The sequence below is a fragment of the Streptomyces sp. NBC_01775 genome, from assembly GCF_035917675.1.
Classification (GTDB): Bacteria; Actinomycetota; Actinomycetes; order Streptomycetales; family Streptomycetaceae; genus Streptomyces.
Map to the genome: position 1 here is coordinate 5283094 of NZ_CP109104.1, position 113716 is coordinate 5396809.

At 71.3% G+C, this 113716-nt stretch carries 95 protein-coding genes and 2 pseudogenes (1 of these 97 cut by a window edge); 48 read left to right on the forward strand and 49 right to left on the reverse strand.

Annotation, left to right across the window (positions count from 1 at the left end):
- From OHB04_RS23650 to OHB04_RS23665, 4 genes are all read left to right on the forward strand, one after another.
- Positions 1-1179 carry the 3' portion of an amidohydrolase family protein gene (locus OHB04_RS23650; protein WP_326692866.1) on the forward strand. It extends 12 nt beyond the left edge of the window, so 1179 of the gene's 1191 nt are visible here — the last part of the coding sequence; its start codon lies off the left edge, out of view; its stop codon occupies positions 1177-1179.
- A gap of 76 nt (positions 1180-1255) precedes the next feature.
- Entirely contained in the window at positions 1256-2425 is a 1170-nt protein-coding gene (locus OHB04_RS23655; RefSeq protein ID WP_326808237.1) for an acyl-CoA dehydrogenase family protein, read from the forward strand.
- 8 nt (positions 2426-2433) lie between these two features.
- Positions 2434-3426 carry an acyl-CoA dehydrogenase family protein gene (locus OHB04_RS23660; RefSeq protein WP_326692867.1) on the forward strand — a complete coding sequence of 331 codons (993 nt, stop codon included), beginning with the start codon at positions 2434-2436 and terminating at the stop codon, positions 3424-3426.
- 429 nt (positions 3427-3855) lie between these two features.
- Positions 3856-4410: an ATP-binding protein gene (locus OHB04_RS23665; protein WP_326689657.1), complete on the forward strand. Its 555-nt coding sequence runs from the start codon at positions 3856-3858 to the stop codon at positions 4408-4410.
- Positions 4411-4703: 293 nt separating this feature from the next.
- Here the strand turns inward: OHB04_RS23665 and OHB04_RS23670 are convergent, their stop codons facing one another.
- A complete protein-coding gene (locus tag OHB04_RS23670) occupies positions 4704-5639 on the reverse strand; it encodes a cyclase family protein (protein ID WP_326808238.1) in 936 nt (311 codons plus the stop codon).
- Positions 5640-5750: 111 nt separating this feature from the next.
- Between OHB04_RS23670 and OHB04_RS23675 the strand changes: the two genes are divergently transcribed.
- From OHB04_RS23675 to OHB04_RS23690, 4 genes are read left to right on the forward strand one after another with little or no spacing between them, the layout of a single operon-like run.
- Positions 5751-6662, forward strand: coding sequence for an SDR family oxidoreductase (locus tag OHB04_RS23675; RefSeq protein WP_326808239.1), 912 nt, complete (start codon positions 5751-5753; stop codon positions 6660-6662).
- A 57-nt stretch (positions 6663-6719) separates the two neighbouring features.
- Positions 6720-7934, forward strand: a complete 1215-nt coding sequence (locus tag OHB04_RS23680) for an acyl-CoA dehydrogenase family protein (RefSeq protein WP_326689660.1) — start codon at positions 6720-6722, stop codon at positions 7932-7934.
- The gene (locus OHB04_RS23685; RefSeq protein ID WP_326808240.1) at positions 7931-9409 is read left to right on the forward strand and encodes an aldehyde dehydrogenase family protein; all 1479 of its coding nucleotides are present in this window, start codon (positions 7931-7933) and stop codon (positions 9407-9409) included. The genes OHB04_RS23680 and OHB04_RS23685 overlap by 4 nt, the downstream gene beginning before the upstream one ends.
- Positions 9410-9433: 24 nt before the next feature.
- Positions 9434-10501, forward strand: coding sequence for a Zn-dependent alcohol dehydrogenase (locus tag OHB04_RS23690; protein WP_326808241.1), 1068 nt, complete (start codon positions 9434-9436; stop codon positions 10499-10501).
- A gap of 27 nt (positions 10502-10528) precedes the next feature.
- On the opposite strand, the gene OHB04_RS23695 is transcribed toward OHB04_RS23690, so the two are convergent.
- Together OHB04_RS23695 and OHB04_RS23700 are read right to left on the reverse strand one after the other, a co-directional pair.
- Positions 10529-11611, reverse strand: a complete 1083-nt coding sequence (locus OHB04_RS23695) for a GlxA family transcriptional regulator (protein ID WP_326808242.1) — start codon at positions 11609-11611, stop codon at positions 10529-10531.
- 65 nt (positions 11612-11676) lie between these two features.
- Entirely contained in the window at positions 11677-12765 is a 1089-nt protein-coding gene (locus OHB04_RS23700; protein ID WP_326689664.1) for a GlxA family transcriptional regulator, read from the reverse strand.
- A gap of 71 nt (positions 12766-12836) precedes the next feature.
- Between OHB04_RS23700 and OHB04_RS23705 the strand changes: the two genes are divergently transcribed.
- Positions 12837-14159, forward strand: coding sequence for an MFS transporter (locus tag OHB04_RS23705; RefSeq protein WP_326808243.1), 1323 nt, complete (start codon positions 12837-12839; stop codon positions 14157-14159).
- 168 nt (positions 14160-14327) lie between these two features.
- Positions 14328-15170, forward strand: coding sequence for an NAD(P)H-dependent oxidoreductase (locus OHB04_RS23710; protein ID WP_326689666.1), 843 nt, complete (start codon positions 14328-14330; stop codon positions 15168-15170).
- Positions 15171-15225: 55 nt separating this feature from the next.
- Here OHB04_RS23710 and OHB04_RS23715 read toward each other — a convergent pair whose 3' ends face one another.
- The 4 genes from OHB04_RS23715 to OHB04_RS23730 form a co-directional block, all read right to left on the reverse strand.
- Positions 15226-15888 carry a flavin reductase family protein gene (locus tag OHB04_RS23715; RefSeq protein ID WP_326692868.1) on the reverse strand — a complete coding sequence of 221 codons (663 nt, stop codon included), beginning with the start codon at positions 15886-15888 and terminating at the stop codon, positions 15226-15228.
- A 194-nt stretch (positions 15889-16082) separates the two neighbouring features.
- Positions 16083-16913, reverse strand: a complete 831-nt coding sequence (locus tag OHB04_RS23720; RefSeq protein WP_326808244.1) for an enoyl-CoA hydratase/isomerase family protein — start codon at positions 16911-16913, stop codon at positions 16083-16085.
- 100 nt (positions 16914-17013) lie between these two features.
- Complete coding sequence (locus OHB04_RS23725) at positions 17014-19260, reverse strand: acetate--CoA ligase family protein (RefSeq protein WP_326689668.1); 2247 nt, start codon at positions 19258-19260, stop codon at positions 17014-17016.
- A 300-nt stretch (positions 19261-19560) separates the two neighbouring features.
- Positions 19561-20697: a flavin-containing monooxygenase gene (locus tag OHB04_RS23730; protein WP_326692869.1), complete on the reverse strand. Its 1137-nt coding sequence runs from the start codon at positions 20695-20697 to the stop codon at positions 19561-19563.
- Between the two features lie 274 nt (positions 20698-20971).
- On the opposite strand from OHB04_RS23730, the gene OHB04_RS23735 reads away from it, so the two are divergent.
- The 3 genes from OHB04_RS23735 (at position 20972) to OHB04_RS23745 (ending at position 22588) form a co-directional block, all read left to right on the forward strand.
- Complete coding sequence (locus OHB04_RS23735; RefSeq protein ID WP_326808245.1) at positions 20972-21421, forward strand: DoxX family membrane protein; 450 nt, start codon at positions 20972-20974, stop codon at positions 21419-21421.
- Between the two features lie 49 nt (positions 21422-21470).
- Positions 21471-21980 (forward strand): Zn-ribbon domain-containing OB-fold protein, encoded by a 510-nt coding sequence (locus OHB04_RS23740; protein ID WP_326808246.1) that lies wholly within the window; start codon positions 21471-21473, stop codon positions 21978-21980.
- Between the two features lie 119 nt (positions 21981-22099).
- The gene (locus OHB04_RS23745; RefSeq protein WP_326689671.1) at positions 22100-22588 is read left to right on the forward strand and encodes a GNAT family N-acetyltransferase; all 489 of its coding nucleotides are present in this window, start codon (positions 22100-22102) and stop codon (positions 22586-22588) included.
- 123 nt (positions 22589-22711) lie between these two features.
- Here OHB04_RS23745 and OHB04_RS23750 read toward each other — a convergent pair whose 3' ends face one another.
- Positions 22712-23938: a thiolase C-terminal domain-containing protein gene (locus OHB04_RS23750; RefSeq protein WP_326689672.1), complete on the reverse strand. Its 1227-nt coding sequence runs from the start codon at positions 23936-23938 to the stop codon at positions 22712-22714.
- Positions 23939-24154: 216 nt separating this feature from the next.
- On the opposite strand from OHB04_RS23750, the gene OHB04_RS23755 reads away from it, so the two are divergent.
- Together OHB04_RS23755 and OHB04_RS23760 are read left to right on the forward strand one after the other, a co-directional pair.
- Positions 24155-25543 carry an acyl-CoA dehydrogenase family protein gene (locus OHB04_RS23755; RefSeq protein WP_326808247.1) on the forward strand — a complete coding sequence of 463 codons (1389 nt, stop codon included), beginning with the start codon at positions 24155-24157 and terminating at the stop codon, positions 25541-25543.
- The gene (locus tag OHB04_RS23760; RefSeq protein ID WP_326689674.1) at positions 25543-26022 is read left to right on the forward strand and encodes a nitroreductase/quinone reductase family protein; all 480 of its coding nucleotides are present in this window, start codon (positions 25543-25545) and stop codon (positions 26020-26022) included. Before OHB04_RS23755 ends, OHB04_RS23760 begins: the two co-directional genes overlap by 1 nt.
- 130 nt (positions 26023-26152) lie before the next feature.
- On the opposite strand, the gene OHB04_RS23765 is transcribed toward OHB04_RS23760, so the two are convergent.
- The gene (locus tag OHB04_RS23765) at positions 26153-26800 is read right to left on the reverse strand and encodes a TetR family transcriptional regulator (RefSeq protein ID WP_326689675.1); all 648 of its coding nucleotides are present in this window, start codon (positions 26798-26800) and stop codon (positions 26153-26155) included.
- A 402-nt stretch (positions 26801-27202) separates the two neighbouring features.
- Here OHB04_RS23765 and OHB04_RS23770 point away from each other — a divergent pair, with 402 nt between their 5' ends.
- Complete coding sequence (locus OHB04_RS23770; RefSeq protein ID WP_326808248.1) at positions 27203-30283, forward strand: outer membrane protein assembly factor BamB family protein; 3081 nt, start codon at positions 27203-27205, stop codon at positions 30281-30283.
- Positions 30284-30567: 284 nt separating this feature from the next.
- On the opposite strand, the gene OHB04_RS23775 is transcribed toward OHB04_RS23770, so the two are convergent.
- On the reverse strand, positions 30568-31320 hold the full coding sequence (locus OHB04_RS23775; protein WP_326689677.1) for a hypothetical protein: 753 nt from the start codon (positions 31318-31320) through the stop codon (positions 30568-30570).
- A 192-nt stretch (positions 31321-31512) separates the two neighbouring features.
- Here OHB04_RS23775 and OHB04_RS23780 point away from each other — a divergent pair, with 192 nt between their 5' ends.
- A complete protein-coding gene (locus OHB04_RS23780; protein WP_326808249.1) occupies positions 31513-32127 on the forward strand; it encodes a hypothetical protein in 615 nt (204 codons plus the stop codon).
- A gap of 82 nt (positions 32128-32209) precedes the next feature.
- Here the strand turns inward: OHB04_RS23780 and OHB04_RS23785 are convergent, their stop codons facing one another.
- The 3 genes from OHB04_RS23785 to OHB04_RS23795 are packed head-to-tail and all read right to left on the reverse strand — an operon-like array spanning position 32210 to position 34636.
- Complete coding sequence (locus OHB04_RS23785; RefSeq protein ID WP_326808250.1) at positions 32210-33028, reverse strand: enoyl-CoA hydratase/isomerase family protein; 819 nt, start codon at positions 33026-33028, stop codon at positions 32210-32212.
- Complete coding sequence (locus tag OHB04_RS23790; RefSeq protein WP_326689680.1) at positions 33025-33492, reverse strand: Zn-ribbon domain-containing OB-fold protein; 468 nt, start codon at positions 33490-33492, stop codon at positions 33025-33027. Before OHB04_RS23790 ends, OHB04_RS23785 begins: the two co-directional genes overlap by 4 nt.
- Before the next feature lie 4 nt (positions 33493-33496).
- A complete protein-coding gene (locus tag OHB04_RS23795; RefSeq protein WP_326689681.1) occupies positions 33497-34636 on the reverse strand; it encodes a lipid-transfer protein in 1140 nt (379 codons plus the stop codon).
- A gap of 204 nt (positions 34637-34840) precedes the next feature.
- On the opposite strand from OHB04_RS23795, the gene OHB04_RS23800 reads away from it, so the two are divergent.
- Positions 34841-36580, forward strand: a complete 1740-nt coding sequence (locus OHB04_RS23800) for a FadD3 family acyl-CoA ligase (protein WP_326689682.1) — start codon at positions 34841-34843, stop codon at positions 36578-36580.
- Between the two features lie 59 nt (positions 36581-36639).
- Here OHB04_RS23800 and OHB04_RS23805 read toward each other — a convergent pair whose 3' ends face one another.
- A complete protein-coding gene (locus OHB04_RS23805) occupies positions 36640-38073 on the reverse strand; it encodes a CitMHS family transporter (RefSeq protein ID WP_326808251.1) in 1434 nt (477 codons plus the stop codon).
- Between the two features lie 178 nt (positions 38074-38251).
- Between OHB04_RS23805 and OHB04_RS23810 the strand changes: the two genes are divergently transcribed.
- The 3 genes from OHB04_RS23810 to OHB04_RS23820 all read left to right on the forward strand — a co-directional run bounded on the left by OHB04_RS23810 (position 38252) and on the right by OHB04_RS23820 (position 41527).
- Complete coding sequence (locus OHB04_RS23810; protein WP_326808252.1) at positions 38252-39322, forward strand: LysR family transcriptional regulator; 1071 nt, start codon at positions 38252-38254, stop codon at positions 39320-39322.
- 83 nt (positions 39323-39405) lie between these two features.
- Positions 39406-40623: a CaiB/BaiF CoA transferase family protein gene (locus OHB04_RS23815; RefSeq protein WP_326689685.1), complete on the forward strand. Its 1218-nt coding sequence runs from the start codon at positions 39406-39408 to the stop codon at positions 40621-40623.
- On the forward strand, positions 40613-41527 hold the full coding sequence (locus tag OHB04_RS23820; protein WP_326808253.1) for an HpcH/HpaI aldolase/citrate lyase family protein: 915 nt from the start codon (positions 40613-40615) through the stop codon (positions 41525-41527). Before OHB04_RS23815 ends, OHB04_RS23820 begins: the two co-directional genes overlap by 11 nt.
- 124 nt (positions 41528-41651) lie before the next feature.
- Here OHB04_RS23820 and OHB04_RS23825 read toward each other — a convergent pair whose 3' ends face one another.
- The 3 genes from OHB04_RS23825 to OHB04_RS23835 all read right to left on the reverse strand — a co-directional run bounded on the left by OHB04_RS23825 (position 41652) and on the right by OHB04_RS23835 (position 45616).
- A complete protein-coding gene (locus OHB04_RS23825; protein WP_326808254.1) occupies positions 41652-41915 on the reverse strand; it encodes a hypothetical protein in 264 nt (87 codons plus the stop codon).
- 382 nt (positions 41916-42297) lie between these two features.
- Entirely contained in the window at positions 42298-42447 is a 150-nt protein-coding gene (locus OHB04_RS23830; protein WP_326689688.1) for a hypothetical protein, read from the reverse strand.
- 220 nt (positions 42448-42667) lie between these two features.
- Positions 42668-45616, reverse strand: a complete 2949-nt coding sequence (locus OHB04_RS23835) for an AfsR/SARP family transcriptional regulator (protein WP_326808255.1) — start codon at positions 45614-45616, stop codon at positions 42668-42670.
- A gap of 190 nt (positions 45617-45806) precedes the next feature.
- On the opposite strand from OHB04_RS23835, the gene OHB04_RS23840 reads away from it, so the two are divergent.
- A complete protein-coding gene (locus OHB04_RS23840) occupies positions 45807-47027 on the forward strand; it encodes an amidohydrolase family protein (protein WP_326689690.1) in 1221 nt (406 codons plus the stop codon).
- Positions 47028-47131: 104 nt separating this feature from the next.
- Here OHB04_RS23840 and OHB04_RS23845 read toward each other — a convergent pair whose 3' ends face one another.
- The 6 genes from OHB04_RS23845 to OHB04_RS23870 are packed head-to-tail and all read right to left on the reverse strand — an operon-like array spanning position 47132 to position 52573.
- Complete coding sequence (locus OHB04_RS23845; protein WP_326689691.1) at positions 47132-48358, reverse strand: cytochrome P450 family protein; 1227 nt, start codon at positions 48356-48358, stop codon at positions 47132-47134.
- Positions 48283-49599 (reverse strand): cytochrome P450, encoded by a 1317-nt coding sequence (locus tag OHB04_RS23850; RefSeq protein WP_405807395.1) that lies wholly within the window; start codon positions 49597-49599, stop codon positions 48283-48285. Before OHB04_RS23850 ends, OHB04_RS23845 begins: the two co-directional genes overlap by 76 nt.
- Before the next feature lie 29 nt (positions 49600-49628).
- Entirely contained in the window at positions 49629-50282 is a 654-nt protein-coding gene (locus OHB04_RS23855) for a GTP-binding protein (protein ID WP_326689693.1), read from the reverse strand.
- Complete coding sequence (locus OHB04_RS23860) at positions 50254-50619, reverse strand: DUF742 domain-containing protein (protein WP_326689694.1); 366 nt, start codon at positions 50617-50619, stop codon at positions 50254-50256. Before OHB04_RS23860 ends, OHB04_RS23855 begins: the two co-directional genes overlap by 29 nt.
- A complete protein-coding gene (locus OHB04_RS23865) occupies positions 50616-51041 on the reverse strand; it encodes a roadblock/LC7 domain-containing protein (RefSeq protein WP_326689695.1) in 426 nt (141 codons plus the stop codon). The genes OHB04_RS23860 and OHB04_RS23865 overlap by 4 nt, the downstream gene beginning before the upstream one ends.
- Positions 51038-52573: an ATP-binding protein gene (locus tag OHB04_RS23870; protein ID WP_326689696.1), complete on the reverse strand. Its 1536-nt coding sequence runs from the start codon at positions 52571-52573 to the stop codon at positions 51038-51040. The genes OHB04_RS23865 and OHB04_RS23870 overlap by 4 nt, the downstream gene beginning before the upstream one ends.
- A gap of 264 nt (positions 52574-52837) precedes the next feature.
- Here OHB04_RS23870 and OHB04_RS23875 point away from each other — a divergent pair, with 264 nt between their 5' ends.
- From OHB04_RS23875 to OHB04_RS23890, 4 genes are all read left to right on the forward strand, one after another.
- On the forward strand, positions 52838-53788 hold the full coding sequence (locus tag OHB04_RS23875; protein WP_326808256.1) for a TIGR03619 family F420-dependent LLM class oxidoreductase: 951 nt from the start codon (positions 52838-52840) through the stop codon (positions 53786-53788).
- Positions 53789-53916: 128 nt separating this feature from the next.
- Complete coding sequence (locus OHB04_RS23880; protein ID WP_326689698.1) at positions 53917-54708, forward strand: SDR family NAD(P)-dependent oxidoreductase; 792 nt, start codon at positions 53917-53919, stop codon at positions 54706-54708.
- Positions 54709-55045: 337 nt separating this feature from the next.
- Positions 55046-56173, forward strand: a complete 1128-nt coding sequence (locus tag OHB04_RS23885; RefSeq protein WP_326689699.1) for an LLM class flavin-dependent oxidoreductase — start codon at positions 55046-55048, stop codon at positions 56171-56173.
- Between the two features lie 160 nt (positions 56174-56333).
- Positions 56334-58073, forward strand: a complete 1740-nt coding sequence (locus tag OHB04_RS23890; RefSeq protein WP_326808257.1) for an N-acyl-D-amino-acid deacylase family protein — start codon at positions 56334-56336, stop codon at positions 58071-58073.
- Positions 58074-58222: 149 nt separating this feature from the next.
- Here OHB04_RS23890 and OHB04_RS23895 read toward each other — a convergent pair whose 3' ends face one another.
- Together OHB04_RS23895 and OHB04_RS23900 are read right to left on the reverse strand one after the other, a co-directional pair.
- Positions 58223-58750 (reverse strand): hypothetical protein, encoded by a 528-nt coding sequence (locus tag OHB04_RS23895; RefSeq protein WP_326689701.1) that lies wholly within the window; start codon positions 58748-58750, stop codon positions 58223-58225.
- Between the two features lie 134 nt (positions 58751-58884).
- Positions 58885-59907 (reverse strand): aldo/keto reductase, encoded by a 1023-nt coding sequence (locus OHB04_RS23900; RefSeq protein WP_326808258.1) that lies wholly within the window; start codon positions 59905-59907, stop codon positions 58885-58887.
- Between the two features lie 134 nt (positions 59908-60041).
- Between OHB04_RS23900 and OHB04_RS23905 the strand changes: the two genes are divergently transcribed.
- Positions 60042-60887 (forward strand): helix-turn-helix domain-containing protein, encoded by an 846-nt coding sequence (locus tag OHB04_RS23905; protein WP_326808259.1) that lies wholly within the window; start codon positions 60042-60044, stop codon positions 60885-60887.
- Positions 60888-60916: 29 nt separating this feature from the next.
- Here OHB04_RS23905 and OHB04_RS23910 read toward each other — a convergent pair whose 3' ends face one another.
- Positions 60917-62392: a CehA/McbA family metallohydrolase gene (locus OHB04_RS23910; RefSeq protein WP_326809506.1), complete on the reverse strand. Its 1476-nt coding sequence runs from the start codon at positions 62390-62392 to the stop codon at positions 60917-60919.
- 329 nt (positions 62393-62721) lie between these two features.
- On the opposite strand from OHB04_RS23910, the gene OHB04_RS23915 reads away from it, so the two are divergent.
- Complete coding sequence (locus OHB04_RS23915; RefSeq protein ID WP_326689704.1) at positions 62722-63549, forward strand: TIGR03619 family F420-dependent LLM class oxidoreductase; 828 nt, start codon at positions 62722-62724, stop codon at positions 63547-63549.
- A 137-nt stretch (positions 63550-63686) separates the two neighbouring features.
- On the opposite strand, the gene OHB04_RS23920 is transcribed toward OHB04_RS23915, so the two are convergent.
- Together OHB04_RS23920 and OHB04_RS23925 are read right to left on the reverse strand one after the other, a co-directional pair.
- On the reverse strand, positions 63687-63896 hold the full coding sequence (locus tag OHB04_RS23920; RefSeq protein ID WP_326689705.1) for a ferredoxin: 210 nt from the start codon (positions 63894-63896) through the stop codon (positions 63687-63689).
- A 14-nt stretch (positions 63897-63910) separates the two neighbouring features.
- Entirely contained in the window at positions 63911-65101 is a 1191-nt protein-coding gene (locus OHB04_RS23925) for a cytochrome P450 (protein ID WP_326808260.1), read from the reverse strand.
- A gap of 121 nt (positions 65102-65222) precedes the next feature.
- Here OHB04_RS23925 and OHB04_RS23930 point away from each other — a divergent pair, with 121 nt between their 5' ends.
- The 4 genes from OHB04_RS23930 to OHB04_RS23945 all read left to right on the forward strand — a co-directional run bounded on the left by OHB04_RS23930 (position 65223) and on the right by OHB04_RS23945 (position 73769).
- Positions 65223-65822, forward strand: a complete 600-nt coding sequence (locus tag OHB04_RS23930; RefSeq protein WP_326689707.1) for a TetR/AcrR family transcriptional regulator — start codon at positions 65223-65225, stop codon at positions 65820-65822.
- Positions 65823-65987: 165 nt separating this feature from the next.
- A complete protein-coding gene (locus OHB04_RS23935) occupies positions 65988-68576 on the forward strand; it encodes a bifunctional FO biosynthesis protein CofGH (protein WP_326689708.1) in 2589 nt (862 codons plus the stop codon).
- Positions 68577-68747: 171 nt separating this feature from the next.
- The gene (locus tag OHB04_RS23940) at positions 68748-72548 is read left to right on the forward strand and encodes a tetratricopeptide repeat protein (protein ID WP_326808261.1); all 3801 of its coding nucleotides are present in this window, start codon (positions 68748-68750) and stop codon (positions 72546-72548) included.
- 81 nt (positions 72549-72629) lie between these two features.
- Positions 72630-73769, forward strand: coding sequence for an ADP-ribosylglycohydrolase family protein (locus OHB04_RS23945; RefSeq protein ID WP_326808262.1), 1140 nt, complete (start codon positions 72630-72632; stop codon positions 73767-73769).
- Positions 73770-73904: 135 nt separating this feature from the next.
- On the opposite strand, the gene OHB04_RS23950 is transcribed toward OHB04_RS23945, so the two are convergent.
- Entirely contained in the window at positions 73905-74603 is a 699-nt protein-coding gene (locus OHB04_RS23950; protein WP_326808263.1) for a TetR/AcrR family transcriptional regulator, read from the reverse strand.
- A gap of 222 nt (positions 74604-74825) precedes the next feature.
- Between OHB04_RS23950 and OHB04_RS23955 the strand changes: the two genes are divergently transcribed.
- Complete coding sequence (locus tag OHB04_RS23955; RefSeq protein ID WP_326808264.1) at positions 74826-76688, forward strand: ABC transporter ATP-binding protein; 1863 nt, start codon at positions 74826-74828, stop codon at positions 76686-76688.
- Entirely contained in the window at positions 76685-78400 is a 1716-nt protein-coding gene (locus OHB04_RS23960) for an ABC transporter ATP-binding protein (RefSeq protein WP_326808265.1), read from the forward strand. Before OHB04_RS23955 ends, OHB04_RS23960 begins: the two co-directional genes overlap by 4 nt.
- Positions 78401-78615: 215 nt before the next feature.
- On the opposite strand, the gene OHB04_RS23965 is transcribed toward OHB04_RS23960, so the two are convergent.
- The gene (locus OHB04_RS23965) at positions 78616-79410 is read right to left on the reverse strand and encodes an SDR family oxidoreductase (protein ID WP_326808266.1); all 795 of its coding nucleotides are present in this window, start codon (positions 79408-79410) and stop codon (positions 78616-78618) included.
- Between the two features lie 83 nt (positions 79411-79493).
- On the opposite strand from OHB04_RS23965, the gene OHB04_RS23970 reads away from it, so the two are divergent.
- A complete protein-coding gene (locus tag OHB04_RS23970) occupies positions 79494-80357 on the forward strand; it encodes a hypothetical protein (RefSeq protein ID WP_326808267.1) in 864 nt (287 codons plus the stop codon).
- A 143-nt stretch (positions 80358-80500) separates the two neighbouring features.
- Here OHB04_RS23970 and OHB04_RS23975 read toward each other — a convergent pair whose 3' ends face one another.
- The 3 genes from OHB04_RS23975 to OHB04_RS23985 all read right to left on the reverse strand — a co-directional run bounded on the left by OHB04_RS23975 (position 80501) and on the right by OHB04_RS23985 (position 82859).
- Positions 80501-80695 carry a DUF397 domain-containing protein gene (locus OHB04_RS23975; protein WP_326689716.1) on the reverse strand — a complete coding sequence of 65 codons (195 nt, stop codon included), beginning with the start codon at positions 80693-80695 and terminating at the stop codon, positions 80501-80503.
- Between the two features lie 206 nt (positions 80696-80901).
- Positions 80902-81762: a helix-turn-helix domain-containing protein gene (locus OHB04_RS23980; RefSeq protein ID WP_326689717.1), complete on the reverse strand. Its 861-nt coding sequence runs from the start codon at positions 81760-81762 to the stop codon at positions 80902-80904.
- 323 nt (positions 81763-82085) lie between these two features.
- Positions 82086-82859 carry a GOLPH3/VPS74 family protein gene (locus tag OHB04_RS23985; protein ID WP_326689718.1) on the reverse strand — a complete coding sequence of 258 codons (774 nt, stop codon included), beginning with the start codon at positions 82857-82859 and terminating at the stop codon, positions 82086-82088.
- A gap of 193 nt (positions 82860-83052) precedes the next feature.
- Here OHB04_RS23985 and OHB04_RS23990 point away from each other — a divergent pair, with 193 nt between their 5' ends.
- Complete coding sequence (locus OHB04_RS23990) at positions 83053-85662, forward strand: D-alanyl-D-alanine carboxypeptidase (RefSeq protein ID WP_326808268.1); 2610 nt, start codon at positions 83053-83055, stop codon at positions 85660-85662.
- 224 nt (positions 85663-85886) lie between these two features.
- Positions 85887-87818 (forward strand): MFS transporter, encoded by a 1932-nt coding sequence (locus OHB04_RS23995; RefSeq protein WP_326808269.1) that lies wholly within the window; start codon positions 85887-85889, stop codon positions 87816-87818.
- 104 nt (positions 87819-87922) lie between these two features.
- On the opposite strand, the gene OHB04_RS24000 is transcribed toward OHB04_RS23995, so the two are convergent.
- From OHB04_RS24000 to OHB04_RS24010, 3 genes are all read right to left on the reverse strand, one after another.
- Positions 87923-88330: a VOC family protein gene (locus tag OHB04_RS24000; RefSeq protein WP_326808270.1), complete on the reverse strand. Its 408-nt coding sequence runs from the start codon at positions 88328-88330 to the stop codon at positions 87923-87925.
- 114 nt (positions 88331-88444) lie between these two features.
- Positions 88445-88849, reverse strand: a complete 405-nt coding sequence (locus OHB04_RS24005; protein ID WP_326808271.1) for a VOC family protein — start codon at positions 88847-88849, stop codon at positions 88445-88447.
- A gap of 174 nt (positions 88850-89023) precedes the next feature.
- Positions 89024-89584: a flavoprotein gene (locus OHB04_RS24010; protein WP_326689723.1), complete on the reverse strand. Its 561-nt coding sequence runs from the start codon at positions 89582-89584 to the stop codon at positions 89024-89026.
- A 232-nt stretch (positions 89585-89816) separates the two neighbouring features.
- Here OHB04_RS24010 and OHB04_RS24015 point away from each other — a divergent pair, with 232 nt between their 5' ends.
- Together OHB04_RS24015 and OHB04_RS24020 are read left to right on the forward strand one after the other, a co-directional pair.
- Positions 89817-91004: a helix-turn-helix domain-containing protein gene (locus tag OHB04_RS24015; protein WP_326689724.1), complete on the forward strand. Its 1188-nt coding sequence runs from the start codon at positions 89817-89819 to the stop codon at positions 91002-91004.
- 144 nt (positions 91005-91148) lie between these two features.
- On the forward strand, positions 91149-91517 hold the full coding sequence (locus OHB04_RS24020) for a hypothetical protein (RefSeq protein WP_326808272.1): 369 nt from the start codon (positions 91149-91151) through the stop codon (positions 91515-91517).
- Positions 91518-91568: 51 nt separating this feature from the next.
- Here the strand turns inward: OHB04_RS24020 and idi are convergent, their stop codons facing one another.
- The 5 genes from idi to OHB04_RS24045 all read right to left on the reverse strand — a co-directional run bounded on the left by idi (position 91569) and on the right by OHB04_RS24045 (position 96056).
- On the reverse strand, positions 91569-92177 hold the full coding sequence (idi, locus tag OHB04_RS24025) for an isopentenyl-diphosphate Delta-isomerase (RefSeq protein ID WP_326808273.1): 609 nt from the start codon (positions 92175-92177) through the stop codon (positions 91569-91571).
- Between the two features lie 59 nt (positions 92178-92236).
- Positions 92237-93151 carry an aromatic prenyltransferase gene (locus OHB04_RS24030; protein ID WP_326808274.1) on the reverse strand — a complete coding sequence of 305 codons (915 nt, stop codon included), beginning with the start codon at positions 93149-93151 and terminating at the stop codon, positions 92237-92239.
- Entirely contained in the window at positions 93148-93708 is a 561-nt protein-coding gene (locus OHB04_RS24035; RefSeq protein WP_326808275.1) for a cupin domain-containing protein, read from the reverse strand. Before OHB04_RS24035 ends, OHB04_RS24030 begins: the two co-directional genes overlap by 4 nt.
- Before the next feature lie 48 nt (positions 93709-93756).
- The gene (locus OHB04_RS24040) at positions 93757-94809 is read right to left on the reverse strand and encodes a type III polyketide synthase (protein WP_326689729.1); all 1053 of its coding nucleotides are present in this window, start codon (positions 94807-94809) and stop codon (positions 93757-93759) included.
- Between the two features lie 380 nt (positions 94810-95189).
- Positions 95190-96056 carry a helix-turn-helix transcriptional regulator gene (locus OHB04_RS24045; protein WP_326808276.1) on the reverse strand — a complete coding sequence of 289 codons (867 nt, stop codon included), beginning with the start codon at positions 96054-96056 and terminating at the stop codon, positions 95190-95192.
- A gap of 83 nt (positions 96057-96139) precedes the next feature.
- On the opposite strand from OHB04_RS24045, the gene ilvD reads away from it, so the two are divergent.
- From ilvD to OHB04_RS24065, 4 genes and pseudogenes are all read left to right on the forward strand, one after another.
- The gene (gene ilvD, locus OHB04_RS24050) at positions 96140-97981 is read left to right on the forward strand and encodes a dihydroxy-acid dehydratase (RefSeq protein WP_326808277.1); all 1842 of its coding nucleotides are present in this window, start codon (positions 96140-96142) and stop codon (positions 97979-97981) included.
- 579 nt (positions 97982-98560) lie between these two features.
- Positions 98561-98689 (forward strand): hypothetical protein, encoded by a 129-nt coding sequence (locus OHB04_RS24055; RefSeq protein WP_326808278.1) that lies wholly within the window; start codon positions 98561-98563, stop codon positions 98687-98689.
- A 765-nt stretch (positions 98690-99454) separates the two neighbouring features.
- The gene (locus OHB04_RS24060) at positions 99455-99673 is read left to right on the forward strand and encodes a hypothetical protein (protein ID WP_326808279.1); all 219 of its coding nucleotides are present in this window, start codon (positions 99455-99457) and stop codon (positions 99671-99673) included.
- Positions 99674-100066: 393 nt separating this feature from the next.
- Positions 100067-100165, forward strand: a pseudogene (locus OHB04_RS24065) (LysR family transcriptional regulator); the annotation flags it as partial.
- Between the two features lie 778 nt (positions 100166-100943).
- Here the strand turns inward: OHB04_RS24065 and OHB04_RS24070 are convergent.
- Positions 100944-101576, reverse strand: a complete 633-nt coding sequence (locus OHB04_RS24070; protein ID WP_326689734.1) for a TetR/AcrR family transcriptional regulator — start codon at positions 101574-101576, stop codon at positions 100944-100946.
- A 185-nt stretch (positions 101577-101761) separates the two neighbouring features.
- Between OHB04_RS24070 and OHB04_RS24075 the strand changes: the two genes are divergently transcribed.
- Entirely contained in the window at positions 101762-103183 is a 1422-nt protein-coding gene (locus tag OHB04_RS24075; RefSeq protein ID WP_326692871.1) for an MFS transporter, read from the forward strand.
- Positions 103180-104421 (forward strand): FAD-dependent monooxygenase, encoded by a 1242-nt coding sequence (locus OHB04_RS24080; RefSeq protein ID WP_326689735.1) that lies wholly within the window; start codon positions 103180-103182, stop codon positions 104419-104421. Before OHB04_RS24075 ends, OHB04_RS24080 begins: the two co-directional genes overlap by 4 nt.
- An 85-nt stretch (positions 104422-104506) precedes the next feature.
- Here OHB04_RS24080 and OHB04_RS24085 read toward each other — a convergent pair whose 3' ends face one another.
- Both OHB04_RS24085 and OHB04_RS24090 read right to left on the reverse strand, forming a co-directional pair.
- A complete protein-coding gene (locus OHB04_RS24085; protein WP_326689736.1) occupies positions 104507-104836 on the reverse strand; it encodes a sensor histidine kinase in 330 nt (109 codons plus the stop codon).
- Positions 104833-105801, reverse strand: a complete 969-nt coding sequence (locus OHB04_RS24090) for a sensor histidine kinase (protein ID WP_326808280.1) — start codon at positions 105799-105801, stop codon at positions 104833-104835. Before OHB04_RS24090 ends, OHB04_RS24085 begins: the two co-directional genes overlap by 4 nt.
- 232 nt (positions 105802-106033) lie before the next feature.
- On the opposite strand from OHB04_RS24090, the gene OHB04_RS24095 reads away from it, so the two are divergent.
- On the forward strand, positions 106034-106762 hold the full coding sequence (locus OHB04_RS24095) for an ABC transporter ATP-binding protein (RefSeq protein WP_326808281.1): 729 nt from the start codon (positions 106034-106036) through the stop codon (positions 106760-106762).
- Positions 106759-109176, forward strand: a complete 2418-nt coding sequence (locus tag OHB04_RS24100; RefSeq protein WP_326808282.1) for an ABC transporter permease — start codon at positions 106759-106761, stop codon at positions 109174-109176. Before OHB04_RS24095 ends, OHB04_RS24100 begins: the two co-directional genes overlap by 4 nt.
- A gap of 541 nt (positions 109177-109717) precedes the next feature.
- Here the strand turns inward: OHB04_RS24100 and OHB04_RS24105 are convergent.
- Positions 109718-109915, reverse strand: coding sequence for a hypothetical protein (locus OHB04_RS24105; protein WP_326689740.1), 198 nt, complete (start codon positions 109913-109915; stop codon positions 109718-109720).
- Positions 109916-110153: 238 nt separating this feature from the next.
- Here OHB04_RS24105 and OHB04_RS24110 point away from each other — a divergent pair, with 238 nt between their 5' ends.
- A complete protein-coding gene (locus OHB04_RS24110; protein ID WP_326808283.1) occupies positions 110154-110546 on the forward strand; it encodes a hypothetical protein in 393 nt (130 codons plus the stop codon).
- Between the two features lie 169 nt (positions 110547-110715).
- On the opposite strand, the gene OHB04_RS24115 is transcribed toward OHB04_RS24110, so the two are convergent.
- The 4 genes and pseudogenes from OHB04_RS24115 to OHB04_RS24135 form a co-directional block, all read right to left on the reverse strand.
- Positions 110716-111018, reverse strand: a complete 303-nt coding sequence (locus OHB04_RS24115) for a hypothetical protein (protein ID WP_326689741.1) — start codon at positions 111016-111018, stop codon at positions 110716-110718.
- A 583-nt stretch (positions 111019-111601) separates the two neighbouring features.
- Positions 111602-111799, reverse strand: coding sequence for a hypothetical protein (locus OHB04_RS24125; protein WP_326808284.1), 198 nt, complete (start codon positions 111797-111799; stop codon positions 111602-111604).
- 348 nt (positions 111800-112147) lie between these two features.
- Positions 112148-113023, reverse strand: coding sequence for an SDR family oxidoreductase (locus tag OHB04_RS24130; protein WP_326689743.1), 876 nt, complete (start codon positions 113021-113023; stop codon positions 112148-112150).
- A gap of 355 nt (positions 113024-113378) precedes the next feature.
- Positions 113379-113657, reverse strand: a pseudogene (locus OHB04_RS24135) (hypothetical protein); the annotation flags it as partial.
- Between the last annotated feature and the right edge of the window lie 59 nt (positions 113658-113716).

A 113716-nucleotide genomic window follows, 5' to 3' on the forward strand; every position in this document is an offset into this window, starting at 1 on the left:
CCGCGCATCATCAGCGTCGACGATCATGTGATCGAGCCCGCGCACCTCTTCGAGACCTGGCTGCCGAAGAAATTCCGCGACCGCGGCCCGCAGCCGCTCACGGCCGGCATCGGCGAGCTGAAGTACACCGGCGGCAAGTACCGGATCACCATGGACCCCGACGGTCCGCCGACCGACTGGTGGATCTATGAGGACCTGAAGTTCCCGTACAAGCGCAACATCGCCGCCGTCGGCTTCGACCGCGACGAGATGACCCTGGAGGGCATCACCCGGGCCGAGATGCGCCGCGGCTGCTGGGACCCGGTCGAGCGCCTCAAGGACATGGACGCCAACCACGTCGAGGGCTCGCTGTGCTTCCCCACCTTCCCCCGCTTCTGCGGCCAGACCTTCGCCGAGGCGCACGACAAGGAGGTCGCGCTCGCCTGTGTGCGCGCCTACAACGACTGGATGGTCGAGGAGTGGTGCGGGGACAGCGGCGGGCGGCTCATCCCGCTGTGCCTGATCCCGCTGTGGGACGTGGACCTGGCCGTCGCCGAGATCCACCGCAACGCCGAACGCGGAGTACGCGCGGTGACCTTCAGCGAGATCCCCACCCACCTCGGACTGCCCAGCATCCACTCCGGATACTGGGACCCCTTCTTCGCCGCGTGCGAGGAGACCGGCACCGTCGTCAACATGCACATCGGGTCCTCGTCCCAGATGCCCGCCGCCTCTCCCGACGCCCCGCCCGCCGTACAGGCCACGCTGTCCTTCAACAACGCCATGGCCTCCATGATGGACTTCCTCTTCAGCGGCGTCCTGGTCAAGCACCCCCGCCTCAAACTCGCCTACAGCGAGGGCCAGATGGGCTGGATCCCCTACGCGCTGGAGCGCGCCGACGACGTGTGGGAGGAACACCGCGCCTGGGGCGGCGTCCGCGACCTGATCCCCGAACCGCCCTCCACGTACTACTACCGGCAGATCTTCTGCTGCTTCTTCCGCGACAAGCACGGGGTGACCGCGCTGGATGTGATCGGCCGCGACAACGCCACGTTCGAGACCGACTACCCCCACGTCGACTCGACCTTCCCGCACACGAAAGAGGTCGCCCTTGAGCACATGAAGGGGCTCGACGACGAGACCGTCTACAAGCTGATGCGCGGAAACGCCATCCGGATGCTGGGCCTGGACCTGGTCTGATGAGCTTCGGTCTGAGGGGCCTCGGCCGGAGGGGCGTGGGCGTGAGGGTCCTCGCCGGCCCGCGGGAGGCGGACTGATGGACCTCGCGTACACGCCCGAGGAGGAGGACTTCCGCCAACGGCTGCGCGCGTGGCTCGCGGAGGTCCTCCCCAAGCTGCCGCCCCGCCCCGACCCCCTGGACTGGCCGGCCCGGCGCGCCTACGACATGGGCTGGCAGCGCACGCTGTACGACGCCGGATACGCGGGCCTGCACTGGCCCGCGGAGGCGGGCGGCCGGGGCGCGACCCCCACCCAGCACCTGATCTTCCTGGAGGAGACCGAGGCGGCCGGAGCCCCGTACGTGGGCGCGGGCTTCGTCGGTCTGCTGCACGCCGGGCCGACTGTCGCGGCGGAGGGCACCCCGGATCAGCGCGAGCGCTGGCTGCCGCCCATCCTGCGCGGCGAACAGGTGTGGTGCCAGGGCTTCTCCGAACCGGATGCCGGCTCGGACCTGGCCGCGCTGCGCACCCGCGCCGTGCGCGACGGCGACGACTACGTGGTGACCGGCTCCAAGATCTGGACCTCGCACGCCGAGGTGGCCGACTGGTGCGAACTGCTGGTGCGCACCGACCCCGGAGCGCCCAAGCACCGCGGCATCACCTGGCTGGCCATGCCCATGGACGCGCCCGGCATCACCGTACGGCCGCTGCGCACCCTGGCCGGATCCGCGGAGTTCGCCGAGGTCTTCCTCGACGAGGTGCGCGTCCCGGTGCGCAACAGGGTGGGCGAGGAGAACGACGGCTGGCGCGTCACCATGGTCACGCTCTCCTACGAGCGCGGCACCGCCTTCGTGGGCGAGGTGGTCGCCTGCCGCCGCACGCTGCGGCTGCTCGCGCGGCGCGCACGGGAGAACGGCCGCTGGGACGATCCGGCCGTACGCCGCGAACTGGGGAGGCTCAACGCCCGCTTCACCGCGCTGTGGCGGCTCACCCAGTGGAACGTCAGCGAGGCCGAGCACTCCTTGCGCCAGGGCGGGAAAGGCGTACCCGGGCTGGGCGGCTCGGTCTTCAAGCTGCGGTACTCACACGCGCGCCAGGAGCTGTACGAGGCGGCGGCCCACGTGCTCGGGCCCGAGGCGCTGGACCTGGACGAGGAGTGGGCCCAGGGCCGTCTCTCCTCGCTCTCCTACACGATCGCCGCCGGAACGTCGCAGATCCAGCGGAACATCGTCGCCGAGCGCATCCTCGGCCTGCCGAAGGGGCGGTGAGGGGACAGGTGGACTTCCGGCTGACGGAGGACCAGGAGGCGCTGCGACGCGGCATGCGCGAGCTGCTGGCGGCACGCTTCGACGAGGCGGCGCTCCGCCGCGCGGCGGACGACGGGGCGGGGCTGGACGGGGCGCTGTGGCGGGAGCTGGGTGAGGCGGGGGTTTTCTCGCTCCGGATGGCCGAAGATTTGGGCGGCGTCGGGCTGGGCCTGCCCGAGGCGGTGCTCGTCTTCGAGGAGGCGGGAGCCGCACTGCTGCCGGGGCCGCTGGCCGCGAGCCACCTGGTGGCGGGGCTCGTACCGGGCGCGGCGGACGGGACGGTGATCGTCACCGCCGTGGACCTGGTGGAGCGCGGGATGGTCGAACACCTGGACTCGGCGGACGCCGTGCTGGTGCTCGGCGACACGGTACGGATGCTGGCACCGGGGGCGCTGCCCGCCGAGCCCGTACGCTCGCTCGACCCTCTCTCGCCGCTCCACCGGGTGCCGCCGCTTCATGGGATGCCGCCGCTCGACCGGGTGCCGGAGCCGCCGGGGGCCGGAGGGGAGCCGCCGGGGGCCGTCGGGGAGTTGCTGGAGGCGGACCCGGCGGTGCTGCGTCACCGGGCGGCGCTGCTCACGGCGGCACAGCAACTGGGCAGCGCCGCCCGCACGCTCCGGATGGCGGTCGGATACGCGAGCGGGCGCGAGCAGTTCGGACAGCCGATCGGCGCGTTCCAGGCCGTAAAGCATCTGTGCGCTGAAATGCTGGTCCGTTCGGAAACAGCCAGAAGTGTGGTTTACGCCGCCGCGGTCACAGAAGACCACGGTGAGATCCACGCCGCCAAGCTCCTCGCCGACGAGGCGGCTGTACAGAATGCCCGCGACTGTCTACAGGTCCACGGCGGGATGGGCTTCACATGGGAAGCCGAGGTCCATCTCCACCTGAAGCGGGCGTGGCTGCGCGCCGGGCAGTGGCTAACGGCTGTGACTGCTGAGGAGGAATTGGCATCAGCACTCTAATGCCCCTTCTGTGGAGGATGCCCGAATTTCTCCGAGAATTCGGCATTCCTTGACTACGCTGCGTTGATATCGCGTTGTGTCCGCAGCGTGACCAGTGCAAGCAGTAGATGACGTTCCGCTCCGGTAGGCTCGCTCAGGTGCGAGCGCCGCGTTTTCTCCCCACCGGGCGTGAGGGGTGGCCCGTTGTGAGAGGTGATGACCCCGATGACCAAGGAACAAAGGGTGTCCAGCGGATCGGTGCGGTGTCGTTCGACTTCCCGCGATCGGCGTCGCACAGTATGGGCTCCGTCTACTCCTTTGCGCCGGAATATGCCTGAAGCGCTTGTTGCGATCACTATGAGTCAACCATGCTGTTCCTCGTCGGGGTCACAATCCGTGACTTCGTGGAGACGCGAGGCGATGTGTCCGCCAGTTCGGATGGTGTGAGCGGTGCAGGTGCTTCTGGAGCAGTTGGAGATCGGGCCCGACCCGACGGAGGTGGGCCGCGCCAGGAGGTGGGCCAGGTCCCGGCTCGCGGGTGCCGGAGTGGACGCGGACGAGTCGCTCGCCGAGACGCTGATTCTGCTGATCTCGGAACTCGTCACCAATGCGGTTGTGCACACAGGTTGCCCGGCTGTGCTCTGCATGCTGTTGCCGAGCCAGTGCGCCGGCGCGGACGCGCGCGACGCCGTGGGCTCCGTACGGGTCGAGGTCGCGGACGCCAGCACCCACGCCCCGCAACGCCGTCAGGCGGAGGGCGAGGACACCAACGGCAGGGGTCTGGAGCTGGTTTCGGGGCTCGCGGACCGCTGGGGCTGGGAGCGTGAGCCGGGCGGCAAGCGGGTGTGGTGCGAACTGGACACGGTGCGGCCCGCGCTGGGCGGCGACTTCGCCCGTGGCAGCCGTCGTGGCCGCGTCCCGGAGGGCGGCCGTGGCTCCGGAGCCGACCGCTCGTGCACTGCCGGGGTGCTCTCCTCGCCGCTGTGGCTGGGCGCATTCGGCTGAGCACGCGCCGGGACAATGGGGATGAACTTCCCAAAGTCCAGACCAGGTGTTGACGTGTCGTGTCTGTTTGATCACCCTTGGGTGGAGCGATTCGCTGTGAGGGGACGGCGAGGAACGTGAGGTTCCTCGGCGAGTGCGGGTCGCGGTCCGACGTCAGCCTCTTCGGAGGCAGGGCCTGAACGTCGGAGCCGGGTGGCGGTCCGCTGTGCCGTGCTCGGGGTGCGCATACGCGCACCGCCACCCGTCCAGGGCCTGCCCTGGGAAGCCCCGCGACCCGGATGCCCCTCCAGGACTCACAGCACGGCGACGGGCGCTACCGGGGCGCCCACTCCGCCCGTGAACGGCTCCGGTTGTGCCGTCAGGAGGAAGGTGTGGCGGGCTTCCTCGGCGCAGGCTTCGGAGAGCTCCTCCAGGTTCCAGTTCTGGCCCTGGCGCATGCCCATCTCGACCAGGTGGAGGGCGTGTACCGGCATCCACAGGTCTTCGATCTCGGGTGGGAAGACCTCGAAGGTGAGGGTGTCGTTGGCGACGGCCGCCACGTCGCGGGTGTGGAACCACTCCGGGGTGCGCAGGGAGAGCCCGGGTGAGGGATAGGCGTAGGCGTCCTTGTCGCCTGCGAGGTAGTGCCGTAGCTGACCGGTGCGGATGAGCGCCACATCGCCGCGCCTCACGCGGGTGCCCGCGAACTCCTCGGCCACGTCCAGGTCCTCGGGGGTCACCACGTGCCCGCCCGCCAGGGACTCCTCGCCTCGGGCACGGGCGACGTCGAGGAGGACGCCGCGCGTGACCAGGGGGCGGCCCTTCTCGATGCCGCTGAAGGCGGCACCCGCGTGGGCGGTGACGGTGTCGGCGGGGCGGCCGTTGTAGAGCTTCCCCGAGTGCGAGACATGGGCCAGCCCGTCCCAGTGGGTCCCCGCCTGGAGGCCCATGGTGACGACATCGTCGCTGGTGGCCACCGTGCCCGGTCCGAACATCTCCAGGTTGAGCGCGACCATGGTGCGCAGCGGGTTGACCCGGCCCGGGATCATTCCCGTCTGCACGCCGTCCTGCTGGAGCGGCAGCGCGAGGGCGATGCTGCGGCCGGTGCGCACGGTGGCCACGGCGGCGCGCACCACGCCGTCCGTCACCAGATTGAGGGTGCCGGCCTCGTCATCCGCCCCCCAGCGGCCCCAGTTGTTCACGCGCTTGGCGATCTCGTCGAACTCGGGGCACTCCGCCGGAAGCGTCATCGGTCCTCCCCTGACTGCGTGTCTGACCGTGCGTCGGTACGGGTCTTGTGTTCGTGCGGTGCCTGCTCAAGAATCTAACGGTCCGTCAGAAAACGCGGGAAGGGGCGCGACGTGGGGAACTTCTTGGCCGGCAAGGTGGTCGCCGTGACGGGTGCCGGACGCGGCATCGGCCGCGCGGTGGCGCTGGCCTGCGCTGCTCAGGGAGCGAAGGTCGTCGTCAACGACTACGGCGTGTCCATCGAGGGCGGCACCCCCGAGAGCGAGGTGGCCGGTGCCGTGGTCAAGGAGATCCTCGCGGCGGGCGGCGAGGCGGTGGCCGTCGCCGACGACATCTCGACCATGGACGGCGGACAGCGCGTCGTGGACACCGCGCTGTCCCAGTACGGACGCCTCGACGGCGCCGTCTGCGTCGCCGGAATCCTGCGCGAGCGCATGCTCTTCAACATGAGCGAGGAGGAGTGGGACCCCGTCATCGCCACCCACCTCAAGGGCACCTTCACCCTCTTCCGCGCCGCCGCCGCCGTCATGCGCAAGCAGAAGAGCGGCACCCTCATCGGCTTCACCAGCGGCAACCACCAAGGCTCCGTCTCCCAGGCCAACTACTCGGCGGCCAAGGGCGGCATCATCTCCCTCGTCCGCAGCGCGGCGCTGGGCCTGCACAAGTACGGCGTCACCGCCAACGCCGTCGCCCCCGTCGCGCGCACCCGCATGTCGGCGAACGTCCCCATGGAGCTGAAGGAGATCGGTGAACCGGAGGATGTCGCACCCCTGGTCGTCTACCTCCTGAGCGACCGCGCCAGGGAGCAGGAGATCACCGGCCAGGTCTACACGGTGGCCGGACCCAAGATCGCCGTATGGGCCCAGCCACGCGAGCTGCGCGCTGCCTACGCCGACGGGTCCTGGACGCCCGAGCAGATCGCGGACTTCCTGCCCGGCACCGTCGGCACGGACCCCATGCCCATGTTGGAGCGGCTCAAGGAGATGGCCGAGGCCGCCGCCAGGAAGGACCGCCCCAACGCCTGACCCGCCCCGGGGCCCCGTCGGCCCGGCCTCGCCGGGCCGACGGGGAGAGGAGGACGCGTGGACTTCAGCTTCACCTCAGCGGACGAGGAATTCCGGGCCGAGGCCCGCGACTGGCTGCGTGCCCACCTCGTCGGCGCGTACGCGGCAGCGGCGGGCCGGGGCGGGCCCGGCAGCGAACACGAGGAAGGCCCGGTCCGCCACCGCTGGGAGCGCGAACTCGGCCGCGCCGGCTGGGTCGGCATCGGCTGGGACCGCACCCACGGCTCCTATGGCAACCGCGCCGCCACCCTCACCCAACAGGTCGTGTGGGCCGAGGAGTACGCCCGCGCCGGAGCGCCCGGCCGCGTCGGGCACATCGGCGAGAACCTCCTCGCCCCCACGCTCCTCGCCCACGGCACCGAGGCACAGCGCAAACGCTTCCTGCCTGCCGTCGCCCGCGGCGAGGAACTGTGGTGCCAGGGCTACAGCGAACCCGGTGCCGGATCCGACCTCGCGGGAGTGCGCACCTCGGCCGTCCGCGACGGCGGCGGGTCCTACCGCGTCACGGGGCAGAAGATCTGGACCTCCCTCGCCCACGAGGCCCACTGGTGCTTCGTGCTCGTCCGTACCGGACAGGGCACGAGCGGGCACCGGGGACTCTCCTTTCTGCTGGTGCCGATGGACCAGCCGGGCCGCATCGAGGTCCGGCCGATCCGTCAGATGTCGGGAACGAGCGAGTTCAACGAGGTCTTCTTCGACGGCGCGCTCGCCGAAGAGGACCACCGGGTGGGCGAGGAGGGCGACGGCTGGCGGGTGGCCATGTCCCTCCTCACCCTGGAGCGCGGCGTGTCCACCCTCGTCCAGCAGATCGGCTTCGCCGCCGAACTGGACCAGGTGCTGCGCCTCGCCCTGCGCACGGGAGCCGTCGAGCGCGACCCCGTGCTCCGCGACCGGCTCGTGCGGGCCTGGGCCGAGCTGCGGACCATGCGCTGGAACGCGCTCAGGACGCTGGGCGGTTCCGGGACCGGGGCCGTCCCGGGCGCGCCCAGTGTGGCCAAGCTGCTGTGGGGCGGCTGGCACCAGCGGCTCGGCGAGCTGGCGATGCAGGTGCGCGGGGCCGCGGCTGCCCTGGGGCCGCACGACTGGTCGCCGCACCGGCCCTACGAACTCGACGCCCTGCAACGCCTGTTCCTGTTCACCCGCGCCGACACCGTCTACGGCGGCTCGGACGAAATCCAGCGTGACATCCTCGCCCAGCGGGTGCTGGGCCTGCCGAGAGAGGCACGCACGTGACGACGGAAGCGAAGACCTACGCGCACTGGGTCGACGGTGCCTGGCACCGGCCCCCGGGCGGCCACTACCAGATCACCGACCCCGCCACCGAGGAGCCCGTAGGTCACGCACCCGAGGGTGGCTCCGGGGAGATCGACGCCGCCGTACGCGCGGCGCGCACCGCCCAGGAGGCGTGGGCACGTACCGGACCCCAGGAACGCTCCAGGGTTCTGGAGCGGATCGCGGATGTGCTCACCGAGCGCGGTCCCGAACTGGTGCCCCTGCTCCAGGCCGAGACCGGCGCCACCCTCAAGGTCGCCCGCGGCATGCAGATACCCACCGCCGCCGACCGCTTCCGCCGCTACGCGCGCGGCGCGCTGGAGCCGGACACCGTGCCGCTCGCGCCTCAGCCCGTCAAGGCCACCGCCCTCGCCCCCGGCGGACTGATAGGCGCGGCGGCCGTGCGCCGCCCCGTCGGTGTGGTCGGATGCATCACCTCCTACAACTTCCCTGTCGTGAACCTAGCGGGCAAGGTGGCGCCCGCGCTTGCCATGGGCAACGCTGTCGTGTGCAAGCCCGCACCGCAGGACCCGCTCAGCTGCCTGGAGCTGGGCCCACTTCTCCAGGAAGCCGGGCTGCCGGACGGGCTCTACAACGTCGTCACCGGATCCGGGTCCGCGCCGGGCGAGGCCCTGGTCGCGCACCCGGATGTGGACATGATCAGCTTTACGGGCTCCACCTCCGTGGGAAAGAAGATCGCTGAAGTCGCCGGCCGGACGATGAAACGCACCCTCATGGAACTGGGCGGTAAGGGTGCGGCGTTGGTGCTGGACGATGCGGACGACGGCATCCGCAAAGCAGCTCTGGGCTCGGTCGCCTCGACCTGGACCTTTCACAGTGGCCAGATCTGCACGGCGCCGACGCGCGTGCTCGTACACCGCTCGCACTACGACGAGTTCGTGACTGCCCTTGCACAGTACGCCGCCGCACTGACACTCGGCGATCCCACAAAAGAGCGAACCGTCGTCGGGCCGCTCATCTCCGCCGCCCAGCGCGACCGCGTCGAGGCATACATCGAGGGCGCGCGCGAGCAGGGCGCCAAGATCCTGGCGGGCGGCACGCGCCCCACCGGGCCCGCCACCGGTTTCTACGTCGCTCCCACGCTGATCGGCGACGTCACGCCGGAGATGACCGTCGCCCGCGAGGAGCTGTTCGGCCCCGTCGTGGTCGCCCTCCCGTTCGAGGACGACGAGGAAGCCGTACACCTCGCCAACGGCACCCCTTACGGGCTCTACGACTACGTCTTCAGCGGCGACGCGGGCCGCGCCTGGCGGCTGGCGGAGCGCCTCCGCAGCGGCAACGTCGGTATCAACACGGCGCAGCGGCACCCCGAGACCCCGTTCGGCGGGTTCAAGGAGTCCGGGATCGGCCGCGACGGCGGCTCGTTCGGGCTGCACGCCTACAGCGAGTTCCAGTCCGTCGTCTGGCCGTCGTGACCAAGTGAGGGGGAGGGAAGTGCCATGAGAGGCGTCATCCTGGAAGGCGAGCACGCACAGGTTGTGGACGACCTGGAGGTCCGCGCACCGGGCCCCGGCGAGGTGCTCGTGGGCATACGCGCCGCGGGGCTGTGTCACAGCGACCTGTCGGTGATCGACGGAACGATTCCCTTCCCCCGGCCGGTGGTCCTCGGACACGAGGGGGCCGGGGTCGTCGAGGCTGTCGGCGACGGCGTCGCGCACGTCGGGCCGGGTGATCATGTGGCCCTGTCCACCATCGCCAACTGCGGGGCCTGCGGCGAGTGCGCGCGGGGCCGGCCGACCATGTGCCGCCGGGCGATCGGCCGGCCCGAACAGCCCTTCTCACGCGGCGGCAGCCCCCTCTACAACTTCGCCTCGAACTCCGCCTTCGCCGAGCTCACCCTCGTCAAGGCCGTCCAGGCGACCCGGATTCCCGAGGAAATCCCGCTGACCTCGGCCGCGCTCATCGGCTGCGGTGTGCTCACCGGCGTCGGCGCCGTCCTCAACAGGGCCCAGGTCGGGCAGGGCGAGACCGTCGTGGTGATCGGTGTCGGCGGCATCGGCCTCAACGTGATCCAAGGGGCGCGGATCGCGGGGGCCGCGCGGATCATCGCCGTGGACGCCAACCCCGACAAGGACGCGGTGGCCCGGCAGTTCGGGGCGACGCACTTCATCGACGCGTCGGCGGCCGACGACACCGTGTCCGCCGTCAAGGAGATCCTGCCGACCGGCGCTGATCACGCGTTCGAGTGCGTGGGGAACACCGCGCTCGTGCGGCAGGCCGTCGACCTGCTCGACAGGCACGGGCAGGCGGTGCTGCTCGGGATGCCCGCGCCCGACGCCGAAGCGTCGTTCCTGCCCGCGTCGATGTTCCTGGACAAGTCCATCCTCGGATGCCGCTACGGATCCTCGCGCCCGCCGCGTGACATCGCGCTGTACGCGGACCTGTACCAGCAGGGGCGGTTGCTGCTGGACGAACTCGTCACCGAGGTCTATCCGGTGGAAGATTTCGACAAGGCGGCGGACGACGCACACCACGGGAGGGTGGCGCGCGGGGTCCTCACCTTCTGAGCGTCCCCTCTGCCGACGGGCGGCGCGTCAAGCCGCGGTCTCTCCCGCCGCCGCCGGCTCCGACTCCTCCGTCGGCGCCGCTGTATCCGATGCCGCCGTGTCCGGCTCCGCGCGGAACGTACGGCGGTAGGCGCGCGGGGAGACGCCGAGTGCGGCGTGCAGGTGCTGACGCAGGGAGGCCGCCGTTCCGAACCCGCTGTCCGCCGCGATGCGCTCGACCGGCAGGTCGGTCTCCTCGAGGAGGTACCGGGCCCGCTCGATGCGCTGCTGGGTCAGCCAGCGCAGCGGCGTGACCCCGGCTTCCTCGCGGAAGCGTCGGGTGAAGGTCCGGATGCTCATGGATTCCTGTGCGGCCAGTTCGCGCAGGGTGATGGGTCGTTCGAGCTGTTTCAGTGCCCAGGCGCGGGCTGTGCCGGTGGAGGCGAGTCCGGGTTGGGGGACGGGCCTTCGGATGAACTGTGCCTGTCCGCCGTCCCGGTGGGGCGGTACCACTGTGCGGCGTGCCACCTCGTTGGCGACGGCGGCCCCGTGATCGCCACGGATCATGTGCAGGCACAGGTCGATGCCCGCCGCCTCCCCGGCCGAGGTCAGCACCGAACCGCAGTCCACATAGAGCACATCGGGGTCGAGAGCGACGTTCGGATACAGGGCGCGGAAGTCGTCGGTCGACATCCAGTGCGTCGTCGCGCGCTTGCCGTCCAGGAGACCCGCCGCCGCCAGTACGAAGGCGCCGGTGCAGATGGACGCGATCCGTGTGCCGGGGGTGATACGGGCGAGCGCCACGCGGAGGGGCTCGGGCAGGCGGCCCGCGGTCTCGGTCTTGTCCGGCTCGTGGGTGGCCGGGATGAGGACGGTGTCCGCCTCGGCCAGTGCCTGCGCTCCGTGTGCCACGTGGATGGGAAAGTCGGCGTCCGTGCGGACAGGTCCCGGCTCGACGGCGCAGGTGACCACCTCGTAGAGCGGCTCGCCTCCGGAGGAGGCAGCACGGCCGAACATCTGGTGGATCAGGCCGAGTTCCATGGGCACCACCCCGTGCCTGACCAGCACCGCGACCCGGTGCCGCCCGGGGTGTGTGAAGACGGGTGCGGTCGCGTTCACGGGAGGGTGCACGGCGGTCTCCTCAGCGCTCGGTCTTCCCTGTCGGCCCTCGTCCCTCGTCCCTGGCCCCTCATCCCTCATCCCTCGGCCCCGCCGTTGACACCCGCGCCCGCCCGGATGCCGCTGCCTTCGGCGTCCCTCCGGATGCTGCCGGTTTCTGCGCTCGCCCGGATGCTGCCATTCGCGTCCGCCCGGAACGTGCGCCGGTAGGCGCTCGGCGACACTCCCAGTGCCGTCTGGAAGTGCATCCGGAGGGTGGCAGCGGAGCCGAATCCCGCGCGCTGGGCGATCTGGTCGACCGACAGACCGGTCTCCTCCAGCAGCTGGCGGGCCCGCTCGGTCCGCTGCTGGGTGAGCCACTGCTGCGGGCTGATACCGGCTTCCTCGCGGAAGCGTCGGGTGAAGGTCCGGATGCTCATGGATTCCTGTGCGGCGAGTTCGCGCAGGGTGATGGGTCGTTCGAGCTGTTTCAGTGCCCAGGCGCGGGCTGTGCCGGTGGAGGCGAGTCCGGGTTGGGGGACGGGCCTTCGGATGAACTGTGCCTGTCCGCCGTCCCGGTGGGGCGGTACCACTGTGCGGCGTGCCACCTCGTTGGCGACGGCGGCCCCGTGATCGCAGCGGATCATGTGCAGGCACAGATCGACCCCCGAGGCGATCCCGGCCGAGGTCAGCACCGAGCCCTCGTCGACGTAGAGGACATCCGAGTCGAGCCGGACGTCGGGGAACAGCCGCTGGAAGCGCTTGCTGGAGCGCCAGTGCGTCGTCGCGCGCTTGCCGTCCAGGAGCCCGGCAGAGGCCAGTACAAAGGCGCCTGTGCAGATCGAGGCGATACGGGTGACCGGCCGGATACGCGCGAAGGCGTCGGCCAGCCCGGGGCTCATCGTGCCCCGGACGTACGGCTCGTCCCGTTCGTGCGCGGCGGGCACGATGACCGTGTCCGCCTCGGCCAGTGCCTCGGGGCCGTGGTCCACATTGATGGTGAAGTCCCCATCCGTGCGGATCACGCCGGGGCGGACCGCGCAGGTCACGACCTCGTACAGCGGCTCCTCCGAGGCCGAACCCGCCTTGCCCATCAGGGCGTGCGGGATACCCAGCTCGATCGGCAGCAGTCCGTGGCGCACGAGGACGGCGACCCGGTGGAGACCCGGACGGGTGAAGACGGCCATGGCCCGATCCTCGCACATAGTGGCTCTCGGGCCACTCGTTCCTGTCCTGTCCTGGCTGGAAGCTGGTCCGCGTGACTCAGACTCTCTCCCCGCAGCCGTCCGCCGAGGGCGGTGCCGGCACCCCGTCCCCGGAGAAGCCCTCCGGCAGAGCGCCGAGCAGGATCCACCGCGCCTGGTGGGTCGCGCTCGTCTGCTTCGTCGCGCTCGTCGGCGCAGCCGGTTTCCGGGCCACACCCAGCGTGTTCATCGACCCGCTCAACGAGGAGTTCGGCTGGTCGCACGGCACGATCTCGTTCGCCGTCGGCCTCAACGTCCTGCTGTACGGGCTGACGGCGCCGTTCGCCTCCGCGCTGATGGAGCGGTACGGCATACGCCAGATCGTCAGCGCCGCGCTGCTGCTGATCTCGGCGGGCAGCGGGCTGACCGTCTTCATGCACGCCGAATGGCAGCTCGTGCTGTGCTGGGGCGTGCTGGTCGGCGTCGGCTCGGGCTCCATGGCGCTCGCGTTCGCCGCCACGGTCACCAACCGCTGGTTCGTCGCCCGGCGCGGTCTGGTGAGCGGCATCCTGACCGCGGGAAGCGCCACTGGACAGCTGGTCTTCCTGCCGCTGCTGGCGCTGCTGGTGGAGAACTCCGGATGGCGCACCGCCTCCCTGGTCGTGTGCGGGGCCGCACTGGCGGTCGTGCCGCTGGTGGTGTGGCTTTTGCACGACCATCCGGAGGACGTCGGGCTGCGCCCCTACGGGGCCGGAGCCGACCACGTCCCGCCGGAGTCCGGGACGAGCGGCGCGGCCCTCCGCACCCTGAAAGCCCTGTCCACGGCGGCGCGCACCAAGGTCTTCTGGCTGCTGGCCGGGTCCTTCGCGATCTGTGGTGCCTCCTCCAGCGGCCTGATGGGCACCCACTTCGTGCCGGCGGCGCACGACCACGGGATGGCCGTACCGGTGGCCGCCTCCCTGCTCGCCCTCATCGGGGTGCTCGACCTGGTCGGGACGATCGCCTCCGGATGGCTCACCGACCGCTTCGACGCGCGCAGGCTGCTCGCGGTCTACTACGCGCTGCGCGGGCTCTCGCTGCTCGTGCTGCCGATGCTCTTCGCCCAGAGCGTGCAGCCGCCCATGCTCTTCTTCATCGTCTTCTACGGCCTCGACTGGGTCGCGACGGTGCCGCCCACGATGGCGCTGTGCAGGGAGCACTTCGGGGAGGACGGCGCGATCGTCTTCGGCTGGGTCCTCGCCTCGCACCAGGCGGGTGCTTCGGCGATCGCTTTCGCGGCGGGGCTGGTACGGGACTTCACCGGGACCTACGACCTGGCCTGGACCGGCGCGGGGGTGCTGTGTGCGATGGCCGCGCTGATGGCGCTGCTGGTCGGACGCCGGGTGGCCGCGGCGTAGTCGGGTGCGGCCGGATACCAGGTGCGATCAGGCGCGGCCAGGGAGCGGCCAGGGACAGTCGGATGTGACCAGGGAGGCGGCCGGGGCGATCGGGCGTGGCCAGATTCTTGCACTTGTCGTCCATCCGGTCACTCGTTTCCCGAGGAGCCCCGGAGCACGATCGATCACATGAAGACGCTGTGGATATTCGCTCATCCGGAAGAACGCTCCTTCAACGCCTCCCTGCGCGACACCGGCATCGCGGCGCTGCGCGAACAGGGTCACCAGGTGAAGGAGTCCGACCTGTACGCCATGGGCTGGAAGCCGGTCATCGACGGTGCGGACTTCCCCCAGGAGGCCGACGGCCGTCTCCTTGTGGGTGAAGCCCAGGAGCGGGCCTACGTCACCGGCGGGCTCAGCCCGGACATCCGCGAGGAACAGGAGAAGCTCGCCTGGGCCGACACCCTGGTCTTCCAGTTCCCGCTGTGGTGGATGGGCCCACCGGCGATCCTGAAGGGCTGGTTCGACAGGGTGTTCACGCAGGGCTTCGCCTTCGGCGTCAAAGACGCGGAGGGGAACGCCCGCCGCTACGGCGACGGAGGGCTCGCGGGCAAGCGTGCGACGGTCATCACCTCCGTCGGCGCCCGCTCCTCCAGCTTCGGCCCGCGCGGCATCCACGGCCACGTCGACGAGGTGCTCTTCCCCCTGCACCACGGCACGTTCTGGTACACGGGCATGGAGGCGCTGCCGCCCTTCGTCGTCTACGGGGCCGACCGGCTCACCGAGGAGGAGTACGCGCCGTACGAGGCCCAGCTGCGCGACCACCTGCTCGGACTGCCCACGGCCGAACCGCTGCCCTTCCGGCACGAGCGGGGCGGGGACTACGACGAGGACCTCGTGCTCAGGCCCGGGATCGAGCCGGAGCGCACCGGCTTCGCGATCCACTCGCCGGCGCGTGGCGAGGCGGCGGCCGGGAAGCGGCGGCATCCGGAGGGCCGTCCCAGGGGCCGTAGCGGGGTGTCGGTCCAGTAGCCGGGTGTGGGCCTGGAGGTCCGGCGCCGGACACGTCCCGGAGGGCGCTGCCCCGCTACGGCCGGGGGGCCGGCCTCGGGGAGAAGGTCCCCAGGGTGCCGCGGTGGAAGACCAGCGGGGCGGCCTCGTCCTCCGCGGCATCCAGCGCGCGTACGCGGCCGACCACGATCAGGTGGTCACCGCCCGTGTGCACCGCGTGGATCTCGCAGTCGATCCAGGCGGACACGCCCTCCAGCAGCGGCGAGCCCGTCTCCGGTGCGGGGGAGTGCGCCACTCCCGCGAACTTGTCCGCGCCGCTCACCGCGAAAGCGCGGCACAGCTCGCTCTGGCCGGCCGAGAGGACGTTCACGCAGAAGACGCCGGCGCGCGCGATACGCGGCCACGTCGTGGACGTGCGGCCCACCATGAACGACACGAGGGGCGGCTCCAGCGAGAGCGAGGCGAAGGACTGGCAGGCGAATCCGGCGGGGCCGGCCTCACCCTCGGCCGCGGGCGCCGTCACCACGGTGACCCCGGAGGCGAAGTCGCCCAGGACCCGGCGGAAGCGCGCCGGGTCGACCGGCGCCCGCTCGTCCTCGCGCACGGCGCGCAGGTCGGGCCGGGGGAGCGCCCCCGGCGCGCCCGGTCCGGCCTGGGGTCCGGGGCCGGGCGCGGGGTGCGGCGCGGCCGTGGTCGATGAGCCGACGGCGCGCAGATAGCGCACCGCGGTGGCTGCCATACCGGCGTGTCCCATCATGGCTTCATTGAATCTGATGCTCCGTCAGTTTGGAAGGCTCGCGGGAGCCCCGTGTGCGCTCACGGGAGCCCTGTATGCGCTCACGGGAGCCTTGTATACGGCGGGAGTTCCCGCCCCGTGGGCGGGAGTTCCCGAATCTCGTGGAGTTGTCGCATCCAGCGTAGCGAGGTCCCGCTCTACCGCCCCTCGAACCGCGGGGTACGCCGCTGGACGAAGGAGTCGACGCCCTCGCGCGCGTCCCGGGTGGTCATGTTGATCTCCTGTGCCGTCGCCTCCGAGGCGAAGGCGACGGCGCGGCCCGCGTCCAGCGACTCGTTGACCAGCCGCTTGGTGAGTGCGAGGGCGCGGGTCGGGCCGGTGGCCAGGCGCTCGGCCCAGGCGCGCGCGGTCTTGGCCAACTCGTCGGCGGGCACGACGAGGTTGACCAGACCGAGCCGTTCCGCTTCGGCGGCCGGCAGCGAATCCCCGAAGAACATCAGCTCCTTGGCCTTCTGCGGGCCGATCAGCCGGGGCAGCAGATAGGCGCCGCCACCGTCCGGCACCAGGCCCCGGCGTACGAAGACCTCCACGAACGCGGTGCCTTCCGCTGCCAGTACGAGGTCGCAGGCCAGCGCCAGGTGGCAGCCGAGGCCGGCGGCGGTGCCGTTGATGGCGGCGAGCACCGGCTTTTCGCAGTCCAGCACCGCGCCGACCAGCCGCTGCGCGCCCCGCTCGATCACGCGGGCGACGTCGCCCGCGATCCGCTCGCCGCCCGCGCCCGGGGTGCCCTTGAGGTCGGCGCCGGCGCAGAAACCCCGGCCCCGCGCGGTGAGGACGACGGCGCGCACGGCGGGGTCGGCGGAGGCTTCCGAGAGCAGCGAGATGAGGCGTTCCCGCTGGTCCCAGGTGAGGGCGTTCATGGCGTGCGGGCGGTCGAGGGTGATCCACGAGACCCCGTTGTCAGTGGCCTGGGTTACAACTTTCTCCAGGGATTGCTCCACGGGTTCCTCACGGGGGGAAGACGTCATGAAACAGCTCCTTTCAACGACGACGATGACGCCGCGCGGCTCGCCGGCGGCTGCCTCACCATCGGCTGCCTCACCTTCGGCCGGTGCGCCCGAGGTCGCCTCACCGGCAGATCGCCAGCGCGTCGAGTGCCACCGCGCCCTGGCCGCGCGGCAGGACGACCAGGGGATTGATGTCCAGCTCCGCCAGCCCGCCCGAGCTGTGGGGCCCGCTCAGCTCCAGCGCCATGCGCTGGACTCGCAGAACGACCTCCACCAGGGCGTCGACGTCGGCGGGCGGCCTCCCCCGTACGCCGTCGAGGAGCGCCGCGCCGCGCAGTTCGCCGAGCATGGCGCGGGCCTGGTCCTCGCCGAAGGGCGGGACGCCCACGGCCGCGTCCCGCAGCACCTCCACCAGCACCCCGCCGAGCCCCACGGTCACCGTCGGGCCGAACAGCTCGTCCTGGGTGATGCCGACGACCATCTCCACGCCGGGGTCGACCATCTGGCACACGAGTACGCCGTCCAGATCGATGTCCTCCTGGCGGGCGATGTCGGTCAGCTCCCGATAGGTGTCGCGGACCTGGCTGGCCGAGGTGAGCCCGATCCTGACCAGCCCGTACTCACTCTTGTGGGCGAGCTGGGGCGCGGAAGCCTTCATGACGACCGGGTAGCCGACCTGCGCGGCCGAGCGCACCGCGCCCGCCGCGCTGGTGCACAGCTGTTCGCGCGGTACGCGGATGCCGTACGCCCGCAGAAGCTGCTTGCCCGCGTGCTCGCTCAGCTGCTGTCCCGGGCGAAGCAGTGCCTGCGCCTTGCGCAGGGAGGGCGAGGGCGTGCGGGGCGCGTCCTCGAAGGGGGAGCGGTAGCCGCGGCGGAAGCGGTGGTGTCCCAGGTAGGCCCGCACGGCGGTCACGCAGTTGGCGAACGTACGGAAGGTGGCGACGCGGGAGGAGCCCAGGAGGGTGTGCCGGTAGGCGTCCTCGGTACCGACGGGCGATCCCCAGATGACGCAGATGAGCTTGTCCGTCTCCTCGGCCGCAGCCACGAGGTCGCGGGCGAGCTTGTCGCTCATGGGAGGGAAGGGCCCGGTGATGGGACAGATGAGCACGCCGACGCCGGGGTCGGCCAGGATCGCGTCGATGATCTTGCGTCCGCGCCAGTCGCCCACCGGATGCCCGCCGTTGTCGACCGGATTGGAGACGTTGAGGTAGTCGGGAACCCACTGGTGCAGCTCGGTCTGCTTGGCCTCGCTGAGTGTGGGGAGGCTGAGTCCGGCGGACGTGGCCAGGTCGGCGAAGTGGGCGCCGGTGCCGCCGGATATCGAATAGACGGCCACGCCCTCCGCCCGGGGCGGCCGGGCGCGGGCCAGCAGCGCCGCGGTGTCCTGAAGCTCGTCGAGCCCGTCCACCCTGATCACGCCGTACTGCCGCATCGCGGCGTCCACGGTGGCGTCGGCGCCGGTCAGCTTTCCGGTGTGCGAGGCGGCGGTGCGCGCACCCGTCTCTGTGCGGCCGACCTTCACCGCTACCACCGGCACACCGTTGCGCGCCGCGCGGTCGGCGGCCAGGAGAAAGCTGCGGCCGTCCTTGAGCCCTTCCACATACGCGGCGACGGCTCCGACCTCGGGGCGCGTGGCGAAATAGGAGAGGAAATCGGCCGTCTCCAGGTCCGCCTCGTTCCCGGTCGGTGCCCAGTGTGAGAGCCGGATGCCCAGCTCCTGGAGGGCGAAGACGGGCCGTCCCTGGTGGCCCGACTGCGTGATCAGCGCGATCGCGGGGCCCTCCAGGTCGTCGCGGAAGTGCTCGAAGGCGTTGAGGTTGGTGTTCGGGCCCAACAGCCTCAGCCCCGAGCCGGCTGTGACGCGGGCGAGCCGGTCCTGCGCGTCCGCGCCGTCCTCGCCGGTCTCGGCGAAGCCGGAGGCGAAGGCGACGGCGAACTTCGTCTTCGTCTCGACCAGCTGCTCGACCACCGGCAGCGGGTCGGCGACGAGCAGTACGGCGAGGTCCACGGGCTCGGGCAGGTCCGCGACGGTGGGCGCGCAGGGCAGCCCGAAGACGGTGCTCCGCTTCGGGTGCACGGGGTGCAGCCGCGCCCCGACCCGCTCCGCCCAGGCCAGAAGCTGCCGCGTGATCCCGGTGTTGGGCCGCCCCTCGGCGTCGGAGGCGCCCACGACGGCCACGGCCTCGGGCCGGAAGAACCGGTCCAGGTCGGGTACGGGCGCGTGCAGCGGACGTCCGCTGACGTCCAGGTCTTCGCTGTCGGTCCTGCCGTGTACGGCACCGATGCCGGCGTTGCCCTGCTCGCCGCAGGCCAGCACGCGTGCCGAGCGGGGGGTCGTGGTGAGGGTGCCGTGAGTAGATCCGAGCATCGTTCTCGCCCACTCCTGTGTGGTGGCCAACGCAACTGACGCTGTGTCAGATTACTGAACTGACGCAGTGTCAGGAAGTGGGCGAACGAGCGTTGTCCGAACGAGGGGGGCGCAACCGGGGGGCACCGTCCCGCCCCCTCACCCTTGACCCACGCTCACCTCGACCGCTCGCCCTCGCCCTCGCCCTCGCCGGGCCCCGCGCTCGTCCGCGACCCCGTGCTCGCCCTCACCTGACCCTGGGCTCACTCGACCCCGCGCTCGCCCTCGATCCCCCGCTCGCCCTCAACCCCGCGCTCGCCCTCAACGCGTCCTGCGGGCGATCGCGCGGGCTATGCGGCGGGCTTCGAGGGTGAGTTCGCGGAGGGCGCCGCTCAGGGGGTTGGTGTAGCCGGTGAAGTACAGGTCCGGGGCGGCGGGGTGGGTGTGGGCGCCGTGGGGGAGGGGGTTGCCTCGGTCGTCGAGGATGCCGAGGCCCCCGAGGAGGCCGTCGAGGCCGCGACGGTAGCCGGTGGCGGCGATCACGACCTGCGGGTTGACCGTCTCCCCGTCGCTGAGCAGCACCTTCCCCTCCTCGAACGCCTCGACGGCGGCCACGGGTTCGACCCGCCGCGCGCGGACCGCCTCGATAAGCCCCACGTCGAGCACCGGGATCGCCCCTTCCCGGGCGCGGGTGTAGAGCCCGGTCTCCGGGCGCGGCAGCCCATAGGGGGCCAGGTCGGGTACCGATATCCGGCCGAGGTACGCCGCGAGGCGGTCCATCAGGCGGACCGGTAGCCGGCGGCAGAGGATCGCGCTGCGCTGGGCGGGCCAGCCCAGGGTGGAGCGGCGCAGGATGTGCGGGGGTGTGCGTACGGCGAGGCGGACGCGCGCCGCGCTTGAGGCGGCCAGGTCCGCCGCGATCTCGGCTCCGGTGTTCCCCGCGCCGACGACCAGCACGTCCTTGCCCTCGAAGGGGTCGGGGGAGCGGTAGCGGCAGGCGTGCAGCAACTCGCCGGTGAAGCTGTCGCGGCCGGGCCAGGCGGGGAGGTGGGGAGTGTGGTTGAAGCCGGTGGCGATGACGACGGCGGGGCCGCTGAGCCGCCGCCCGCCGTTGGCGTGCAGCACCCACTGGTCCCCGCGCCGCTCGACCGTGTCGACCTCCACACCGGTGGCGACCTCGATCCTGTGGTGTTCCGCGTACCGCTCCAGGTAGCGCACCACGTCCGCGCGGGCGACCCAGCGGCCGTAGGAGCGGGGGATCGGCAGTCCGGGGAGGGCGGAGTGGGTGCGGGCCGTGTGCAGGTGCAGTCGTTCGTAGTGGGAGCGCCAGGAGGTGCCGACGGAGTCGCTCTTCTCCAGGACCACCGCGCCGATCCCCCGCTCCTGGAGCGCCGCGGCCGTGGCCAGGCCGCCGGGCCCGGCGCCGAGAACATGGACGGGAGTGCCGCTGTCCGACATGGGCATGGCGACGATCGTAATCGGCTCGTGTGCCCCGTCGAGGGGGAGAATCCGCCATCAGCCCGCCGTGGGGCGGGCAGGAAGCCGCCGCGAACCCGTCGTCGTCCGCCTCTTGCGCCCCGTGTCCGGATCCGGTGAACTGACGTACCGTCAGATCGCGCCGGGCCCGGCCACACCCGCAGGACCGAAGTCCGAGGTCCGAGGTCCGGAGTCCGGAGTCCGGAGTCCGGAGTCCGGGGTCGAGGGCAGGGCCGGAGTTCGAGGAGGGTGAGGCATGGAGACCGTCTGGCTCAGCGGGCCCGAGTGGCTCGCGGTGCTGCGCGTCGGGCTCGGAGTGTGGTGGCTGGAAAGCTGGCGGCACAAGGACAAGCGGGGCTGGTTCGAGCGGGGCACCGGCATCGCGTGGGCCTCGGGCGTGGCGTCCAAGCACCGCTGGAGTGCCGTCACCAAGGGGTTCGACACCGTGGTGAAGCCCCGGCCGAAGGTGATCGCGTACGTCGTCGTATACGCGGAACTCGCGCTCGGGCTCGGCCTGGTACTCGGCTTCCTCACCCCGGTCGCGCTCATCGGCGGCCTGCTGCTCAACCTGCTCTATCTGGTGCTGATGATCCACGACTGGGCCGAGCAGGGGCAGAACAGCATGATGGCGCTCATCTCGCTCGTCGCGCTGTTCGGGATGAGCTGGCAGACCTGGTCGCTCGACGGCGCGTGGGGGCTCTTCTGATGGGGACGGCACGGGCCGATGGGGAGGATGCGGAGCTTATGGGGACGGCATGGGGCTGATGGGGGCGGCGCGGAGGTTCGACGTACCCGAGGTCGACGCGTTCACCGCCCCTTACTGGCGGGCGGCGGCCGAGGGGAGGCTGCTGCTGCGCCGCTGTCGAGCTTCCGGGTGCGGCGCCACGCACCACTACCCGCGCGAGTTCTGCCCGCGCTGCTGGAGCGAGGACGTCGAGTGGGTGGCGGCGAGCGGGGACGCCACGCTCTACACCTGGTCCGTGGTGCACCGCAACGATCTGCCGCCCTTCGGCGAGCGGGTGCCGTACGTCGCGGCCGTCGTGGAGCTGGCGGAGGGGCCGCGCATGATGACCGAGGTCACCGACTGCCCGGAGGACGCGCTGCGGATCGGAATGCCGCTGCGTGTCACCTTCCGGACGGAAGGGCACAGCGAGGAGGGCGAACCGGATGCCCCGCGCGCCGCCCGTGCCGCGCGTACCGCGAGCGCTGAGGCCTTCGCCGTGCCGGTGTTCCGCCCGGTGCGGCGCCACGCAGGCCCTGCGTGACCCCTCCGCCCTGCGTGACCCGTCCGCCCTGTGCGGCCCGCAGGTCCCGTGTGCGGCCCGCAGGTCCTGCGTGACGTTAACCGCTGGCAGCGTGCCCGCCGATCGCTCATGCTGGCCGTGTGCGTATCCGTGAAGCGACCGAAGCCGACTGGCCTGCCATCTGGCCCTTCTTCCAGGCCATCGTCGCCGAGGGCGAGACCTACTCGTACCCCCGCGACTTGGACGAGCCTGCCGGGCGCCGGATGTGGATGCTGGAGCCGCCCGGCCGCACCGTCGTCGCCGTGGACGAGGACGGTGCCGTCCTCGGCACCGCGAAGATGAACCCCAACCACATGGGCGGCGCCTCGCACATCGCCGGTGCCAGCTTCATGGTCGACCCCTCGCGGGAGAGCAAGGGCGTCGGCCGTGCGCTCGGGGAGCACGTGCTGGAGTGGGCGGTCAAGGAGGGCTACCGCGCGATGCAGTTCAACGCGGTGGTGGAGACCAACACCCGCGCGGTCGCGCTGTGGAAGTCGCTGGGCTTCGAGATCGTCGCCACGCTCGAAGAGGGCTTCCTGCACCCCCGGCACGGCTACGTGGGGCTGCACATCATGTACCAGCGCTTCTGAGGGTTGTGACCAGCGCTTCTGAGGTCACGACCGGCGCTTTGGGGCCACGTCCGGCGCATTTGAAACCGCGCACCGGATGGCCGATACCCTGGTTGTCAGCTGTCAGCTGTCAGCTGTCAGCTGTCAGCCGCGGCCGAGTACGACCGTTCCCGAGGAGCAGAACCATCCGCCGGTCCCGGAGGCGACGGCCAGTTCGGGGAGGGCTCCGTCGGCCTTGCGGACCTGGCGGTCCTCGCCCGCCTCGCCTCTCAACTGCCGTACGGCCTCCACCAGGAGAAAGAGTCCGCGCATCCCGGGGTGGCACGCGGAGAGCCCGCCGCCGTCGGTGTTGACGGGGAGCCCGCCGTCCCGTAGCAGCCGCCCCTTCTCCACGAAGGCGCCGCCCTCTCCCTTCGCGCAGAAGCCCAGGTCCTCCAGCGTCACGAGGGTCATGTAGGTGAAGGCGTCGTAGATCTGGGCCAGGTCGATGTCGTCCGGGGTGACCCCGGCCCGCTCGAAGGCCGCGCGGCCGGAGACGGCGGCCGGCGAGACCGTGAAGTCCTCCCACTCGGACATCGTGGTGTGCGAGACGGCCGTGCCCGAGCCCAGTATCCACACCGGATGCTTGGCCAGATCGGGTACGTACTCCTCCGCGACGAGCAGTACCGCACAGCCGCCGTCGGAGCGGACGCAGCAGTGGAGCTTGGTGAACGGGTCGGCGATCATCGGCCCGGAGAGCACGTCGTCGACGGTGATCGGCTCGCGGTACAGGGCCTCGGGGTTGGTCGCGGCGTTCGCGCGGGCCTGGACGGCGACTTCGGCGAGCTGTTCCAGGGTGGTGCCGTACTGGTGCATGTGACGGCGGGCCGCCATCGCGTACTTCGCGATGAGGGTGTGCCCGTACGGCACCTCGAACTGGAGCGGTCCCCGGGCGCCGAAGGAGAGGTCCGAGGTGCGGCGGCGGGCCTTGATGTCGGCGCGCGCGGTGGATCCGTAGACGAGCAGCACCGCGTTGGCCCGGCGCTGGGCGATGGCGTCCGCCGCGTGGGCGGCCATGACCTCCCAGGTGGAGCCGCCGACGGCGGTGGAGTCGACCCAGATGGGGCGCAGTCCGAGGTACTCGGCGACCTCCACCGGTGCGAGCGTGCCCAGTCCGGCCGAGGCGAGCCCGTCGATCAGCGCGCGGTCCAGCCCTGAGTCGGCGAGCGCCCGGCGGGCGGCCTGTGCGTGCAGCGCGTACGGCGTCGCCTCCTCCACCCGGCCCCCGTCGGAGAGCGCGACTCCGGCGACGGCGACCCTGCGGGGCGTAGAGGGTGTGCGGGGCGTGTGAGGCGGGCGGGGCGTGCGAGGGCTGGTGCTCGCGGCAGACATGAATCTGACGGTACATCAGATACGGGGGTGGTGACAGACGGCCGATCCCGCGCGGGGAGGCCGTGCGGTGCGGAGGCCTGCGCGGTGCCGAGGCCTGCGCGGCACGGAGGCCCGCGCGGTGTCGGAGGCCTGTGCGGCACGAGGGCCGCGCGCCTCTGGGCATCTCGGCCGGACGTCCTTAACATGACGCCTCGTCAGATCTGAGGGGAGCTGTCGATGGACACCGCGTTCACCGAGGAGCAGGACGAGATGCGCCGTACCGTGCGGGAGCTGCTCGCACGGCGCTGCGGGCCCGACGAGGTCAAGGCGGCGGTCAGGACGGAGCCCGGGTACGACACCGGGCTCTGGCACACCCTCGCCGCTCAGCTCGGGCTCCCGGGGCTCGCGCTGCCCGAGCGCTACGGCGGCGTGGGCTGCGGCACCCTCGAACTCGCCCTGGCCGCCGAGGAGACGGGCAGGATGCTGCTGCCCTCGCCCCTGTTCGCCACGGCGGCGCTCGTCGCCCCGCTCCTCCTCTCGCTCGGCACCGACGAGCAGCGCGCCCGCCTGCTGCCCCGCCTCGCCTCCGGCGAGCTGACCGCCGCGCTCGCCGTCCCGGCGGGTGTGCTCCCGCTCGCACTCGGCCTCACCGGCCCGGGGGCCGGTCCGGCTTCCGGTGAGGCGGTCGGCCAGACCGTGGGCCCGGCCACCGGCCCGGCCGCGCCCGACGACTGGGCGGGCGGTGGACGGGCCGGCGGCATGCAGGCGTACCGCGACGGGGACGGCTGGCGGCTGTACGGGGAGGCCGGGCAGGTGCTGGGCGGCCACAGCGCCGGGCTGCTGCTGGTCGCCGCGCACGCGGGAGGATTCGCGCGCAGCCGGACACTCCTGTTCCTCGTACACACCGAGCCGGACGGCGCACACCCCGAGCCGGACGGCGTCGTACGCATCCGGCAGACCGCGCTGGACGAGACCCGCCCCGTCGCCCGCGTCGAACTGCGGGACGTGGCGGCCGAGATGCTCGGGAGCGGCGACGGGGGCGATGTGCGCGAGACGCTTGTCCAGGCCGGTCCCGGTGCCGCCGCCGTGCTGGCGGCCGAGGCGGTCGGGGCCGCGGACAGCGCGCTGTCCCGCACCGTCGAGTACACGGGTCTGCGTGAGCAGTTCGGGCGGCCCATCGGGTCGTTCCAGGCGGTACGCCACCGGCTCGCGGATGTGTACGTCCAGGTGCAGGCGGCGCGCTCGGCTGCGTACTACGCGGCGTGGGCGGCGGACGCGGACGCCGGGGAGGCGGCCACCGCCGGCGGACTCGCCCTGGCGCAGGGGCTGGAGGCGCTGCGGCTGGCCGCGGGCGAGGCGGTCCAGTTCCACGGGGGCGTCGGCTTCACCTGGGAGCACGAGGCGCATCTGTACTTCAAGCGGGCGGCCGGTGACGATCTGCTGTTCGGGCCGGTGCACCGGCTGCGGGCCCGCGCTGCCGAGCGCGCCGCGCTGTTCGGACCGACCGGTCAGGGGAAGGAAGGTCGGGGGAAGGAAGGCCGGAAGGAGAAGAGCCGGGGGACAGAAGGCCGGGGGACAGAAGGAGAGCGCGACGCACGCGTGGCAGGAGAGGCGGTCGGGGTCTGATGGACAAGGCGAAGGCGATCCAGAAGATGTCCTCCACCAGGACGTTCGCCCGTGTGGCCCCGCATGTGATCCCCGTACTCGACCGCGCCGTGCACCGGCTGAGCGGCGGCCGGAAGATGATCAGCACCCAGATGCTCCCGGGCGTCGTCCTGACCTCGACGGGAGCGAAGAGCGGGCAGCGGCGGCGTACTCCGCTGGCGTGCATGCCGGAGGAGGAGCGCGGAAGCTGGCTGCTGATCGGCAGCAACTTCGGCAAAACGGGCCACCCGGGCTGGACCGCGAACCTGCGCCGTCACCCTGACGCGTGGATCAGCTGGAAGGGGGCCGACATCGCCGTGCGGGCACGGCAGTTGGAGGGGGCGGAGCGGGAGGAGGCGTGGGAGGAACTGCTGCGGTTCTGGCCGCCGTACGCGGTCTACCAGGCGCGGCTTGAGCGGCGGATCCGCGTCTTCCGGCTGGAGAGGCGCGCGGAGCCGTAGCGGGCAGCGCCGGGAATCACCGGCAGCGGCACGCGAGGATCACCGGCGGTGGGCACACCGGAATCACCGTTGACGGGCACGCGGAGATCACCGGCGGCGTGCGGCGCGGGTATCCACGGGCCGGACGCGGTTACTTGGTGGGCTTCTTGCCCGTGACGCCCAGGTGCACCAGGAGGGCCAGACTCGGCTTCAGCTCGGACTGCTTGACGCCCCAGGACTGAAAGCCCTTCTGGTGGCCCGCGACCGAGGCCAGCATGGCGACGAGGGAGCCCGCGACGGCCGTCGCGTTCACATCCTTGTCGACCTTGCCCTTGGACTGGAGCTCCTTGATGGAGTCGGTCAGGGAGTTGTTGACCGAGTTGAGGATCTTCATGCGGATCTTGTAGAACCGCTTGTCCCCTTCGGCGGCGCCCAGGTCGACGACGCGCAGGATCGCGTCGTTCTTGCGCCAGAAGGAGAGGAAGCCCTCGACCAGGTCCTCCGCCGCCTGCCAGGCCGCCTTGCCCACCCAGGAGCGCCCGGCGACCAGCTCGGTCAGGCCCGCACCCTCCTTGGCCATGGCTTCGGCGATCTCCAGGACGGCGCCCTCGACATCGGGGAAGTACTGGTAGAAGGTCGCCGGGGACGTGCCCGCTTTCCGTGCGACGTCGATGACCTTGACGTCGCGATAGGGCGACGAGCTGAGCATCTCGCTGAGGCAGTCGAGCAGCTTCTGCCGCGTCGCCTGACCGCGGCGTCCGGCCACCCGGCCGTCGACGGTTCGAACTTGTCCTGTCATGCCGTCAGCTTACCGAGGGGTGATCGGCCCGCGATTCCTCCGCATGCAAATGGGTGCGACCGCTGTCCTGGGCGCGCCGATCGCGCTCGGCGCGCCCCGTCGTATGCCCTCCGCACGCCCTCGGCTGCCCTCCGCACGCCCTCGGTGCGGCGTGTGAAGAGGGGACGGTGACAGAGGCGGATGGGAAGCTGACGGAACTGGCGGAACTAGTAGAGAGGGAATGCCGGACTCGTCCGGAACTGGGGGCTTTGTGTGGTCACGAAGACACATACGAGCCGCCCCCGGGTTCGCAACCGCCGCCTTCGCCAGGAAGAATCGGCCTCCGGACCGCAGGTCCGGCACGGCAGTGAGAGGCTGCACGGGGCGGGACGACGTACAGCCCTACGGGGAGGTGGCAGGCAAATGGTGGAGCAGCTGACGCAGCACGATCCGCGGCGGATCGGCCCGTTCGAGGTGCTCGGCCGCCTCGGTGCCGGCGGCATGGGGCTGGTCTACCTCGCACGTTCGGCCTCGGGCCGCCGTGTGGCGATCAAGACGGTGCGTACGGAACTGGCCGAGGACCAGCTCTTCCGGGTGCGTTTCACGCGCGAGGTGGAAGCGGCGCGGGCCGTCAGCGGGTTCTACACCGCGGCCGTGGTGGACGCCGACCCGCGCGCCGCCGTGCCGTGGCTCGCCACCGCCTACGTTCCGTCACCCTCCCTCGAGGAAATAGTCAACGAGTGCGGGCCGCTGCCCGTTCAGGCGGTGCGCTGGCTGGCGGCGGGGGTCGCCGAGGCGCTCCAGTCCATCCACGGCGCGGGCCTGGTCCACCGTGACTTGAAGCCGTCCAACGTGCTGGTCGTCGAGGACGGGCCGCGCGTCATCGACTTCGGCATCGCCTCGGGCGTCTCCAACACCCGGCTGACGATGACGAACGTGGCCGTCGGCACGCCCGCCTACATGTCGCCCGAGCAGGCGCGGGACTCACGCAGCGTCACCGGTGCCAGCGACATCTTCTCGCTCGCCTCCATGCTCGTCTTCGCCGCGACGGGCCATGCGCCCTTCCACGGGGCGAACCCCGTGGAGACCGTCTTCATGCTGCTGCGCGAAGGCCCCGATCTGGAGGGCCTGTCGGACGATCTGCGGCCCCTGATCGAGTCGTGTATGCGGATGAACGCCGAGGAGCGGCCGACGCCCGCCGATCTCCAGTCGCAGCTCGCCCCGCACCTGTTCGCGGCGGGCAGCGACGACAGCGGCACCGTCTCGGCCTGGCTGCCTTCGACCGCCGTCACCTTGATCGAGCGCCGCAGGGGCGGCCGGGCGATGCGGCGGCAACAGGAGGCGGCCCAGGCGGCGCAGGCCGCGCAGGCGGAGCAGGCGGCGAACGCGGCAGCGGGTGCGGCGCACGGAGGGCACGGAGGCCCCGCGGGGAACGCCGGAGCCGCGGTCGGCGCGGGTGCCCCCGCCGGCGCCGGTTCCGGGCCCGCCGACCTCCGCGGAGCGGATCCCTCCGCTCCGGCGCACGGGGCGGCCGGGGCTGTGGCCGCCGCATGGGACCACGGCATTCCGGCGGGTCCCGGCGGGCCTGCGGCCATCGGCGGCGGCCCGGCGTCGGGGCCCCGCTTTCCCGAGGGCGCCGGCTCCGGTTCGGGACCCGGCTCCGGTGGCCCGGGTCCGGGCTCCGCATCGGGGCCGGGCTCCGTGCCCGTTGTCTCGCCGTCCACCTCGCAGCCCGGGAGCCCCGACAGCGGGCCCGTACAGCTGCCCGGCGCGCATGTGCCCATCGGTCCGGGGCCGCGCCGCCCCGACGAGGGCGGCAGCGCCGAGGCCGACCCCACCTCGGGCTGGGTACGCCCGCCCAACGGGGCACAGCACGCGGCCCCGCAGCCCTCGTCCGCGTCGTCCTCGTCCTCACAGGCCATGAGCGACGGCGAGCTGCCGGGCCAGGCCGGCGGCTCCGTGCCGTCCCACGGACAGCCGCACAGCGGTCAGGGAGCGGGCCAGGGCCCCCGGCACGCGGGAGCGCCCGACCACGGCTCGCCCGCACCGCATCAGGCCCCCGGCCCGCACAGCCCGCCCGGCGTGGGGCCACAGGGCTTCCTCTCCGGCGGCGGCCCGGCTGCCTCCGGAGCGTCCCAGGCGGCGCCGCCCTCCGTGCACGGCGCCGGCTCCGGTCTCAGCACGGGAGCGGGCGCGGGTTCCGGCCCCGGCCCCGGTCTGCAAGAGGCGCGGCACCCCCTCCAGCAGTCCGCGCCGGCCCAGCCCGTCCAGCCGCCCTCGTCCTCCCCGCACCAGTCGGCGCCGCACGCTCCGTCCGTCTCCTCGGCCTCGCCGGTGTCGTCCGGGCAGCCCGGACAGGCCGGGGCACCGCAGCGCTGGCGGCCGTGGCGGTTCCGGATGTCGAACGACGTCTGGGGTTCACCCGTCGTCGCCGAGGACCTGGTGTACGTGACCTCGTTCGAGGTGCACGCGCTGGACGTGGCGAGCGGGCGCAGGCAGTTCAAGACCCGTGAGGTCGCCTGGTCGATGGCCGTCTCCGGGGGCCGCGTCCACGCCTCCGACGGGCCCAGCCTCTACGCGCTGGACGCCTCCGACGGCTCCGAGCGCTGGCGCCTGGCGACCGACGGCTGGGTCTACTCGCTCAAGGTCGACCGGGGCACCATCGTCACCGGCACCCGTGGCGGGGGAGTGCAGGCGTGGGAGGCGGCCAGCGGCGAGAAGCTGTGGGAACTCTCCGGTGCGCAGGCCGACTTCGAGACCCCCGAGGGCGGCCCCGTCATCGCCGACGGCGCCGTCTACACCTGGGCGGACGGCCGCCTGTACGCGCTGGAGGCGCGCACCGGCACCGAGCGCTGGTCGTACCCCGTCGGCGACACCTCCGCCACCGGCGGGGTGCCGGTGCGGATCACCGTCGCGGAGGACGGCGTCGCCTACGTGTGTGCCGGCTCGCGGGTCTTCGCCCTGGACGCCGCCACGGGAGCCGAACGCTGGCGCTTCGACGCGCCCGCCGCCTTCCTGTGCCCGCCCGCCTATGTACGGGGCCCCGGCGTGACGGGCGGCGGGATCTACCTCGCCGACTACCTCGGCACCGTCTACGCACTCGACACCGGCAACGGCCACGACCGCTGGCGCATCGCGACGGAGGCCCGGCACTGCACCGAGCCCGTCGTCACCGCCGACGGGCTCGTCCATCTCGGCAGCGGCAGCGCGCTCTACACGCTCGACGCCGTGAGCGGAACGCCGCGCTGGCGCTTCGCGACCGGCGCCGACGTGGTGGGAGCGCCGGTCGTCGCGAACGGCCGGGTGCACTTCGGGTCGGCCGACCACTGCCTGTACACCGTCGACGCGGTGGGTGGCCAGCTGAGATGGAAGCTGGCCACCGGCGGGGAGATCACGGGTCCGCCCGTCGTCGTCGGCGGCGTTGTCTACGCGTGCAGCAAGGATCGTTGCGTCTACGCGCTGGACGCGACGAAGGGGACTGGCCAGTCCCGCCACGCCTCGTAACCCACCCACCCGCCTGTTTTCGCCCGGCCCGGCCCGGCCCGGCCCGGCCCGGCCCGGCCTTGGGGCCGCGCGGGCGCGCGGCCTTTGTGGCGGGTGGGGCTTCGCCTTTTCCGCGGCCGGAGGGACGGACGGCCTGGGGCCGTGGGGATCCCGCCGGGGGCCACGATGCGCGGAGTCCGGCGGAACGGGGGCAGCCTGGGGCCGTCGACGATTCCGCCGGACTCGTTGTGTGTGGTTGTTCGCCGTTGCGGCGGGAGCGGGGCGGGAGGCCCGAGCGGGAGCGGCTATGCCGCGTCGCGCTTGTCGTGGGGCCAGGCGTCCTGATCGTCGCCGTGGGGCTTCTCGGAGGGCGGGGCCTTCGGGAAGGGCCGGGTGTTGTCCGGCGCGCTTTCCGGGGGCGCCCCCTGCTGTCCCGGTGCCTGTCCGGGCTGGGACCCGGCCGGCTCCTGCGTGGGTCTGCCGGTCCCCGGCGGGTACGCGGTCGGCTGCTGCGGGTAGGTGGCCGGCTCCTGTGGGGTTCCGGCGTACGGCTGCTCCAGCGGGGCGGCGTCGTCCTGGCGGGATCCTGGGGCGACGGGTGCCGCGTCCAGATGGCGCGAGCCTCTGCCGTGGCGTGCCGAGGTGGGGCGGCCCTTCATCCCGGCGGCGGCGATCAGCAGAACGACGCTGCCTCCGAGGGCGAGCCACGCGCCGGAGGCCAGTCCTCCGCCGACGCCCATCGACAGGCTGCCCGCGGCCTGGCCCTGGCGGACCATCCACAACACGGTGAAGCCGAGCGCCAGTACGCCCGCGACAGCCACCGTCATCCTGGAGCGCAAGAGCGCGCCCACCACCGCCACCACGGCCAGGACCAGCATCACCAGAAAGATCCCGGTGAACAGCGCGGCTCCGGCACCAGTGATGCCGCCGCCCTGGAAGAGCTGGTCGATACGGAAGTCGCGCCCGTGGCGGCCGTCGTACCACGGTCGGAAGGGGCTCCATACGACGGCCGCCGCTCCGATGAGAGCGAGTAGCAACCCGAGTGAGTTACGGATCATCGGTCTCGCCTCGCTTTCCGGCGCCGTTTCCCGGCGCCGAACGGGTGCGTGATCCAATTTCGACGCTACGCCGTTGGGAACCTACCCGCCACTCTGAGCGTCTTGAGCCGGTGATATTGGTTGTACTGAACGCGACAAGTACGCGGAACAACGCGGCGGGAGCCGTGCTCAGCACCCTCGGGGGGCCTTTTCATGAAGCGGACGCACCACATCAAGCTGCTCGCAGCCGTCACGATAGTGATGCTGGCACTCAGCGGATTCAGCCCGAACCGCTCCAGCGGCGGGCGGGGCGGGAGCAGCAGCGGAGGCAAGTCGCACAGCGGCGGTGGCGGGTGCAGCAGTAAGAGCTCCAGCAGCCACAGCGGAAGCTCCGACTACGACGGTTCCAGCAGCTCCAGCAGCTCCAGCAGCTCCAGCAGCTCCAGCAGCTCCAGCAGCTCCAGCAGCGGCGGGTACAGCGACAGCCACCGGAGCGGCTCCCGCTACAACTCCACCACCGGCAACCACAGCAGCAGTTCCTCCAACGGTTCGAGCTCCAGCCGCCGTGACGGCTCCGGCAGCGTGACGAAGTGCGCCGCGGCGGACAGCGCCAGGCCCAGCGCCACCGTGCGGGTGCGCAACGCCGTGTCCCGCAAGGTCACCTACACGGTGAGCGTCAAGTTCGTGGACGACACCGGAACCCCCGTGGACACCGGCTCCGCCGTCGCGACTGTCAACGCCAACGGCGTCACGAGCGTCAAGGTGCCCATGAGCAACCCGAGCGAGGTCGCCGAAGTCGAACGGTGCGAGGTGCTCTCGGTCCGCTGAGGCCGTACCCCTCCACGGGCGAGGCCCCTCCAAGGGTGTCGCTCCGCCACGAGCGACGACGCTCCGCAGGCGACGCCGCGTCTCACCGCACGCGCACGCCGGGGCCGGGCCCACTCTGGGCCCCGGCCCCGCTCCCGGACCGGCCCCGCGAAGCGAACAGCTCCGCCTGTCGCTCGGGCGGCAGGTTGCCGAGGGCGATCAGCGCCGGGGCCTGGGCCATTGCCTGAGTGCGGGCCGTCTCCTTGGCCGCCCACACCGCCCGCACGGTGCCCTGGACGGCCTCCGTCGGGTACGAGGCGAGCACGCGCGCACAGCGCAGGGCCGCCTCCAGGGCGCCGCCGGGCGGGGCCAGTTCGGACACCAGCCCGGTCTCGTAGGCCCGGCGGCCGGAGATCCGCTCGGCGGTGCCCATCAGCGCCATCCTCGCGACCTCGCCGAAGGGCATGCGCTGCGCCATCGCCATGGCCTCGTACGCGCTGACCATGCCGTAGGTGGTGTGCGGGTCGAAGAAGGCGGACTCCTCGGTGGCGACGAGGAATTCGGCCTCGCTCAGCAGGTAGAAGGCCCCGCCGCAGGCCATGCCCTCGACGGCGGCGATCACCGGGATCCACAGGTCGTTGGCCTTGGGTCCGATGGTCAGCAGCGGGTCGTCGATCGCGTAGGGGGAGTGCGGCTGCGCGGCGGCCTCCTCGCCGGACACCGCCGTGCGGTCGATCCCGGTGCAGAAGGCCCGCCCGCCGGCGCCGGTCACCACGGCGGCGCGGACCGCCGGGTCCGTGCGGAAGCCGCGCCAGACCTGGGCCAGCGCGCGGGCGTCCGCCAGGTCGAGCGCGTTGTGCTTCTCGGGGCGGTCCAGGGTCACCGTGGCGACGCCGTCCTCGGTGTGCGTCCGGATGCTCACGGCCGCTCCAGCATCCAGCGCGGGACGGTCACCCGGTCCTCGCCCTCGCCCATCTCGTGGAAGACTGCCTTGACCGGTGCTCCGATGCGCAGCTTCGCCGGATCGAGGGAATCGAGGGAAGCATCCGGTGCCGCGACCAGATTGCCCACCATCCGGATGCGCGGTTCGTCGGCCAGCTCGACCACGACCGCGTTGTAGGGGGCCTGTTCGGCGTAGGCGGGCAGCAGCGGCGGGTGTGCCACGACGTACGACCAGATACGGCCGCGCCCGCTCATCCGGTGCCATTCGACACCGAAGGACTGGCAGTGCGGGCAGCACGGCCGTGGCGGGAAGCGGCGCCGCCCGCACTCCCCGCACGCCTGCACGCGCAGCTCGCCACGTGCCGTGTACGTCCAGAAGGGGGCGCCGTCCTCGTCCTGCACGGGCAACAGCAGCCCGGAGCCTGTGGTGGGGGTGGGGGACACGGGATCAACTCCTCAGCAGCACGGCGGAGGTGGGTACGCCCTCGCCCGCCGTGATTAGGCAGGTCGAGGCGTCGGGGACCTGCGCGGTCGAGGTGCCGCGCAGCTGTTTGACGCCCTCGGTGATGAGGTTGAAGCCGTGCACATACGCCTCGCTGAGCCCGCCTCCCGAGGTGTTCAGCGGCAGCCGTCCGCCGATCTCCAGCGCGCCGCCCTCGGTGAAGGCCGCGCCCTCGCCCCGCCCGCAGAACCCGTAGCCCTCCAGGGAGAGCGGGATGAGCGGGGTGAAGGCGTCGTAGATCTGGGCGACATCCACATCCTGTGGACCCAGGTCGGCCGTCTTCCACAGCTGCTGGGCCGCCGTCCAGGCGGGCCCCTGAAGCGGGTCGTCGTTCCAGTAGTTGACCATTCCGTGGTGCTGCGCGGGCAGCCCCTGGGCCGCGGAGTGGACGTAGACGGGCTTTTGGCGGCAGTCGCGGGCGCGCTCGGCGGACACGAGCACGCAGGCGAGGGCGCCGTCCGTCTCCAGGCAGTTGTCGAACAGGCACAGCGGTTCGCTGATCCAGCGTGCGGTCATGTACATCTCGCGGGTCAGCGGGCGCTCGTACATCATCGCCGCGGGGTTCTGATTGGCGCGGTTGCGGCAGGCCAGGGCGACGTTGAAGAGGTGGTCGCGGGTGGCGCCGTACTCGTGCATGTAGCGCCGGGTGAGCATGCCGATCTCGTCGGCGGGGCGCAGCAGTCCGAAGGGGCGCGTCCACTGCGCCGGGGTGGGCAGCTGCACGGTGGTGTTCTTCCACGGCCGCGCGCCCGAGCCGCGTTTGCGCGAGCGCCAGGCGACGCCGACGCTCGCCTGTCCCGTGGCGATGGCCGCGGCGAGGTGCGCGACCGTGGCGCACGAACCGCCGCCCCCGTAGCCGACCTTGGAGAAGAAGGTCACATCGCCGGCGCCGATGGCCTTGGCGACCTCGACCTCGTCGGTCTCCTCCATCGTGTACGAGGCGAAGCCGTCCACCTCGGCGGGGGCGATCCCCGCGTCGTCGAGCGCCGCCAGAACGGCGCGGCAGGCGAGGGCCTTCTCGGATTCCGGGAGCCGCTTGGCGAACGGCGTCTGGCCTATGCCGGCGATCGCCGTGGCGTCCTTCATGGCGTCCTCCTCGGCCGTTCCCGACTGCCCCCGGTGCGCGCAGCCTCCACGGCCTGACCGATTGCGTGTTCCGCTGCTGACAGCGGAGGAGGCTACAGCTAATCTGACGGTTAGTCAGCTAGTGCTTCACCGAGGGCCTCACCGGTGACGTGGGCCGAGTGCTGGGGCCGAAGCCGTGGTCGCCATGGTGTGAAGGAGGACGAGATGAGCGGTAACGCGTTCTCGCCGGGGCCCGGACAGGAGGCCGCGCCCGGGGCCTCCGGTTCGCCCCGTGTCCGAACGGTCCCGGAGGGCGTCCATACGGTTCCGGAGGATGTGACGGTCCCGGAGGGTGGCCATACGTTCCCCGAGGGCATCCGTACGGTCCCCGAGCTCGTACGCGCCGCGGCCGAGCGGTACGGCGAGCGGGAGGCCGTCGTCGAGGGCCGCACCCGCGTCGGCTACCGGGAGCTGGGCGAGCGCGTGGAGCGCGCTGCCGCCGCGTGTGTGGCCTCCGGGCTGGAGCGGGGCGACCGGGTGGCCATCTGGGCGCCCAACACCCTCGACTGGATCGTGGCCGCGCTGGGCGCCGTCACGGCGGGCGGGGTCCTCGTGCCGCTCAACACCCGCTTCAAGGGCGTCGAGGCCGCCTATGTGCTCGAACGCACCCGCGCCCGGCTGCTGTTCGTCACCGGCACCTTTCTGGGTACCTCGTACGTCGCCTCGCTGCGCCGTGCCACCGCCGAGGGCCTCGGGGACGGGCCGCTGCCCGGCCTGGCACACCTGCGCGAAGTCGTCGTACTCGCGCAGGACGCGCCCGTCGGCTTCCGTACCTGGCGGGACTTCCTGGCGGGCGGCGAGTCGATCCCCCGTGAGGCGGTCCGCGCGCGTTCGGCCCTCGTCGGGCCCGAAGCCCCCTCGGACATCACCTTCACCTCGGGCACCACCGGCCACCCCAAGGGCGCCGTCATCACCCACGAACAGACCCTGCGCGTCTACACCGTGTGGAGCGAACTGGCCGGGCTGAGCGAGGGCGACCGCTATCTGATCGTCAACCCGTTCTTCCACACCTTCGGCTACAAGGCGGGCATCATCGCCTGCCTTCTGAGGGGCGCGACGATGATCCCGCAGCCCGTCTTCAACGTGGAGACCGCGCTCGCGCACATCGCCACGGAACGGGTGAGCGTGCTGCCCGGACCGCCCACCTTGCACCAGTCGATCCTCGATCATCCGGCGCGCCACCAGCACGACCTCTCGGCGCTGCGCCTGGTGGTGACCGGCGCCGCCGTCGTCCCGCTGGAGTTGGTGGAGCGGCTGCGCGCCGAGCTGAAGGTGGGCACCGTGCTGACGGCGTACGGCCTGACCGAGGCGTCCGGGACCGTCACCATGTGCCGCAGGGGCGACCCCGCCGAGGTCATCGCCGGAACCTCCGGCCGGGCCATCCCCGAGACGGAGGTCAAGGTCGTGGCCTCCACCGGCGCCGAGCAGCCACCGGGCGAACCGGGCGAGGTCCTGGTACGCGGCTACCACGTGATGTCCGGATACTTCGAGGAACCCGAGGAGACCGCCGAGGCCATCACGCCCGACGGCTGGCTGCGCACGGGCGACGTCGGCGTCCTGGACGCCGACGGCAATCTGCGGATCACCGACCGGATGAAGGACATGTTCATCGTCGGCGGCTTCAACGCCTACCCGGCCGAGATAGAACTCCTCCTCGCCAGGCATCCGGACATCACCGAGGTCGCCGTGATCGGCATCCCCGACGCCCGGCTGGGCGAGGCGGGCAAGGCGTTCGCCGTACGGCACGAGGGTGCCACCGTCACCGCCGATGACCTCATCGCCTGGTCACGGCGTGAGATGGCGAACTACAAGGTGCCCAGAGAGGTCGAGTTCGTGCCGGCCCTGCCGCGCAACGCGAGCGGGAAGGTCCTCAAGACCCGGCTGCGGGCGGGACTCCGTCGGTGAACTGTGCGGGGAGCCGGTGAAAGGCGGGGGACGGGCCCGTCAGAGAGGGGAGGGGTCCGTCAGAGGGAGAGCGCGCCGGTGAGAAGGGCGGCGGCGGTCATCACCAGGGTGGTGGCGAAGGCCCAGCGGAAGATGAAGCGCTGATGCTCGCCGAGCGACACGCCGCTCATGCCGACCAGGATGAAGGTGGAGGCGGTGAGCGGGCTGAGCGGGAATCCGGTGGTCATCTGGCCGAGGATGGCGGCTCTGGCCACCTCGGCGGGATCCGTGCCGAAGCCGTCAGCGGTCTGGGCGAGCACGGGGAGAACCCCGAAGTAGTAGGCGTCCGGGGTGAAGACGAGGCTCAGCGGCATGCCGGTGAGGGCGACCAAGGCCGGCAGGTGGCCTCCGAGCGAGTCCGGGACGACGGACACGAGCGCCTCCGCCATCTCGTCGATCATCTTGGTGCCGGTGAGGACCCCGGTGAGCACCCCGGCCGCGAAGATCATCGTCGTGACGAGAACCACGCTCTTGGCGTGCTTGTCGAGCAGCGCCTGCTGCTGCTCCCACCTGGGGTGGTTGGCCAGCAGCGCGACGGTGAAGCCGAGGACGAACAGCACCGGCAGCGGCATCACCTCCTGCACCAGGCCGACCACCAGCACGATGGTGAGCAGCAGGTTGAAGACGGTCAGCCAGGTCCGGGGCGGCGCGGGCACCAGGACGGCTCCCGGCCCCTTTCCGGGTGCGGACGCGGGCGCGGGTGCGGACGCGGGCGCGGAATCGGGCTTCTGGTCCGGCTCGCCCTGCTCCTCCGGTTCGCCCCGCTCCTCCGGTTCGCTCTGCTCCGTGCGCGCGTCCCGCTCCGTACGCCCGTCCCGCGCCTGGCCTTGCGCCTCCAGCGTGCCGAGACGCCGCCGCTCCCGGCGGCCGATCAGGTAGGAGGCCAGCAGCACCCACGCGATGCCGAAGATCATGGCCGGCAGGACGGGGAGGAAGACCTCGGAGCTGTCCAGCTTCAGGGCCGCCATGGCGCGCACGGTGGGCCCGCCCCACGGGACCATGTTCATCACGCCGGCGCCCAGACAGACGACCCCGGACAGCACCAGCGGGCTCATCCCCAGCTTCTTGTAGACGGGCAGCAGCGCGGAGACGGTGATGAGGAACGTGGAGGCGCCGTCCCCGTCCAGGGACACACACAGGGTCAGGACGGCGGTGGCGAGGGTGATCCGCAGCGGATCCCCCTTGGCCATGCGCAGCAGCCCCCGTATCAGGGGGTCGAAGAGCCCGGCGTCCACCATCAGGCTGAAGTACAGGACCGCGAAAGCGATCATGATGCCGGTGGGGGCCACCTGGGACAGGCCGTCGAGCACCATGCCGCCCAGCTCGCCCGCGAAGCCTCCGGCGAGCGCCGCCAGCACCGGGACCAGGACCAGGGAGACCAGGACCGACGCCCGTTTGGTCATGGTGAGCAGCAGGAAAATGGCGATCGTGGCGAAGCCCAGGGCTGCCGACATGGCGCGGCTCGCTTTCTCGGGTGGCGGGGCTCGGCGGCGGTGAGCAGGGGATTGCGGGGGCGCCGAGGCGTTACGCGAGAGTTTCTGGGCGGCACGGGACAGGTGTCCAGCATCAAACCGACATCTATCCATGCGCTATACGCATCAATAAGGCTGGGCCGCCGTATGCTCGCCGACCATGGAGACCACCTTGCGCCAGCTGGCCGCGTACGCCGCGGTCGCCCGGGCGACGAGCTTCACCTCGGCCGCAGCACAGCTCCACGTCTCGCAGTCGTCGCTCAGCCGCGCGGTCGCGGACCTGGAGCGGCAGCTCGGCACGCAGCTGCTCGAGCGCGACACCCGCAATGTGCAGCTGACGGCCGCCGGGGTCGAGGCCCTGCGGATCGCCGAGCAGATCGTCACCGCTCACCGGGCGGGCATGAAGGAGCTGAGCCGGTTTCTGCTCGGGGAGTCGGGAACGGTCGCCGTGGCCACGCTCCCCTCCGTCGCCGCGGTGCTGCTGCCGCAGGTGATCTCCGGCTTCCGGGAGCAGCGGCCACAGGTGACGGTACGTCTCCTCGACGGTCTGGAGCGGTCGGTGCTCGACCGGGTGCTGTCCGGCGACGCGGACTTCGCGATCACCACGGTCGGCGAGCCGTCCCCGCAGCTGGAGCACCGCCCCCTGGTGCGGGACCGCTTCGTCGCGGTGCTTCCCGAGGCCCACCCGCTCGCTGAGAGCGGCGAGGTCACCTGGGAGGAGCTGGCCCGCGAGCCGTTCCTCGCCGTCGGCCGCGACTCAAGCGTGCGCAGGCTCACCGACGCGGCGTTCGCCCAGATCGAGGCGCACACCGCACCGGCTGCCGAGGCCGGCAGCGTCGCGACGCTGGGCGGACTGGTGGCCGCCGGCCTCGGCGTATCCGCGCTGCCGGCCCTGGTGCTGCCTCTCATGGGAGCCGGCCCCGTCGTCTGCCGCCCCCTGGCCGGGCCCGTGATCGACCGGCGCCTGGACATCGCCCTGCGGGCGCGACGGTCCCTCCCCGCGGTGACGGAGAGATTCCTGGAGGCGCTTGAGGAGTTCCGCCGCGAGGACCGTGCTCTGCCGGACGGAGTCTCCTGGGCCCAGCCGTCTCCCCCGTCGGCCCAGCTCACTCCCCCGTCGGCTCACCTCTCTCCCGCCTCGGCCCAGCCGTCTCCCGCGCGTCCGAGCCGCGCCCCGGTGGCCAGGACGTCACCCGACAGGGATTCATGCGGCAATCGCATTGATTCATGACGTTCTTTTGCTGGACTGACATTTTTCCGCTCGGCACGCTGAGAGCTCGGCAACGGCATCGGCGATGACGAGGGAGCGCATCTGTGTCGGACGACCAGCGCAAAGCCACCGGGGACGGCCAGCTGCGAGGGCTGAAGGTGGTCGAGTTCGCGCATGTGGTGGCCGGGCCGCTGGCGGGCTCGATGTTCGCCGACCAGGGCGCCGACGTCGTCCACGTCGAACCGCCCGGCGCCGGGGACGCGGCCCGCGCGATGGGGCCCCAGCGCGACGGCGTTCCCCTGTGGTTCAAGGTCGCGGGACGCAACAAGCGGTCGGTCACCCTTGACCTGCACCACGAGGCCGGCCGGGCCGTGGCCCACCGGCTCGTCGCCTGGGCGGACGTCGTCATCGTCACCCTGCGCGCCGGGCGCCTGCGCAGCTGGGGACTGGACTGGGAGTCGGTGCACCGGATCAACCCGAAGGCCGTGCTGCTACAGATCTCCGGCTTCGGCGCCACCTCCTCGCAGGCCGACGCGCCCGGCTTCGGCAAGATGGGCGAGGCCCGCAGCGGAGTCGTCCACCTGACCGGATTCCCCGACGGCCCGCCCGTCCACACCGGCTTCTCCCACGGCGACGCGGTGACCGGCCTGATGGGCGCGTATGCCGTCCTCGCCGCCCTCCACCGCCGCGACCACGACCCCGAGTTCGACGGCGAATGGATCGACCTCGCCCTCTTCGAGCCGCTGTTCCGGCTCGTGGAGTGGCAGGTCATCGTGCACGACCAGCTGGGGACGGTGGCCGAACGCGCCGGCAACCAGCTCGCCGTCGCCCCCGCCGCCGTGATCAACACCTATCGCTCCCGGGACGACGAGTGGATCACCGTGACGTCCGCGACGCCCCGCTCGGTGCGCAACGTCGCCCGCCTGCTCGGGTTCGCCGAGGAGGAGTTCGCCACGGCGCGGCAACAGCACGCCCGGCGGCAGGAGCTGGACGAAGGGCTGCGGGCATGGGTGTCCGAGCGCACCACCGACGACTGCCTGGCGGCGTTCGCCCGCGCCGAGGTCGTGGCCTCCCGGGTGTTCGACGCCGCGGACATCGCCGCCGACCCGGTCTACGCCGAGCGCGGCGACATCGTCACTGTCGAGGACCCCGACCTCGGTCCGGTGCGGATGCAGGCGGTGATCCCGCACTTCCGGCGCAAGCCAGGACGCGTGTGGCGGACCGGGCCGGCGCTCGGACAGGACAACCAGCTCGTCTACCGGGAGTGGCTCGGGCTCAGCGCGGAGGAACTGACCGGCCTGGAGAACAACGATGTCGTCTGAGAACCCGGCCGCCCCGCAGCGGCCCCCGCTGCGCTCCTTGCTGTTCGTCCCCGGCACCCGGACCGACTGGCTGCCCAAGGCGCGAGCGGCCGGCGCGGACGCGGTGATCCTCGACCTGGAGGACGCGGTGCCGCAACAGGAGAAGGCCGCCGCCCGCGCCCGGGTCGCCGAAGCCCTCGCCGGGACGGCCGCGGGACCGGACGACGGCATGGCCCACTTCGTGCGGATCAACCCGCTCGACGGCTGGACGGGCGCCGAGGAACTCCGCGCGCTCGCCCGTCCAGGCCTGGCCGGCATCGTGCTCCCCAAGGTGCGCTGCGCCCAGGACGTGCGGTTGGCCGACCGGCTGCTCACCTGGTGCGAGCACGAACAAGGGCTGCCCCCGGGGAAGTTCGCACTTGTGCCCCTGCTGGAGACGGCCCGCGCTCTGCACGCCGCGTACGATATCGCCGCAGCCGCCCCCCGCGTCGCCTACACCGGTGCCGTCACCGCCCCGGGTGGTGACGTCGAGCGCGCCATCGGCTACCGCTGGAGCCCGGCCGGCACCGAGACGTCGGCCCTGCGCTCCCGCGTCCTGCTGGACGTCCGGGCGGTTGGAGCACCGCACCCGGTCACCGGATTGTGGGCCCGCATCACCGACCTGGCCGGGCTGCGCTCCTTCGCCGAACAGAACCGCTCCCTCGGCTACGCGGGGATGATGGCCATCCACCCGTCCCACGTACCCGTCATCAACGAGGTGTTCTCCCCCGGCGACGACGAACTCGCCCGCTGCGCTCGCCTGGTCGCCGCCGTGGAGAAGGCGCAGGCCGACGGCGCGGGCGCGGTGTCGTTCGAGGGCGAGATGGTGGACGAGGCCATGGCGGCGACGGCGCGACAGGTCCTGCGACAGCACGCCCGCCCGTAGGGACTCTCCGGCGCCGCTCGTCGACGGCGACGGTGTACGCCCGGGGTCAGCCGAGCGGAAGCGGGCCCGCGTCCCGCGTGAACGGCGCCACGGATGCCGGGGCGCTGACCCGCCTCCGGCTCGCTCAGGCTCCGGTGGCGATGTCCGGCTTCAGCGTGGCGTTGCGGTCGAGCAGGTGGAACGCGGGGGTCCGCGACGCTGTTCTGTGGTCCGTGACAGACACCGGGCTGCTCGATATAGGCGCGAAGGTGGCGTTGCGCTCCGGCACGCTGGTCGAGTTGCGATCCGAGGGGGCGACAGGGCTGTTGGCCAGAGCCGGAGAGGCCGCGGCACCCAGCATGCCGAGGGCGAGGGCGCAGGTGGCGACGAGCTTCTTGGAGCGGGACATAGGGGGTACCTCCAGGAGGGTAAACGTGATCACTCTGGCGAACGACGTTACAACGGGAAGAATCGGGAATTGAGCGGTCCTTCGGACCCATGGCTCGATCCGCCGGATGCACGTCTTGATAGTGATACCCGCCCGCTCGCTACCTTCAACGAGCCCTGTACAGCGCCGAGGACCGCCCCGACGGCTCCCCCTCTACGCCGTCGGCGGCGGTCCTCGTGTCCCCCGTAGGACGATCCCCGTTTCCCCCGTAGGACGGTCCTCCGTCTTTCCCCCGTAGGACGGCTGCCCGAATCCCCCTGGCGGGCGTTCCCCCGTAGCCGTCCCTCGCGTTCTCCGGGGACCCGGTCCCCCGAATCCCCTCCGGGCCCCCGGAGAACGGGCTTCAGTTGGCCGGCTGGCTGGTCTGGTTGCGATCGTCCGTGCCGACCTCGCCCGCCGCCTCCTTGGCGGCCTTGGGCTTGATGGTCTGGTTGCGGTCCTTGGTGGTGATCTCGCCGCTCTCCGGCGTGACCTTCTCTTCGTGGTCGCTCATGGTGGCTTTCCCCTCTATGGGCTTGGTGGGCAGGTGCCCGCCCAGCGAACTCCCCCGTGGACCGCCGGACGGGCGTGTCAAGGCCGTTCACCCTAATGGGGAGTGGCCTTTCCCCCGCCGATCCGCCTGCCCCCCGACGCGCCGGATCGACTAATAAGAGAATGCCGGGCGTTGATAAACGATCGATGAACGTCTCATTGGCGGACGTTCGCGCACGTCTTCAGGCGGCGGCGCTGGGGGTCAGCAGATCGTGTACGGCCTCGGCTTCCGAGGCGCCCAGGCTCTCGTACTGCTCCAGCGCCTCGCGCCAGCACGCCTGGGCGCGGCGCTGCTGACCGATGGAGTCCAGCGCCCGCCCGAGCAGGGTCAGGGCGTTGGCCCTGCGCCAGGCCCCCCCGACGCTCCGCAGGATGGCCAGGGCCTGTTCCGCCAGGCCGGCGGCCTGGGCGGGGCGGTGGGCGACGAGCTGAACCTCTCCGAGGCGGAAGTACGCCATGCCTTCCCACAGCCGCTGACGGCTGTGCTGGAAGATGTCGAGCGCCTGCTGGAAGTTCCGTTCGGCCTCCACCAGCCGCTTCGCGGTGGTCAGCGCGATACCCAGTGCGTACAGGGTCGTGGCGCGCCGCATGGAGACGCTCAGGTGGTCATGGATCGACAGGGCCTGCTCGGCGAGGGCGATGGCCGTGTCGGTCTTGCCCAACTCGGTGTGCACCCGAGAGAGGTTGCACAGCGCGCTGGCCTCGGCCGACTCGTTGCCGTACGACCGGAAGGCTTCCAGCGCCCGGTCCAGGAAGCCTTCGGCGTCCAGGTGCCTGTTCTGGTAGTTGGCCACCAGGCCACGGTCGTTGAGCGCGTAGGAGGAGGAGATGGGGTCGCCCGCCTCCACGCCGAGCGGTCCGGCTTTCCTCGCCTCCGCGTCGGCCCGGTCGAAATGACCGGTCGCGAGGTGTATGCCCGTCAGTACCGACCGGGCTCGGGCCTCCGCGTGCGCGTCCCCGGCGTCCTGCGCCGCCTGCTTCATCGCCGTGGCTCCCAGCTCGTACTGCCGTACGTAGCTGCCGGACTCGGCCAGCGCGCTGGTGGCCATCAGCAGGTCCACAGCCCGGCGCAGTGTGGGGCCGGAGGCGAGCTGGCCGGCGCAGGCGAGGAAGCAGCTGGATTCGGCGAAGAGCCAGTCGATGGCCGCGTCGCGGTTCGCGAAGTCCAGTCCTTCCCGCTCGGTGGACTCCAGGTGGTCCATCAGCCGTTCGGCGGGGCGCTCCAGCATGTAGCAGTTCTGCGCCGTCGCCAGGTAGAAGTCCAGCAGCCTCGTCAGGGCCGCGTCCCGCTCGCTGGGCGGCTGCTCGTCGCGTTCGGCGCAGGCGCGGGCGAAGAGACGGACGAGGTCGTGGAAGCGGTAGCGGCGCGGCGCGGCCGACTCCAGCAGGGAGGTGTCGACCAGGGACTCCAGGACGTCCTCGGCGTCCTCCGGAGTGCGGTCCAGCATGGCCGCCGCCGCGTGCAGGGAGATGTCGGGCCCCTCCGCGAGACCCAGCAGCCGGAAGGCACGGCCCTGTTCGGCGTCGAGCTGGCCGTAGCCCATCTCGAAGGTGGCCTTCACCGCCTGGTCCCCGGCCTGGAGCTCGTCCAGGCGGCGCCGCTCGTCGGCGAGCTTGCTCGCGAGCACCGCGACGGTCCAGGTGCGGCGGGAGGCCAGCCGGGCGGCGGCGATACGGATCGCCAGGGGCAGGAAGCCGCACGCCGCGACCACGTCCATCGCCGACTTGCGCTCGGCATCCACGCGCTCTTCCCCGACGATGCGGGTGAACAGGGCCATGGCCTCGTTGGGGCTCATCACATCGAGGTCCACGAGGTAGGCCCCCGCCAGGTCGACCATCCGCACGCGGCTGGTCACCAGCGCCGCACAGCCTGCCGTGCCCGGCAGCAGCGGCCGGACCTGCGCCGCGTCGCGGGCGTTGTCGAGCAGGGCCAGTATGCGGCGGCCCGCCAGCAACGACCGGAAGAGGGCCGAGCGCTCCTCCACCCCGTCCGGTATGGCGCAATCGGCCGTTCCCAGGGCGCGCAGGAAGGAGCCCAGGACCGTTCCGGGGTCGGCGGGGGTGGAGCCCGCGCCCTGGAGGTCTACGTAGAGCTGGCCGTCGGGGAAGCGGTCGGCGGCGGCGTGGGCGACGTGGATGGCCAGGGTCGTCTTGCCGACGCCGCCGATGCCCGCCACCGCTGAGACGGCCATGACGGTGCCCTCGGCCTGGGCGAGCTGGTCGCCGAGTTCGGCGACGAAGGGCTTGCGGCCGGTGAAGTCGGCGACGGTGGCCGGGAGCTGGGCGGGACGGGTGACAACGGGGGCCGAGTCGGCTGCCGGAGCTTCGGCCTGGTAGGCGAGTTCGTCGTCGGCCTCCAGGATGCGCCGTTGGAGGTCGGAGAGCTCGGGGCAGGGGTCGACGCCGAGTTCGTCGGCGAGCAGGCGGCGGGTGTCGGCGTAGACGGCGAGGGCCTCGGCCTGCCGGCCGCTGCGGTAGAGGGCGAGCATCAGCAGCTCGCGCAGGCGCTCGCGCAGCGGGTGTTCGGCGGTCAGCGCTGTCAGTTCGCTGACGGCCTCCGCGTGGTTGCCGACCTGGAGGTCGAGGTCGAGGCGCAGCTCCAGCAGGCTCAGGCGCCACTCGGCCAGGCGGGTGCGCTGGGTTTCGGCGTAGGGGCCGGGGATGTGGGCGAGGGGCTCGCCGTTCCACTGGTCCAGCGCGGCGCTGTACAGCTCGCGGGCTCTGGCGCGCTCGCCGCCCGAGGCGGCCTTTTCGGCCCGCATGGCCAGATCGTGCGCGGCGTTCAGGTCCAGGAGGACCTCGGGCCCGGTGTGGATGGCGTAGCCGCCGGATTCGCTCACGAGGAGTTCGGCGTCGGTGCCGAGTGCCTTGCGGATGCGGGAGGCGTAGGTGCGCAGCGCGGCCTTCGCCTGGTCGGGCGGCTCCTCGCCCCAGAGGGCGTCGATCAGTTCCTCGGCCGTCGCGGTGTGCCCGGCGCGCAGCAGCAGCGCCGCGAGCAGGGCCTTTTGCTGAGGCGAGCCCATGCCCAGCGCCTGGCACCCGCGCGCGGCGCGCACGGGACCGAGCACAGTGAAGTGAAGGTGCTGTTCCCCGCGCTCCGTTCCGTGCGGTGTGAGGTCCTCCGCGCCCATGGTGCCCCCTGCTATCTGCGCTCCATTGCCGCATGGGTCAGTCTGCCTTGTCCATGGCAATTACGTCAGCTCGGGTACCGGCCTCTCTGCCAACCCTTCGAATTCGCCACCCCCCGCCACGGGTCCGAAGGCCGTGGTAGTGCTGACCAAGGAGCTGACGGTTCGTCAGATCAGCGCTACCGTGGACCGCATGGAGACCTTCCCGAAGATCATCTCGGTGGACGACCACACGGTCGAACCCGCACACGTCTGGCGGGACCGGCTCCCGTCCAAGTACCGGGACACCGGGCCCCGCGTCGTCCGCGCGCCGCTGAAGGAGATGACCTTCGTCGGCGGGAAGTTCGCGCCGAAGATGGGTGCGCCCGGCGACGAGGGGCCGCTCGCCGACTGGTGGGTGTACGAGGACCTGCACCGCCCGCTGACCAGGCTCGATACGGCCGTCGGCTACGACAGGGACGAGGTGCGGCTGGAGGCCATCACCTACGAGCAGATGCGGCCCGGCTCCTTCGACGTGCCCGCCCGCCTGGCCGACATGGACGTCAACCACGTCCAGTCCGCGCTCTGTTTCCCCACTTTCCCGCGCTTTTGCGGCCAGACCTTCACCGAGGCCAAGGACCGCGAGCTGGGCCTGTTGGGGGTGCGCGCCTACAACGACTGGATGGTCGAGGAGTGGTGCGGGCCCCAGGCGCACGGCCGTCTCATCCCGCTGACGCTGGTGCCGCTGTGGGACGCGGAACTGGCCGCCGAGGAGGTACGGCGCAACGCCGCGCGCGGCGTACGCGCCGTCTGCTTCTCGGAGATACCCCCGCGGCTGGGCCTGCCGTCCATCCACGGCGACGAGTGGGACCCTTTCCTGCGCGCCTGCGACGAGACCGGCACCGTCATCGCCATGCACATCGGCTCGTCCAGCAAGATGCCCTCCACCTCGGCGGACGCGCCGCCCGCCGTCGGCTCCACGATCACCTTCGCCAACTGCTGCTTCTCGATGGTCGACTGGCTGATGAGCGGCAAGTTCGAGCGGTTCCCCCACCTCAAGATCATGTACGCCGAGGGCCAGATCGGCTGGATTCCATACATCCTTGAGCGCGCCGATGTGGTGTGGGAGGAGAACCGGGGCTGGGGAGGCGTGGCGGACAAGGTGCTGCGCCCGCCCTCGGAGCTGTTCGCGGAACACGTCTACGGCTGTTTCTTCGACGACGCCTTCGGCCTGAAGAACATCGACGCCATCGGCGTGCCCAACGTGCTGTACGAGACCGACTACCCGCACTCGGACTCCACCTGGCCCAAGTCCAAGGAAGTCGGCGAGGCCCAGATGGGACACCTCGCGGCCGACCTGGTGGAGCGGATCGTGCGCGGCAACGCCATCGACCTGCTGGGCCTCACCCCCGAGGGGCTGTGGGCCGGGGCCTGAGAAGGAAGCCTCACCAGGAGGCGGCGGGAGCACCGTCCGGCTGTGTCCGCCGGACCCGCTCCCGCCGCCTGCCTCGTCGTCCCGCCCGCTCCGGCGGAGGGGGCTCAGCCCAGTGGGCGCACCGGCAGGGTCTCGTGCCCGAAGGAGATGAGGGAGGCGACCTGCGCCACCTCGTCCTCGGGCACGGCCAGGGCCAGCCGGGGGAAGCGCTCGAAGAGCGCGGGCAGCGCCGTACGGGCCTCCATGCGGGCGAGCGGGGCACCCATGCAGAAGTGCACCCCGTGCCCGAAGGCCAGGTGCTCGGTGGCGGGACGCGTGATGTCGAAGACAGCGGCTGTCTCGCCGTACTTGTCCGGGTCCCGGTTGGCCGAGGCGATCGTGGAGAGGATCGCGTCGCCCTGCCGGATGGTGGTGCCGTCGGGCAGCTTGATCTCCTCGACGGCGTAGCGCAGCGGCAGGTTGGCGATGCTGGGGGCCCAGCGCAGGGTCTCCTCGATGACGTCGTCCCACGTCGCCTTGCCGTCCCGGACGAGCTGGAGCTGCTCGGGGTGGGTGAGCAGGGCGTGCACGGCGTTGCCGATGAGGTTGACCGTGGTCTCGTGCCCTGCGCCGATCATCAGCAGCAGGGTGTCGAGCAGTTCCTTCTCGTTGAGACGGGCGCCCTCGTCGTCCCGCGCCGAGACCAGGAGGCTGGTCAGGTCGTCGCCGGGCTCCTTGCGCTTGGTCTCGACCAGGGCGCTGAACGCGGTGTGGATGTCCATCCCGGTCTGCTGGGCCTGCTCGACGGTCAGCGTGGTGTCGAAGACCGCCACCATCAGCCGTTTCAGCTCCGGCCGCTGGTCCTCCGGGACGCCGAACAGCTCGCAGATGACGTTCATCGGCAGCGGGTGGGCGTAGAAGGCGCGCAGGTCCAGCGTCCCGCTGTCCGCCGCCTCCCGCGCCATCGCGTCGAGCAGCTCTTCCGTGATCCGCTCGACCTGGGGCAGCATCGCCGCCGTCCTGCGGGCCGTGAACGCGGGGGCCACCAGCTTCCGCAGCCGCTTGTGGTCCTCGCCGTAGGAGGTGAGCATGTTGGTGACGCTGACCCAGGTGGCGACCCACGTCTCGTGGAACTCGCCGCGCTGCCACGGAGGCCAGTGCTTTCTGGGGTCCTTGGAGACCCGCGGGTCCCTGAGCAACTGCTTGAGGACCTCGAACTCGCTGACGTACCAGGCGTGGATCCCGGCGGGCAGCTCTACCAGGGTCGCGGTCGCCCCTAGACCCCGTATGCGGTCGGCCTCCCCGTGGAGGTCGCGTCCGAGGGGGTCGATGAGGACGGGCTGCTCTTCCAAGGAGTCTCTCCTGCTTGATCGGGGCTGATGGGGGTGAATCTGCTGGGCAGTGCGACCAGTCCGCGCTGGAACGGGCCGTGCCGCCACTTCAGCTGGTCGTAGGGCACCGTCAGCTCGATGTCCGAGAGCCAGGCGGTGAGCCGTTCGATGGCGGTGGTGGCGATGAGCAGCGCGGGCTGCTGGACGGGGCAGGCGTGCGGGCCCGCCGCCCAGGCCAGGTGCGCGCCGCCGCCGGAGCCGGTGGCCCCGGCGCCCTCGCCCGGCGCGGTGCGCCCGCCCTGGGTGCTGGTGGCCGCGTAGGAGACCAGCACGAGCTGTCCGGCGCGCAGCCAGACGCCGTGGAAGTAGACGTCGCGCTTGGGGTAGTGCGCGGAGTAGTTGGCCATCGGCGGCTCGTTCTTGAGCACGTCGTGGAGGGCGTCGCGGGCGGTCAGCGCGCCGCCCGACAGGTTGCCGTAGTAGCGGTCGTCCACCAGCATCCGGCTGAGCGCGTTGCCGATCAGGTTGGACAGCGGCTGGTAGCCGGCGCCCAGCGTCACCACGATCTGCTGGACGACCTCCTCCTCGGTCAGCCCGGCGGGGTGGTCCATGAACCAGGAGGTCAGGTCCTCGCCGCGCGCGTGCTTCTTGGCGCCGGTCAGCTCCATGATGTAGCGGGTGTACGCGGTGTCGGCCGCCGCCGCCTCCTCCGGCGTCTCGGCGTCGAACATCCCGGCGATGCCGTCGATCAGCAGCTCGCCCATGGAGTCCGGCAGCCCGAAGACCCGGTTGAAGACCAGGAGCGGCAGCAACTTGGCGTACTGGCCCATCAGATCGGCCTCGCCCGCCAGGCCGAAGTTCGCAATCAGGTTGTCCGAGACCTCCTGGACGGTACGGCGCAACTCGTGAGGTTCCATCCGGGCGAAGCTGTCGGAGATCACCTTGCGGTAGCGGGTGTGCGCCTCGCCGTCGGTGAACAGCGCGTTGGGCCGGGCCCGCAGCATCGGCATCACCGCGGAGTCCTGCGGCAGCGCGTCCTGCCAGCCGGTGGGGTCCTTGGCCCAGGTGACGGGGTCGTGCAGCAGGTCCAGCGCCGCGCGGTAGTCGATCACCAGCATGGCGCCCAGGCCCGGCGAGAGCTCCACCGGCGCCACATCGCCGTACTCCCGCAGCCGTTCGTAGACCGCGTACGGGTCGGCGGCGAACTCCTCGCCGTAGAGCGGTACCACGTCGTGGCCGGGGCGCGCCAGCGGGGGCGGCATGGGGCCCGGTCCGGGGGCGGCGGGGAAGGTCACGCGGGCTCCTGGGGCTGGCTGGGCGACTGCTGGGACTGCTGGTCGAACACATCGAGCACATGGCCGACGAGCGCGATGAGCGCGTCGGCCGACTGGTCGCGGCTACGCGCGTCGCACACGACGAGCGGTGTGTCCGGGTGCAGGTCGAGGTGGTCGCGCAGGGTGTCGGGGTGGTGCGCCGGTGAGTCCGGGAAGGAGTTGACGGCCACCGCGTAGCGCAGCCCCGCCTCCTCGATCATGTCCATCACCTCGAAGGAGTCCGCGAGGCGGCGGGTGTCGGCCAGCACCAGGGCACCCAGCGCGCCGCGCGCGATGTCCTGCCACAGCGGGCGGAAGCGACGCTGGCCCGGGGTGCCGAACATGTAGAGCACCAGGTCACCGGGGAGCGTCAGCCGTCCGAAGTCGATGGCGACCGTGGTGGTGGTCTTGTCCCGGACCCCGGCCAGGTCGTCGACCATCGCGCCGGTACGGGTCATCACCTCCTCGGTGTGCAGCGGCTCGGTCTCCGACAGCGATCGGATGAACGTGGTCTTGCCCACCCCGAACGGCCCCGCGACCAGGAGCTTCACCAGTGTCTGGGGGTTGTCGCCCAGATATATGGAGCCGGCTCCTGCGTCCGGACTAGGAGGACTTGAGAGTGCGGAGTCCATCGAGAACTTTCTCCAGAATCTGCCGCTCCGGCAGTTCGGCGTCGGGAATCGGGGCGCGGGCCCGCAGTCGGCCCGCGTCCACCAGGTCGGCCACCAGGACCTTGACCACACTGACCGGGAGCCGCAGCCGCGCGGCGGTCTCGGCGAGCGTCAGCGAACCGGGGCGCAGCAGCTCCAGCATCCGCTTCTCCTCCGGGCGAAGCCCGGGCTGAGCGGGATCTGCCGCGCCGTACAGCACGGTGAGCCGGTCGAGGGTGTTACGGCTGGGCAGGGCACGCCCGGTCGTCGCCAGATAAGCGGGCACCAGGCGCCTGCTGTCGCGGGGCGGCGGGGTCATGTGGAGGCGTTGTCCCTCGGCGGGCTGCTCATGACCTTTGCCCCCAGCGAGGCGACCTGGACCTGCATGTGGTGGGTGACGACGCCCATGTTCACCTCGGGCGCGGCGAAGACGGCCAGCGTGGTGTTCTGCCCGGCCGGGATCGCCAGGACCCAGCCGTTGTCGGACTCGATCACGGTCTGCCGCAGCCGCACCTCGTAGGTGCCGGCGAACGCCGCCGTGGTGGTCCGGGCCGCGCCCTGGAGCGCGGAGAGCATCGCGGCGACGCCCTCGGCCGACTCCCGCTTCAGTTCGGGCGAGCGGCCCTCGATCAGGCCGTCTCCGGAGATGACGGCCGCGTGGATGACGTGTGGCAGATCCATGAGCGGGGCCAGCACCCAGGATGTGTCCTCCCGGACGGACCGGCGTGCGGGGATTGTCATGCGAGCGGATTCCCTTCAGCGGAATGGGGATCGGCGAGGTGGTGGTCGTCGGCCGCGCCACCGTGCGCGGGGTCCTCGGCTGAGCCGCCGTCGGCGGCGGCGCGGCCGGAGCTCGTACCGCGCTGGAAGGCGGCCCAGCGCTCGGCGCTCTGTTCCGGTGATGCCTCGGGGGCCGCCGCTTCCGGCTCCGTGGTGGCGGCCGGGGCGGCCTGCGCGCCGGGTGCGGGGGCGATGCCCGCCCCGGCCTCCGGGTCGGGCCTGCGCCTGCGGCGGCGCGGCAGTTCGCTTTCGGCGTCCTCGGTCATGGCACTCCCGGTGGCGGGCGCGGTGTCCCCGCTCGCGCCTCCGACCCAGTCCGTGGCCGGTTCGAGGGGCGCCGACGACGGGGCAGGCGCGTGCTGGGTGGAGGTGCGGCCCGGCAGCGGGGGAGTGGTGGGCGGGAGCGGCGCCATCGCTGACATGGGCTGCTCCACCTCGTCCAGCAGCGTGAGCAGCGGCTCGCCCGGGATGTGCACGATGGCGCGCACACCGCCGTAGGGGGAGGCTTCCACGTGGGTGGTGAAGCCGTATTGCCGCACGAGCTGCCCCACCGCCGCGAGACCCGTCCTGGGCGGGTCGCCCAGCTCGGTGAGCAGCACCGTGTCCGGCCCGGCCATCATGTGCCGGGCGTTGGCCAGCTCGTCGGTGTGCATGCCGACGCCCGCGTCGTCGATGATCACCGAGGCGCCGCGGTTGCCCTGCTGGAGGGTGACGGGCACCGGCAGGTCGGGGTGGGAGAAGTGCAGCGCGTTGCCGATCAGCTCGGTGAGCACCACCGCGACGGGCTCGACCGCGCGCGCCACCACACCCACCGGGTCGCGCAGCTGGTTGGCGATCTGGACCCGCTCGTAGCCGCTGAGCCGGGACATCGCGCCGACGACGATGTCGCTCAGGTGGGAGTTCTGGCGGGTGAGGCCCGGCCAGGCGCCGCAGACCACGGCGGTGGACTGGATACGGCGCAGCGCCTGCTCGTTGAGGAAGTCGGCGGCCAGCAGGTCCTCGGCGATCCCGGGGTCGTCGTAGCGCTCCTGCATCAGCTGGAGCCGGGTCTGGAGCTGGTAGAGCAGCGCCTGGATGGTGGTCGTGGCGCCGCGCATGGCCGCCTGGGCGGCGCCGTCGACGCGCAGCCGCTCCTTGGCGACCGCGTCGCCGACCTGGTCCAGCACCGCTGTGAGGGCGCGGTCCAGCTCGCTGCCCGCGACGGCGGGGTCCAGGGGGCCGCGTACGGGGACGTTCGGGTGGGCCAGGGCCGCCGTCAGGTCCGGAAGGCGGGCACCGGCCAGGTGCCGCACCTCCGCCTCGGTGCCCTGGACCCGCGCCGTGAGGGCCGCTTGGTGCCCCGCGGCGGTCTGGAGGTCTCGTTCGAGGGTCGAGGAGCGCTTGCGCAACCGTTTCGTCTCCCCGCGCGAACGCGCCAGCAGGAAGGCGAGCGCCACGGCCGCCGCCGTCCCCACGGACAGGATGACGGTCAGCGCCACCGGTATCTCGGTCATCGGCGTCCTTGAGCGATTGGGTTGTCGTGCGGGCCGAACCCGCCGGGCCACGGCCGGGTGGCGGCCTGCGGAGCCGGCGGACCGGTTCCTGGGCACAGCGGTTCGGACATGCTCTCTCAGTCCCTCCCGTCACGCAGCCATATGCGGAAGATGGCTTGTTGATTGTGTTCAGCAAATCATCCGCGCGCGCCCGCGCTGTGGCCGGTGTGTCCCCGGAGCTTCCCACCCCTTGCCTGATGGACCGTCAGATACGAGCATGGGCCCGTGCTGAACTTCCCCGCCGGGCGGCTCGCCTACGGCATCCAGCTGCCGGTCCAGTCACAGAGCACCCTCTACGCCGAGCCCTGGGAGGCCACGGCCGGACCCGCCGAGCTGCTGGCCGTGGCGCGCGCGGCGGACCGGGGCGGCTTCGGCTATGTCGCCTGCTGTGAACATGTCGCGATCCCCCGGCGGTTGGCCGGTGCGATGAGCACCGTGTGGTACGACCCGGTGGCCACCCTCGCCTTCCTGGCCGCCGCCACCGAACGGGTGGCCCTGCTCAGCCACGTCGCCGTCGTGGGCCTGCGCCACCCGCTGGCCGGGGCCAAGCAGTACGCCACCCTCGACCGGCTCTCCGGCGGGCGGCTGATCCTCGGCGTGGGCGCGGGACACGTACGCGAGGAATTCGACGTGCTGGGCGCGGATTTCGAGGGGCGCGGCCGGGTTCTCGACGAGACCATGGAGGCGCTCAAGGCGGCCTTGGGCGAGGAGGAGTTCCCCGAGTTCGCGGGCGAGCGCTTCGCCTTCTCCGGACTGGGCCAGCAGCCCCGGCCCGTGCAGACGCCCCGGCCCCCGCTGTGGGTCGGCGGCTCCTCGCCGGCGGCGGTGCGGCGGGCCGCGCTGCGCGGCGACGGCTGGCTCCCGCAGGGCGACCCGCGCGAGGCGCTGCCGGACCGGATCGAGCGGATACGGCGGCTGCGGGCCGAAGCGGGGCTCGGCGCGGCGCCGTTCACCTTCGGAGCCATTGTCGAACCGCTCTACGTCGGCACCCCGGAGTGGGAGGTGGGCCGCCGCACGCTCAGCGGTTCCGCCCCGGCGCTGGCCGAGTCGCTGCGGGCCTACCGCGCGATGGGCGTCAGCCAGATCCAGGTCCGCTTCCGCTCCCGCGCGGTGTCCGAACTGACCGACCAGATGGACGCCTTCGCCTCCGAGGTCGCACCTCTGCTGCGGGACTGACCCGTGCGCGGTCGCACAGCCGGCCGCCCGGAGCCGCAAGCCCCCACCGGACAACAGCCCCGGAGCCGACCGCTCGGCGCCGACCGCTCGGAGCCGCACAGTCAACCGATCAGAAGGGACGGCCGGTCATGGGGAAGCTGGATGGCAGGGTGGCGCTGGTGAGCGGTGCCGCGCGGGGCCAGGGTGAGCAGGAGGCCCGGCTGTTCGCCGCCGAGGGCGCCAAGGTCGTCCTGGGCGACGTCCTGGACGAGCGGGGCGAGCGGGTCGCCGCCGAACTGGGCGCCGAGTCCGCCGCCTACGTGCACCTGGACGTACGCAGCGAGGAGAGCTGGCAGGCGGCTGCCGAGGCGGCCGAGCGCCGGTTCGGACCCGTGGACGCGCTGGTCAACAACGCGGGCATCCTGCGCTTCCACGAGCTGGCCGCGACCCCCGTCGAGGAGTTCCGCGAGGTGATCGAGGTCAACCAGACCGGCTGCTTCCTCGGCATGAAGACCCTCGTGCCGTACATCGAGCGGGCCGGCGGCGGCACCATCGTCAACACCGCCTCGTACGCGGCCATGGCGGGCATGGCCTTCCTCACCGCCTACGCCGCGAGCAAGGCCGCCATCGTGGGCATGACCCGCGTCGCGTCCATGGAGCTGGCGGGCAAAGGTGTGCGGGTGAACGCCATGTGTCCCGGCGCGATCGACACCCCGATGACGAACCCGGCGAAGGCCGCCGAGAGCGGGCTGCGGGTGGAAGGAGGCGGTGCCGGGGAACTGGACGCCTTCTACGCCAAGCTCATCCCGCAGGGCCGGGTGGGGCGGCCGGAGGAAGTCGCCCGGCTGGCACTCTTTCTGAGCTGCGAGGACTCCTCGTACGTCACGGGGCAGCCGTTCGTCATCGACGGCGGGTGGCTGGCCGGGGTCTCCGTCCTTTGACCCCCGGGCCGCTGGTCCGGGGGCGGTCTCTGTTCCCGGAGCTGCCTCGGCTCCCGGCTCCGGCCCCCATCTGCCCGCACGGGCCCCCGGTGCGGCGTGTTTGCTCCTTTACTTGTGAACACGCGCGACGTGGCGCCCTGCGGCGTGCCCTCATTTTCGTCAGGAAGGTTTCGCAAGTCCTTCCGTCTCCCGCACGCGATTTTCACGGAATCTCCCCGCCCGGCTCCACGGTGCCGTCCGGGTGGTCCGCCGGTATTGACGGCCCTACCGGGCGGTGCGAGAGTCGGATCCGTCGAGATCTGACGGTGCGTCAGAAACGAAGAGGGAGTGAACCGCCGTGGAATTCGGGCTCTTTGTTCAGGGGTACGTGCCCGCAGCGCGGGCCCAGGCCGACCCCCAGGCCGAGCACAACGCACTGGTCGAGGAGACCGAATACGTCATCCAGGCGGACAAGTCGGGCTTCAAGTACGCGTGGGCCTCCGAGCACCACTTCCTGGAGGAGTACAGCCACCTGTCGGCCAGCGACGTCTTCCTCGGCTATCTCGCACACGCCACCGACCGCATCCACCTCGGTGCCGGCATCTTCAACCCGTTGCCGCAGGTCAACCACCCGGTGAAGGTCGCGGAGAAGGTCGCCATGCTCGACCACCTCAGCGGCGGGCGCTTCGAGTTCGGCACGGGCCGGGGCGCGGGCTCCCACGAGATCCTCGGGTTCCTGCCGGGCATCACCGACATGAACCACACCAAGGAGATCTGGGAAGAGACGATCGCCGAATTCCCCAAGATGTGGCTCCAGGACGAGTACGAGGGCTTCCAGGGCAAGCACTGGTCCCTGCCGCCGCGCAAGGTGCTGCCCAAGCCGTACGGGGGCTCGCACCCCGCCATGTGGTACGCGGCGGGCTCGCCCTCCTCGTACGCCATGGCCGCCAAGAAGGGGCTCGGCGTCCTCGGCTTCAGCGTCCAGAAGGTCTCCGACATGGAGTGGGTCCTGGAGTCCTACAAGGGCGCGGTCAAGGACGCGCAGCCCATCGCCGACTACGTCAACGACAACGTCATGGTCACCTCCACCGCGATCTGCGCGGAGACGACGGAGAAGGCGAAGCGGATCGCGGTGGAGGGCGGGCTCAACTACCTCCAGTCCCTCCTGTTCCGCTACCACGACACCTTCCCCCGGCCCGAGGGCATCCCCGAGTGGCCGGAGCTGATCCCCGAGTACACCGAGGAGATCGTCGACCTGCTCATCGCCGAGGAGCTGATGATCTGCGGCAACCCGGAGGAGGTGCTGCGCCAGTGCAAGCGGTGGGAGCAGGCCGGCGCGGACCAGCTCTCCTTCGGGCTGCCGATCGGCATCTCCTCCGAGGACACGCTCAACACGATCAAGCTCATCGGTGAGCACGTGATCCCGCAGATCGACACCGACCCGGTCCACCGCACGACGCGCTTCCGCCGCACGGCGCTGGGCTGACACGCCTGTGGCGGCCCCGCTCTTCTCCGGTGCCTCGGTGCTCCGCGCGGGGCTTTCGCCTTGACCCTGGTACGCCCGGCCGCCGGGCGACGCTTCGGCGCTCCGCGCCGGGGTCGGGGGCCGACGTTCTGTACGAGCGACCTAGGAGGTACCTCTCAGCATGCTTGATCACCTCATCAAGGGCGCGACCCTCGTCGACGGTACCGGGGCGCCCTCGCGTGTGGCCGATGTCGGGATCCGGGACGGGCGGATCGCCGTTGTCGGGGAGGCCGGGAGCGTGCGGGAGGAGGCCCGGAGCAGTCAGGACGCCGCCGGGCTGGTGCTCGCGCCCGGCTTCGTCGACCCGCACACGCACTACGACGCCCAGCTGTTCTGGGACCCGTACGCCACCCCCTCCATGAACCACGGCGTGACCACCGTCGCGGGCGGCAACTGCGGCTTCACGCTGGCGCCGCTCCACCCCGACCGGCCGCAGGACGCGGACTACACACGGCGGATGATGTCCAAGGTGGAGGGCATGTCCCTGGTCGCGCTGGAGGAGGGCGCGCCGTGGAACTGGCACTCCTTCGGCGAGTACCTGGACGCGCTGGAGGGCCGGACCGCCGTCAACGCGGGCTTCATGGTGGGCCACTGCGCGCTGCGCCGGCATGTGATGGGCCAGGACGCGGTGGGCGGGCAGCCCACCGAGGCGCAGCTGGAGGCGATGCTCCAGCTCTTCCACGAGGCGATGGAGGCGGGCGCGTGGGGGCTGTCGACCACGCAGTCCTCCACCCACTCCGACGGCGACGGCAAGCCCGTCGCCTCCCGGCACGCGCGCCCCGAGGAACTGCTCGCGCTCTCCCGCGCGGTCGCCGAGCACGAGGGCACCCAGATCGAGGCGATCGTCGCGGGGTGCCTGGATCAGTTCTCCGACGAGGAGATCGACCTGTTCGCGCGGATGTCGGCCGAGGCGGGGCGGCCCCTCAACTGGAACGTGCTGACCATCGACGCCGCCGTACCCGAACGGGTGCCGCGCCAGCTGGAGGCCAGCGAGCGCGCGCGGCGCGAGGGCGGGCGGGTCGTCGCGCTCACCATGCCCATCCTCACGCCCATGAACATGTCGCTGGGCACCTTCTGCGCGCTCAACCTCATCCCCGGCTGGGGCGACATCCTCTCGCTGCCCGTCCCCGAGCGCATCGCGAAGCTGCGCCAGGCGGACGTGCGTACCGAGATGCTGCGCAGGGCCGACAGCAAGGAGGCCGGTGTCTTCCGCCGGCTGGCCAACTTCGACCGCTACGTCATCGGGGACACCTACTCGGCCGCCAACGAGGGCCTGACCGGCCGGGTCGTCCGCGACATCGCCGCCGAGCGCGGCCAGGACCCCTTCCACTGCCTGGTCGAGATCTGCGCGGGCGACGAGCTGCGGACGGTGCTGTGGCCGATGCCCGCCGACAACGACCCCGCCTCCTGGGAGCTGCGCCGGCAGACCTGGGAGCACGAGGACGTCATGCTCGGCGGCTCCGACGCGGGCGCGCACCTGGACCGGATGTGCGGCGCTCCGTACACCACGCGCTTCCTCGGCGACTGTCTGCGCGGCCGGAAGCTGGTCTCCCTGGAGCGGGCCGTCAAGATGCTCACCGACGATCCCGCGCGGCTGTTCGGGCTGCGGGAGCGGGGCAGGGTGACCGAGGGCTGGCACGCCGACCTGGTGCTCTTCGACCCCGAGCGGATCGACGCGGGCCGGGCCACGCTGGTGCACGACCTGCCGGGCGACAGCCCCCGGCTGGACTCGGAGGCCGTGGGCGTCGTCGGCGTGTGGGTCAACGGCGTGGAGACCATACGCGACGACAAGGTCACCGGTGCCGTGCCCGGCACGGTCCTGCGCTCGGGCCGCGACACGGAGACGGTCAGCACCCGCTGACCCGCCGACCCGCCGATCCGCGCGGCACCGCGGCACGGAAGCACCACGGCGCATCGGCGGCCGGGTGAGGGCGCGTTCCCACTGCCCTTCCCGGCCGTCGCCCGCGCAGGCCCCGGTTCAGGACGTCACCATCTCAGGGGGTGACCACCTCAAGACGTGGTGGTGGTACACGTGGTGTTGAGCGTGTATCCCGGTTTCATCTTCTTGCGCTCTTGCGCCTTGAGCTTGCCGTCGACGTAGATCTGGCAGCCGATTTCCTTGCTCGGCTTCTCCGACGCCACCTGCATGCTCAGCGACCGGCCCGGCCGCGACGTGAGCTTCTTCGAGAACGGCGTCTTGATGTGGTCCAGATCCAGGTCCGGATCGTCGGCGCTCTTCTTGTCCTTGGAGTCGAACAGGATCCCGGGGATGTACACGCTCGCGGGCGAGTCCCCTGTCACCTTGATCTCGACGGTGACGTCGCTCTTGACCGGGCTCGCCGGACCGTCGGACTTCGCGACTCCCTGAACCCGGTCGTCATCGCCCCCGTCGTCGGAGCAGCCGGTCGTCAGTAATGCCGTCACGGCCGCCAGGCAGGCAGCCGTCTTCCATGTGCGCATCGTTCCCCGATCCCCGTGATCGCTCTTCGGATGTCGGTCACGATCCGCGGTGCGGGCAGCCGACCGTGCGATGGTCACACGCGGGTGGCCGGGGAGCCACCGGTTCCGGAACTGATCCGCAGGACATCTGAGCTGGTCACGAGATCAGTTGCGGTGGCTGCGCGGCTGCGGCGGCTGCGGCCGGGGAGCCGGCCACGCCGCCGCGGCCCGCGTCAGCGCCGTCGCAAGGAGGCGTCCGCCAGCGCCGGCGCCGTGTAGTAGAAGTCGTCCGGGTTCACATCGGTGCCCGGCGGGACGATCTCGTCGATGCGGTCCAGCACATCGGCGCTCAGCGTCACCTCCGTACCCGTCAGCAGCGAGTCCAGGTGCTCCATGGTGCGCGGCCCCAGCAGCACCGAGGTGACGGCCGGGTGGCTGCGGACGAACGCCACCGCCATGTGCCGCAGCTCCAGACCCGCCTCCTCGGCCAGCTGCGCCAGTGCGCGCACCGCCTCCAGCTTGCGGGCGTTGTGCGGCAGGGACACATCGAACTTGTGGCGCTCTATGGCGGTGCGGCCCGCGCTCAGGTCGATGTCCTCGGCCGAGCGGATGCGCCCGGAGAGCCAGCCCGCCGACAGCGGCCCCCACACCAGCACCCCGAGCCCGTAGCGCTGCGCGGTCGGCAGGAGCGCGCCCTCCACGCCCCTGGCCAGCATCGAATACGGCGGCTGCTCGGTGCGCGGGCGCACATGCCCGCGCCGCTCGGCCGTCCACTGGGCCTCCACCTGGAGCTCCGCCGGGAAGGTGGAGGTGCCCACCGCCCGGACCTTGCCGGCCCGTACGAAGTCCGACAGCGCGGCGAGCGACTCGTCGATGTCGGTGTGCGGGTCGGGCCGGTGGAGCTGGTAGAGGTCCACATGGTCGGTGCCCAGCCTGCGCAGGCTGTCGTCCAGGGCGCGGGTCAGCCAGCGGCGGCTGTTGCCACGCTGGTTGGGGTCCTCGCCCATCGGCAGGCTCGCCTTGGTGGCCAGCACGACCTCGTCCCTGCGGCCCTTGAGGGCGCGGCCGACGACCTCCTCGTTGATCCCGTTGCCGTAGACGTCGGCCGTGTCCACCAGGTTGATACCCGCGTCCAGCGCGCGGTGGATGATCCGTACGCAGTCGTCGTGGTCGGTGTTGGTGGTGCCGAGCATCATCGCGCCCAGCGCGTGGTCGCTCACCGAGATGCCGGTGCCGCCGAGAATCCTGCGTCGCACAGCTGTGCCCCTGTCTGATTTCCGCGCCGGAGCCCGTCGCTCCGACATGACCACCCTCGGCCCGCCCGCCCCCTCCAGCCAGATCCGGCGCAACCTGGGTTCGCCAGTACCACCCTTCGGCCGATACTGGGTTCATGAAGCCGGACAGCATGGGTATGGACGCGTTCCTCAAATCCCGCAGGGCCGCGATCGACCCGGCGGACGCCGGGCTCCCGCCGGTCCACAACCGGCGCCGGGTGCCGGGCCTGCGCCGGGAGGAGGTCGCCCAGCTCGCGGGCATCAGCGTCGACTACTACACCCGCATCGAACAGGGCAGGGCGCACAGCATCTCCGACCCCGTGCTCGACGCGCTGGCCCGTGCCCTGCGGCTGAGCACCGACGAGCACGCCTACCTGCGCGACCTCGCCGACCCCCGGTTCGGCCACGCCGACGCCGAGCCCGTCGTACGGCCCGAGATCCAGCGGCTGCTGGACGCCATGGACCCCTCCGTGCCCGCCCACGTCGTCGGGCCGGGGCTGGACTATCTGGCCTGGAACGCGCTGGGCGGCCGGGTCGCCTTCGACCTGGAGGCCCTGCCCCCGGACCGGCGCAACGCCCCGCTCCTGGTCTTCCTCCACCCCGACAGCCGCGACCTGCACCCGGACTGGGACGGGGTGGCCGCCGAAACAGTCGCGGCCCTGCGCGCCGACACCGGCCGCTACCCCTGCCACCCCCGCGTCAAGGGCGTCCTGAGCGAACTCCTCGACCGCAGTGCGGAGTTCCGCTCCCTGTGGGAGGACCAGCGGGTCCGCGCGAGGCTCTCGGGCAGCAAGCGGATCCGCCACCCCGAGGTGGGCGAGCTGGAGGTGACGTACGAGACCCTCCAGCTCACCGTCGACGTGGACCAGGTGCTGTGCACCTACACCGTCGAGCCCGGCTCACCCTCGGAGACGGCCCTGCGCCGCCTCGCGGACCGGCCGCGCGAGTGGTCCGCGGCATAGCGGTCCGCGGGGGAGTGTCCCCGGCGCGTTCACCCGCCCAGCCAGACCGGGTTGGTCAGCGCCGCCATCGCCCCCGGCAGCCCGGACCCCGCCTTCGCGGGGTGCCGGACCTCGGCCCGTACGTAGGTGGCGAGCGAGGGTGTCGTCCGCCAGGTCAGGGTGGGGCCGGGGCCGGTGCGCATCGTGCCCTCGTCCGTGACCAGGTGCAGCGTGCCGCCCTCGGGCGCGCCGCGCACCGTGAGGGAGACCGTGACCTCGGCGTCCGGGGCGGCGCGCAGGGCGCCGCCGAGCGTGGCGTGCGCGCCCCGGGAGGTGCGCGCCGTCAGTTCGGCCGGCACCTTGGACGACTCGGCCACGTACGAGCGCCCGGCGCGGATCGCCGCCAGCAGGGGACGCCGCGCCAGTTCGTCGGCGTACACCACGGTCTGCGGCAGCCCGACGTCCTGCCCCTCCTTGTGCGCGTCGCTGTTGCCCATGGCGGGCAGCCACTCCTCGCGGCTGACGAGCATGTCGTCCCAGGCGGCCAGCGCGAGTTCGTCGTCGGCCGTCCACGGGCCGTTCCACACCTCGACCGCGTCCGCGTGCTCGTAGCCGAACTTCCACCGGCAGCCCACGAACGGGCAGTTCGGATGCGCGGGCACCACCAGGCCGTCCGCCCGGTGGATGGCGCGGGCGAAGCGCGGATAGGCGTCGTCCCTGGCCCGGTAGCGCCAGTCGAGGAAGGTGCCGGGGTCGGTGCCCAGCGCCAGGTAGTGGCCGTTGCGGGTGGTGATCTCCTCGCCGCACAGCACCAGCAGATCCTCCCCCCACAGCCCCTGCCACGCGGCGTGCGCTGAGGTGGTGTTGTGCTCGGTGGTGGTGAGGAAGTCCAGTCCGGCGGCGCGGGCCGCCGCCGCCACCTCGGCGGGGGTGCGGGCGCCGTCGGAGTGCACCGTGTGCAGATGGCAGTCACCTCGGTACCAGGCCCGGCCCCGCCCCTTGGCCCGCTCGGGCGGGTAGGCGGGCGCGGGCGTGCGGCCCGGCTCGCCGCGTCGCAGGGTGACCGTCACCTCGTAGTCCAGGCCCTGCGGCGCCACCGTGTAGGGGCCGAGCACCACCTGCCAGGTGCCCGCGCGGACGGGCCCCGCCAGATAGCCCGGCGTCGCCTGTTCGGCGCTGATGGTGAACGTGTCACGGAACCCGCCGGACCAGCCCCGGAAGCCGCGTCCGCCCAGCGAGGTGCCGCGCTCGTCGAAGACGCCGATGTCCAGCGCGTTGCCGGGTGTGCCCGCCGGGACGTCCGGCTTGTCGTAGCGGTAGGAGACGGAGAGCTCGCGGATCCCCTCGGGGACCTCGACGGGCAGATACACGAAATCGGGCGCACCGGTGGGCAGGTGCCCGCGCACCGTATGGCGCACGGTCTCCCCGGCGCCGTCGCCCCGCCCGTCGTCCCCGGCCCCGTTCGGCCCGGTGCGGTCCTCCCCGCTGCCGTCGGCGCGGGCGAAGCCCACCGGGCCGAGCGCCATCGCCGTGGCCGCCCCCGCCGCCAGCGACAGCCTGAGCGCGGCACGCCTGCCGGGCGGTGCTTCACGCTCGCCGGGCGGTGCTTCACGCTCGCCGGTCCGCGCTTCGCGCTCGCCGGGCGGGGCCATCTCGCCAGCCCCCACAGCCTCCGCCGTCCCTGTCACCCCAGTCACCTCGACGACCCCGGCAGCCCCCGTGGCCCCTGCGGCACCCCGCGCGTGCGGTCTTTCTCCGGACGTGTCCATGCCGCAGGTTCTACGCGCCCCGGACGCGCGGGGAAAGTACCGCGGAAGGCATGGAGTTCACCATTGGGTGAGGGCACAGTGACGGAATGCGGATCTCGACGACCATCCTCCTCACCGACGAGACGATCCGGCCCGCCCGGCTGGCCCGCGAGCTGGAGGCGCGCGGCTTCGGCGGCCTGTACCTGCCCGAGCACACCCACATCCCCGTCAGCAGGCAGACCCCGGCGCCGATGGGCGGCCCGCTGCCCCGCCCCTACGGGCGCACCCTCGACCCGTTCGTGGGACTCGCCGCCGCCGCGACCGTCACCGAGGGGCTGGCCCTGGGCACCAGCGTCGCGCTCGTCGCCCAGCACGACCCCATCGCGTTGGCCAAGCAGGCGGCGACCCTCGACTGGATGTCCGAGGGCCGCTTCACCCTGGGCGTGGGCTTCGGCTGGAACGTCGAGGAGGCCAACGACCACGGTGTGGAGTGGCGCACCCGCCGCAGCCTGGTGCGGGACCGGATCGCGCTGATGCGCGCCCTGTGGGCGGCGGAGCCGACCGCGTACGAGGGCGAGTTCGCCTCCGTCAGCGCCTCCCACGCACACCCCAAGCCGGTACGCCCGGGCGGCCCCCGCCTCCTGCTCGGCGGCGCTGCGGGCCCCACGCTCTTCGCCCACATCGCGGAGTACGCCGACGGCTGGCTGCCCGTCGGCGGCAGCGGCCTGTCCGAAACCCTCCCCGACCTGCGCCGCGCCTGGGAGGCGGCGGGCCGGAAGGGCACCCCCGGCCTCGTCCCCGGCTTCGTCGTCCCGGCCCCCGGCAAGCTCAAGCGCTACCGCGACCTGGGCGCCGAAGAGGTCCTCCTCCAACTCCCCTCCGGCCCCGAGGACGAGGTCCTGCGCACCCTGGACGACTACGCGCGGTACCTCTGACCCCACGGCCCGCCCCGGCGGAGGCGGCCCGGCACCGGCGGGCGACAGGGCTCATACGCTCCTCCTGTCGGGCCCCGTCGTCACGTCCCAGCTCAACGGCCCCGCCTCGGTGCGCACCTGAGAGGTGATCCGACCCGTCACGTGGTGTCTTCGCGGGCGGCGATGTGCACAGCGCCCGACGGGCAGGTGTCCGCTGCCTCCTCGACGGCCTCGCGCCGGGCCTCGCCGGGGTGCTCCCGCAGCACCACGACGAGACCTTCCTCCTCGTCCTGGTCGAATACATCGGGAGCGGCGAGTACGCACTGACCCGCTCCGACACAGACCTCTCGGTCTCCGGTCACGTGCATCGTGGGCTCCGTTCTCACCAGGTGACAATCAGTTCGTCCACACCCTGAATGGTGTCGGCGCGGCGGGACCGCAGTTCCCTCGCCGGGGTATCGAGCCGCAGGGTGGGGAAGCGTTCGAAGAGGAGCGGCAGCGCGATCTGGAGCTCCAGCCGCGCGAGGTTCTGCCCGAGGCACTGGTGCACGCCGTAGCCGAACGCGTTGTGCTTGCGCGAGCCCCGCTGAATGTCGAACTCTTCCGGCTCGGGGAACATCGCGGGATCGAAGTTCGCCGGCCCGTTCGGGATCAGCACCCCTTCGCCCGCGCGGATGTGCTGGCCGGCGATGTCGATGTCCGCCGTGGCCACCCGAACCCCCGCGGAGTCCGCGATGGAGGTGTAGCGCAGCAGTTCCTCGACGACGCCGGGCACGACCTCGGGGTCGGCGCGGAACGCGGCGAGCTGCTCGGGGTGTTCCAGCAGCATCAGGGTGCCCAGGGTGATCACGTTCGCGGTGGTCTCATGGCCCGCGACCAGAAGCAACAACGCGATACCCGTGAGGTGGTCCCGGGGCAGCTCGCCGCGGGCGAGTTCACCGTTGGCCAGCCTGCTGACCAGGCCGGGCCGCGGGTTCTCGATCGCGGCGTCGACCAGCGAGTCCAGGTACGCCACCAGCTCTGTGCGGGCGGCGACGACTTCCTCCGTGTTGGCGCTGCGCACCAGCCGTTTGCTCGCGTCCTCGAAGAACTCGTGATCGGAGTACGGCACGCCGAGCACTTCGCAGATCACCAGGGACGGGATCGGCAACGCGTAGTTGACGACCAGATCCGCGGACGGGCCGGCCGCGCGCAGCTGCTCGGCGGCCCGTTCCGTGATCTCTTCGATCCTCGGACGCAATTCATTCATCCGCTTGACGGTGAACTCGGGAATGGTCATGCGCCGGTAGTAGCCGTGTTCCGGCGGGTCCATACCGACGAACGCGGGCGGCTGGCTGCGAACGGCCGCTCCGCGTGCCGAGACCAGCGGAAAGTTCGGGTCGGTCCGGTTGGACGAGAGCCGTGGATCGCTGAGCAGCGCGCGGGCCTCCGCGTACCGCGTGACCACCCAGCCGAGCTTGCCGTCGTGGAGCTCGACGCGGTGCAGCGGCCCCTGCGCGGTCAGTTCGGTGTAGCCGTGCGGCGGGCGGTACGGGCAGGTACGGACCTGCGGGTAGGTGATCGTCTCTTCCATGTGACACCTCAAACGCCGTGGCCAAATTTAGAGAACGTGTCGTTCTCTAAAAGGGTAGGCTTCTGGAACCGGCGAGCGCAATGTGAGCGCGACGTGAGCACCCCGTAATACCGTGAGCAGCATGATGAGCAGCGCGACCGATCACCGCCGGGGGCCGCGCAGGCGTGGCGCCGAGTTGGAGGACGCGATCCTTCGCGCGGCGCGTGAGGGCCTCATCGAACGTGGCTACGCGGCGCTGACCATGGACTGGATCGCCGGCCGGGCGCGCACCAGCAAGGCCGCGCTGTACCGCAGGTGGAGCAACCGTGCCGAGCTCGTGGTGTACGCGCAAGGGCAGCTGATCCGCTCCCTGGTGTCCACGCCGGACACCGGGTCCTTCGCCTCGGACACGCACGCGCTGCTGCGTTCGCTCGCCGACCTGATGGATTCCGAGTACGGCGAGCTGCTTCGCGGAGTGCTCGCGGAGGTGGCAAAGAACCCGGAACTTGCCGCCGAGACACGAAGGCAGCTTCTTGAGACGGGGCCGTACCTGGTCGACGAGATCTACCGGCGTGGGATCGAGCGTGGTGAGGTCCGCCCCGAACTGCGGGGCACGCGTGCCATGACCGCCGCACACGACCTGCTGCGCAGCGAGTTCGTGCTCCGCGGGACGCCGATCACGGACGCCGTGATCGAGGACATCATCGACACCGTCTACCTGCCACTGGTGCGGGCCCGGTAACGCGGGGCATGCGCACGCGGACTGCTCCGCCACCAGAGTCCGAGGGCCGCAAGCGGATCCACGCGATCCGGCTCAACCGGCCGGGCTGAGGTCCGAGGCTGAAGCCGCCGGGATCACACCGCCCGGGCCTGCGGATATGCCGGGATGCGGGGATACGCTCGTTGGATGACCTCACACGGACAGGCGCCGACGGCGAACGCGATGCGCCGGGCGCTCAAGCGCGCCCGCGACGGCGTCGCCCTCGACAGCACGGAAGCCGCCGTCCTCCTCCAGGCGAGGGGCGACAGTCTCGCCGACCTCACCGCCTCCGCGGCCCGCGTCCGGGACGCGGGCCTGGAAGCCGAGGGCAGGGCGGGCGTCATCACCTACTCCCGCAAGGTCTTCATCCCTCTCACGCGCCTGTGCCGCGACAGGTGCCACTACTGCACCTTCGTCACCGTGCCCGGCAAGCTCCGCTCCGAGGGGCACGGGATGTTCCTCTCGCCCGACGAGGTGCTGGACATCGCCCGGCGCGGCGCCGAGATGGGCTGCAAGGAAGCCCTCTTCACGCTCGGAGACCGGCCCGAGGACCGCTGGCCGGAGGCCCGGGAGTGGCTGGAGTCGCACGGCTACGACGACACCCTCGCCTACGTACGCGCCATGGCGATCCGCGTCCTGGAGGAGACCGGCCTCCTTCCGCACCTCAATCCCGGCGTGCTGACCTGGACGGACTTCCAGCGGCTCAAGCCCGTCTCGCCGTCCATGGGCATGATGCTGGAGACGACGGCGACCCGCCTGTGGTCGGAGAAGGGCGGCCCCCACCACGGCTCGCCCGACAAGGACCCGGCCGTGCGGCTGCGCGTCCTGGAGGACGCGGGCCGCTCGAACGTGCCGTTCACCAGCGGCATCCTCATCGGCATCGGGGAGACGTACGAGGAGCGCGCCGACTCCCTGTTCGCGCTGCGCCGCGTGCAGCGCGCCTACCACGGCATCCAGGAAGTCATCGTGCAGAACTTCCGGGCCAAACCGGACACGGCCATGCGCGGCATGCCCGACGCCGAACTGGAGGAGCTGGCCGCCTGTATCGCCGTCGCCCGGCTGATCCTCGGCCCTTCGGCACGCGTGCAGGCGCCGCCGAACCTGGTGGACGGGGAGTACGCGCGGATGATCGAGGCGGGCATCGACGACTGGGGCGGCGTCTCCCCGCTCACCCCCGATCACGTCAACCCCGAGCGCCCCTGGCCGCAGATCGACCAGCTGGCGGACAAGACCCGCGAGGCCGGCTTCGAGCTGCGCGAACGGCTCACCGTCTATCCCGAGTTCATCCGGCGCGGCGAGCCCTGGCTGGACCCGCGCGTCCTGCCGCACGTACGCGCGCTGGCCGACCCGGACACCGGCATGGCCCGCGCGGACGCCGTCGTCGAGGGCCGCCCCTGGCAGGAGCCCGACGAGGGCTTCACCCCCAGCGGACGCACCGATCTGCACCGCACCATCGACACCGAGGGCCGCACCGCCGACCGCCGCGAGGACTTCGACGAGGTGTACGGAGACTGGGCGGAGCTGCGCGAGCGGGCGGCGCCCGGCATGACACCCGAACGTGTCGACTCCGACGTCCACGAGGCACTCACCCAGGCCGCCGCCGACCCCACGAAGCTCACCGACGACCAGGCGCTCGCCCTGCTGCACGCGGACGGACCGGCCCTGGACGCGCTGTGCCGCACGGCCGACGACGTGCGGCGGGACGCGGTCGGCGACGACGTGACGTACATCGTCACCCGCAACATCAACTTCACCAACGTCTGCTACACCGGCTGCCGTTTCTGCGCCTTCGCGCAGCGCCGCACCGACGCCGACGCCTTCACCCTCTCCCTGGAGCAGGTCGCCGACCGCGCCCAGCAGGCGTGGGACGTGGGCGCTGTGGAGGTGTGCATGCAGGGCGGCATCCATCCCGACCTGCCCGGCACCGCCTACTTCGACATCGCGCGCGCCGTCAAGGAGCGGGTCCCGGGCATCCATGTGCACGCCTTCTCCCCGATGGAGGTCGTCAACGGGGCCACCCGCACCGGCATGTCCATCCGCGAGTGGCTGACCGCCGCCAAGGAAGCGGGGCTCGACTCCATCCCGGGCACCGCCGCCGAGATCCTGGACGACGAGGTCCGCTGGATCCTCACCAAGGGCAAGCTCCCGGCCGCCACCTGGGTCGAGGTGATCAAGACGGCGCACGAGGTGGGCCTGGGCTCGACGTCCACGATGATGTACGGCCACGTCGACCAGCCCCGGCACTGGCTGGGCCACCTGCGGCTGCTGGCCGAGATCCAGCGCTCCGCGCTGTCGAAGAACCTGAGCGGCTTCACGGAGTTCGTGACGCTCCCCTTCATCCACACCAACGCCCCCGTCTACCTCGCGGGCATCGCCCGCCCCGGCCCCACCACCCGCGACAACCGCGCGGTCACGGCCATGGCCCGCCTCCTCCTCCACCCCTGGGTGCCCAACATCCAGACGAGCTGGGTCAAACTGGGCACCGAGGGTGCCGCCGAGATGCTCCGCTCCGGCGCCAACGACCTGGGCGGCACCCTGATGGAGGAGACCATCTCCCGCATGGCGGGCTCCTCCTACGGTTCCTACCGCTCCATCAAGGACCTCCAGGCCATCGCCGAGGCCGCGGGCCGTCCCTCCCGCGCCCGTACGACCTCCTACGGCGAGGTCCCGGAAGAGCGCCTCCGGGCCGCCCACGACTCCGACGGCCACCTCCCGGAGCTGCTGCCGCTGGTGTGAGGGGGCCGGATCCTGTGTGCGGGGTCCGCGCACGCCGGAGCCGGGGCTGAAAAGACCCCACCTCTCCGGCGTGCGCGGGGCACACTGCTGCCTGGAGCACTCTGCTGCCTCTGGACCGCACTGGCAGCGGGCGGCCGGTGGGGCGGGAACGACGGGCACGAGGGGGAAGCCATGGCGGGGCGTGTGACCGGGCCGGTGTCGATGCAGGAGCTGATGCGGCGCCGTCGCGACAGCGGACTGGTGGGGCGCGGCGCCGAACAGAGCGTGTTCCGGGACAACCTCGCCACCGCACCCGATGACCCGGCCCACCGCTTCCTCTTCCACGTGCACGGGGTCTCCGGCGTCGGGAAGACCACTCTCGTCCGGCAGTTCGAGGGCACGGCGCGCGAGCACGAGGCGCTGACCGCGTACGTGGACGAGGCCGTACACGGCGCCGTGGACGCCATGGAGTCCATCAGCGCCCAGCTCGCCCAGCAGGACGCGCCGCTCAAGAGCTTCGACCGGCTGCTGACCCGCTACCGCGAACGCCGCCACGAGGCGGACGCGGCCTCGGCCGCCGCGATGTTCCCCGAACCGCACCCCGGCAGCCCGGCCCCCGGCAGTCCACCCGCGCCCGGCAGCCCACCCGCGCCCGGCAGCACGGCCTCCCGCGCCAGCACGGTCGCGGCGACGGCGGCCACCGCCGGGCTGGAACTGATCCCCGGCATCGGGTCGTTCGCCGCCCGCGCCGTCGACCCCGCGCAGCTCGCCCAGGGGATGGACCGCTGGCGCGCGGCCCTCAGCACCCGGCTGCGCGACCACGACGACGTGAGCCTCGTCCTCACACCGCTCCAGGAACTCACCCCGGTCTTCCTGGCGGACCTGCGTTCGGTGGCGGCCCAGCACCCGTGGCTCGCCCTCTTCTTCGACACGTACGAGCGCACCGGACCCGTGCTCGACACCTGGCTGCACGAGGTGGCCAGCACCGACCGGTACGGCGCGATGCCCGCGAACGCGCTGCTGACCTTCGCCGGACAGCATCCGCCCGACCGCGCCCGCTGGTCCGACGCCGCCGGCTTCCTGGCCGAACTGCCGCTGGAGATCTTCACGGAGGAGGAGGCCAGGAGCCTGCTGGCGGCGAAGGGCGTCACGGACGAGCAGGTCGTCGATGTCGTCCTGCACCTGTCGGGCCGCCTCCCGGTCCTCCTCACGATGCTGGCCGAGACCCGCCCCGCCGGCTCCGGGGACATCGGCGATCCCAGCGGCACCGCCGTCGAACGCTTCCTGAAGTGGATCGAGGACCCGGCGCACAGGGAGGTCGCCCAGGCCGCCGCCTTCCCCCTCGACCTGGACGAGGACGTCTTCCGCGCCGCCTCCGGCCTGCCGGAGCAGGAGTGCGCCGCCCTCTACGGCTGGCTGCGCTCCCTCCCCTTCGTCCGCGACCGCGCGGGCCGCGCGCAGTACCACGACGTGGTCCGCGGCACCGTCCTGCGCTTCCAGCGCAACCAGTCCCCGCGGCGCTGGCGTGCCCGGCACCAGGACCTGTCGGCCCACTTCGCCGCCCGCCGCGCGGAGGCGGCCACCGTGGTGAAGGGCGACCGGAACTGGTCGGAGGAGCGCTGGCGGCTGAAGTGCTGGTACGACGCCGACTGGCGCGAGCAGCGCAGGCTGGAGACCTACCACCTGCTGTGCGCCGATCCGCGCGGACCGCTGCACCAGGCGCTGCAAGAGACCCTGCACGCCGCCGACTCCGGTGCCTCCTCGGCCCGCGCCTGGGTCGCGACACTGGCCCGCGCCGGCACCGACTCCGGTGACGGGACCCTGAGCACCTGGGCAGCCCGGCTGGACGCGGTGCTCACGGACGGCCCCGGACCGGAGGGCGCGGCACACCCGGACGGCCCCGCCCCGGACGAAGCCATGCCGGACGAGGCCGCGCCCGGCGACGGTTCCGGCGAGCGGACGTGGGAGCTGCGCCTGTGCGACGTATTGCTCACCGCGCTGGAGCCCGACCCGCGCCGCGCGGCCGTCGTGCTGGCCGAACGCGGCTGGGCACGCCTGCTGACGGGGCGGGAACTGGACGCCGCGCGCCCCGACTTCGACCGCGCCCTGGCCCTCGACCCGGACAACGCCGCCGCCTACGAGGGGCGGGGCCGACTGCTGCGGAGGCGGGGGCGGTACACCGAGGCACTCGCCGACTTCGACCGCGCCCTCGCGCTGTGGCCCGACACACCCTCGGCACTCGACCAGCGCGGACTGACCTACCGCATGGTGGACCGCCACGAGGAGGCGCTCGCCGACGCCGAGCTCTCCCTCGAACTGGCACCCGGCGACCCCTGGACGCTGCGTTTCCGGGGCTCCTGCCTGGCCGAACTCGGACGCCTCGACGAGAGCGTCGACGTACTGAACGAGAGCCTGCTCCGGGACCCGGACAACTCGTGGGGCCTGGCCCTGCGCGGCGAGGTGCTGCGCCGCAGCGGCAGACACGAGGAAGCGCTCGCCGACCTGGACCGCTCGCTGGAGCTGGACCCCGACAGCGTGTGGCAGCTGGCCGAGCGCGGCGTGTGCCTGCGCGCGCTCGGGCGGCCCGAGGAGTCCCTGGCGGACCTGGACCGGGCGCTGGAGCTGGCCCCGGAGGACAACTGGTACCGATACCAGCGGGCCACGACGCTGCGGGAGCTGTGCCGCAACAGCGAGGCGCTGGCCGGTCTGACGGCGACCCTGGAGAACGTCCCCGACCACCCCGGGGCCCGCACCGCGCGCGCCGAGCTGCTCCGCCTGACCGGCCGGTGGAGCGAGGCGCTCGACGACTTCGACCGGGCGCTGTCCCTCGCCCCCGGCGATTCCTGGGACCTGGGCTGCCGCGCCCAGTGCCTCCTCGCGCTCGGCCGGCCCGAGGAGGCGCTGGAGTGCCTCGGCCCGGCGCTCGCCGCCGCACAGGAGGAGGGGCTGTCGGAGCCGACCTGGCTGTGGTCGGTGCGTGCCAGGGTGCTGCTGGCGGTGGACCGCCCCCAGGACGCGCTCGCCGAGCTGGCGAAGATCGAGGAGTGCCGGGACCCGGTCGACGCGCTGGCGAGGCGCGCCCGGCTCCTGGAGGAGGCCGGAGCGTACGAGGCCGCGCTGGCGGACCGGGACCGCGTCCTGGCGGCCCGCCCCGACAACGTGGCCCATCTGCTCGAACGGTCGGACCTGTACCGGACGGTGGACCGCTTCGACGAGGCGTACGCCGACTGCCACCGGGCCCTGGAACTGGACCCGGACTCCCCGGACGCGCACCACGACCTGGCCCTGCTGCACCGGCACCACGGCCGGCTGGACGAGGCGCTCGCCGCCGCCGACCGCGCCGTCGGCCTCGCACCCGAGTACGCCTGGAGCCATGCGCTCCGCGCGCTCGTCCACTGGTACCTGGGCAGTCAGGATCGGGCGCTTTCGGATGTGAGCCGCGCCGTGGAACTGGAACCGGACGACCCTGGCTACCTCGCACTGCGCGCGTACTTCCAGCTGCTGCGCGGCGGGACGGACCGCGCCCGCGCCGATCTGGCCCATGCCCTGGAGCTGCCGGGGGAGCCCCTGGGCGGCCCGTCGGAGGAGGGGTATCTGGTTGATGCCCTGTGCGCGTCGGCGGAGGACGGCCTGACCTCGCCCACCGCCCGCGCCCGCTGGCAACGGTTCGCCCAACAGCTCCCCGCGTCCCGCTACAGCGCCGCCGACCGCCTCGCGAGTGTCCTCCTGGCAGACGCGGCACTCGCCGGCCCACCCGCGGCCGAAGGGCGGCAGCTCGGCGAACGACTGGACGAACGGCTCGACGAACGGCTCGACGAACTGCTCGCGTGCGGCCCGTACTGGGAGCGGCTGTGGGACACCGCGGAGACGCTCCGCTTCCTCGCGGCGGTGCCGGACGTCCCCGACGAGCACCGCACCCGCCTCACCGCCCTCGCCACCCGCCTCGCCGATCAGCCGGCGACCTCGGGCGGCCCACGCGGACACCACATCTGACCGATCCGAAGGCGAGTCGATTAGAGTGCTGCGCCGGAAGGGCGGGGGAGCCCAGCGCGGGATTCGGGAGGGCACGGGAACGTGGCAGCTTCGGGTGGTGAGGGCGGCAGCGCCGCCGCCACGGCCATATGGGGCCGGGCCGAGCAGCAGGATTTCCGCAGCAGAGTGCGCGGATGTCTGCTGGGCGGGGCGATCGGCGACGCGCTCGGCGCGGGCGTCGAGTTCGACTCCCTCGCGCAGATCCGCGACAAGTGCGGCCGGCAGGGTGTGACCGACTATGTGTCCGCCTACGGCCGCAGGGGAGCCATCACCGACGACACCCAGATGACGCTCTTCACCGTCGACGGGCTCATCCGCGCACACGTGCGCCGTGACACCGGCGCCTGGCACCCGCCGACCGACGTGCACGCCGCCTACCGCCGCTGGGCGGCCACCCAGCGCGACTGGGGCCCCGACGAGCGCCGCGAGACGGACGGCTGGCTCGCCCGCGAGGAGTGGCTCTACTCCCGCCGCGCTCCCGGCAACGCCTGCCTCAGCGGGCTGGCCGACGACAGGATGGGCACCCTCGACAAGCCGAAGAACCCTCAGTCCAAGGGCTGCGGCACCGTCATGCGGTCCGCGCCGTTCGGGCTGCTGGTCGGCTGGGAGCCGCAGCTGGTCTTCCAGCTCGCCGTCGAGTGCGCGGCCCAGACGCACGGCCACCCCACGGGCTACCTCGCGGCGGGCGCGTTCGCCGCGATCGTGCACGCCCTCGCGCGCGGCGAGGGGCTCGACACCGCCGTACAGCGGGCCCTCGTCCAGCTGGCCGCCCGCCCGGGGCACGAGGAGACGACCGAGGCGCTCAAGCAGGCGCTCGGTGCGGTTCGCCAGGGCATGCCCTCCCCCGAGCGGGTGGCCGCGCTCGGCGAGGGCTGGACGGCCGAGGAGTCCCTCTCCATCGGCGTGTACTGCGCGCTGGTCGCCGAGGACGTACGCCACGGCCTGCTGCTGGCCGTCAACCACGGCGGTGACAGCGACTCGACCGGCTCCATCTGCGGCAACCTCCTGGGCGCCATCCACGGCGAGACCGCGCTCCCGCCCGGCTGGGTCGCCGAGGTCGAGGGCCGCGCCACCATTCTCGAACTCGCCGACGACTTCGCGATGGAGATGACCCAGGGCCCCGCCCTCCACGGCCCGGGCGCCGCCTCCCCGGCCTGGCTCGCCCGCTACCCCCGCGCGTGACCGCCGCTCCGCCCGGCGTGATGCCTACCGCCTGACCGGTAGTCATCTCGCCGGGCGGAGCGGCGCTGCCGAGCAGACGCAGGCCGTCCGGCGCGGCCAGGCCCTTCGGTGGCTCGGCGGGATCGGTGCCCGTGCTCAGCCGACGCCACGGGGAGTCTCCGACGCGGCCTGTGCGAGCAGCGCGTCGACGAACGTGCGGAGCCCCTGGGGATAGATGTCCCGGGCGGCCAGTGCGGCCCACCGGACGCCGATGGCCGCCAGGTGCGGCACCTGGGACGCGTCCAGGTCGTCGCGGTAGGCGAAGGGTTCGCCGTCGGTTCGGCGGCGGGCGGAGTGGGCGCGGACGAGGACCTCGCCGACGGTGTAGTACCAGATGCTGCGGAAGACGTCGACGGTCTGTTCCGGCGTGCATCCGTAGTCGTCGGCCCCGGAAACGATGGCTTCGACCATCCACATCGCCGATTCGTCGAGGAGGCCGACGAAACCGTCGGCCGAGAGGACCTCCGCGGCCCAGGGCCAGGCTGTGAGGGCGTCGTGCATCGCGGTGGCCGCCGCGACGATGCGCTCCCGTGGGTCGCTGGGCAGCTGGGGGCGCCTGAGTTGGCCGATGTGGTGGTTGAGCAGCAGGACCAGCAGGTCGTCCTTGTTCCGGATGTGGTGGTACAGGGTCGTCGCCCCGATGCCCATCTCGGCGGCCAGCCGGCGGATGGTCAGTTTCTCCCAGCCGTCCCGGTCGATGAGCCGCCGGGCCGCCTCCAGGATCTGCGTGCGGGAGGTCACGGGCGGTCGGCCGGTGCGGCCGTGCGGTGCGGGCGATGCGGGCCGTCGGGACATCGGCCCATCATGCCGCCCCGCCGTCCCCCGTCGTGAACCGGTGCGGGTTCAGCCTTTCGAGTTCACAACGGCCTGACCCGATGCTAGTTTCGGAACACGTTCGAAAAGTCGCCGTCCGGCGCCGGCGAGCCCACCGTCACGGGCTGAGCAGGCCGATGACCGCGACCTGCTCCCGCCCGGGACCGACCAGTTCGCAACGAGACCGACGAAGACGGGAGGGCGATGACCACCACCGGCCTTGCCAAGGCGAGGGAGCAGTCCGCACCACCACCAACCCCACTACCAACGCCACCACCGGACGCCGATTCCGCGGCGGGACAGAACACGGCGGGGCTGCTGCGCCCTTATGCCGGGAGTTTCGCTGCCGTGGTGATCCTTCAGGTCATCGGAGCTGTCGCAGGTCTGGCGCCGCTCCTGGCGGTCGTCGAACTGGGCCGCGCTCTGTTGTCGCCAGGGCCGGTCGATCACGGTCACATCCGGACTGTCGTGATCGCGGGTGCGACCGGCTTGTTCGTCCGGCTGCTGTTCACGGCCGCGTCGTCCGGAGTCGGGCATGTTCTCGACGGCCAGGTGCAGCTGTCGTTCCGACGCGCTTTGGCCGCGCGGCTGGGGCGGGTACCGATCGGCTGGTTCTCCCGGCGCCGGACCGGCGAGCTGGCAAAGCTGGTGGGGGAGGACGTGAGTGCCGTGCACCCGTTCATCGCCCACACTCCCGGCGAACTCGTCTCCGCGTTCGTGGTGCCGCTGGTGTCGCTGATCTACTTGTTCACCGTCGACTGGCGGCTGACGCTGGTCACGCTGATACCGGTGGTGCTGGCAGTGGCGCTGGTCCCCCTCATGATGACCCCGGCCCGGCAGCGCGAGCAGACGGAGTTCGACGGGGCCATGGGGCGGATTTCGAGTTCCGTCGTCGAGTTCGTGCAGGGCATCTCGGTGGTCAAGGCGTTCGGCGGAGCCGGGCGCGCCCACCGTGAATTCCTCACGGCCGCAGACGAGTTCGTCGACATCTTCTCCCGGTGGGTGCGCGGTATCTCCAAGACGGCCGCGGGAATGCAGCTGGCGCTGTCGCCGCCGTTCGTGTTGCTGGTCGAGCTGATCGGCGGTGCGGCTCTGATCACGAACGGGGGCATGGCCCCGGCCGATCTGCTGCCCTTCCTGCTGCTCGGGCTGGGTCTGACCGCTCCGGTGGCGGCCCTCGGCCACGGCTTCGACGACATGCGGGCCGCCGGGCGCGCGGTCGGCCGGATCCGGGACGTGCTCCAGGTGCCGTCGCTGCCGGAGCCCGCGCACCCGGTCGCGCCGCAGGGGCACCGGGTGGAACTGCGTGACGTCCGATTCGGCTACGAGGCCGGTCACGAGGTGCTGCGAGGGATCGACCTGGTGCTCGAACCGGGAACCGTCACCGCGGTCGTCGGGCCGTCGGGAAGCGGAAAGTCCACGCTGGTCCAGCTGCTGCCGCGGTTCTTCGACCCGACCCACGGTTCGGTCGTCCTGGGCGGCGTCGACCTGCGCGAGCTCGGCAGCGGGGAGCTCTACCGGATGGTCTCCTTCGTCTTCCAGGACGTTCGCCTGCTGCGCGCGTCGATCGCGGAGAACATCGCGCTGGCGGTACCGCAGGCCGACCACGGTGACGTGGTGCGCGCCGCCCGGATGGCGAACATCCATGACCGGATTCTCGAACTGCCCCGCGGATACGAGTCGGTGATCGGTGAGGATGCCGGACTGTCGGGTGGCGAGGCACAGCGGATCTCGCTGGCACGCGCACTGCTCGCCGCCGCCCCCGTTCTGGTGCTCGACGAGGCGACCTCCTTCGCCGACCCGCAGACGGAACAGGCGGTGCGCCGGGCCCTGGCGACGCTGGAGGGCGACCGGACGATTCTGGTCATCGCCCATCGCCTGGAGACGGTCGCCGACGCCGACACCGTCGTGATGCTGGAGAACGGGTCGATCGCCGAGCGCGGCAGACCTGCCGAACTGCTGGCACAGAACGGGAAGTTCGCCGCGTTCTGGCAATCCCACCGGCCGGCCGGCGCCGACGTGACCGAAACCCACGGCGGCCTACCGCAAGGAGACGAGCCCCGATGATCCGAGTGCTGCTGCGCGTGCTGGGACGCGAGTACGCCCGGCCGATGCGTCGCACCGTGGCCCTGATATCGACGACCGCGGTGGCCGAGGGGCTGTCCTACGCCCTGCTGGTTCCCGTGCTGCGGGCGCTGCTGGGGAGCACGCCCGGAGATGCCTGGCCCTGGCTGATCGCGTTCGGGGCCGCGGTCACGGTCTACGCGGGGCTGCGCTACAGCAGCGATCTGTCCGGTTTCCGCGTCGGGACCGCGCTGCTGCGTGGCCTGTATCACCGGCTCGGCGATCATCTGGCCCGATTGCCCATCGGCTGGTACGGCGCAGGCCGCGTCGGGGAGGTGTCGGCCCTGGCCAGCCACGGCGTCCTACAGGCGATGAGCGTGATCGCGCATCTGCTGGCACCGTTGATCTACGCCTGTGTGACCCCCCTGACGATCGTTGTCGTGATGCTCGCCCTCAATTGGCACATGGGGCTGGCCGCGTTGGCCGCCGTACCGGTCGTGGCGGCGATCCAGACCTGGACGGGCCGCTCGACGGCCACAGGCGATGCGGAGCGTGCCGAACGCGACCACGAGGCCACCGGGCGGGTCATCGAATACCTCCAGGCCCAGCCGGTGCTGCGCGCCGGCGGCCGGACCGTCGAACGCTTCCGGTTGCTCGACGACGCGCTGCGCGAAGCTCAGCGCGCGTCCCGCCGCTCCACGCTGTCGGCGCTGCCCGGCGCAGTGGGCTTGACGCTCGTGGTGCAGGCGATGTTCACCGTGTTGCTGGCCCTGGGTGCCTACCTCGCGCTCGGCGGGGACATCGGCGTGGCAGAGGTCCTGACGATCCTGGTACTGGCCGCCCGCTGCGCGGATCCGCTGCTGTCGCTGTCGGACATCGGTGGCAGACTCCGCGGCGCGCGCTCCGTGCTGGCGGAACTCGACACGGTTTTGCGCACCGAGCCGCTGCCGGAGGCTCCCGAACCGGTCCAGCCGGCCGGCCATGACCTGGAGTTCGAGTCCGCCGTCTTCCGGCACGGCGACCGCACGGTGATCGACGGAGTGTCGTTGTGCGTGCCGGAGGGACAGCGCCTCGCCGTTGTCGGACCGTCGGGCGCGGGCAAGAGCACGCTGCTCCAGTTGCTCGCGCGCTTCTACGACGTGGACGCGGGCACGGTGCGCGTGGGGGGCGTGGACGTGCGTGCCATCAGCACCGAGGTGTTGATGGCGCAGATCGCCATCGTCTTCCAGGACGTCTATCTCTTCGACGGCACGATCGAGGAGAACGTGCGTCTCGGCCGCCCCGACGCCGGCGAAGCCGAGGTGCGGGCGGCAGCGACCGCGGCGAGGCTGGACGAGGTGATCGAGCGACTGCCCGGCGGCTGGGCGGCGAATGTCGGCGAGGGCGGCGCCCTGCTGTCGGGCGGTGAGCGCCAGCGTGTCTCGATCGCGCGAGCGCTGCTGAAGAACGCGCCCATCGTGCTGTTGGACGAGGTCACCTCCGCACTGGACCCGGTGAACGAGGCGGCCGTCCACGAGGGCATCGAGCGCCTGATGGCGGGCCGGACGGTGGTGATGGTGGCGCATCGGATGCGGACCGTCCGACGCGCCGATCGCGTCGTCTTTCTGGACGGCGGCCGGACCGTGGAGGAAGGCAGCCACGACGAGCTGCTGCGCCACGGTGGCCGCTACGCCGATTTCTGGAGTATGTCCATGGCGCCGGTGGCGAGTGAATGACTCAGCTAGTGCCCCTCGGCTGCCGCTCCAGGGGCGCCGACGACGCCGCACGGGCGGAGCATTCAAGCCTGTCTGGGGGGCGCCTCCCGGCCGGAGGCTGGGGGAGTTTGAGGACGAGCGCGAGCGAGCAGTAACGCGAACCCCCACAACCAGCGGCCAAGGGACAAGCCCAAAACCAGCGAAGGCGCCAAGCGCAAAGCGCCGCGCGCCGCGCGTCACCTCATCACTTCACCCGCGTTCACCAGCAAACACTGCCCCGTGACCCCACGTGCCCGCGCGGAGGCGAAGAAGGCCACGGTCTCAGCCACATCTCCGTCGGAAGCCATCCGCGGCAGCGCCATCCGCTCGTCCAGCCGGGCCCGCACCGTTTCCTGGCCGACGCCCTCCGTATCGGCGGTCCAGGCCACATAGCCCTCCACCATCGGCCCCCACATCCACCCGGGCTGCACGGTGTTGACCCGTATCCGGTGCGGCCCCAGCTCGCGGGCGAGGGAGTACATCGCGGAGACGAGGCCGCCCTTGGAGGCCGCGTAGGCGGTCTGCTGGATCTGGGAGGGCGGGACGACGGAGGACTGGGTGCCGATCATCACGACCGAGCCGTCCCCGCGCGCCCCGGCCTCCTTCAGCGCGGGCAGGCACGCCCGCGTCATGCGCAGCGTCCCCAGCAGATTGACGTCGATCACCTGCTGCCACTCGGCGAGGTCGGCGCCCTCCAGCCCGCCCATCACCATGTCCATCGCGGCGACATGCACCACGGCGTCGATCCCGCCGAACCTCTCCCGTGCCAGCGCGGCCAGCGCCTCGCACTGCTGCTCGTCGCGGATGTCGACGGCACGGTAGGCGCTGCACCGCCCCTCCGGGTCGATCTCGGCCGCGCACTTGGCCAGGTTCGCCTCCGTACGGGCGCCGAGCACGACGCGGGCGCCCTCCCGCACACACGCGGCGGCCACTTCGTGCCCGAGCCCCGCGCCCACCCCCGACACCACAACGGTCCTGTCCGCAAGCAGCACGCCGGATCGCCTCCCGCACGACTCTCGATAACTGACGGCTAGTCAGATACACCGTAGGGGAGCGGAGACGAGGGAGGAAGACAATGACGCACCGGACCCCACGGCCTGCGGAAGACCGGACACGGAGCGGGAGCTACGCCCAGCTGGCCGCCGAAGGCCCTTATGGAGTGCGCCCCGGGCACGCGCTGATCACGATGGTCGAGCCCCACCCGGGCCATGAGTACGCCTACAACCGCTGGTACGAGGACGACCACTACATCGCGGGTGCCATGGCCATGCCCTGGATGTACGCGGGCCGCCGCTGGGTGGCGACCAGAGACCTCCAACTGCTGCGCTACCCGGCCGGGTCCACGCTCGCGCAGCCGGTCACCGCGGGCTGCTATCTGTCCACGTACTGGATCACCGAGGGCCGCTACGCCGAACACATGCAGTGGACCGTGGCCATCAACAAGCGCCTGAACCGCGACGCGCGCGTCCACCAGGAACGCACCCACGTCTTCACGAGCTTCCAGGACCACGAGGCCACCGTCTACCGCGACGGCGCCGCCGGCCCCCGCGACCACCACGCGCTCGACCACCCCTACCGGGGCCTGGTCCTCCAGGTCGTCGACGCCGAAGGCCCCGAGCCGCGCGCGGAGCTGCTGGAGTGGCTGCGCACCACCCACCTCCCGGCCCGTCTCAAGAACTCCCCGGCCGCCATGGTCACCGTCTTCCGCCCCACCCCGCTCCCGGGAGACCGGATGACCTATGTCAAGCAGGTCGAGGGCGTCGACACCCGCCTGACCCTGCTCTGGTTCCTCCAGGAGGACCCGCGCGAACGCTGGGAGGCATGCTTCACGGGCCTGGAGGAGGCAGTAGCGGAATCGGGCCTGGGCGCCACGAGCTTCGTCGCCCCCTTCATCCCTACCGTCCCGGGCACCGACACCTACGTGGATCAACTGCGCTGAGCGCGCGCCGGCCGGGCAAGGCCGAGCCCTCTCGGCCGGGACGACGGACCAGTCGAGAGGGCTCTGATGGTGCGTCACCGGTCCGGCGGATCACGCGGACCGGTGCGTCACGAGGAAGGCGCGGGGTGGTTCCGGTGCGGACGTCACCGTCCGCTGACGCGCTCCACGAAGTCCACCCACGCCTCCGGCCGGAAGCTGAGGGCGCCGAGCGACGGATCCTTCGAATCCCGCACGGCCACCACGCGCGTCGCGGGCGATTTCACCTCCACACAGGCGCCATTTCCCGTGGAGTAGCTGGATTTGGTCCAGGTGTGGGTTGTTCCCTGCTGAATCGGCATGTCTGCTCCGGGGTTCCGGTCGGTGATGACGTGCGAGCGACGTTACGCGGCCGTTTCGGGACGCGAAGCGGTCGTTCACTCGACCGGATGGCATATTCCAGTCAGCTCTTCACACTGCGGTCCAGGGCGGTGTAACCTCCCCGGCTTCACAGGAAACCGCGCCCGGCAACCCCCTCCGGCACATGCCCGGAGCCCCGGGAGCCGGCTCAGCCCCGGGCGTATTCCTTGGCGACTTTCTCGATGAACTCCCGCGTCTGATCCGGGTTCAGCGCCTGCGCCCGCAAGTGCTCGTACATGACGCTGTAGTTCTGTACGTCGTTCGCCTTCTCCAGGTAGAGGTCGCTGGTGACGCCCTCCAGATAGATGACGGTCGAATCCGAGGCGTCCGGAAATTCCAGAATGGCGTACTGCCCGTTCACCCCCGGATGCGCGCCCATGGAGAACGGCATGACCTGGAGAGTCACATGGGGCTGCTGGGACATCTCGATGAGGTAGCCGAGCTGCTCGGCCATGGTGTGCTTGCCGCCCACCTCGCGCCGCAGCACCGACTCGTCCAGCACCGCCCACAGCCGCAGCGGGTTACGGGTCTCGCGGATGCGGTCCTGGCGCCGGATGCGCACCTGCACACGGCGCTCGATGTCGGCGCCCGTGGCCTCGGGTAGCGCGCCGGCGACCACCGCCTCCGCGTACGCGCGGGACTGCAACAGCCCCGGAACGACCTGGGGTTCGTACACGCGGAGCGAGGCCGCGTCGGTCTCCAGGCCGATGTAGACGCTGTAGGGGATGTCGCCGAAGGCGTGCCACCAGCCCTGCTGCCGGGACTCCTTCGCCATTTGCATCAGGGATTCGACTATGCGCCGGTCCTCGACCTCGTAGACGCCGCACAGGTCGCGCACATCGCGCTGGCTGATGCTGCGCCTGCCGTTCTCCAGCCTGCTGATCTTCGACTGGGAGACCAGCAGCCGGTCCGCGACCTCCTCGGCCGTCATGCCCCGCTGCTCGCGCAGTCGGCGGAGCTCCTGGCCCAGCCGGCGACGCCGGACTGTGGGATTGACGTTGGACGCCACGGGACCGCACCTCCGCGTAAGTACGACTACTTCCAGCAGGTTGCCACCAACTTGTGCCCCGGCGCTGGCAAATGGCAACAGAGAGTGCGGGTCTGAGTACAGCAAAGGCGAGAATTGGCGCACGCGCGGGGTGGCATTCCGGCCGTCGTTCCACGGCCGGAATGCCACCCCGCGCGGTCTCGCGGCTCCCGTTGTGGCTCTTTACGGGTCGCTGTTACTCGGACGGTGGTGCTCTGCGGTTACTCGGGCGCGTGCCGGTGCCGTCGCCAAACGGACACCGGCACATACGGGTAAGGAATACGGCCGGACCGGACGAGGGCGCCTCAGCGCGCTCCCGCACGGACCATTCCGCCCGCCACCTGCCGCGCCTGCGCCGGAACGTGCCCGGCCGTCGCGGTCACGGACGCCGTCGCCCGCGCCACGGGACGCCCAGGCGGGGGCGCCACACCGGCCTGTGCGCGCCGCGGCTGGGCCGCGGCACCGTTCTGCACGTCCATCACCGCGTGCGCGACGAGGCCGCCCATGGGGTCATGCCTGATCAGATCCCGGAGTCTGGAGCGGCACGAGCGCCCCTCGTTGCCGGGGTAGAGATGCTTTCCGAGGCCGACCGCGTGGGCCAGCGCCGCGAGTGCCGCGGTCCGTGGGTCCGGTGGGACCCCGGTGCGGATCGCCGTATCGAGCCGGGTCCTGATCTCCCGGCTGATGGCCGTCTCCGTCGCCTGGTAGCGCGTCGTCGGCAGCACCCCGCACATCTGGCCGGAAACGGCGTGCACCATGCCGCAGCGCTCCAGATGTGTGAGATAGGTTTGGCGAAGCCCCAGCCGAGGCCCGCCGATCCAGTGGACCGCGCGCACGGGGCTGCCGCGCCTGCGCAGCAGTTCCAGTGCGGAGTCCAGAGTCGGATCTCCGGTCGGCCGTGGCAGCACCACGGCGATACGATCCCCATCAGGGGCTATCCGTCCTGCCAGAGCCAGCTCCACTAGCTGAGCCCCGGCCAGGCCGAGGTCAAGCGACTGCGGCTGCGCCGTGGTACCCGTGGCCGGGTCCAAGGCGAGCAACAGAAGCTCTTCCGGAATTGTTCTGCGGCTCCTGCCCATCCATGCCTCCCCGCGTGGATGAATGACAGGGTGACCCCTCTCACAATGGTCTGTCGAGAGTGCGCTGACCTTATGGACGGGAACCAGTAGGTATGTCGTTCTCGTCTGCCCGCTGGGGAGGCCAGACAGCCCACCCGGAGGAGCGTCGCCACATCAGGTGGCGGCTGCGGTGCACAGGACACTGTTAACTGGTATGGCGAGCGGCGAGCAGCAGCATCAGGAGGCATTGGTGGCGGGCGAATCCCCCGACAGGTCGGAGCGGGAGAAGTCGTCGGGGGAGACGACGGAGAGCGGGGGCAAGGTTGCACGCCCCGATGGGACGGCCGAAAACGAACGGTTGAACGGCGACGAGTCCTCGAAGGTCCCCTCCCCGGCTTCCCCCGCCGGCGAGCAGGAGACCTCCGGGAGCGGCGAGAGAGCCGGTTCCGGCGATGAGGGCGACGCGCGGCTCAAGTCCGCCGTCGCCGCCTGGGTCGCGGGCGACCCCGCGGAAGAGGACGGGGCGGACGCGGACCCCAAGGGCTCCGGCGAGGGTGACGAGGAGGCCGAGGGCGCCGACGTGCCCGGGCAGAAGCCGGGAAAGGCGGCTGCCCAGGCATCCGGAGGCGACGCCCCGACCGCGATGTTCGGAATCGTCCGTCCCGGTGACGAGCCGGACAGCACGGACAGCACGGACAGCAGGGGCGGGACGGGCGGCACGGACAGCGACAGGGCCGCCGCCGAGCGGGCCGAACGGCTGACCTCCGCGTTCTTCGGCTCCTCCAAGAGCGCCAAGGACGAGGCGGACATGAACGACGACGGCCGGAAGGGCGAGGGCTCCGGGAGCGACGAGGACGCGGGGTCGGGCGGGTCCGCCGCCAAGGGCAAGGGCGCGCCCGCCGTCGACCAGCCGACGGCGGTCTTCCGTACCTCGTCCGTGCCTTCCGCCGCCCCGCAGGGGGAAAAGAGCGGAACGCCGGAGGGGTCCGAGAAGTCCGGAACCTCCGGAGGAAAGGGTTCAGCCACTTCCGCCGCGGCGGGCGCGGCCTCCTCCGCCGCGGCCGGAGCGAAGGGCGCCCAGGGCGCGACGAGCGCCGAAGCCGCCAAGAGGGACCCCCGCCTGGGTGGCACCGGCACCGGCGAGGCCGCCAGGAGCGACCAGCCCGGCGGCTCCACCAAGAGCGGCAACCGCGCCGGGGCGGAGGAGTCGGAGGCGGAGCGCACCAGCCAGTTCGTCCCGCTCAAGTCCACCGACGGGCCCCGCACGCCCGCCAAGCCACTGCCTCCCGCGGTGCCCGCGGGCGCCGCGGCGCCCTCCGCGCCGCCGGCCCCGGCCAAGCCCCCCGCCGCCCCCAAGGCCGGCGCGGACAGCGGCACGACGGCCCCCCAGGCGCCGCCAGCGACGCCGTCCAAGCCGTCGTGGGCCTCCGCGCCCCCGCCCCCGCCCGGCGCCCCCGGCACGGCCGCCGAGTCGGGCCCCGAGCGCACCCGGCAGCAGCCGATGCCCGACGTGCCCCCCGAGGGCGGTCCGGCGCAGCCGCAGCAGTCCGCGCAGCCGCTGGACCTGCTGGCGCAGCTCACCAACACCCCGCCGCCGCCCGCGACGCCGCTGCGCACCCTCACCCGGCGGGTGAAGATCTGGACGCCGCTGGTGCTGCTGCTCGCGGTGATCTTCGTCGTCGCCCAGGCCGTGCGCCCGCTGCCGGGCCCCGAGCTGTCGCTGACCGCCGCCGACTCCTACGCGTTCACCGGCTCCAAGCCGTCCGTGCCCTGGCCCTCGGAGGGCCAGGCGGTGCTGGAGGTCGACGGCCTCGGCTCGCTCGGCTCGTACGGCAAGCAGAAGCCGACGCCGATCGCGAGTGTCGCCAAGGTGATGACCGCCTACGTCATCCTGCGCGACCATCCGTTCAAGAAGGGCAGCAAGGGCGCCAACATCCCGGTCGACCAGAAGGCCGAGGACCAGGCGGCCCTCAGTGCCCAGAACGAGTCGACGGTCGAGGTCAAGGCCGGTAAGAAGATCTCGCAGCGCGAAGCGCTGGACGCGCTGATGATCGCGTCCGCGAACAACGTGGCGCGGCTGCTGGGACGCTGGGACGCGGGCTCGGAGAAGGCGTTCGTGAAGAAGATGAACGCCGCCGCCAAGGACATCGGTATGACCAACTCGCGCTACACCGACCCCAGCGGCCTGACGTCCTCGACCGTCAGCACCGCCGCCGACCAGGTGAAGCTCGCCAAGAAGGTCATGGAGTTCCCGGTCTTCCGCGAGATCGTGCGGCAGCCGTCGTACGTGGACGGCAACGGGAAGACCCAGCCCAACTGGAACAGGCTCGTCCCCGTCGACGGCGTCGTCGGCATCAAGACCGGCACCACCACCAAGGCGGGCGGCAACCTGGTGTTCGCTGCGGAGAAGGAGATCGGCGGCACCAAGCAGCTGATAATCGGCGCCATGCTCGGGCAGTACCAGCCCTCGATCCTGGACACGGTGCTCAACAACAGCAAGAAGCTCATCGACAGTGCCCAGGACGCGCTCAGAGCCCGGAAGGTCGTCAAGAAGGGCGCAGTCGTCGGCTACGTCGACGACCAGATGGGCGGCAAGGCGTCCGTGGTCGCCACCAAGGACGTCACCGCCGTCGGCTGGTCCGGACTCAAGGTCAAGCTGGGCCTCACCGACAAGGGCAAGTCCATCCCGCACGAGGCCAAGCGAGGTACCAAGGTGGGCACCATGACCGTCGGGGACGGGCCCGGCCAGGTGAAGGTGCCCGTCGCTCTCCAGGACGACCTCACCGAGCCCGGCTTCGGATCCAAGCTGACCCGCGTCGGCTGAGCACGGTCCACACATCCGGCCGAGCACGGTCCGAGCATCCGGCCGAGCACGGCCCGGCGCCGACCGAGTGCGGCCCCGTCCCTTCTCCCTGGCGAAAAAGCCCCCGGGAGCGAGGGGCGGGGCCGACCGCTCGGCCCCGGTCCGGTAACGTCTTTCGGATCTGAGCGACCGAGCCGCACGGGGACGGGGGAGAAAGCGCAGTGGCCACTGTGCATCCACCGCATATGCCGGCGTCCGGGACCGACGCCGGCTCAGGTGACATAACGGAGCGCCCGGGCAAGGACGATGCCTCGGGCGCCGTTCGCGCGTCCGTGCCGGGCCAGCGATCGGAGTCCGAAGGGCGCACGGAACAGACCGGCACTGCCGGAGGCGGCGGCGCGGGGGGCAAGGACCGGACCGGACGCTGGAGCGGGCGCTCCCATCCCTTCCAGGTCGCCGCGCTCACCATGGTGGCGGCCACCGTGCTGCATCTGGTGTGGTTCCGGTTCTTCGCCAGCAGCGGCGGCGACCTCGCCGCGCAGGACGCCTGGGCCGAGTTCGCGGGGCAGCACCCCGGCTCCGCCTACAACCTCGCCTGGTACGGCGGACTGCACCCCGTCTCCTACAGCGTCATCTCGCCGTACCTGATGGCCGTCCTCGGGGTGCGCTCGACGCTGATCCTCTCCGGGGTCCTCGCGGCCGGCCTGCTCTCGCTGCTGCTCGCACGCACCGTCCCCAAACCGGTGATCCCCTCGCTGTGGGGCGCCGTCGCCTTCGCGTGCAACGCCGCCTCGGGGCGGGTCACCTTCGCGCTGGGCATGCTCTTCGGGCTCGGTGCCGTCGCCGTCGTGTGGACCTGGCCCAAGCGCTGGCGCGGCTCCCGTGCCAGCCGCCCGGCGCGGTACACGCGCGCCGTGCTGGCCGTCCTGCTGGCAGCGCTGGCGACCTCGGCCAGCCCCGTCGCCGGTCTCTACCTGGAAGTGGTGGCCGCCTCGCTGCTGTTGGCGCGGCGGCGTGCCGCCGCGTTCTCGGTGGCGCTGCCGCCGCCGCTCGTGGTGGCGGCAGCCGCGCTGCTCTTCCCGTTCCAGGGCGTGCAGCCGATGCCGTTCGTGTCGCTGATCTTCCCCGTCCTGGGTGCTGTCGCGGTCGTGCTGCTCGTCCCCAAGAGCTGGTTGGCCGTACGGGTCGGCGGCGCGATCTACGCCGTGGGCATCGTGCTGACCTGGGCGATCCCCTCGCAGGTCGGCTCCAACGTGGAGCGGCTCGGGCTGCTGTTCGGCGCGGTCGCGCTGCTGGCCGCGGTGCCCCACGTGGTGGGGACCGGCTGGCGCGCCTGGCGGTCCCGCAAGGGGCTGGCGATGGTGCTGGCGCTGATAGTGACGGTCGGCTGGCAGATCGCCAAGCCCACCTGGGACGTGGTGCACACGACGCCCGACACGGCCTGGAACCGCGAACTCGGTCCGCTGGTCGACCAGCTCAAGAAGGTCGACGCGCACCGCGCCCGCGTCGAGGTCGTGCCCGTCAACAGCCACCGCGAGGCCTCCTCGCTGGCGCCGTACGTCAACCTCGCGCGCGGCTGGAACCGCCAGGCCGACACGGAGCGCAACCCGCTCTTCTACGAGAAGCACCTCTCCCCCGAGCGCTACCACGCGTGGCTGCGCCGGTGGGCCGTCCACTACGTCGTGCTCCCGGCCGACCCGCCCGACATCGCCGGCGGCATCGCGGAGGCCCGGCTGGTGCGCGAGGGGCAGCCGTACCTCAAGGAGATCTGGTCCGACGACAGCTGGCGGCTCTTCCGGGTGGAGGACGCCGTGCCGCTGGTGGACGGCTCGGCCTCCGTCAAGCGCGCCGACGCCGAGGGCGTCACGGTGCGGGTGCGGGAGGCGGGCAAGGTGCTCGTACGGGTGCCGTACTCGCCGTGGCTCGGGCTCGTCGACAAGGACGGTGAGCGCATCACCCCGCCCGCGCCGAAGAACGAGAACCTCAACGGCTGTCTGCGCGAGGCCGAACCCACGTTCGGCGGGCCGCCGCCGGAGGGCAAGGACGAGCCGGTGCTGGACACCTGGACCGTCCTGGAAGCGCCCCACCCCGGCGTCTACCGCATCGCGGCCCCCTACAAGCTGCCGCGCGGCACAGCGTGTCCCGACGACAAGGACAGCGGGGGCACGACGCGCTGAGACGGCGGCTCACGGGCCCTGATGCGGCGGCTGACGGGCTCGGGGACCCCGGCGGCCCCCCAGCCCGTCAAGGCCCGTGAGAGGCCTCGGAATGGCCCCGGAGGCTACTCCGAAGGCGTCCCTGTGCGGCTCCCCGAGCCGTAGGGCCGGGTGAGGATCTCCAGCACGTGACCGTCGGGGTCGGCCCAGTACGCGCCCCGGCCGCCGTCGTTGTGGTTGATCTCGCCGGGGCGCGAGAGGGTCGGGTCGGGGTAGTACGTCAGCCCGGCTTCCTTGATCCGGCCGAAGACGACGTCGAATTCCTCCTCGGACACCAAGAACGCGTAGTGCTCCGCCACGATGGGCCGCTCGCCGGCGTCGGCGAAGTCGAGAGTGACGTCGTTGGCCAGCGTCACCGGCAGGAACGGGCCGAGCTGCGGCTGTACGTCGAGCCCCAGCAGCCCGGCGAGGAACTGGGCCGACCGCTTCTTGTCGGTGGCGTGCACGATGGTGTGGTTGAGGTGGATCGGCATGGGGCGTCTCCTCTGGTTCGGCGTGACCGGACCGGTCACCGTGCTCAACTCCCGGGCGCCGGGCGGAATTTCACCCGGGAGCTGAGACCTTCGTCGTACGCCTTCCGGGGTAGGTCAGCCCTCCAGGGCGGCCGGGTCCATCCACATGACCTCCCAGATGTGGCCGTCCAGGTCGCGGAAGCTGCGGCCGTACATCGGGCCCTGGTCCTGCGGGTCCCCGTGGGTGGCGGCCCCGTTGGCGAGGGCGCGGTCCACCAGCTCGTCGACTTCCTCCCGGCTGTCGGCCGAGAGCGCCACGATCACCTCGGAGGACTGCGCGGTGTCGGTGATGTCCTTCTTCGAGAAGGACTGGAAGAACGGCTCGACCAGCAGCATCACGAGGTTGTTCTCGCTGACGACCATGCAGCTGGCGTTCTCGTCCGTGAACTGCGGGTTGAACTCGAAGCCCGTCTTGGTGAAGAAGTCGACGCTGCGGTCCAGATCCTTGACCGGCAGGTTGACGAAGATCTTCCTGGACATGTGCTGCCTCATCTCTGGTGGAATGACACCACTTAAGGTGGCTTCGTTCTCCATGGGCGTTGAAAGCCTTACGCGAACAGAGACCTGGCACAAGGCGAGAACTCATCGCGTGCCGCGAAGATCTCTCCGGCCTCTTCGCCGCGGACAGCGCTGCGACCCGGTCCGTCTCGCCTCTCAGCCCCCTGAGCTCTCCCGGTCCGCCGTGGCCTCGCTCACGGCGTCCAGCGCGAGCCGCCAGGGGAAGGCATCCGGACTGCCCCTGCCGGGCTCGTTCGGCACGAAGCCGCCCTGCCCGTACAGCACCCGTACCCCCGACTCCCGCAGCGTGGCGAGGGAGCGGTCGAACTGGGGGTGGCGGGCGTAGGCGGCGTTCACACACGGCATCGCGACCAGCGGGATCCCCTTGCCGATCGCCTCGGCGGCGAAGCCCACCACGAACTTGTCCGTGAGGCCCTGCGCCCATTGGTTGACCGTGTTGAACGTGGCCGGCGCCACCAGCGCCACCGTGGCCGGGGGCCAGGCATCCGGTTCGCCGGGCAGCTTGTAGCGGGAGCGCACCGGATGCTGCGAGGAACGCTCCAGCGACGGCAGTTGGTCCTTCATCCAGTGCGCGGCTGTCGGGGTGAGGCCCACACATACGTCCCACCCCTCGCGCTGGGCCTCGGCGACGACAGCGGCGGCCTGGAGGACAGGAGGAGCGGCGGAGCCGAGCAGATACAGGACGCGAGAGGCCATGCGGGCATCCCACCACAGGCCACTGCCGCCGCTATGCCATGCCACACGCCCTCCGCGCAAGCCCACAGAACCCGTTCGAGTGGTAGTCCCTGCTCAGAAGTCCTTTCTCTCGGGCGTCACACATACGGTTCCCACCGTCGAAGTGACCGTGGGGTCAACGACCGTGGTGGCCACCGTCGGGGGACCGGGGCCAGCGGGACGGCGAGGGCATGGAGAGGGAACGGAGTCCCGGATGCGCGGGCTGCAAGAGGAACACGCGGGCGTCCGAATCGCCCACCAGCGCAAGCTGGCCGGACTGACCCAGCGGGGCATGGCCGCCCGGATGCCCTACTCCTACAGCCTGTTACGACAGGTCGAGGAGGGCCGCAAGAACGCCTCCCCGGACCTGGTCTCGGCCGTCGCCCGCGTCCTGCGCATCGACGTGACGGCGCTGACGGGCCAGCCGTACGTCACGGAGCTCCAGCAGGACAAGCTCGCCACGCTCATCCGCCCCATCCGCGAGTCGCTGGACCTCTACGACCTGGTGGACGGCGACGGCCCCGCCCCGCGTACGACCGCCGAACTCGCCGCGGACGTCGACGAGCTGTGCCGACTGGTCCGCGCCACCCAGCTCAGCAAGGCGTCGCACGCGCTGCCGCCGCTCATCGCCGAGGTCACGGCCGCCGTACACCGCGCCCCCACCACGGCCCTGTGGCAGACCCTCGGCTCCGCGTACCGCACCGCGCACGACATCGCCACCAAGCTCGGCTTCTACGACCTGGCCACCATCGCCCTCGACCGCCTCGGCTGGGCGGCGGAACGCGGCTCCGACCCGCTCCTGGCCGCCGTACGCCAGTACATGCGCGCCCTGGCCTACTTCCGCGAGGGCGAGCACACCATCGGCCTGCGCCTCATCGACACGGCGCACCACGCGGCGGCCCAGGCCGACCCGGAGGCGCGTGGAACGCTCGCCGTACGCGGCCAGTTGCACCTGGGTGCCGGTGTCATAGCGGCCCGCGCGCACGACTGCGACGGGGTCGCGTCCCACCTGCGCGAGGCCGCCTCCTACGCGGAGCGCACCGGCGAGGCGGGACGTGTCCACTGGCTCAGCTTCGGCCCCGCCAATGTCGCCGCGCACGAGGTCTCCGCCCAGGTGGAGATGCGCCGCTACGGCAAGGCCCTGGAGAAGTCCAAGGACGTGCGCCTCCCGCACGGCTGGGCGATGTCCCGGCGTGCCCACTTCTACGTCGACAGGGCGCGCGCCGAGATGGAGACGGGCCGCAGCGAGGCGGCGCTCGGTTCGCTGATGACGGCGCGCAAGCTGGCGCCCCAGCAGACCCGCTACCACCCGGGCGCCCGCGAGACCATCAACGGCCTGGTGGCCCAGCGCCGCCGCACCCCCGACTCGCTCGACAACATGGCGGCGTGGCTGGGTCTTTGAGCCGCCACAGGCGAGCGCGGAGTGTCACTCGCTGGTGACACTTAGCCGCCTTTCGTGCGCGCACTCTGGTCACTTGTCAGGGCATGTGAAGACCCGGGAGAAACCGTGACCGTGTGGTGGCCGCTACCGACGGGCTTGGATGCCGTGCTGTTACCCGCCGGAGAGTGGTGGGACGCCGTACGGGTGCCCACGTATCTGGGCGAGGGCGTACTGGCCAGGCTCGGCCCCGTGTCCGGCGCCGTCATCCGCGACCCTTACGGCAGCAGGCTCTACTGGCTGATCGAGCCGGGCAGCGCCCACGACTGGGTGTTCCGCGAGTTCGCCTCCGTACAGGTGCTCGGCTCCGCGAGCTGGGTGACCGTCCCACCCGGCGACCGCCTCAGCCCCCCGGGCCCCCACTGGGCCATCCCCTGCACCTCCACCACCTCCCTCACCCCGTCCGCCCGCCTGCACGCGGCCCTCCATACGACGATCGCCCACACCCTGGGCCCGAGGCAGGGCACGGCCAGCTGAGGACGCCCGCCAGGAGCGGGACCGCATCCATGATCGGGCGAGTCGGGAGAGTCACCAGCTGCTGGGGCCCACCAGCTCGCGGATCCCCGGCAGCGCCGCGTCCAGCACCGTCGGGAACCACGCCGAGAACGCCGCGTTCTCCCGAAGCTCCGCCAGCCCGTCGGCCGTCACGAACGCGACCTCCCCGACCTCCCCGGCATCAGGCCGCGGCACCTGCGAGACCTGTCCCACGAACAGGTGGTTGTACTCCTGCTCCACAAGCCCGGACGCCGGGTCGGGGTGGTTGTAGCGCACCGATCCCGCCTCCTGGAGCAGCGAGGGGGCAACGCCCAGCTCCTCCCCGGTGCGGCGGGCCGCCGCCATGAAGGGGGACTCGCCCGGATAGGGGTGGCCGCAGCAGGTGTTCGACCACACGCCGGGGGAGTGGTACTTACCCGGTGCCCTGCGCTGGAGCAGCATCCGCCCGTCGGAGTCGAAGAGGAACACCGAGAACGCCCGGTGAAGCCGGCCTGGTGGCAGGTGCGCCGACACCTTCTCCGCGGTGCCGATCGTGGTGCCCTCCTCATCTACCAGCTCAAGCATGATGGCGGCCGACGCTTCGGTGGGCGAGGAGTCGGCCGGAGACTCATCGGCACGACGCGCGGACGGGCTGATCGGCATGGACTTCCTTCGCGTGGTTGGGCCGTAGCGGACTCACGAGCCGACATGAAGCACGGGGGCTAGGCGGAGGAGCCGTCCGGCGGGCTCGCCAAGTGCATGGCGTTCACTATCGCGGGTTGCCAGCGGTAGAACGGCTCCAGCTTGTAGTAGATCTCGCGATCCGACAGCGTGGTCGCGTAGATGCACTTGCGGTCGGCGCCGGCGAACGGAACCCCGCTCGCGAGCCGCGTGATCGTCGGCCCGAGGGTGGTCGGCACGAGCTCGGGTTCCGGGACGAGCACGGGGAAGCACACCCGGTCGATCTTCGACGACTCCCAGGAGAACGTGAAGTACACCGCGAAAGCCTGGGCGCACAGGTCCAGCACGTCCTTGCCCGGCTCGGGAATCCCGAGTTCGCCCATCAACTCGCTGACCCGGTCCGGCGCGAAGGTGCCGTCCGGCAGGCCGTCGAAATAGATGTTGAGTGTGTGGGAGGTGTAGTCGACCGCGAACAGGCTGGCCGCGCGCAGCCCGTAGCGCGCCAGCAGGCCGAGGTTGTCCCCCACCGCGGGCGGCATCGAGGCCAGCTCGGACAACTCGTCGAGTGGCTGCGGCCGGCTGCTCGGGAAGAAGCACCAGAGCTTCTGGAAGCCGGCGGATATCTCGAAATCTCCGCCGGTCCCCTCGACCGGAAACCGCTCCTTGACGTCCCAGAACAGCCGGTCCGCGGCATGGTCGCCGCGTTCCAGCAGCCCTTCGGCGTGAGCGGTCGCAAGCGGATCCAGATCACCGGTGTATTTGATGTACCGGTAACCCAGCAGCTTCTCACGGCGCGCGCCGGTGGCGATTCGTAAGGCTACCGATGAGTTGGTGAACGCGGGCTCGAACGCTGCCAATGTTGCTTTGACCTTGTCGGGCTCCAGCGGCAAATCCAGTAGCTGGGCCGACTCTTCGATGGCGGAATAGATCTCACTGATTTCTACGGTGTTGGTCACTTCTTCCTCTCTTCGGCTCGGTGGTCAGCGGCACCCGGCTGCGAGCGGTTATGGCGAAGCGGGGTGAATTGCGTGATGTCGTGCTCGCGGCGCAGGTGCTCGATGGCCTCCGGGTCCGGCGGTCCGGGCTCGGCGAAGATCTCCGCCAGCTGGTCGAAGTAGAACTCGTGCTGGGGTGACGGGTTGACGGTGAACAGCATCCGCGCCGGTGCGCCGGTGCGATTCGCGAACCCGTGCGGGCAGCCCTGCGGGACGAACGCGACGCTGCCAGCGGTGGCCCGCACCGGGTGATCTCCGCCGGCGGACTTCCAGTTCGTCCAGTCCGTCGCGGTGTAGTGCTCCGGCTCGAAGGCGAAGATCTCCAGTTCGCCTTCGAGCACGCAGAACAGTTCCTCGGAGTGGTGGTGCATGTGCGCGCCGACATCGAAGCCCGGCGGCACGACGACTTCGAACACCGACGCCTTTGAGCCGTCCGCGCCCGTTACCTTGAAGGTGATCTCCTGCGCAGGCGTGATCAGTTTCCGCCCGTGGCCGGGACCAACGACAATGCCATTCACTCGGTACCTCGATCGCTCCAGTGGTCCGGCCCGCCCTGTCCGTTCTCGCTACACCCAAGTGCCCACCGCCATCTCCGCGGTGATGCCAGGACCGAAGCCGGCCAGCAGCCCCTTGTGGTCGGCAGCCGCGCTGTCTTCGTCGAACAGGCGGCGCAGCGCGTCGAGTACGACCGCGCTGGCGATGTTCCCGTACTCGGTCAGCGTCGCCCAGCTGTGCCGGAAGACCGCGCGGTCGACGCCGAGGTACTTGGCGAGGTCGTCCAGGATGCGGGGGCCGCCGGCGTGGATGACGTAGAAGTCGAGGTCACCCGCGTCCCAGCCGTGGTCCGCTGCGAGCTCGCGCAGCACCGGGGCGAGGGGCTCCATCGTCCCGGGGACCCGGCGGTCGAGCTGGAAGTGGAAGCCGGTGTCGCGTACGGCGTAGGAGATCCATTCCTCGGTGTTCGGAATGAGGTACGAGGCGTTGCGCTCCATCCGCACGCCGGAGACGCCGACGCCGCCGCGGGACCGCATCACGGCGGCGGCGACCGCGTCGCCGAACAGCCCGTCGGACAGCAGCGAGCCGATGTCGTCGGCGTCGGGCTGGTAGCACAGGGAGCACAGTTCGCAGGCGACGATCAGGACATTGCTGTCCGGGTGGGCCGCGCAGAAGTCGTGGGCGCGGTTGATCGCCGCGCCGCCCGCCGCGCAGCCCAGCTGTGCGATCGGCAGCTGCCGGGTGTCGTACCGGAACCCCATGGTGTTGATCAGCCATGCGGTCAGCGAGGGCATCAGGAACCCGGTGCACGACACGTAGACGATCGCGTCGATGTCCTCGGCCTTCAGCCGCGCGTTCACCAGGGCCTCTTCGATGACTTCCGGGCAGCGCTTCTTCGATTCCATCTCGTAGATGCGGTTGCGTTCCTCCAGGCCCGGGTGGTTCAGGGTTTTCTCAATGGGCTGGACCAGGTGCCGCTTCTGTACTCCGGTGTTCCGTATCAGTCGGAGAGCGAGTGGCAGCTGCGGCTTTCCTGCATGTGCCTTCCTGGCAAACTCCAGAGTCTCTTCCAGAGTTATGATGTATTCCGGGACGGCGACGGCAGGTCGACATAATATAGCCAATTCAATCCCTCTTGTATTGGCCCAATAACACCATGAGCCGATTCGCGGACGCGGGCTGATTCATGAGTGGCGGCCGAAGGCGAGGCGTTCGGCGATGCGCTCGCCGAACCGGAACGTGAGGGTGCCCGCTCATGTTGTCGATGCGCACGGCGTTGGGCGCGGTGACTCAAAGCGTGAAACGGGATTGCATTGGGGCCGCAGCACAGTTGGCGTGCCCTCAACTCGCTGCACAGCTTTCGACATCGGAGGGCACGTGTCAACGCCTCGTGGTGTTTTTGCTGTCGCGGCCGATGCGTCGGTCATGTACGGCATATCGGACGTACAGGGAGCCGGACTCGCAGGGCGGACGCCGCCACCGCCGGTCGCCCTTGCCCGTGGGCTCAGTGGAGTTCGGGTCCGGGCCGAGAGGGTGCGGGCGGGCTCGTGTGCGTGGCGGGTGTCTCGTCGTCGTTCGCCGGCGCCGGAGTGTAGACGACCACGTGCAGGTCGGGGTGATCGGCAGGCGCCAGCCGGTGGTGCTCGAAGTGCTGCACCCCCGCGACCGGGTGGTCGAAGACGCGCATCCGGGAGGTGAAGCCCTCGATGTGGTGGTCCTGCCAGGCCTCACGGAATCCCTCGCTCGCCCCGAGCAGGCGCTGGATGGCCGGGGAGCCGGCGAGGTCGCCGAGCCGGGGCCCGGCCTCGGCCCGGAACTCGGCGAGGAAACGGCGGCTCGTCACTTCCCAGTCCGGCAGCAGGTCACGGACGTAGGGATCTGTGAACACCAGCCACAGTAAGTTGCGATCCTCCGGGGCGACGGTGGCCACGTTCGGGTACAGGTCGAGGTACGCGGCGTTCCAGCCGGTGATCGTCCAGTCGCGGGCGATGGCGTATGCGGGGAATCCGACCAGCGCGTCGAGCAGCCGCTGCACGTGGCCGGGCGCGGTGCGGGCCGCCGGTTCGGCGGGCTCGGTGAGGGAGACGTATCCGGCCAGGGACAGCACGTAGGCGTGCTCGGTGCCGCTCAGGCGCAGCGTGCGGGCGAGGGCGTCCAGGACGTGCCGGGAGGGCTGGATGTCGCGGCCCTGCTCCAGCCAGGTGTACCAGGTGGCGCTGACCTGGGAGAGGGCGGCGACATCCTCGCGGCGCAGGCCGCCGCGGCGGCGAGGACCGGCCGGGGGCAGGCCGACCGCTGTCGGGCTGAGCCGTGCGCGTGTGGCGCGCAGGAAGTCGCCCAGTTCCTTCCGCCGCTCTGCTGCTGTTCCCATGTACGCAGGATATGTACTGGTAGTGGGAGTAATAGCAGTAAGAGCGTCTTCGCGATATGCCCGCGCGCCACGAAGATGCGGGGATGCCGCAGTTGAGATCCCGCACTGTCACCCATGGCCGGAACATGGCCGGCGCGCGCGCCCTGATGCGCGCCTCCGGCGTGCCCAGCGCCGACATCGGCGTCAAGCCGGTGGTCGCGGTGGCCAACAGCTTCGCCGAGTTCGTCCCCGGCCACACCCATTTGCAGCCGGTGGGCCGCATCGTCTGCGAGGCCGTCGGCGCGGCGGGCGGTATCGCGCGGGAGTTCAACACCATCGCGATCGACGACGGCATCGCCATGGGCCACGAGGGGATGCTGTACTCGCTGCCCTCCCGGGAGCTGATCGCCGACTCCATCGAGTACATGGTCCAGGCGCACCGCGCGGACGCCCTGGTCTGTGTCTCCAACTGCGACAAGATCACCCCGGGGATGCTGATGGCCGCACTGCGGCTGAACATCCCCACGGTGTTCGTCTCGGGCGGCCCCATGGAGGGCGGCCGGGCGGTGCTGTCCGGCGGCAAGGTCCGGCGCCTGGACCTTGTCACCACCATGTCCGAGGCGGTCAACCCCGCTGTCTCCGACGCCGATATGGACGCCATCGAGGAGGCGGCCTGCCCGACCTGCGGCTCGTGCGCGGGGATGTTCACGGCCAACTCCATGAACTGCCTGGTCGAGGCTCTCGGGCTGGGCCTGCCCGGCAACGGAACCACCCTGGCCACCCACACCGCCCGCAGGGCCCTGTACGAGCAGGCCGGGCGGACGGTCGTGGAGCTGACCAAGCGGTACTACGACAAGGATGACGCCACCGTGCTGCCTCGGGCGATCGCCTCCCGGGCGGCGTTCGACAACGCGATGGCCCTGGACCTGGCCATGGGCGGCTCCACCAACACCGTGCTGCACCTGCTCGCCGCCGCCCACGAGGCCCAGCTGGACTACGGCCTGTCCGACATCGAGGCGCGTTCGCGCGAGGTGCCGTGCCTGTGCAAGGTGGCCCCCAGCAGCGCGTACCTGATGGAGGACGTCCATCGGGCCGGCGGCATTCCCGCCCTCCTGGGGGAGCTGCACCGCGCCGGTCTGCTGCGCGAGGACGTCCAGGCCGTCCACGCCGACTCGCTCACCGACTGGCTGTCCGGCTGGGACGTCCGCGCCACCTCCCCCTCCCCGGAGGCGGCCGATCTCTTCCTCGCCGCTCCGGGGGGTGCCCGCTCCGCGTCAGCCTTCTCCCAGTCGGCCCGCTGGGAATCGCTGGACCTGGACGCGGCCGGGGGCTGCATCCGCGACGCCGCCCACGCCTACTCGTCCGACGGCGGGCTGGCCGTGCTGCGGGGCAACCTCGCTCCGGGCGGGGCGGTGGTCAAGTCGGCCGGCGTCCCCGAGGGCATGACCGAGTTCACCGGCGAAGCCGTGGTCACCGACTCCCAGGAGGAGGCGTCGGATGCGGTCTTGTCCGGACGGGTGAAGCCGGGCAGCGTGCTGGTCATCCGCTACGAGGGCCCGCGCGGCGGTCCGGGTATGCAGGAAATGCTGTATCCGACGGCCTACCTCAAGGGCCGGGGCCTCGCCCACTCCGTGGCGGTCGTCACCGACGGCCGCTTCTCCGGCGGCAGTTCCGGCCTGTCCGTCGGCCACGTCTCGCCCGAAGCCGCCGCCGGAGGCCTTCTGGCCCTGGTCGCCGACGGCGATCTGATCACCGTCGATATCCCGTCCCGTACCCTCCACCTCCAGGTGTCCGAGTCGGAGCTCGCCGCCCGCCGCGGCCAACGAGAGGGCTCGGGCTACCGGCCACGCCGCCCCGAGCGGTCCGTTTCGACGGCCTTGCGCGCCTACGCGGCTCTGGCCCAGTCCGCCGATACGGGCGCCGTGCGCGCCCTGCCCACCGACTGACTTCTTTTCAGCCTGCCGTGCGTCCGCCGCCACGCTGAAGAGGCGGGCGCCATCCCCGGCCTCTTCAGCGGCAGTCAAGGCCCAGAGCCTGGCACTTGCACGTGGCTGGACCCCGTGACCGACACGACGGCGGACGCGGAAACAGGAGGCATACCGACCATGGATCACCTTCAGGATCCAAGCGAGCCAACTGCCTCGGCCATGGCCGGGCCTCCCACCGAGGACTCCGCTGCGGCCGACCGGACGGCCCGGCGCGGGAGTCGCTCGCCGCGGTCCTCGACCGGAAGCTGACGCCTCGGCCGGAGCTGACGCAGCGTCCCGGCCGACCACACTTGCTCGCCCCTCGACCCGGCCACCACCGACCAGACCGACGCCTCGTCTTCGCCAGGGAAACCTGAGCCACCCACTGGTGGTGACGTGGGCACCGGAAGGCTTCGCGACAGTCGCCCCCGCTCGACGAGTCCGGCAGAACCGCAGCGGTCACGCTCCGCGGTGCCCTCACCCTGCGACGAGCCGTAGCCGTCGGCCGGACCAACCAGGCTGAGAAGGCATACGAGTCCGCCCGACAAGCATCACGGCATGGCCGAGCGGGTGGGTCCTGGCCGGAACGACTACAACACGGAGTTCGGCCCGGCCAACGTCAGCCTGTATGAAGCCGCCGTCGCCGTAGACCTGGGGGACGGCGGGAGTGACCGTCCGGGCCGCTGAGCACATCGATGCCTCAGAGCTTTCCGCCGAACGTCAGATTCGGCTTCCCCCCGACGTGGCCCGCGCCCATGCCCAGCGCCGCGCCCGGCTGTCGACATTGCGTGACGAGGCCCCGGCCTCGGGAACGCCCGCGCCCACCGACGCCACGGAAAGACACGCGCTGAACCGCCGGGAGCGCAGATCCGTTGTGCCTTTCAACCGTGCCGCAAAGCGGCAACCACTTCCGAAAGAGAGATCGGGATGCCCAGCGGAAGTTACAACTCCGGAAGTTACGGCTCCGGGAGTTACGGCTCCGGGAGTTACTACTCCGGAAGTCACAACTCGAGCGCCAGCCACACCAACCCGGCGAGGCCACCGGTGGAATACGTGCCAGCGGTACCCCGCTACCCCGCCGCGCCATCCTCCATCACCAGCGCGGCACCCAGCTACCACACCGTGGACCCCCTGCGAGACACACCCATCATTCGCACCGTGGAACCGGCACCCAGCTACAGCAGCCTGCCGCCAGCCGCTCCGGTCACATCCAGCCGATCGCACCACAGCAGCCACCGATCGCACCACAGCGACCACCGATCGCACCACAGCAGCCAATCGCGCGAGAGCGGCTCCTACTCCTACTCGGGCAGCGATGAGCGAACACTCGTTCCGGACACGCGCAGCCAATCGGGCAGCTACTACAGCTACGACGGCCCGTCAACAGCCGTTCCGGACACCCGTCAAAACGGGCGCGTCAGCGAATGGACTGAGCAGGCTGGGCTTGCGACAGTGAACGAGCAGCGGGCCGGGCGTCTCCCGATTAGGAACACTCCGGTAATTGGTAAGTACGGAGTAAGTACCTACGCCAACGGCACGCAGGTAATGACCAAGAGGGTCGACAAAGACCCGGAGAAGAAGGAGAGGAAGTCGTCCGACCCGAAGATGAGCGTGGTGCGTCATGGTGACGGGCACCTGTCCGTCGTGGAGAAGAGGAAGAAGAGGAGGTAGGGAGACAGGTCCCCCGGCCCTGCCTGCTCCAGTGGTCGCCCTGACTGATCTCGCCCGGCGCCGGATCAGTTGTCGGGGCCATGTGCCGGCCGGCATCGGCCAAGGGCCACCCTGCCCGTAGCGATCACCACGGTCGCCGTCCCTCGCTGCCGTGCGACATCGCCGTACGGAGTCACAGAGGCCCCGTACCGATCCAGGTACGGGGCCTCTTGCGAGCAGCGGCACCGTGCCGGTCGTGGATGTCTTGGTGGACGATTTCCGGCTTGTGGAACGGGTGCGGACCGCTGAACTGCCGTATGCGCAGGCTGAGCAGCTGGAAAGAACCGAAGAATTCTCCCCCGGCCCCGGCCCCGGCCTCCGTCAACTCGGGAAGAGCTGAGGAACCGCGCGGGCGAGCGCGACGGAGCGGTGCTCTCCTTGGTGAGCGCAGGTCACGGAATGACGATCATGCCCGCGCTCTCCTTGCTCGAAGTACCGGACTCGGTCGAGATCCCGGCCTGGGACCACATCGCTGAAGAAGCGGTGCGGGCCGGTCGTTCGGGCGGTACTTCGTTGCCCATCGTGGCGTGCCGCCGCAGGATTCGAACCTGCGGTACCCGCTTCAGGAGTGGGAGCGAATCCGCGATCGGGGGTGTTCGTCCTTGCCGGTGCGGCTGCCCTCGCAGGTCAGAAGCGCCCGGCAGGACGCTTGATCCTGCTCGCGGCGGCTTCTGCTCGACCATCCGCTCACGCGTCGCTCAGGCACCGCTCACGCATGGAGCCTCTCTGACCTGGTGTGAGTGGCCATGTCATCAGGTTGTCCCGATGCCCGGGATGACGCGAGTGGTCGCTGACGGGAAGGCGATGGGCCTTCAGGAGCGGCTCACCGCGTCGATGTGCGACTTGATGGCGTCGGTGATGAAGCCACGGGCGCTGTCGGGGCCGAGGGCCTGGAGGCAGGCGTACCTCACGTGGCCGCGGAACTGTCCCCGTCCCGGTTGATGGTCGTCGGCGCGCGGCGTGGCCAGGCGGCCTCCGGGCTCCACGTGGCGGTGACCGTCAGGTGGGCCTGGCCGGAGCCGTTGACGATGCCCGGACGGTCTCCGCCTTCACGTCCAGAGTGACGGAGGAGCGGTCTGTCAGGTCGTGGATCTCGACCAGCCCCTTGCGCGCGTCGTGCGAGACGAGGGAGGGAAACGTGGGCCGACGCCGCACTGTTCTTCGTGCTGCCCCAGCCCCGCACGTCTCTCGTGCTGCCCCAGCCCCGCACGTCTCTCGTGCTGCCCCAGCCCTACCTCGTTCGGTATGCCCGGAGGAAGGTCCGTACTCCCTCGACGACGAGTGGCCGGACGCGGCTGTCCTCCGTGGCGTTCGCGGAACCGAGCCTGTCCAGTGCGACGCCGAAGGTCAGCGCGATGAACTGGTCGGCCGCGAGCCGGGCGTCGGGGACGTCGAGCAGCCCGGCCGCGCCGAGGGTGGCGAACCGCTCGGCAACCGCCTCGTCGGGGGTGTTGGCCATGGAGTTGTAGGCCCGGTGCGGCAGGTGACCGGATTCCGCCCGGACCAGCCGTTGCAGCGTCGCGTACTCCGCCGAGCCGAGCATGTCGGTCGCGATGCGCATCGAGAACGCGACCAGGGCGTCTTCGAGTTCGGCGGCCTCGGTGAGGTCGGTGAGGGTGTCATCGAGGGTGCGCCGGATCGTGGAGATCATCGACTCGCCGACGGCGTCGACGACTGCTTGCAGCAGCGTCTGCTTGTCACCGAAGTAGTCGTAGACCGTTCGCTTGGACACCTCGGCCCGGGCGGCGACCGCGTCGACGCTGGACCGGTCGAAGCCGTCGGCGAGGAACAGTTCCCGGGCAGCCGAGAGGATGGCGGCACGCTTCCGCGTGGACCCCTCGCGCAGTGTCTTCGTGGTCGGCATGGGCACATCTTAACCTTTCTACACTGCACCGTGTAGTGTAGTGTCGAACTCGTGCCGCACTCGTACACCCGCTCCGCCCGGCGGAGCCATGCACATCGCGCCCCGCGTGAATGGCCGCTGTGTCCGCGCCGGGCCCGGCAAGGCGGCAGCGCTACGCGTATGGCCGGCCCCTTACTCGCCCGGCAATGACGGAAAGGACGTTCATGACCACGACCGCAACTCTGGCTCCCCCGGTCCGCATAGGGAAAGCCGCTGTCTGGGCCCTCGGCCTGCTGGCAATCTCCACCGGTGCCCTGGAATCGGTGGTGGCGCCGACGCTCCCGCTCCTGCAACGCGAGCTGGATATCAGTCCATCCACAGGGGCGCTGCTCAACATCGTGCTCGCCATCACCGGCGCGCTCGTCACTCCGCTCGCAGGCAAGCTCGGCGACCGCTACGGCGGAAAACGAGTCCTGATCAGGCTGATGGCGGTGGTCTCGGTCGGTGGCCTGGTGTCCGCGGTGGCGCCGAACCTGCCCGTGCTGCTGCTCGGCCAGGTCTTGCAGGGGGCGATGATAGGCGCGCTGCCCCTGTCGTTCATCGTGGTGCGCAAACACCTCCCCGCGGGAGAGTCGAAGGTGGCCATCGGGCTGGTCAGCGGGATGTTCGTGGGGGGCTCGATGGTGGGGCTGCTGGCGGCGGGGCCCGTGGCGGAAGCGCTCTCCCGGCACTGGATGTTCGCGGTGCCGACGTTCGCGGTCATTGGGTTCACCCTGCTGGTGAACAGGCTGATGCCGGCTGATCAGCCGGGCCGGTCGGACGATGCCGGGATCGACTGGCCGGGCATGCTTCTCTTGAGCGGGATACTGGTCACGCTCATGCTCACGCTCGCGGTGGCGCCCGACGCCGGCTCGCAGCCTCTCGTGCTCGTCGCCCTCCTCGCGCTGCTGGCCGCCTTCGTGACCGGATGGGTAGCCGTTGAGCGTCGTTCGGCCGCGCCGATGATCGACCTGCGCATGCTGGCACGGCCTGTGATCTGGAAGTCGTGTGTGCTGACGTTCGTGGTCTGCCTCGGCACCGCGACAGGGGTCTTCCTCGTTCCGCAGCTGCTCGACGTGTCCGGCGACGGATACGGTTTCGGGGCCAGCGCCACCGAGATCGGCTTCATCCTCCTGCCCGGCGCCGTGGTCGCCACGCTGGCCGGGCCGGCCGGCGGGTTCGGGGAGCAGCGTTTCGGCTCCCGTGCCGTGGTCGCCACCGCGGTCGTCATCATGGCCACCGCCATGCTCGCCCTGTCAGTCGCACACACCGAGATCTGGCACATCGTCGTCGGCAAGGCGCTGATCGCGCTTGCCAACGGCCTGTGCGTGACGGCCATGGTGACCAGCATCGCGTCGTCCGTCGATGAAGGTGACACCGGCATCGCCACCAGCCTGATCCTGGTGACTCGCGTGCTGGGCTCCGCCGTGGGCGGGATGCTCGGCGGCGTGCTCCTCACCTCGGGGACCCCTTCCGGGTCGGATGTCCCGTCCGAATCGTCCTTCGTCACGGGCTTCCTCATCGCCGGTGTCGTCGCGGTGCTGTCCCTGCTTGTCGTCCGTACCATGAGCAAAGGAGCCAAGTCATGACCCGCACCGATCAGTTGAGGGACCGCACCGATCCGTTCAAGGGTGGCCGTTCCGGGCCCAGGCGCAAGGTCCTGATATCGGGGGCCAGCATCGCGGGGCCCGCCCTCGCGTTCTGGCTGAACCGCTACGGATTCGCGGTCACGGTGGTCGAGAAGGCGGGCACACTTCGTGACGGTGGTTACCCCATCGACGTGCGCGGCACCGCACTCGAGGTCGTCCGGAGGATGGGGATCCTGCCGCGGTTGCAGGACGCGCACATCGACTCGCATCGGATCACCTTCCTCGACGGGGACGGCGGCAAGGTGGCCTCGCTCAACCCGCATACCGTCGCCGGCAGTGCGGCGGGACGGGACCTGGAGGTGCGGCGCGGGGATCTGACCGACGCTCTGTACGCGGCGGTCCGTGACGACGTGGAGTTCTTGTTCAACGACTCCATCGACACCCTCGACCAGTCAGAGCACGGGGTCGACGTCACCTTCCGTGGAGGCGGCAGGCGTACGTTCGACATGGTGATCGGGGCGGACGGCATGCACTCCCGTACCCGGGAGTTCGTGTTCGGCCCCGAAGAGCAGTTCCATCGGTACCTCGGGTACTGCTTCGCCGTGTTCACCATGCCCAACACCTTCGGCCTCTCCCACGAGGTCATGATGTGGAACACCCCGGGCAGAGCCGCGGCTTTCTACGCCGTGGGGGACAGCGACGAAGTGCACGCCTTCTTGAACTTCGCCCAACCGGAACCGCCGTTCGACGCGTTCCGGAACCCGGAAGCCCAATGGGACCTGCTCGCCTGCGCCTTCGCCGACGCGGGATGGGAGATCCCGGGCATGCTCGCCGCCATGCGCGACGCGGATGACGTGTTCTTCGACGGGGTCAGCCAGATCCGCATGCCCCGCTGGTCCAGCGGCAGGGTCGCGCTGGTGGGCGACGCCGCGTACGCGCCCTCGTTCCTCACCGGACAGGGCTCCAGCCTCGCGCTCGTCGGCGCGTACATGCTCGCCGGTTCCCTTGCCGACCGCGACCACGCCGCGGGCTTCGCCGCGTACGAACACAACACCCGTGAGTTTGTGACCGTGAACCAGGAGCAGGTCGGCGAGGGCGACGCCGCACTCTTCCCGACCACCGCTCGGGCCCTGGAGAAGCGCAACGACATGCTGCGCAATCTCAGCGCCATGCCCCCCGCGGAGGGACGACCGGCCCATTCGGCCCTCACCCTGCCCGAATTCATGACCATGACGTGATCCCGGGCACGCGCGGTCTTGAAGCCGGTGCGTACGAGGGACTGGTCGTCGGCGATGACGGCCCTCAGCGGTGGCTGGTCGCTCTTCATATGGTGCTCCGTGGGATGCGGGCCGTGACCCGGTAGCCGCCCTCGTTCGTCGGTCCGGCTGCCAGCTCGCCCTGGTAGACGGCCAGCCGCTCACGCAGCCCCATGTGGCCGCGGCCGTTGCCCGCCACCGGCGGGGAGTCCTCGGCGCCGCCGGTGTCGGTCACCTCGATCTGTAGCGTGTCATCGGTGTAGCCGATGGTGACGGCCGCCTGTGCGCCGCGTGCGTGTTTGACCGTGTTGGTCAGTGCCTCCTGTACGACGCGGTACGCCGCGAGGTCCACTCCTGGTGGCAGCGGGTCCGGCGGCAGCGACACCTCGACGTTCACGGGCGTACCGGCGGCGCGCACTCGTGCGACGAGCGCGTCGAGCCGGGCGGGCCGGGCTGGGGCTCCAGGCCGTCGGGCCTCTCGTGGTCCGAGGCCGCCAACAGGCCCATCACATGGCGCAGTTCGGCCATGGCGGCCCGGCCGCCCGCCTCGACGGCCAGCAGCGCCTCCTTCGACTGCTCGGGCACGACATCCATCACCTTGCGGGCCGCACCGGCCTGGATCACCATCACGCTCACGTTGTGGGTCACCACGTCGTGCAGTTCGGCTGCGATGCGGGCGCGCTCCTCCTCGACGGCACGGCGCGTGGCCTCCTCCTGAGCCTCCTGGAGTTCTGTGACCCGGTCCCGGCTGGAGGCGAGCCGCAGTTGCAGGAAGCGGACGAGGCTGGCCAGCATGCCGGCCACCAGGAGCACGAATCCCGGGCTGGACCATCCGGGGAGCACGGGGTCGGCGTTGCGGAACGCGAAGCCGGACAGCGCGGCGGCGATCACCAGGACGCCGATGGCCGCTATCCGGTAACGGCTGTACACGACGGCGCTGTAGGCACCGATGACACAGGCCAGGACGGTGATCCAGGAGGCGGAGCCGCCGATGGCCAGTGCCGCGCTCAGCACCACCGCGAACTGAACCAGCGGGTACCGGCGCCGGGCAGCCAGCGGCAGTGCCGACAGGACCACCAGGGCCCATGGCACGGAGGAGGGCTCTTCCTCCACGGGCGCCCGACCAGGGTCGGGCAGCGAGGGCGGGGGCGGGACCCCGGCCCCCACGTCGGCTTCCGGGTTGATGTGCACCGGTCCGTCCCCGGGATAGCGCACCGTCACGTACAGGGCGACGACGGTCAGTACGACCGCCAGCGCCACATCAGCGCGCATCGCGCGCCGGGACACCGGGGCGGCTTTCGCCTCCGGGCGTAGCGCCTCGATGAACTGCTCATGCCGACTACGCCGGTCTGCCGTCTCCATCCGGCCATTGTGCTGAGCTCCTCGTGCAGCCCGCGTCCGTCTGTCCGGCCGGAGCGTTGCCCCAGCGGCGTACTTCTGAGGTAGGACTCCGCGACCAGGTCCTCCGCTCGGACGGCCCGAAGTTGGTTCCGTGGCGGACGCGCTCCGTGCGTGGCAGTCCCTAGGTTCCAAGTCCGGACCAGGCCGGCCATGTGCCATGTGCCTCTCGCGACCGTAAGGACGGACAACACGTATGCCTCAAGTGATCGAACTGGAGGGTGTGGCGAAGCGCTACGGCAGCGTCGGCACACCGGCGCTCGGACCGCTCACGCTCAGCGTCGCCAAGGGCGAGGCCCTTGCCGTGACGGGCCCCTCCGGCAGCGGCAAGTCCACGCTGCTGAACCTCGTCGCCGGCTTGGACAAGCCGACCGATGGCGCCGTGCTCGTGGACGGGCGGCGGATCGACCAGTTGAGCGAGCACGCCCTCGCCCGCTTCCGTCGCGCGCACGTCGGCATGGTCTTCCAGTTCTTCAATCTTCTCGACGACCTGACCGTCACGGACAACATCCAGCTTCCGGCGCAGTTGAGCGGCGCGGGCCGTCGCAAAGCGTCGGCCCGCGCGAGTGAACTCATGCAGATGCTGGGCATCCACAAGCACGCCCGCGCCTACCCGGGCCGGTTGTCCGGAGGCGAGCGGCAACGGGTGGCGGTCGCACGCGCGTTGGTCAACCGTCCCGCGCTGTTGCTCGCCGACGAGCCCACCGGCGCGCTCGACACCGCCTCGGGCCACGATGTCCGCGATCTGCTGCTGGACCTGCACCGCGGCGGACAGACCATCGTGCTGGTGACGCATGACCTGGCGCTGGCGAAGGCGTGCGCGAGCCGCACGGTGCACCTGGTCGACGGTCACGTCGCCCTCGACTCGTCCGGGCAGGGCGCGCAGGCCGCGCAGGCCGCGCAGGCTTCGCAGGCCGTGCGATGAGCCTGCTCGGTACCGGCGCACTCGGCCGGGTCGTACGTTCCGGGGTGGGGCGGCGGCGGGTACAGACAGTGGTGATCGCCGTGGCCACGATGATGGCGGTGGCCTCGGCCGTGGTCGCCGGGTCGCTGATGGTCGCCGCAGCCGCACCGTTCGACCACGCCTTCGGCGAGCAGCGGGGTGCGCACATCACCGCACAGTTCGACCCGGACAAGGCGAGCGGGACACAGGTGGCGAAGACCGGGAAGCTGGCCGGTGTCACCGCGAGCGCGGGCCCTTACCCGTCCACGGCGTTCCGCCCGGTGGATCGATCCGGTTTCCGCATGCCGACGCTGACCCTGGCCGGGCGGCCGAGCCCGGACGGCGACGTGGACCGCGTCGATCTGAAGTCCGGCCGCTGGCCGCGGAAGCCGGGCGAGATCGTGCTCGACGCGTCGTTCGAAGGACCCGCCATCGGGATCGGCGCTCCCCTGAAGGCTGCGCATGCCAAGAACGCCCCCACCCTTTCGGTCGTCGGCTTCGCCGTGTCGGCCAGCAGGACCGCCGACGCGTGGACGACCCCCGCACAGGTCGGTGCACTGGCCGAGGAGGGCGGGCCGGTCACGCGCCAGATGCTCTACCGCTTCGACTCCGCGAGCACGAAGGGGCAGATCCTCGCCGACCGCAAGAAGCTGGCCGCATCCGTAGGACCCGGCGCGCTGCTGGGCACCCAGTCCTGGCTGGACACCAAGCGCGCCGCTGATCAAGGCGCGGCGGCGACCGTCCCGTTCGTGATGGCGTTCGGCGTGCTCGGCATCGTGATGTCGGTGATCATCGTCAGCAGCGTGATCAGCGGTGCGGTCGGCACCAGCCTGCGCAGAATCGGCATCCTCAAGGCCATCGGCTTCACCCCACGTGAGGTCGTACGCGCCTACGTGGCCCAGGCGCTGATCCCGGCCGGCGCGGGCATCGCCTTGGGGGTCGTCCTGGGAAACCTCCTGGCAGTGCCGCTGCTGGCGGACACCGCGGAGGTCTACGGCACCGTCTCGCTCTCGGTGGCCTGGTGGGTGGACGTCACGGTGCCGGCCGCCGCCCTGGTCATCGTGGGGCTCGCGGCGCTGATCCCGGCGCTGCGGGCCGGGAGGCTGCGTACGGTCGAGGCCATCGCGGTCGGCCGGTCGCCGCGCACGGGGCGCGGCCAGTGGGCGCACCGGGTGATGGGGCTGCTGCCGTTGCCGCGACCGGTGACGTACGGTCTCGCCACCCCCTTCACACATCCGGTCCGTACCCTCGCCATGCTGCTCGCTGTGGCGTTCGGCACGGTCGCGGCCACCTTCGCGGTGGGGCTGACCTCGTCCCTGACGGAGATCGGCACCTCGCAGAACACCGAGAGCCGCGCCGCGGTCACGGTCACGACCACCAAGCCGAACACCCTCGCACCCCCTCCGCCTCCTCCCGCGGGGGAGAGCGCGGCAAGCCCGTCTCCCACAGGCGACAGCGCGACGCATACGCCCCAACCAAGGGCTGCCGACCCCGCGAAGGCGCGGGCCGCCATCACCGCGCAGACGGGTACGGGGTCGTACTACGGCAAGGACCGGACCGAGGTCGCCGTGGCCGGGGTCTCCGGCGCGGTCCAGGCCAGCCTCTACGAGGGCGAATCGCGCTCCGGCGGCTACGAGATGATTTCCGGGCACTGGATCACCGGTAAGGGCCAGGTCGTGGTACCCACGCGCTTCCTGGAAAGGACCAGCGCCGAGGTCGGCGACACGGTGCGGGTGACCTACGAGAAGGAGACCGCGAACCTGCGGATCGTGGGCGAGTCCTTCGACACCTCGGGCAGCAAGCTGGAAATCCACATGGCCATGGCCAACTTCGCGTCGGCCGAGCCCGCCTCCTTCCTCGTCGAGGTGAAGCCGGGCGTCTCCGCCGACGCGTACGCCCAGAAGATCGCCGCAGCCGTACAGCCCCTGGGTGGCGACGCGACGACCAACGCCTCCTCGGGGCAGGAGGGCGTCATCCTCATCATGTCCGCGATGGCGGTGCTGCTCACTGCGATGCTGATCTGCGTGGCCGGGCTCGGCGTACTCAACTCCGTGGTCCTGGACACCCGGGAACGCGTCCACGACCTGGGCGTCTGCAAGGGGATCGGCATGTCGCCGCGGCAGACCATGAACCTCGTGCTCGCCTCGGTGGCCGCGATCGGCGTGGCCGGCGGGCTGATCGGCGTACCGACGGGGTACGCGCTGCACGGCCTCGTCATGCCGCTGATGGGCCACGCGGTAGGCACCAGCATGCCGCCGCCGGTCATCGACGTGTACGAGCCTGCCGAGCTGCTCCTGCTGGGCCTGGGCGGGGTCGTGATCGCGGTGCTGGGCGCGCTGATCCCGGCCGCCTGGGCGGCCAGGGCACGTACGGCCACGGCACTGCGCACCGAGTAGCGTCCGTCCGCCAACCGAGTAGCGTCCGCCAACGGAGTAGCGTCCGCCAAACGCAAGCTGCCTGGCCGCACGGCGATCACGGCTGTGGGAACGCGGATCGGCCCGCGGCGTTTGGAGTCCACGGACGACGAAGCCCGAGCCCGACCGCTGCGCGAGCCGGAGCGCCGCGCTGCCACGGGCCACCGCCCGTGCCGCGTCGCGGCGTTCGGCGCCGATCATCGAGAGGTCCACCGGGAGGGCGCCCCGGCGGGGGAAGGAGGTTCCCCCCGGCGAGTGCGGGGAAGCCGAGTGCGCTTTTCGGGACCTGCTCGGCGAGGCCGAGGCATCCTGACTGGGCGAAGCGGACGCCTCGTTCTCCCACGAGACGGGAGCCGCCGAACCGGAGCCATCAGCTTCAGGGGTTCGATCGGGTGGCCCCAGCGGTCGCCCGCTGTGGAGCTTGCACTGATGTGTACGGCTGCGCAAGAACGCTGGTGTCTGCCGTTGTTGATGTCAGTCGTTGATGGCAGCTGTAGATGTCACGCGACACCGTGAAGCTGCGTCACGGCCGACGGTAGGCGGTCGGGTCGATGCCGGGAACGGGGTCGCGGCTGAGCGTCACGAAGCAGGGGTAGGCAGGATCGCCCGCCTCCAGGAGGGCGAACAGATCGACATCGTGCCGTGCGAAGCGGTGGAGGTACTGCAAGAACAGCTCCAGTTCATCAGTGGAAAGCGGTTCATCGTGTCGGTCGTTGCGCACCTCCCCACGGTAGGGCTCGCCAAGGTGCTGGCGACCTCGTGCGGCGACCTCGTGCTGGCGACCTCGTGCTGGAGACCTCGTGCTGGAGACCTCCTCGCCCCGAACTACGGGCGGGGGAGGAAGTTGGTGAGGTCTGTACGGGGTGCCGGGCGGGCTCCAGCATGTGGTGTTGGTCTGCGCGGTCGGGCTGGTTGCCGTACTTCCGTGCTGTACACCTGAATCACGAGGGGTGAGGACAGTGGATCGTGAAGGGCTCGACCGGCTGCTTGCGGTGGAGGGCTCCGAGGCCGCTGAGGCTGCAAGAGCCGCGCTCCGGGATGGTGGGCACTTCGTCGTCCGGGACGGAGCCGTCCCGGCCCGGTCGCTGGCCCGGGTCTACGAACGCCGGCTTCGGCACACACGCCGTACCGGGCAAGAGACGCTCGGGCTCGAAGAAGCGGTCACACGACTCGCGGAGGAGTACGACCGCTCCGTCGCGCTGGGGCAGATCAGTACCAGCCACCATTTCTGGGCCTTCATGCTCTTCTTCACCGAACATGCTCAAGCACTCGTCGCCTGTACGGGAGTACGGCTGCCCACCCCGACATCTGGTCCTGAGCCTGGGAATCACGCGGCCCTTGGCGGCAATTGAGGGGTTGGTCTGCCCACACAGCTCGTAAGAGACCGACGTCGTCCGGCTGAACCACCCCGTGACGACCGTGATTTACCCACCTAACGGGCACGCCGCGGGCACGCTTGAACATTTCGTTGCGAACTACGGGGCCAGAGGCTCTGAGGTTGAGAACGGCGAACTGCCGGAGTCACTCGGGCAGCAGTCGAAAGACCCAGAAGATCCAGGCGCCGATACCCCACAGAACCACCGGCACGCTCAAATACTGGACGGGGATCGAGTAGAAGGTGTGCCGGTTACGAGGGAGATATTCGTTCCCTTTGGGGTGCACGTAGAGCACGTCGCGGTTCATGTAGTTACCGATGAACCAGAGCAGGATGCCGCCGACGATCGTTCCTACGCTCTGGCCTGACTCACCCCAGGCTTCCTGGCCGAGGATCGCCGGTACGCACACGATGACGAAAGCCAGGATTCCCCAGCCGGTCCACCACATCGATTCCCCCTCTGGCTCCCGCTGGGGCTTCAGTGTGCCCAGCGACGCGTGCTCGCGCCAGCCGGTACGCGGGGGAGTTCCTGCCTCCGTTGCGTCTTGCCCCGGCTGTCCTGCCCGCAAGGATCCGCTCTACGCCGCGTTCGCCCTGGCCGTCACGATGGGCCTCCGGCGCGGCGAGATCGTGGGGCTTCGCTGATCGGACGTGGACCTGGAAACCGTGTCCTGTACGTCCGCCAGCAGACGCAGCTCAGGCGCGGCCAGCTCTACCTCGCGGGAGGAGGGTGCCAGGGCCGAGCACAGTCGTGCATGCTGTCCGGTCTCCAGTGCCCGCTCGAACCGCACCGCTTCCGCGGTGACGCCCTCGCGCCGCTCGGACGGCGTGCTGCAGGCCCCGAGCGTGAGGAGGACCGCACCACCACGACGCCTGGCCCAAACTGTCCTGGCATCCCACCTCCTGTGCGGCCCGGACAGCGGGAGCAGGCTCCGCTCACCAGTGAGACACCCGGCCTCGCCCCCGGGCGAGTGAACGCCCAGGGCTGAGGAGCCCCGGGCGAGGCGGGCGGCCCTTGGGCCGGCCGGACTCTCAGCGGCTGGAACTGGAGGAGACGGCGTCCCGAGCGCGGTCCAGGACAGAGGCGAACGGGCCCGTCGCCCACTGCATGGCGGTCGAGCCCGCCGCGCTGGGGTGCGGGTGGGTGGGTGCGGCCTTCTCCACCGCCAGGAGCCGCTTGCCCATCTTGGTGCGCTCCCTCGACTTGAGCAGCGAGAAGTTCCACACCATGATCGCGGAGTTCGAGCAGTCGGTGAGCGACCATGCCGAGTACGAGGAACGTGAGTTCCCGGCCCTGCGCAGCCGACTCAGCCAGAGGGGGGGCGGGGCCGGGGGCAGGCTGCGGAAGGGCAGCCGCTGCGTCCTCGGAGCAGGAGCTCGCTGAGGCGGATAGGCGGGTTGGGCCCTCGGCGAGCGTTCGAAAATGGTCCCGTCAGGAGGATCGCCTGGCGGGGGCTCCGACGACGCGACGCTGGAACGGAGCGCAGGTTCCTTCACCGGCCGACAGGACGGTCGGCCGGCGCGGACCGTCCGGCTCGGTGCGTGCGGGCGGTGATGGCAATGGCTGCTCTGTCCTGTTTATGGGAGTGGTGTGCCGCCGGTGGCGTTGAGGATCTCCGCGGTGATGAAGCGGGCGTCTTCGGAGGCGAGGTAGACGTAGGCGGGGGCGAGTTCCGCGGGCTGTGCGGGTCGGCCGAACAGGGTGTTGGCGCCGAATTGTGTGGTGTCGGGGAGGGTCGCGGGGATCAGGGGGGTCCACACCGGTCCGGGGGCGACGGCGTTGACGCGGATGCCCCGGTCGGCGAGATTGCGGGCCAGGCCCTGGGTGAAGGTGACGATCGCGCCCTTCGTCATGGCGTAGTCCAGCAGATGAGGCTTGGGCTGGTATGCCTGCACGGAGGTGGTGTTGATGACACAGCCGCCCTCCGGGATGTGCGGCAGCGCCTGCTGGGTGGTCCAGAACATGCCGTAGAGGTTGGTCTTGACCACCCGGTCGAGCTGCTCGGCGGTGATGTCGTCGATGCCGTTCGGCTGGGCCATCTGGTAGGCGGCATTGTTGACGAGCACGTCGATGCGGCCGAACTCCGCCACCGCGGCCCCGACGAGGCGGCGGCACTCGTCCTCCGCGCGTATGTCGCATGCGACGGCGACCGCCCGGCGGCCGGCGTCCTCCACCAGGCGGACGGTCTCGGCCGCCTCCAGTTCCTCTTCGGGCAAGTGGGCGAAGGCGACGTCGGCTCCTTCGCGTGCGTAGGCGAGTGCGACGGCACGCCCGATGCCCGAGTCACCGCCCGTGATCAGGGCACGGCGACCCGAGAGCCGTCCACTTCCTCGGTAGGTGTCCTCGCCGTGGTCGGGACGAGGCGTCATCTCCTCCGTGTCCCCGGGATGGGTCTGCTGCTGCTGCGGATACTCCGGCTCGGGGTGTTCTCCGGCCCGCTGTTCGCTGCTCACGGTTTCTCCCTTGAGTTTGGTGCCTGTCTTCGCCGGCAGCCGTCGGCGGGAAGCCGCCGGCTCGTCCGCAAGCCGCAGCCGTCATTCCGAGATTCGCGCCGTGGACATGGGGCGAGCCCACGGGACCGGTCGTGCGGGGAAGCTGGCAATGTATTGGCGGTCGTGGGCGGCGTGGTGGGGTGCCGACTGCGAACCGGTGTCGAGACGGATGGTGCCAAGTGCGGCGTCGTAGGCGGCGCGCGCCCATCGCGACTGCCCACCGAGCCAGATGCGTGCGGGCGCCGATGGCGCCGAGGCCGACGGTCCCCACCGTCTTGCCTTCGAGGTCGTGGGCCTTGGCCCCGGCCTCGGCGACCGTGATGCCGAGCTCGCGCGCGACGTCCCCGTCGATGTGGTCGGAGCCGATCCCGGCCGTGATGACGGCCTTGAGGTGCCGTGCCCGCTCGATGCGCCCCCGGCTCAGGTACACCGGCCAGAAAGGCGTGGTGACCAGCACCTCCGCGTCGGCTAGCTTCTCATCGAGGCTCTCGCCGGTCTCGGTCGTCCCGGTCAACCGGTGCCCCTGCTCGGTGAGGAACGGGCGAAGTCCCAGCGCACTGTCGTCAGTGCACTGGCGGCGTCCGCACGACATCATTGCCGGCCCCCTCGTGTCCGGGGTAGGAGACGTAGACAACCTTCACCCTGAACCTCCCA

Excerpts from the sequence above, each read along its gene's own strand:
- OHB04_RS23950 (WP_326808263.1), bottom strand. The coding sequence starts at position 74,603 with ATGTCCCGACGGCCCGCATCGCCCGCACCGCACGGCCGCACCGGCCGA.
- OHB04_RS23780 (WP_326808249.1), top strand. The coding sequence starts at position 31,513 with ATGAAGCGGACGCACCACATCAAGCTGCTCGCAGCCGTCACGATAGTG.
- OHB04_RS24005 (WP_326808271.1), bottom strand. The coding sequence starts at position 88,849 with ATGTCCAGGAAGATCTTCGTCAACCTGCCGGTCAAGGATCTGGACCGC.
- OHB04_RS24100 (WP_326808282.1), top strand. The coding sequence starts at position 106,759 with ATGAGCCTGCTCGGTACCGGCGCACTCGGCCGGGTCGTACGTTCCGGG.
- OHB04_RS23995 (WP_326808269.1), top strand. The coding sequence starts at position 85,887 with ATGCCGGCGTCCGGGACCGACGCCGGCTCAGGTGACATAACGGAGCGC.
- OHB04_RS23865 (WP_326689695.1), bottom strand. The coding sequence starts at position 51,041 with ATGACAATCCCCGCACGCCGGTCCGTCCGGGAGGACACATCCTGGGTG.
- OHB04_RS23930 (WP_326689707.1), top strand. The coding sequence starts at position 65,223 with ATGATGAGCAGCGCGACCGATCACCGCCGGGGGCCGCGCAGGCGTGGC.
- OHB04_RS23920 (WP_326689705.1), bottom strand. The coding sequence starts at position 63,896 with ATGCACGTGACCGGAGACCGAGAGGTCTGTGTCGGAGCGGGTCAGTGC.
- OHB04_RS23765 (WP_326689675.1), bottom strand. The coding sequence starts at position 26,800 with ATGACAGGACAAGTTCGAACCGTCGACGGCCGGGTGGCCGGACGCCGC.
- OHB04_RS24055 (WP_326808278.1), top strand. The coding sequence starts at position 98,561 with ATGGCCGAGCGGGTGGGTCCTGGCCGGAACGACTACAACACGGAGTTC.
- OHB04_RS23870 (WP_326689696.1), bottom strand. The coding sequence starts at position 52,573 with ATGACCGAGATACCGGTGGCGCTGACCGTCATCCTGTCCGTGGGGACG.
- OHB04_RS23960 (WP_326808265.1), top strand. The coding sequence starts at position 76,685 with ATGATCCGAGTGCTGCTGCGCGTGCTGGGACGCGAGTACGCCCGGCCG.
- OHB04_RS23740 (WP_326808246.1), top strand. The coding sequence starts at position 21,471 with ATGGGGCTGATGGGGGCGGCGCGGAGGTTCGACGTACCCGAGGTCGAC.
- OHB04_RS23860 (WP_326689694.1), bottom strand. The coding sequence starts at position 50,619 with ATGACCCCGCCGCCCCGCGACAGCAGGCGCCTGGTGCCCGCTTATCTG.
- OHB04_RS23910 (WP_326809506.1), bottom strand. The coding sequence starts at position 62,392 with ATGGCGCTCGGCCCGGTGGGCTTCGCCCGCGCCGACGGCAGCGGGGAG.
- OHB04_RS24000 (WP_326808270.1), bottom strand. The coding sequence starts at position 88,330 with ATGCCGATCCACCTCAACCACACCATCGTGCACGCCACCGACAAGAAG.
- OHB04_RS23830 (WP_326689688.1), bottom strand. The coding sequence starts at position 42,447 with ATGAGCGACCACGAAGAGAAGGTCACGCCGGAGAGCGGCGAGATCACC.
- OHB04_RS23725 (WP_326689668.1), bottom strand. The coding sequence starts at position 19,260 with ATGCTCGGATCTACTCACGGCACCCTCACCACGACCCCCCGCTCGGCA.
- OHB04_RS24075 (WP_326692871.1), top strand. The coding sequence starts at position 101,762 with ATGACGGAAAGGACGTTCATGACCACGACCGCAACTCTGGCTCCCCCG.
- OHB04_RS23990 (WP_326808268.1), top strand. The coding sequence starts at position 83,053 with ATGGCGAGCGGCGAGCAGCAGCATCAGGAGGCATTGGTGGCGGGCGAA.
- OHB04_RS23710 (WP_326689666.1), top strand. The coding sequence starts at position 14,328 with ATGAAGACGCTGTGGATATTCGCTCATCCGGAAGAACGCTCCTTCAAC.
- OHB04_RS23880 (WP_326689698.1), top strand. The coding sequence starts at position 53,917 with ATGGGGAAGCTGGATGGCAGGGTGGCGCTGGTGAGCGGTGCCGCGCGG.
- OHB04_RS23775 (WP_326689677.1), bottom strand. The coding sequence starts at position 31,320 with ATGATCCGTAACTCACTCGGGTTGCTACTCGCTCTCATCGGAGCGGCG.
- OHB04_RS23770 (WP_326808248.1), top strand. The coding sequence starts at position 27,203 with ATGGTGGAGCAGCTGACGCAGCACGATCCGCGGCGGATCGGCCCGTTC.
- OHB04_RS23975 (WP_326689716.1), bottom strand. The coding sequence starts at position 80,695 with ATGCCGATTCAGCAGGGAACAACCCACACCTGGACCAAATCCAGCTAC.
- OHB04_RS23985 (WP_326689718.1), bottom strand. The coding sequence starts at position 82,859 with ATGGGCAGGAGCCGCAGAACAATTCCGGAAGAGCTTCTGTTGCTCGCC.
- OHB04_RS23925 (WP_326808260.1), bottom strand. The coding sequence starts at position 65,101 with ATGGAAGAGACGATCACCTACCCGCAGGTCCGTACCTGCCCGTACCGC.
- OHB04_RS24125 (WP_326808284.1), bottom strand. The coding sequence starts at position 111,799 with ATGGTGTGGAACTTCTCGCTGCTCAAGTCGAGGGAGCGCACCAAGATG.
- OHB04_RS24045 (WP_326808276.1), bottom strand. The coding sequence starts at position 96,056 with ATGGGAACAGCAGCAGAGCGGCGGAAGGAACTGGGCGACTTCCTGCGC.
- OHB04_RS23720 (WP_326808244.1), bottom strand. The coding sequence starts at position 16,913 with ATGACGTCTTCCCCCCGTGAGGAACCCGTGGAGCAATCCCTGGAGAAA.
- OHB04_RS23935 (WP_326689708.1), top strand. The coding sequence starts at position 65,988 with ATGACCTCACACGGACAGGCGCCGACGGCGAACGCGATGCGCCGGGCG.
- OHB04_RS23905 (WP_326808259.1), top strand. The coding sequence starts at position 60,042 with ATGAAGCCGGACAGCATGGGTATGGACGCGTTCCTCAAATCCCGCAGG.
- OHB04_RS23670 (WP_326808238.1), bottom strand. The coding sequence starts at position 5,639 with ATGACGCTTCCGGCGGAGTGCCCCGAGTTCGACGAGATCGCCAAGCGC.
- OHB04_RS23825 (WP_326808254.1), bottom strand. The coding sequence starts at position 41,915 with ATGTCCCGCTCCAAGAAGCTCGTCGCCACCTGCGCCCTCGCCCTCGGC.
- OHB04_RS23735 (WP_326808245.1), top strand. The coding sequence starts at position 20,972 with ATGGAGACCGTCTGGCTCAGCGGGCCCGAGTGGCTCGCGGTGCTGCGC.
- OHB04_RS24080 (WP_326689735.1), top strand. The coding sequence starts at position 103,180 with ATGACCCGCACCGATCAGTTGAGGGACCGCACCGATCCGTTCAAGGGT.
- OHB04_RS23810 (WP_326808252.1), top strand. The coding sequence starts at position 38,252 with ATGGAGACCACCTTGCGCCAGCTGGCCGCGTACGCCGCGGTCGCCCGG.
- ilvD (WP_326808277.1), top strand. The coding sequence starts at position 96,140 with ATGCCGCAGTTGAGATCCCGCACTGTCACCCATGGCCGGAACATGGCC.
- OHB04_RS24015 (WP_326689724.1), top strand. The coding sequence starts at position 89,817 with ATGCGCGGGCTGCAAGAGGAACACGCGGGCGTCCGAATCGCCCACCAG.
- OHB04_RS23655 (WP_326808237.1), top strand. The coding sequence starts at position 1,256 with ATGGACCTCGCGTACACGCCCGAGGAGGAGGACTTCCGCCAACGGCTG.
- OHB04_RS24090 (WP_326808280.1), bottom strand. The coding sequence starts at position 105,801 with ATGGAGACGGCAGACCGGCGTAGTCGGCATGAGCAGTTCATCGAGGCG.
- OHB04_RS24070 (WP_326689734.1), bottom strand. The coding sequence starts at position 101,576 with ATGCCGACCACGAAGACACTGCGCGAGGGGTCCACGCGGAAGCGTGCC.
- OHB04_RS23940 (WP_326808261.1), top strand. The coding sequence starts at position 68,748 with ATGGCGGGGCGTGTGACCGGGCCGGTGTCGATGCAGGAGCTGATGCGG.
- OHB04_RS23955 (WP_326808264.1), top strand. The coding sequence starts at position 74,826 with ATGACCACCACCGGCCTTGCCAAGGCGAGGGAGCAGTCCGCACCACCA.
- OHB04_RS23750 (WP_326689672.1), bottom strand. The coding sequence starts at position 23,938 with ATGTCTGCCGCGAGCACCAGCCCTCGCACGCCCCGCCCGCCTCACACG.
- OHB04_RS23700 (WP_326689664.1), bottom strand. The coding sequence starts at position 12,765 with ATGGCCGTCTTCACCCGTCCGGGTCTCCACCGGGTCGCCGTCCTCGTG.
- OHB04_RS23855 (WP_326689693.1), bottom strand. The coding sequence starts at position 50,282 with ATGGACTCCGCACTCTCAAGTCCTCCTAGTCCGGACGCAGGAGCCGGC.
- OHB04_RS24115 (WP_326689741.1), bottom strand. The coding sequence starts at position 111,018 with ATGTGGTGGACCGGCTGGGGAATCCTGGCTTTCGTCATCGTGTGCGTA.
- OHB04_RS23690 (WP_326808241.1), top strand. The coding sequence starts at position 9,434 with ATGAGAGGCGTCATCCTGGAAGGCGAGCACGCACAGGTTGTGGACGAC.
- OHB04_RS23890 (WP_326808257.1), top strand. The coding sequence starts at position 56,334 with ATGCTTGATCACCTCATCAAGGGCGCGACCCTCGTCGACGGTACCGGG.
- OHB04_RS23970 (WP_326808267.1), top strand. The coding sequence starts at position 79,494 with ATGACGCACCGGACCCCACGGCCTGCGGAAGACCGGACACGGAGCGGG.
- OHB04_RS23715 (WP_326692868.1), bottom strand. The coding sequence starts at position 15,888 with ATGGCAGCCACCGCGGTGCGCTATCTGCGCGCCGTCGGCTCATCGACC.
- OHB04_RS23835 (WP_326808255.1), bottom strand. The coding sequence starts at position 45,616 with ATGGGCGCGGAGGACCTCACACCGCACGGAACGGAGCGCGGGGAACAG.
- OHB04_RS23760 (WP_326689674.1), top strand. The coding sequence starts at position 25,543 with ATGGACAAGGCGAAGGCGATCCAGAAGATGTCCTCCACCAGGACGTTC.
- OHB04_RS23820 (WP_326808253.1), top strand. The coding sequence starts at position 40,613 with ATGTCGTCTGAGAACCCGGCCGCCCCGCAGCGGCCCCCGCTGCGCTCC.
- OHB04_RS23805 (WP_326808251.1), bottom strand. The coding sequence starts at position 38,073 with ATGTCGGCAGCCCTGGGCTTCGCCACGATCGCCATTTTCCTGCTGCTC.
- OHB04_RS24010 (WP_326689723.1), bottom strand. The coding sequence starts at position 89,584 with ATGGCCTCTCGCGTCCTGTATCTGCTCGGCTCCGCCGCTCCTCCTGTC.
- OHB04_RS23800 (WP_326689682.1), top strand. The coding sequence starts at position 34,841 with ATGAGCGGTAACGCGTTCTCGCCGGGGCCCGGACAGGAGGCCGCGCCC.
- OHB04_RS23795 (WP_326689681.1), bottom strand. The coding sequence starts at position 34,636 with ATGAAGGACGCCACGGCGATCGCCGGCATAGGCCAGACGCCGTTCGCC.
- OHB04_RS23730 (WP_326692869.1), bottom strand. The coding sequence starts at position 20,697 with ATGTCGGACAGCGGCACTCCCGTCCATGTTCTCGGCGCCGGGCCCGGC.
- OHB04_RS23915 (WP_326689704.1), top strand. The coding sequence starts at position 62,722 with ATGCGGATCTCGACGACCATCCTCCTCACCGACGAGACGATCCGGCCC.
- idi (WP_326808273.1), bottom strand. The coding sequence starts at position 92,177 with ATGCCGATCAGCCCGTCCGCGCGTCGTGCCGATGAGTCTCCGGCCGAC.
- OHB04_RS23850 (WP_405807395.1), bottom strand. The coding sequence starts at position 49,599 with ATGCCGCCCCCGCTGGCGCGCCCCGGCCACGACGTGGTACCGCTCTAC.
- OHB04_RS23755 (WP_326808247.1), top strand. The coding sequence starts at position 24,155 with ATGGACACCGCGTTCACCGAGGAGCAGGACGAGATGCGCCGTACCGTG.
- OHB04_RS24095 (WP_326808281.1), top strand. The coding sequence starts at position 106,034 with ATGCCTCAAGTGATCGAACTGGAGGGTGTGGCGAAGCGCTACGGCAGC.
- OHB04_RS23840 (WP_326689690.1), top strand. The coding sequence starts at position 45,807 with ATGGAGACCTTCCCGAAGATCATCTCGGTGGACGACCACACGGTCGAA.